The 115343-nt window shown below is 41.1% G+C and carries 116 protein-coding genes and 1 tRNA gene (2 of these 117 cut by a window edge); 30 read left to right on the plus strand and 87 right to left on the minus strand.

Annotation, left to right across the window (positions count from 1 at the left end):
- From H5079_RS09740 to H5079_RS09765, 6 genes are all read right to left on the minus strand, one after another.
- A protein-coding gene (locus tag H5079_RS09740) for a VOC family protein (RefSeq protein WP_011327592.1) crosses the window boundary here: on the minus strand, nt 1–353 show its beginning. 538 nt of this gene lie to the left of the window's left edge; 353 of the gene's 891 nt are visible here — the first part of the coding sequence; the start codon lies at nt 351–353; the stop codon falls past the left edge of the window.
- Nucleotides 354–545: 192 nt separating this feature from the next.
- Nucleotides 546–1481 carry an OB-fold domain-containing protein gene (locus H5079_RS09745; protein WP_011327591.1) on the minus strand — a complete coding sequence of 312 codons (936 nt, stop codon included), beginning with the start codon at nt 1479–1481 and terminating at the stop codon, nt 546–548.
- Between the two features lies 1 nt (nt 1482).
- Nucleotides 1483–2694: a thiolase family protein gene (locus tag H5079_RS09750; RefSeq protein ID WP_011327590.1), complete on the minus strand. Its 1212-nt coding sequence runs from the start codon at nt 2692–2694 to the stop codon at nt 1483–1485.
- Nucleotides 2694–4562: a long-chain-acyl-CoA synthetase gene (locus tag H5079_RS09755; RefSeq protein ID WP_182683971.1), complete on the minus strand. Its 1869-nt coding sequence runs from the start codon at nt 4560–4562 to the stop codon at nt 2694–2696. The genes H5079_RS09750 and H5079_RS09755 overlap by 1 nt, the downstream gene beginning before the upstream one ends.
- A 20-nt stretch (nt 4563–4582) precedes the next feature.
- Nucleotides 4583–5218 carry a nuclear transport factor 2 family protein gene (locus H5079_RS09760; protein WP_011327588.1) on the minus strand — a complete coding sequence of 212 codons (636 nt, stop codon included), beginning with the start codon at nt 5216–5218 and terminating at the stop codon, nt 4583–4585.
- Nucleotides 5219–5226: 8 nt separating this feature from the next.
- Entirely contained in the window at nt 5227–5970 is a 744-nt protein-coding gene (locus H5079_RS09765) for an SDR family NAD(P)-dependent oxidoreductase (protein ID WP_182683972.1), read from the minus strand.
- Between the two features lie 270 nt (nt 5971–6240).
- On the opposite strand from H5079_RS09765, the gene H5079_RS09770 reads away from it, so the two are divergent.
- The 3 genes from H5079_RS09770 to H5079_RS09780 all read left to right on the plus strand — a co-directional run bounded on the left by H5079_RS09770 (nt 6241) and on the right by H5079_RS09780 (nt 10200).
- Nucleotides 6241–7095, plus strand: coding sequence for an alpha/beta fold hydrolase (locus H5079_RS09770; protein ID WP_041454366.1), 855 nt, complete (start codon nt 6241–6243; stop codon nt 7093–7095).
- A 42-nt stretch (nt 7096–7137) separates the two neighbouring features.
- Nucleotides 7138–9258, plus strand: coding sequence for an FAD-dependent oxidoreductase (locus tag H5079_RS09775; protein ID WP_182683973.1), 2121 nt, complete (start codon nt 7138–7140; stop codon nt 9256–9258).
- A gap of 153 nt (nt 9259–9411) precedes the next feature.
- The gene (locus H5079_RS09780) at nt 9412–10200 is read left to right on the plus strand and encodes an SDR family NAD(P)-dependent oxidoreductase (RefSeq protein WP_011327584.1); all 789 of its coding nucleotides are present in this window, start codon (nt 9412–9414) and stop codon (nt 10198–10200) included.
- Nucleotides 10201–10304: 104 nt separating this feature from the next.
- Here H5079_RS09780 and H5079_RS09785 read toward each other — a convergent pair whose 3' ends face one another.
- The 8 genes from H5079_RS09785 to H5079_RS09820 are packed head-to-tail and all read right to left on the minus strand — an operon-like array spanning nt 10305 to nt 18351.
- Nucleotides 10305–11417, minus strand: coding sequence for an acyl-CoA dehydrogenase family protein (locus tag H5079_RS09785; RefSeq protein ID WP_182683974.1), 1113 nt, complete (start codon nt 11415–11417; stop codon nt 10305–10307).
- Entirely contained in the window at nt 11417–12616 is a 1200-nt protein-coding gene (locus tag H5079_RS09790; protein WP_182683975.1) for an acyl-CoA dehydrogenase family protein, read from the minus strand. Before H5079_RS09790 ends, H5079_RS09785 begins: the two co-directional genes overlap by 1 nt.
- Nucleotides 12617–12630: 14 nt before the next feature.
- Nucleotides 12631–13800 (minus strand): acyl-CoA dehydrogenase family protein, encoded by a 1170-nt coding sequence (locus H5079_RS09795; RefSeq protein ID WP_011327581.1) that lies wholly within the window; start codon nt 13798–13800, stop codon nt 12631–12633.
- A gap of 9 nt (nt 13801–13809) precedes the next feature.
- Nucleotides 13810–14985 (minus strand): lipid-transfer protein, encoded by a 1176-nt coding sequence (locus H5079_RS09800; RefSeq protein ID WP_011327580.1) that lies wholly within the window; start codon nt 14983–14985, stop codon nt 13810–13812.
- 17 nt (nt 14986–15002) lie between these two features.
- Nucleotides 15003–15413, minus strand: coding sequence for a MaoC family dehydratase (locus tag H5079_RS09805; protein ID WP_231617931.1), 411 nt, complete (start codon nt 15411–15413; stop codon nt 15003–15005).
- On the minus strand, nt 15394–16527 hold the full coding sequence (locus H5079_RS09810) for an acyl-CoA dehydrogenase family protein (protein ID WP_182683976.1): 1134 nt from the start codon (nt 16525–16527) through the stop codon (nt 15394–15396). The genes H5079_RS09805 and H5079_RS09810 overlap by 20 nt, the downstream gene beginning before the upstream one ends.
- Nucleotides 16527–17513: an OB-fold domain-containing protein gene (locus tag H5079_RS09815; RefSeq protein ID WP_220488972.1), complete on the minus strand. Its 987-nt coding sequence runs from the start codon at nt 17511–17513 to the stop codon at nt 16527–16529. The genes H5079_RS09810 and H5079_RS09815 overlap by 1 nt, the downstream gene beginning before the upstream one ends.
- A 55-nt stretch (nt 17514–17568) precedes the next feature.
- Entirely contained in the window at nt 17569–18351 is a 783-nt protein-coding gene (locus H5079_RS09820) for an SDR family oxidoreductase (protein WP_011327576.1), read from the minus strand.
- Nucleotides 18352–18512: 161 nt separating this feature from the next.
- On the opposite strand from H5079_RS09820, the gene H5079_RS09825 reads away from it, so the two are divergent.
- Complete coding sequence (locus H5079_RS09825) at nt 18513–19298, plus strand: enoyl-CoA hydratase (protein WP_011327575.1); 786 nt, start codon at nt 18513–18515, stop codon at nt 19296–19298.
- Nucleotides 19299–19424: 126 nt separating this feature from the next.
- Here the strand turns inward: H5079_RS09825 and H5079_RS09830 are convergent, their stop codons facing one another.
- The 5 genes from H5079_RS09830 to H5079_RS09850 form a co-directional block, all read right to left on the minus strand.
- A complete protein-coding gene (locus H5079_RS09830) occupies nt 19425–20585 on the minus strand; it encodes a helix-turn-helix transcriptional regulator (protein ID WP_182683977.1) in 1161 nt (386 codons plus the stop codon).
- Between the two features lie 287 nt (nt 20586–20872).
- Nucleotides 20873–21940, minus strand: a complete 1068-nt coding sequence (locus H5079_RS09835; RefSeq protein ID WP_182683978.1) for an alkene reductase — start codon at nt 21938–21940, stop codon at nt 20873–20875.
- A 9-nt stretch (nt 21941–21949) separates the two neighbouring features.
- Nucleotides 21950–22720: an SDR family NAD(P)-dependent oxidoreductase gene (locus H5079_RS09840; protein WP_182683979.1), complete on the minus strand. Its 771-nt coding sequence runs from the start codon at nt 22718–22720 to the stop codon at nt 21950–21952.
- Nucleotides 22721–22816: 96 nt separating this feature from the next.
- Complete coding sequence (locus tag H5079_RS09845) at nt 22817–23887, minus strand: ferredoxin--NADP reductase (protein ID WP_011327571.1); 1071 nt, start codon at nt 23885–23887, stop codon at nt 22817–22819.
- A 14-nt stretch (nt 23888–23901) separates the two neighbouring features.
- Entirely contained in the window at nt 23902–25122 is a 1221-nt protein-coding gene (locus tag H5079_RS09850) for an acyl-CoA dehydrogenase family protein (RefSeq protein ID WP_011327570.1), read from the minus strand.
- Between the two features lie 529 nt (nt 25123–25651).
- Here H5079_RS09850 and H5079_RS09855 point away from each other — a divergent pair.
- Nucleotides 25652–28009, plus strand: coding sequence for a TonB-dependent receptor (locus H5079_RS09855; RefSeq protein WP_182683980.1), 2358 nt, complete (start codon nt 25652–25654; stop codon nt 28007–28009).
- Nucleotides 28010–28235: 226 nt separating this feature from the next.
- On the opposite strand, the gene H5079_RS09860 is transcribed toward H5079_RS09855, so the two are convergent.
- The 8 genes from H5079_RS09860 to rlmE form a co-directional block, all read right to left on the minus strand.
- A complete protein-coding gene (locus H5079_RS09860) occupies nt 28236–29033 on the minus strand; it encodes an SDR family NAD(P)-dependent oxidoreductase (RefSeq protein WP_182683981.1) in 798 nt (265 codons plus the stop codon).
- Between the two features lie 245 nt (nt 29034–29278).
- A tRNA-Leu gene (locus H5079_RS09865) sits at nt 29279–29363 on the minus strand.
- An 85-nt stretch (nt 29364–29448) separates the two neighbouring features.
- Nucleotides 29449–29802 carry a preprotein translocase subunit SecG gene (gene secG, locus H5079_RS09870; protein WP_011327567.1) on the minus strand — a complete coding sequence of 118 codons (354 nt, stop codon included), beginning with the start codon at nt 29800–29802 and terminating at the stop codon, nt 29449–29451.
- Nucleotides 29803–30552, minus strand: coding sequence for a triose-phosphate isomerase (gene tpiA, locus H5079_RS09875; RefSeq protein WP_011327566.1), 750 nt, complete (start codon nt 30550–30552; stop codon nt 29803–29805). It lies immediately after the preceding gene.
- A 72-nt stretch (nt 30553–30624) separates the two neighbouring features.
- Nucleotides 30625–31974: a phosphoglucosamine mutase gene (glmM, locus tag H5079_RS09880; protein ID WP_011327565.1), complete on the minus strand. Its 1350-nt coding sequence runs from the start codon at nt 31972–31974 to the stop codon at nt 30625–30627.
- Nucleotides 31975–32820: a dihydropteroate synthase gene (gene folP, locus H5079_RS09885; protein ID WP_179808219.1), complete on the minus strand. Its 846-nt coding sequence runs from the start codon at nt 32818–32820 to the stop codon at nt 31975–31977. It lies immediately after the preceding gene.
- A gap of 97 nt (nt 32821–32917) precedes the next feature.
- Nucleotides 32918–34855: an ATP-dependent zinc metalloprotease FtsH gene (gene ftsH, locus H5079_RS09890; protein WP_259398058.1), complete on the minus strand. Its 1938-nt coding sequence runs from the start codon at nt 34853–34855 to the stop codon at nt 32918–32920.
- 66 nt (nt 34856–34921) lie between these two features.
- Nucleotides 34922–35551, minus strand: a complete 630-nt coding sequence (gene rlmE, locus H5079_RS09895) for a 23S rRNA (uridine(2552)-2'-O)-methyltransferase RlmE (RefSeq protein ID WP_011327562.1) — start codon at nt 35549–35551, stop codon at nt 34922–34924.
- An 88-nt stretch (nt 35552–35639) separates the two neighbouring features.
- Here rlmE and yhbY point away from each other — a divergent pair, with 88 nt between their 5' ends.
- Nucleotides 35640–35936 carry a ribosome assembly RNA-binding protein YhbY gene (gene yhbY / locus H5079_RS09900; RefSeq protein WP_011327561.1) on the plus strand — a complete coding sequence of 99 codons (297 nt, stop codon included), beginning with the start codon at nt 35640–35642 and terminating at the stop codon, nt 35934–35936.
- 77 nt (nt 35937–36013) lie between these two features.
- On the opposite strand, the gene H5079_RS09905 is transcribed toward yhbY, so the two are convergent.
- Nucleotides 36014–36535, minus strand: coding sequence for a histidine phosphatase family protein (locus H5079_RS09905; protein WP_182676807.1), 522 nt, complete (start codon nt 36533–36535; stop codon nt 36014–36016).
- Nucleotides 36536–36540: 5 nt separating this feature from the next.
- Entirely contained in the window at nt 36541–37686 is a 1146-nt protein-coding gene (locus H5079_RS09910; protein WP_011327558.1) for a serine hydrolase, read from the minus strand.
- A 114-nt stretch (nt 37687–37800) separates the two neighbouring features.
- Here H5079_RS09910 and H5079_RS09915 point away from each other — a divergent pair, with 114 nt between their 5' ends.
- From H5079_RS09915 to H5079_RS09940, 6 genes are all read left to right on the plus strand, one after another.
- Nucleotides 37801–38619, plus strand: coding sequence for a hypothetical protein (locus H5079_RS09915; protein ID WP_011327557.1), 819 nt, complete (start codon nt 37801–37803; stop codon nt 38617–38619).
- A gap of 92 nt (nt 38620–38711) precedes the next feature.
- On the plus strand, nt 38712–39569 hold the full coding sequence (locus H5079_RS09920) for a MipA/OmpV family protein (protein WP_086993499.1): 858 nt from the start codon (nt 38712–38714) through the stop codon (nt 39567–39569).
- Nucleotides 39559–39945 carry a DUF3019 domain-containing protein gene (locus tag H5079_RS09925; RefSeq protein ID WP_041454364.1) on the plus strand — a complete coding sequence of 129 codons (387 nt, stop codon included), beginning with the start codon at nt 39559–39561 and terminating at the stop codon, nt 39943–39945. Before H5079_RS09920 ends, H5079_RS09925 begins: the two co-directional genes overlap by 11 nt.
- Before the next feature lie 12 nt (nt 39946–39957).
- Nucleotides 39958–40662, plus strand: coding sequence for a response regulator transcription factor (locus H5079_RS09930; protein WP_182683983.1), 705 nt, complete (start codon nt 39958–39960; stop codon nt 40660–40662).
- Between the two features lie 6 nt (nt 40663–40668).
- Nucleotides 40669–41967, plus strand: a complete 1299-nt coding sequence (locus H5079_RS09935) for an ATP-binding protein (RefSeq protein WP_179808223.1) — start codon at nt 40669–40671, stop codon at nt 41965–41967.
- A gap of 199 nt (nt 41968–42166) precedes the next feature.
- Entirely contained in the window at nt 42167–43522 is a 1356-nt protein-coding gene (locus H5079_RS09940; protein WP_086993503.1) for a sodium-dependent transporter, read from the plus strand.
- Between the two features lie 52 nt (nt 43523–43574).
- On the opposite strand, the gene H5079_RS09945 is transcribed toward H5079_RS09940, so the two are convergent.
- Together H5079_RS09945 and H5079_RS09950 are read right to left on the minus strand one after the other, a co-directional pair.
- Nucleotides 43575–44024, minus strand: coding sequence for a GNAT family N-acetyltransferase (locus H5079_RS09945; RefSeq protein ID WP_011327551.1), 450 nt, complete (start codon nt 44022–44024; stop codon nt 43575–43577).
- A 169-nt stretch (nt 44025–44193) separates the two neighbouring features.
- Entirely contained in the window at nt 44194–44937 is a 744-nt protein-coding gene (locus H5079_RS09950; protein ID WP_011327550.1) for a sporulation protein, read from the minus strand.
- A gap of 309 nt (nt 44938–45246) precedes the next feature.
- Between H5079_RS09950 and H5079_RS09955 the strand changes: the two genes are divergently transcribed.
- Nucleotides 45247–46818, plus strand: coding sequence for a cation:proton antiporter family protein (locus H5079_RS09955; RefSeq protein WP_041454668.1), 1572 nt, complete (start codon nt 45247–45249; stop codon nt 46816–46818).
- A gap of 264 nt (nt 46819–47082) precedes the next feature.
- A complete protein-coding gene (locus H5079_RS09960) occupies nt 47083–47304 on the plus strand; it encodes a DUF3820 family protein (protein WP_041454363.1) in 222 nt (73 codons plus the stop codon).
- Between the two features lie 147 nt (nt 47305–47451).
- On the opposite strand, the gene H5079_RS09965 is transcribed toward H5079_RS09960, so the two are convergent.
- From H5079_RS09965 to ilvY, 5 genes are all read right to left on the minus strand, one after another.
- Nucleotides 47452–48693, minus strand: a complete 1242-nt coding sequence (locus H5079_RS09965; protein ID WP_182683984.1) for an ATP-binding protein — start codon at nt 48691–48693, stop codon at nt 47452–47454.
- 26 nt (nt 48694–48719) lie between these two features.
- Nucleotides 48720–49412 (minus strand): response regulator, encoded by a 693-nt coding sequence (locus H5079_RS09970; RefSeq protein WP_011327546.1) that lies wholly within the window; start codon nt 49410–49412, stop codon nt 48720–48722.
- Between the two features lie 14 nt (nt 49413–49426).
- On the minus strand, nt 49427–49801 hold the full coding sequence (locus tag H5079_RS09975) for a DUF3019 domain-containing protein (RefSeq protein WP_011327545.1): 375 nt from the start codon (nt 49799–49801) through the stop codon (nt 49427–49429).
- A gap of 1 nt (nt 49802) precedes the next feature.
- Nucleotides 49803–50654: a MipA/OmpV family protein gene (locus H5079_RS09980; RefSeq protein WP_011327544.1), complete on the minus strand. Its 852-nt coding sequence runs from the start codon at nt 50652–50654 to the stop codon at nt 49803–49805.
- A 228-nt stretch (nt 50655–50882) separates the two neighbouring features.
- Entirely contained in the window at nt 50883–51788 is a 906-nt protein-coding gene (ilvY, locus tag H5079_RS09985) for an HTH-type transcriptional activator IlvY (protein WP_182683985.1), read from the minus strand.
- A 136-nt stretch (nt 51789–51924) separates the two neighbouring features.
- Between ilvY and ilvC the strand changes: the two genes are divergently transcribed.
- The 4 genes from ilvC to H5079_RS10005 all read left to right on the plus strand — a co-directional run bounded on the left by ilvC (nt 51925) and on the right by H5079_RS10005 (nt 57682).
- Nucleotides 51925–53397, plus strand: a complete 1473-nt coding sequence (gene ilvC / locus H5079_RS09990; RefSeq protein WP_011327542.1) for a ketol-acid reductoisomerase — start codon at nt 51925–51927, stop codon at nt 53395–53397.
- Between the two features lie 160 nt (nt 53398–53557).
- Nucleotides 53558–55477, plus strand: coding sequence for a methyl-accepting chemotaxis protein (locus H5079_RS09995; protein WP_182683986.1), 1920 nt, complete (start codon nt 53558–53560; stop codon nt 55475–55477).
- An 86-nt stretch (nt 55478–55563) separates the two neighbouring features.
- A complete protein-coding gene (locus H5079_RS10000; RefSeq protein ID WP_179808128.1) occupies nt 55564–56745 on the plus strand; it encodes a tetratricopeptide repeat protein in 1182 nt (393 codons plus the stop codon).
- The gene (locus tag H5079_RS10005; RefSeq protein WP_179808129.1) at nt 56735–57682 is read left to right on the plus strand and encodes a M20/M25/M40 family metallo-hydrolase; all 948 of its coding nucleotides are present in this window, start codon (nt 56735–56737) and stop codon (nt 57680–57682) included. The genes H5079_RS10000 and H5079_RS10005 overlap by 11 nt, the downstream gene beginning before the upstream one ends.
- On the opposite strand, the gene H5079_RS10010 is transcribed toward H5079_RS10005, so the two are convergent.
- Nucleotides 57669–57983, minus strand: coding sequence for a GIY-YIG nuclease family protein (locus tag H5079_RS10010; protein ID WP_089367892.1), 315 nt, complete (start codon nt 57981–57983; stop codon nt 57669–57671). The two genes, H5079_RS10005 and H5079_RS10010, sit on opposite strands and share 14 nt — an antisense overlap.
- Before the next feature lie 112 nt (nt 57984–58095).
- Between H5079_RS10010 and H5079_RS10015 the strand changes: the two genes are divergently transcribed.
- A complete protein-coding gene (locus H5079_RS10015) occupies nt 58096–58455 on the plus strand; it encodes an outer membrane protein assembly factor BamE (RefSeq protein WP_086993523.1) in 360 nt (119 codons plus the stop codon).
- Nucleotides 58456–58520: 65 nt separating this feature from the next.
- Here H5079_RS10015 and H5079_RS10020 read toward each other — a convergent pair whose 3' ends face one another.
- Together H5079_RS10020 and H5079_RS10025 are read right to left on the minus strand one after the other, a co-directional pair.
- A complete protein-coding gene (locus H5079_RS10020) occupies nt 58521–58844 on the minus strand; it encodes an RnfH family protein (RefSeq protein WP_011327536.1) in 324 nt (107 codons plus the stop codon).
- On the minus strand, nt 58841–59281 hold the full coding sequence (locus H5079_RS10025; protein ID WP_011327535.1) for a type II toxin-antitoxin system RatA family toxin: 441 nt from the start codon (nt 59279–59281) through the stop codon (nt 58841–58843). Before H5079_RS10025 ends, H5079_RS10020 begins: the two co-directional genes overlap by 4 nt.
- A 147-nt stretch (nt 59282–59428) precedes the next feature.
- Between H5079_RS10025 and smpB the strand changes: the two genes are divergently transcribed.
- Both smpB and H5079_RS10035 read left to right on the plus strand, forming a co-directional pair.
- Nucleotides 59429–59908 (plus strand): SsrA-binding protein SmpB, encoded by a 480-nt coding sequence (smpB, locus tag H5079_RS10030; protein ID WP_011327534.1) that lies wholly within the window; start codon nt 59429–59431, stop codon nt 59906–59908.
- A 364-nt stretch (nt 59909–60272) separates the two neighbouring features.
- Entirely contained in the window at nt 60273–62861 is a 2589-nt protein-coding gene (locus H5079_RS10035; RefSeq protein ID WP_182683987.1) for a TonB-dependent receptor, read from the plus strand.
- 59 nt (nt 62862–62920) lie between these two features.
- On the opposite strand, the gene H5079_RS10040 is transcribed toward H5079_RS10035, so the two are convergent.
- Nucleotides 62921–63526: a peroxiredoxin gene (locus H5079_RS10040; protein ID WP_011327532.1), complete on the minus strand. Its 606-nt coding sequence runs from the start codon at nt 63524–63526 to the stop codon at nt 62921–62923.
- A 278-nt stretch (nt 63527–63804) separates the two neighbouring features.
- Complete coding sequence (fadR, locus tag H5079_RS10045; RefSeq protein WP_011327531.1) at nt 63805–64518, minus strand: fatty acid metabolism transcriptional regulator FadR; 714 nt, start codon at nt 64516–64518, stop codon at nt 63805–63807.
- 443 nt (nt 64519–64961) lie between these two features.
- Between fadR and dsbB the strand changes: the two genes are divergently transcribed.
- A complete protein-coding gene (dsbB, locus tag H5079_RS10050) occupies nt 64962–65480 on the plus strand; it encodes a disulfide bond formation protein DsbB (protein WP_011327530.1) in 519 nt (172 codons plus the stop codon).
- Complete coding sequence (locus tag H5079_RS10055) at nt 65480–65782, plus strand: DUF6170 family protein (protein WP_011327529.1); 303 nt, start codon at nt 65480–65482, stop codon at nt 65780–65782. Before dsbB ends, H5079_RS10055 begins: the two co-directional genes overlap by 1 nt.
- A gap of 15 nt (nt 65783–65797) precedes the next feature.
- Here the strand turns inward: H5079_RS10055 and H5079_RS10060 are convergent, their stop codons facing one another.
- A complete protein-coding gene (locus tag H5079_RS10060) occupies nt 65798–66097 on the minus strand; it encodes a helix-hairpin-helix domain-containing protein (protein ID WP_011327528.1) in 300 nt (99 codons plus the stop codon).
- Between the two features lie 314 nt (nt 66098–66411).
- Here H5079_RS10060 and H5079_RS10065 point away from each other — a divergent pair, with 314 nt between their 5' ends.
- Nucleotides 66412–66729, plus strand: coding sequence for a YebG family protein (locus tag H5079_RS10065; RefSeq protein WP_182683988.1), 318 nt, complete (start codon nt 66412–66414; stop codon nt 66727–66729).
- 60 nt (nt 66730–66789) lie between these two features.
- On the opposite strand, the gene putP is transcribed toward H5079_RS10065, so the two are convergent.
- A complete protein-coding gene (gene putP, locus H5079_RS10070) occupies nt 66790–68301 on the minus strand; it encodes a sodium/proline symporter PutP (RefSeq protein ID WP_269435033.1) in 1512 nt (503 codons plus the stop codon).
- A gap of 320 nt (nt 68302–68621) precedes the next feature.
- On the opposite strand from putP, the gene H5079_RS10075 reads away from it, so the two are divergent.
- Nucleotides 68622–69845: an EAL and HDOD domain-containing protein gene (locus tag H5079_RS10075; protein ID WP_011327525.1), complete on the plus strand. Its 1224-nt coding sequence runs from the start codon at nt 68622–68624 to the stop codon at nt 69843–69845.
- Nucleotides 69846–69908: 63 nt separating this feature from the next.
- Here the strand turns inward: H5079_RS10075 and H5079_RS10080 are convergent, their stop codons facing one another.
- Genes H5079_RS10080 through ccmA form a run of 10 tightly spaced genes read right to left on the minus strand, consistent with a single transcriptional unit; the run spans nt 69909 to nt 77619 of the window.
- Nucleotides 69909–70640 (minus strand): VacJ family lipoprotein, encoded by a 732-nt coding sequence (locus H5079_RS10080; protein ID WP_182683990.1) that lies wholly within the window; start codon nt 70638–70640, stop codon nt 69909–69911.
- A gap of 9 nt (nt 70641–70649) precedes the next feature.
- Nucleotides 70650–71891: a c-type cytochrome biogenesis protein CcmI gene (gene ccmI / locus H5079_RS10085; RefSeq protein WP_182683991.1), complete on the minus strand. Its 1242-nt coding sequence runs from the start codon at nt 71889–71891 to the stop codon at nt 70650–70652.
- Nucleotides 71892–72353: a cytochrome c-type biogenesis protein gene (locus H5079_RS10090; RefSeq protein WP_011327522.1), complete on the minus strand. Its 462-nt coding sequence runs from the start codon at nt 72351–72353 to the stop codon at nt 71892–71894. It abuts the gene before it with no gap.
- Nucleotides 72353–72922 carry a redoxin family protein gene (locus H5079_RS10095; RefSeq protein WP_011327521.1) on the minus strand — a complete coding sequence of 190 codons (570 nt, stop codon included), beginning with the start codon at nt 72920–72922 and terminating at the stop codon, nt 72353–72355. The genes H5079_RS10090 and H5079_RS10095 overlap by 1 nt, the downstream gene beginning before the upstream one ends.
- Complete coding sequence (locus tag H5079_RS10100) at nt 72919–74889, minus strand: heme lyase CcmF/NrfE family subunit (RefSeq protein ID WP_011327520.1); 1971 nt, start codon at nt 74887–74889, stop codon at nt 72919–72921. The genes H5079_RS10095 and H5079_RS10100 overlap by 4 nt, the downstream gene beginning before the upstream one ends.
- 2 nt (nt 74890–74891) lie before the next feature.
- Complete coding sequence (gene ccmE, locus H5079_RS10105) at nt 74892–75371, minus strand: cytochrome c maturation protein CcmE (RefSeq protein ID WP_182683992.1); 480 nt, start codon at nt 75369–75371, stop codon at nt 74892–74894.
- Nucleotides 75371–75571: a heme exporter protein CcmD gene (gene ccmD, locus H5079_RS10110; RefSeq protein WP_011327518.1), complete on the minus strand. Its 201-nt coding sequence runs from the start codon at nt 75569–75571 to the stop codon at nt 75371–75373. Before ccmD ends, ccmE begins: the two co-directional genes overlap by 1 nt.
- A 2-nt stretch (nt 75572–75573) precedes the next feature.
- Nucleotides 75574–76311: a heme ABC transporter permease gene (locus H5079_RS10115; protein ID WP_182683993.1), complete on the minus strand. Its 738-nt coding sequence runs from the start codon at nt 76309–76311 to the stop codon at nt 75574–75576.
- Nucleotide 76312: 1 nt separating this feature from the next.
- Nucleotides 76313–76999 (minus strand): heme exporter protein CcmB, encoded by a 687-nt coding sequence (gene ccmB, locus H5079_RS10120; protein ID WP_182683994.1) that lies wholly within the window; start codon nt 76997–76999, stop codon nt 76313–76315.
- Nucleotides 76999–77619 (minus strand): cytochrome c biogenesis heme-transporting ATPase CcmA, encoded by a 621-nt coding sequence (ccmA, locus tag H5079_RS10125; protein WP_157863170.1) that lies wholly within the window; start codon nt 77617–77619, stop codon nt 76999–77001. Before ccmA ends, ccmB begins: the two co-directional genes overlap by 1 nt.
- A gap of 113 nt (nt 77620–77732) precedes the next feature.
- Here ccmA and H5079_RS10130 point away from each other — a divergent pair, with 113 nt between their 5' ends.
- Nucleotides 77733–79835, plus strand: coding sequence for a flagellar hook-length control protein FliK (locus H5079_RS10130; RefSeq protein WP_182683995.1), 2103 nt, complete (start codon nt 77733–77735; stop codon nt 79833–79835).
- 2 nt (nt 79836–79837) lie between these two features.
- A complete protein-coding gene (locus H5079_RS10135) occupies nt 79838–80146 on the plus strand; it encodes an EscU/YscU/HrcU family type III secretion system export apparatus switch protein (protein WP_011327513.1) in 309 nt (102 codons plus the stop codon).
- A 30-nt stretch (nt 80147–80176) separates the two neighbouring features.
- On the opposite strand, the gene H5079_RS10140 is transcribed toward H5079_RS10135, so the two are convergent.
- From H5079_RS10140 to H5079_RS10290, 31 genes are all read right to left on the minus strand, one after another.
- Entirely contained in the window at nt 80177–80578 is a 402-nt protein-coding gene (locus H5079_RS10140; RefSeq protein ID WP_011327512.1) for a DUF2802 domain-containing protein, read from the minus strand.
- A gap of 18 nt (nt 80579–80596) precedes the next feature.
- Nucleotides 80597–81094, minus strand: coding sequence for a chemotaxis protein CheW (locus tag H5079_RS10145; RefSeq protein WP_011327511.1), 498 nt, complete (start codon nt 81092–81094; stop codon nt 80597–80599).
- A 24-nt stretch (nt 81095–81118) separates the two neighbouring features.
- Entirely contained in the window at nt 81119–81868 is a 750-nt protein-coding gene (locus H5079_RS10150; RefSeq protein ID WP_182683996.1) for a chemotaxis protein CheW, read from the minus strand.
- A 3-nt stretch (nt 81869–81871) separates the two neighbouring features.
- Nucleotides 81872–82642, minus strand: coding sequence for a ParA family protein (locus H5079_RS10155; protein WP_011327509.1), 771 nt, complete (start codon nt 82640–82642; stop codon nt 81872–81874).
- 12 nt (nt 82643–82654) lie between these two features.
- Nucleotides 82655–83614: a flagellar motor protein MotB gene (locus tag H5079_RS10160; protein ID WP_182683997.1), complete on the minus strand. Its 960-nt coding sequence runs from the start codon at nt 83612–83614 to the stop codon at nt 82655–82657.
- An 8-nt stretch (nt 83615–83622) separates the two neighbouring features.
- Nucleotides 83623–84387: a flagellar motor protein gene (locus H5079_RS10165; protein WP_058372798.1), complete on the minus strand. Its 765-nt coding sequence runs from the start codon at nt 84385–84387 to the stop codon at nt 83623–83625.
- The gene (locus H5079_RS10170) at nt 84380–85555 is read right to left on the minus strand and encodes a chemotaxis response regulator protein-glutamate methylesterase (RefSeq protein WP_182683998.1); all 1176 of its coding nucleotides are present in this window, start codon (nt 85553–85555) and stop codon (nt 84380–84382) included. Before H5079_RS10170 ends, H5079_RS10165 begins: the two co-directional genes overlap by 8 nt.
- A 51-nt stretch (nt 85556–85606) precedes the next feature.
- A complete protein-coding gene (locus H5079_RS10175) occupies nt 85607–87784 on the minus strand; it encodes a chemotaxis protein CheA (RefSeq protein WP_182683999.1) in 2178 nt (725 codons plus the stop codon).
- A gap of 15 nt (nt 87785–87799) precedes the next feature.
- Nucleotides 87800–88561, minus strand: coding sequence for a protein phosphatase CheZ (locus tag H5079_RS10180; protein ID WP_011327504.1), 762 nt, complete (start codon nt 88559–88561; stop codon nt 87800–87802).
- A gap of 15 nt (nt 88562–88576) precedes the next feature.
- Nucleotides 88577–88960, minus strand: coding sequence for a chemotaxis response regulator CheY (gene cheY / locus H5079_RS10185; protein WP_011327503.1), 384 nt, complete (start codon nt 88958–88960; stop codon nt 88577–88579).
- A 40-nt stretch (nt 88961–89000) separates the two neighbouring features.
- Nucleotides 89001–89711 carry an RNA polymerase sigma factor FliA gene (locus H5079_RS10190; protein ID WP_182684011.1) on the minus strand — a complete coding sequence of 237 codons (711 nt, stop codon included), beginning with the start codon at nt 89709–89711 and terminating at the stop codon, nt 89001–89003.
- Nucleotides 89712–89737: 26 nt separating this feature from the next.
- Entirely contained in the window at nt 89738–90598 is an 861-nt protein-coding gene (locus H5079_RS10195; protein WP_011327501.1) for a MinD/ParA family protein, read from the minus strand.
- Nucleotides 90591–92081 (minus strand): flagellar biosynthesis protein FlhF, encoded by a 1491-nt coding sequence (flhF, locus tag H5079_RS10200; protein WP_011327500.1) that lies wholly within the window; start codon nt 92079–92081, stop codon nt 90591–90593. The genes H5079_RS10195 and flhF overlap by 8 nt, the downstream gene beginning before the upstream one ends.
- Nucleotides 92082–92101: 20 nt before the next feature.
- Nucleotides 92102–94213, minus strand: coding sequence for a flagellar biosynthesis protein FlhA (gene flhA / locus H5079_RS10205; RefSeq protein WP_182684000.1), 2112 nt, complete (start codon nt 94211–94213; stop codon nt 92102–92104).
- 72 nt (nt 94214–94285) lie between these two features.
- Complete coding sequence (gene flhB, locus H5079_RS10210; RefSeq protein ID WP_011327498.1) at nt 94286–95416, minus strand: flagellar biosynthesis protein FlhB; 1131 nt, start codon at nt 95414–95416, stop codon at nt 94286–94288.
- Nucleotides 95417–95425: 9 nt separating this feature from the next.
- Nucleotides 95426–96205 carry a flagellar biosynthetic protein FliR gene (fliR, locus tag H5079_RS10215; RefSeq protein WP_011327497.1) on the minus strand — a complete coding sequence of 260 codons (780 nt, stop codon included), beginning with the start codon at nt 96203–96205 and terminating at the stop codon, nt 95426–95428.
- Between the two features lie 2 nt (nt 96206–96207).
- Nucleotides 96208–96477 carry a flagellar biosynthesis protein FliQ gene (fliQ, locus tag H5079_RS10220; protein WP_011327496.1) on the minus strand — a complete coding sequence of 90 codons (270 nt, stop codon included), beginning with the start codon at nt 96475–96477 and terminating at the stop codon, nt 96208–96210.
- A 41-nt stretch (nt 96478–96518) separates the two neighbouring features.
- Nucleotides 96519–97259: a flagellar type III secretion system pore protein FliP gene (gene fliP / locus H5079_RS10225; protein WP_011327495.1), complete on the minus strand. Its 741-nt coding sequence runs from the start codon at nt 97257–97259 to the stop codon at nt 96519–96521.
- A 4-nt stretch (nt 97260–97263) separates the two neighbouring features.
- Nucleotides 97264–97647 (minus strand): flagellar biosynthetic protein FliO, encoded by a 384-nt coding sequence (fliO, locus tag H5079_RS10230; protein WP_041454360.1) that lies wholly within the window; start codon nt 97645–97647, stop codon nt 97264–97266.
- Nucleotides 97644–98042 carry a flagellar motor switch protein FliN gene (gene fliN, locus H5079_RS10235; RefSeq protein WP_011327493.1) on the minus strand — a complete coding sequence of 133 codons (399 nt, stop codon included), beginning with the start codon at nt 98040–98042 and terminating at the stop codon, nt 97644–97646. Before fliN ends, fliO begins: the two co-directional genes overlap by 4 nt.
- A gap of 20 nt (nt 98043–98062) precedes the next feature.
- Entirely contained in the window at nt 98063–99154 is a 1092-nt protein-coding gene (fliM, locus tag H5079_RS10240) for a flagellar motor switch protein FliM (RefSeq protein WP_011327492.1), read from the minus strand.
- A 9-nt stretch (nt 99155–99163) separates the two neighbouring features.
- Entirely contained in the window at nt 99164–99694 is a 531-nt protein-coding gene (gene fliL, locus H5079_RS10245) for a flagellar basal body-associated protein FliL (RefSeq protein WP_182684001.1), read from the minus strand.
- Between the two features lie 57 nt (nt 99695–99751).
- Nucleotides 99752–101332, minus strand: a complete 1581-nt coding sequence (locus H5079_RS10250) for a flagellar hook-length control protein FliK (RefSeq protein WP_182684002.1) — start codon at nt 101330–101332, stop codon at nt 99752–99754.
- A gap of 137 nt (nt 101333–101469) precedes the next feature.
- Entirely contained in the window at nt 101470–101919 is a 450-nt protein-coding gene (gene fliJ, locus H5079_RS10255) for a flagellar export protein FliJ (RefSeq protein ID WP_041454359.1), read from the minus strand.
- Complete coding sequence (gene fliI, locus H5079_RS10260; RefSeq protein ID WP_011327488.1) at nt 101919–103253, minus strand: flagellar protein export ATPase FliI; 1335 nt, start codon at nt 103251–103253, stop codon at nt 101919–101921. Before fliI ends, fliJ begins: the two co-directional genes overlap by 1 nt.
- A gap of 18 nt (nt 103254–103271) precedes the next feature.
- Nucleotides 103272–104087: a flagellar assembly protein FliH gene (gene fliH / locus H5079_RS10265; protein ID WP_259398059.1), complete on the minus strand. Its 816-nt coding sequence runs from the start codon at nt 104085–104087 to the stop codon at nt 103272–103274.
- 3 nt (nt 104088–104090) lie between these two features.
- The gene (gene fliG, locus H5079_RS10270; protein WP_011327486.1) at nt 104091–105131 is read right to left on the minus strand and encodes a flagellar motor switch protein FliG; all 1041 of its coding nucleotides are present in this window, start codon (nt 105129–105131) and stop codon (nt 104091–104093) included.
- Nucleotides 105124–106839, minus strand: coding sequence for a flagellar basal-body MS-ring/collar protein FliF (fliF, locus tag H5079_RS10275; protein WP_182676773.1), 1716 nt, complete (start codon nt 106837–106839; stop codon nt 105124–105126). Before fliF ends, fliG begins: the two co-directional genes overlap by 8 nt.
- Nucleotides 106840–106859: 20 nt before the next feature.
- The gene (gene fliE / locus H5079_RS10280) at nt 106860–107192 is read right to left on the minus strand and encodes a flagellar hook-basal body complex protein FliE (protein ID WP_041454357.1); all 333 of its coding nucleotides are present in this window, start codon (nt 107190–107192) and stop codon (nt 106860–106862) included.
- A gap of 160 nt (nt 107193–107352) precedes the next feature.
- The gene (locus H5079_RS10285; RefSeq protein WP_182684003.1) at nt 107353–108813 is read right to left on the minus strand and encodes a sigma-54 dependent transcriptional regulator; all 1461 of its coding nucleotides are present in this window, start codon (nt 108811–108813) and stop codon (nt 107353–107355) included.
- Complete coding sequence (locus H5079_RS10290; protein WP_182684004.1) at nt 108810–109922, minus strand: PAS domain-containing sensor histidine kinase; 1113 nt, start codon at nt 109920–109922, stop codon at nt 108810–108812. Before H5079_RS10290 ends, H5079_RS10285 begins: the two co-directional genes overlap by 4 nt.
- A 146-nt stretch (nt 109923–110068) precedes the next feature.
- Between H5079_RS10290 and H5079_RS10295 the strand changes: the two genes are divergently transcribed.
- On the plus strand, nt 110069–110659 hold the full coding sequence (locus H5079_RS10295) for a DNA-3-methyladenine glycosylase I (RefSeq protein WP_182684005.1): 591 nt from the start codon (nt 110069–110071) through the stop codon (nt 110657–110659).
- Between the two features lie 306 nt (nt 110660–110965).
- Here H5079_RS10295 and H5079_RS10300 read toward each other — a convergent pair whose 3' ends face one another.
- Nucleotides 110966–112399, minus strand: coding sequence for a sigma-54 dependent transcriptional regulator (locus tag H5079_RS10300; protein ID WP_182684006.1), 1434 nt, complete (start codon nt 112397–112399; stop codon nt 110966–110968).
- 387 nt (nt 112400–112786) lie between these two features.
- Between H5079_RS10300 and fliS the strand changes: the two genes are divergently transcribed.
- Nucleotides 112787–113188: a flagellar export chaperone FliS gene (gene fliS, locus H5079_RS10305; protein ID WP_011327479.1), complete on the plus strand. Its 402-nt coding sequence runs from the start codon at nt 112787–112789 to the stop codon at nt 113186–113188.
- A gap of 6 nt (nt 113189–113194) precedes the next feature.
- Nucleotides 113195–113494 carry a hypothetical protein gene (locus H5079_RS10310; protein ID WP_036981719.1) on the plus strand — a complete coding sequence of 100 codons (300 nt, stop codon included), beginning with the start codon at nt 113195–113197 and terminating at the stop codon, nt 113492–113494.
- A 260-nt stretch (nt 113495–113754) separates the two neighbouring features.
- On the opposite strand, the gene fliD is transcribed toward H5079_RS10310, so the two are convergent.
- Both fliD and H5079_RS10320 read right to left on the minus strand, forming a co-directional pair.
- Entirely contained in the window at nt 113755–115167 is a 1413-nt protein-coding gene (gene fliD, locus H5079_RS10315; RefSeq protein ID WP_182684007.1) for a flagellar filament capping protein FliD, read from the minus strand.
- Nucleotides 115168–115247: 80 nt separating this feature from the next.
- Nucleotides 115248–115343 carry the 3' end of a flagellar protein FlaG gene (locus tag H5079_RS10320; protein ID WP_182684008.1) on the minus strand. It continues 318 nt past the right edge of the window, so 96 of the gene's 414 nt are visible here — the last part of the coding sequence; its start codon lies beyond the right edge, outside the window; it ends in the stop codon at nt 115248–115250.

The raw sequence follows: 115343 nt of genomic DNA on the forward strand, positions 1-115343 counted from the left end.
CAATACAGTTCGTGACGATTACCAGCTGGGTCATTAACTATGAGTATATTTTGTACGCGGCGCTGCTCACATAAGGCTTTATTAGCCTCTTCAAAAGCAATGCCTTTATCAAGTAATGTTTGTTTAGCGTTATTGTAAGCTTTTGCACCTGTTAGTTCCCAACCAGAAGCAAAATAGCGCTTGTCTGCGCCGGGTATAACCAACATGCGGTATGGGCGCTCATCCATTTTGATGTAGAATCCACCGTCGTCAGTTGGCGCCGTCATCATCCCTAATACTTGCTCTGCGTAGTGTTGCCACTCTTGTGGAGCGTCAGTCTGTGCTACGAAATAACCTAATGCGCGAATATCCATGAACCCTCTCTTACAAAATTGTGATTAGGTTCATTATTAGGGCAAATTACTAATGCTTCATCGTCCATTGAGACTAACCAAAAAAACGAAAAAAAAGCATTAAGAGTCATAAGCTTAAAACTAAAAAAACAAAAAGCCGCTGAGCAATAATGTTGCTCAGCGGCTTTATATTTACCAAATTATTTACAGTGTTTAGCGATACAGGATCACCAAATCGTTGATCACACTTGGTTTATCATTGCCAACCACATGAATGTTCATTTCTAGGGTTAATTGCACCCCTTTGTGCGACACGCTAATGTCTTTTACCTTACTACGGCCATAAATAGTTGCGCCCGCAGGCACTGGCGCAGGAAAACGTAAACGGTTTGAGCCATAGTTAACCATATTATTAAAGCCGATAATTTCAAATGGTAGTGCAATCGTTAAACGCGACTGCAGCACTTGTACTAACGAGCCATGGGCAATGGTGGTTTTAAACGGGCTATCTGTTTTTGCGCGCTCAGGATCGGTATGCAACCAGTAATCATCCCCCGATAAATCGGCAAAAGCGTTAATCAGGTCTTGATCAACAACAACCACATTACTCCAGTCGGTATATTTATTATCGGCCAGTGCATAAAGCGCAGCAAGGTTACTTAGCGGTACTTGTACTTGCCCTTTGTCGTTGCGCTCAAGCCCATTGAGCGGATTAATATATTCACGTACACCACCGGCATTATTAATAGAGGTAAAACGTAGCAAGGTATCGCCATCGCTACTCACTTTATCAAACACCGCTTTAACAGGCATGCCTATTTTAATGTCTTGCTCTGCCACATCTATTAACGTGGTATTAATACGAACGCCTTGAGCTAGTTCGACCACGGCTAATGCTTGCGGCATTTCGTCACTAAATTCTGGCATAGTTGGAATACGTGTAAGGGTGTATGAATATAAGGTGCCCTCACCGCTCACTTGTTGCCACTGCAGCTCGTGCGCTAAACAATGACTACAATGATTACGTGGAAAAAACACCCACCCTTCGCACTGCTTACATTGCTGAATTTTTAACTGATTTTCTTTTAGCGCCTGCCAAAATGGTGCAGAAATTTTTGTTGCGACTGGCATAGGTTTTAACGTTGCCATACTAGCCTCCTTGTAATATCAATGCGCCCTGCTCACTCATCACGCCACCGGTGCCACTAACAAATACATTGTCACACCTTTTTAGCTGTCGTTGATCGGCAGAGTTTGAAATTTGATGGAAAGCCTCAATAACTTGAGAATAACCGCCCGCTGCTGCAGCTTGGCCAAAACTAAGTTGCCCGCCGTGGGTGTTCATCGGAAAGTCGCCTTTAAAGGTAAGGTTATGCTCTTTAATAAAGCGCATGCCTTCCCCTTTAGGACAAAAGCCTGCATCTTCAAGTGATAACAACACAGTAATGGTGTAACAATCATAAATTTGCGCTGCATGTATATCTTTAGGCGACAGCCCGGCCATAGTAAACGCACGCTTTGCGGCTTCGGCAACTGGCGTCACTGTCATATCTTGCGCATACGATGGCGATTTAAATGATAAACGCTCACCAAAACCGGTAATAAATGCAGGGCGTTTTTTCGCTCTTGCAGCCACTTCTTTAGAGGCCACAATAACCGCCGCGCCACCCGATACCGGCATGACTATTTCTAGTACATGCAGTGGGTCGGCTACCATTTTAGAAGCTAATACTTGTGCAATAGTTAGCTCTTTGCCTTTAAAAATAGCGTCTTTGTGGTATTGCGCATTAAAGCGCTGATCGACTGCTATTTTAGCCATAGCCGCTTGATCGTAGCCATATTGCGCTGCGTAACGCTGTGCAATCATTGCATAACCGGTGTTTTGTCCCATGTGACCATAGGGCAAATCAAACTCTGCTTCTGGTGCGCCAAATGCCGTACTGTGGCCGCCATAACGCATAGCTTGCGCCATCCAAGCTGGGTCTTCATTTGGTGCCATTGGTGCCATGCGAGCGGGAATAACACACAGTACCGCTTGGCATAACCCCAGCTCAATCGCTGCCGCTGCACGCCAAATTTGTGCAACTGCGGTACAGCCGCCTAAATCAACTACTTCGGCAAAGTTTACTTCTATTCCTAAATATTCTGCGGCCATTGCCGGCACAAATACTGAGGCCTCGTGAAAATGTGGGCCATTAATAACCAAACCATCTAAATCACTTTTTTGTAGCCCAGCATCTAATAATGCTTGATTGGCTAAGTCGGCCACTTGTTCTAAATGAAACATTTGCGGCGCGGTTTGGTATTTCTCTGGTTTATATTGCGCCGCACCAACAATCGCGGCGTTTCCTGCTAAGCCCATTATTTTTCCTCCTGATTGCTACAGAACGGTAAAAATCCTGCCGCTTGCAACGCACTTTCACAGTATGGCTGGTAGCAGCCTAACTTATCGTTACGTATGTAAATTGGCTCATTACACGCTACTGGGTCATAACCTTGTTTTTGTAAGTCGACTTTACGCAGTTTATAGGTTGATGTCATGTCGGCGGCTTTGCTTACCCTAATAAACTGAGGGGCGGCGTAATTAGGCACTTTTTCTATGGTTAAAGCATAAAACACTTGTGGATCAAACTGCCGCCCTGGTTGCATAACAATGGCCGCCATACCTGCTCGTCCTTCATTTTCAGGAACCTGTACGCCATAAATATTAACCAGCTCGGCGCCATCGTATTCAGCCAAAGCGGTAGCCACTTCTTGCGATGATACATTTTCACTTTTCCAGCGATAGGTATCACCAATGCGATCTACAAAATAAAAGTAACCATTTTCATCGTAGCGCAGTAAATCACCTGAGCGCCAGTAAGCGTCGCCTTGCTGAAACACATTGCGTAAAATTTTCTGCTCTGTACCTTGTTTTGAGGTATAGCCCTCAAAGCGGCCACCACCAAAATCAGGCATGTTAATTATCATTCCCAGCCCTTCCCCTACTTCGCCAGGTTGGCATAAAACATAATGCCCGTTAGCATCTTTAACATGAGTTTCGGTTTCGGTATCAAATTTAACTAATCTAAAATTGGTGCGATCCCAGCGCGGCACGCGACCACACGAACCAATATAGTTATCTAAATTAAGTAAGTTAGTATTCGCTTCGGTAGATCCCCACCCTTCTAGCACGTCCATTTCGCCAAAGTACTCAAGCCAACGATGCCAACTGGTTTCGGTTAAACCGGCGCCTAACATGCAGCGCAGTTGATGATCTTTTGGCTTAATTCCCGTGGCCTCGGCGTAGTTAAGCAGGTAGCGGCAAATCTCACCTATGTATTGGCAAACGGTAATGTTATGCGTTTGAATATCATGCCAAAATTGCCTAACACTAAATTTACGCCTAACCACTATGCTTGACCCCGCCGCTAGCGCAGTTGAAGTCACTGAAGTGGCTGCAGCGCCGTGGTATAAAGGTAAACAACAATAAAATACGTCATTTGGTGTGGCATCAATGGTTTCAACCATCACATCACCCGAGGTTAACCAACGCATATGGCTGTAAATCGCCGCTTTAGGTAACCCGGTAGTGCCTGAGGTAAAAATAAGTAAAGTTGGGGTTTCGCCCACCGTTGAGCCACGTGCCTGCTTACAACTTGTGCCACTGCGCGCAGCCACATCGCTATCAAAGCTGCTATCAATCCACTGAGGAAGTACCGGTTTATCAACTACCTCATCATCGCCTACCAGCCAAATTGACTTATTTGCCAGCTCTGGTGTGTCAATAAAACGCTGTACACATTCTTCACCAACAATAACTACATTGGCATCTGTGGTGTTAATTGCATGTTCAAGCACGCTGCCTTGTACTTGAGTGTTAATAAAAGCGACCACTACGCCCAGCTTGGTTAAGCCAAACCACGCAAAGAAAAACTCAGGGCGATTTTCAATCGCAATAGCACACACATCACCTTCCATTAAACCACGGGCCTGTATCGCTTTAGCAAATTTACTTGCTTGGGCATCTACTTCGCTGTAGCTGTAGCTTTTACCTTGATAAATCAAAAATGGCGCATCGCCATGTGCTACTGCTTGCGCTTCTAGGCGGTCGGCAATGCTGTACTTTTGCGACGGACTAACCGAGCGTACTGCTAGTGCGCGCTTATCCATTTTTTGTTGTGTGGCGGCTCTAGATACTGGCGCGTTGTCGAGACTTCCAGCATAAGGAATTTTATTATTGTCCAACATATTATCTCCTTTGGTGTTAATCAACGAACGCGGATTTTAGGTGCTGGGGTATCACCCCGCATGGTGCGTAAAAACTGTTCAAGTGGCGCAGGAGTTGCCACTTCGGGTAACTCATCTGAATTAGGTCGATGCTGCCAAAACGACTGCCATGATGGGAATAAATCATGAAAGGTGCCGGTGTAAGGTTCGCGACCCGGCCAGCGCATTTTCATATCGCCAATTGGCGCTGAATTTATATCGCTGGCGTACCAATAACATGGCAAACGACGGCGGAAGTACCACACCCCATCAATGCGTTGGTAGTCATCCCAATACAGCATTTGCATCAGTACCCATTCACGCCCGGTTTCATGCTCATTTTTAGAGTACACAACACCAATGGCATTGTTCTCATCAACAAACTCAATAATGTGCTGCCCTAAATGATGCGACGTGCCGGTGAATTGATCGCGCAAGGTTGAGTCAACCCAGGCTTTTAAATGAGCTCGGCCGCTTTTTCCACCCCCGACACGTACATCGGGAGCAAATAAGCCTACATGTGCGTCAATGTCACGCATATCTAATGACAACGAGTATTTACCCGCGAGCTGACGAATTGACTCAATAGACTCTAAGCGGTCAATTCGTTGTTCAAGGCTTGAACTTAAGTCACTCATATTCACTCCTAAATAAAGGCCATGCCGCCATTTACTGCGATATTTTGGCCGGTAATAAAGCCAGAATCATCACACGCTAAAAAGCTCGCTACTTTGGCAATGTCTTCACCTTCGCCCATGCGCGCTAATGGAATAGCCGCGATCATTTGCTGCGTCCACTCCTCTGGAATATCAGCCATCATGGGTGTATTGGTTGGCCCTGGTACTATGGTATTTACCCGAATGCCTACTGGCGCTAGTTCGCGTGCCATACTACGCGTAAGCCCCATAACACCGGCTTTTGATGCACAATAATGACTTGGGCCTTCGCCGGTTAATGCCGCCGTGCTGGAAACATTAATAATGCAACCCGATCCTTGGGCTTGCATAACTTTCGCCGCCTCACGACAACATAAAAAAGTACCGGTTAAGTTAACTGCAATCACTTTGTCCCAGTGCTCATCTGGGGTATCAACAAATGCATCAATAGAGCCCACACCAGCCACATTAATAATGGCATCGAGTCGGCCAAATTTTTCCACTACAGCGGCAATGGCATCACGTACTGAGTCGCTTTTTGCTATGTTGGCAGTAATAGCCACAATATTGCCGTCAACGTTTGCATTTAATTCATTAACGCTGGCATTTAATGTGTCGGCGTTAATATCTACCGCGGCGACATTAGCGCCTGCAGTAGCAAAATAACTTACTATTGATTGGCCTATGCCTTGCCCTGCACCTGTTACTAGCACAACTTGATCCTGATGTTTCATTTTTATCCCCTTGCTTTTCTCAAGCCAATTTGGCGTATATAGAGCAACATTTGCAGTCGCACCAATATTAATTTTCCAATTCATACTGGGATATGTAATAAAAACCAGCATCGTCCAATAAGACTAACCAACACAAACAAAACACTGGTCTAAATGGACGATGTTTTAAGCAAACGAGCAACGCAGTATTGAGTAGGAAAATTATATAAATAAGCAGAGGTGGTGAGCGTTCATTACCTTGTTAGCAAGGCAAAATTAGGAGTAAGAGTTTTGAATCAGCAAACAACTAATCCAGAGAAAGCACAGGATTTACCGTTACCACTGGGACACTTTGTTACCCTAGAAAACGGCCTTAAATTACATTATTTAGAGCAAGGCCAAGGCCCTATTGTTATTTGGCTTCATGGTAGTGGCCCAGGTGCCAGTGGTTTTAGTAACTTTAAAGGCAATTATCCTGAATTTGCTGATGCGGGCTATCGTAATATTGTGCTCGACTTACCTGGTTTTGGTCGCTCAGATAAACCCGATGACGTTAATTACGATTTAGCTTTTTTTGTCACAGCACTTAATGGTTTTATAAACGCCCTTGATTTACCTAAGGTGACTTTATTAGGCAATTCTTTAGGCGGTGCTATTGCGCTGGGGCAAGCTCTCGATTATCCCGATACGGTAGAGCGCCTAATTTTAATGGCTCCGGGTGGTGTTGAAGAGCGCGAAACGTATTTTCAAATGGAAGGTATAGTGCGTATGGTAGAAGTATACAGCCGTGGCCCTATGGGAGTTAACCAAATGCGCGAAGTGATGTCGTTACAACTTTTTGATTCAGCTGTACTTTCTGATGATATATTAGCAGAGCGCGCTGCAGTGGCAGTTACTCAACCGGCTAATTTATTTAGCACTATGATGGTGCCAAACATGACCGAACGCCTTGGCGAGCTTAACTGCCCAGTGCTTGGCTTTTGGGGCACTAACGATAAATTTAATCCACATCAAGGCATGCATAAAATTTTGGATAACGTACCAACAGCGCGCTTTATTATGCTTAATCGTTGTGGTCATTGGGTACAAGTAGAACATCAACGCCTGTTTAACAGCAGCTGTATTGATTTTTTACAACACGGCTAATACAGCACCTCAAAAAACATAAATAATAAGAGGTAATAATCTATGTCACATTATCAGCACTTGCTTAAACCAGGGAAAGTAGGCGGACTAACGCTGCGTAACCGCATTATGATGGCGCCAATGGGCTCTAATTATGCTGACCCTGATGGCCATTGTAGTGAGCGTATTCAAGCTTTTTATGAAGCCAGAGCAAAAGGCGGTGTGGGCCTTATTACTATGGGATCTATTGCTATTGCGTTTCCCGCAGGAACTGCCGAACCTTATCAGGTGGGTATTTCTAAAGATGAGTTTATTCCTGGATTAAAAGCACTTACCGAGCGGGTGCATAAGCATGGTGCAAAAATTGCGGTGCAATTACAGCATGCTGGTAAAACGGCAGTACGCGATTTAGCCGAAGGCCGCGAGCTTTGGGTGCCTTCACTGCCCCCTGCGCCACCACAAAGCGATATTATGCAAGCGGTAACACCAACAGAATTAAGTACCTTTGTTAGACCTCCAGCAGATAAACCCGTTACCATAAAAGTAATGGAAAAAGCCGATATTGTCCAAATGGTCGAATGGTTTGCCGCAGCGGCAAAACGTGCACAGCAAGCGGGTTTTGATGCTATTGAGCTGCACAGCGCGCACTCGTATATTTTGGCTGGCTTTTTATCGAGCTATTATAATAAACGTGATGACGAATATGGCGGCAGTATTGAAAACCGCGCACGTTTACTACTCGAGGTAATAGCGGCAATACGCAAACGCGTAGGCCAAGATTTTCCATTGTGGGTACGCCTAGATGCGCACGAACTCAACACCCCTGGCGGTATTACCCTTGAGGACTGTATTGCAGTGAGCAAAATGGTTGAACAAGCGGGTGTAAATGCCGTTAGTATTTCTGCTTATGCCACCTTAACCACAGGCTCTGCATTTACCGCCGCGCCGCTAGTGCATAAACCAGCAGGCTTTTTAGATTGGGCTGCGGCAGTGAAGAAAGAAGTGTCTATACCGGTAATTGCCGTTGGCCGCTTAGAGCCCGATATTGCCGATGCTGCTATTGCCAGCGGTAAGTGTGATTTTATTGCAATGGGACGTAAATTATTAGCCGATCCCGAACTACCAAATAAACTCACCGCAGATCGTGAAGCCGACATTCGTCCCTGTATTTATTGCTATGTATGCGTAAGCCAAGTATTTATTAATCAGCGCGTTAAATGTGCGGTTAATGCCGCGACTGGTAAAGAATTTGAACTAAAAGTAATAATGACCGATAAGCCCAAACATATTGTGGTAATTGGTGGCGGGCCTGCTGGCATAGAAGCTGCTGTAACCGCCAGTGAACGAGGCCATAAAGTAACCTTGTTAGAGCGCAGTAAACGCTTAGGCGGCACATTATTTTTTGCAGCGCTGGCCTATCCCGAAAATGGCAAGTTACTCGACTACCATTTAAGGCAACTAGCCCAATCTAAGGTTACAGTAAAACTTAATACCACAGCGACTCCGAAATTAATTAGCACACTAAATGCCGATGAAGTGTTTGTAGCAACCGGCGCCAGCCGTGGCATGCCCGACATACAGGGTTGTGAGTTAAGCCACGTTTGGTCTGGCGAACAACTTAGACAGTTACTTACCGGCGAAGTAAGTACTAACACTAGCAATAAGCTAACCGCGCTACAGCGCTTAATGTTAGGAGCGGGCAACACCCTGGGCTTAACAAAACACGTAGATAAATTACAACGCTTATCGCATTTATGGATGCCACTTGGCAAGCGCGTCACTATTGTTGGCGGTGGCTTAGTGGGCTTAGAGCTGGCCGAGTTTTTAGCTGAGCGTGGCCGCGAAGTTACCGTTATAGAAGCCGGACGTAACTTAGGCATCGAGCTGAGTATTGTTAGGCGCTGGCGGGTACTTGATCATGTTAGGCAATTAGGCGTTACTTTAATTACTCAGGCAGACGTTACCGCTATCGATACCCACGCTGTGCACTATAAAGTGGACGAGCAACCCCGCAGCTGCCTTGCCGATACCGTAGTAATGGCAACGGGTATTACCACTGATAATAGCTTAACAAACAGCTTAATTGCAGCTGGCCATACAGTAAAAGACATTGGTGATTGTAATGACGTTGCCTATATAGAGGGTGCAATTAGTGCCGGTTATAAAGCTGGCTTAAGCTGCTAATAGCGACTAACTACTAACTACTAACTACTAACACTTTTAACATAGGGGCACTCGCCCCTATTTTATTACCATAATTAAAGCTGCTGCCTTTTTATGGCTCAGCAAGAACCTCAGCAATAATACTTACAACTATTTTAAAGCGAGAAACTAACAATGAAAAACGCTACACATTTAACCAATAAAGTCGCCTTAGTTACTGGTGCAGCACGGGGTATTGGTAGAGCAATATGCCAAGCACTGGTTGACTCTGGAGCCACTGTTATAGCCACTGATATTTTAACTGAAGAGCTTAACCAAATGGCGCAAGAGCTTGGCGACAAGGTTACGCCAATGACACACGATGTAACCGATGAGCTACAATGGCAGTCGATCGTATCAGCAACTTTAGAAAAGCACCAAAAAATAGATATTTTAGTTAATAATGCGGGGATTTTACTGTTCGCAACGCTCGAAACCACAGAGCCGCAGCAGTTTCGTAAATTAATCGATATTAATATTACCGGCACCTTTTTAGGCTTACATAGCGTGATCCCCTGCATGAAAAAAGCCGGCAGTGGCGCTATTGTTAATATTTCATCAGCCTCGTCTATTTTACCTAACAATGGCACAGGTGCGTATGCTGCAAGTAAATATGCAGTAAGAGGGTTAACTCGCACCGCAGCGCTTGAGCTAGGCCCGTTTGGTATACGTGTAAATAGTGTGCATCCTGGTGCTGTAAATACCCCCATGACTAACCCACAGGGGCTAAGTAGCGAAGAGCTGAACCCACGCTATAAATTTATTCCACAGCAACGTGGTTGTCAGCCTGAAGAAGTAGCCAATATGGTTAACTTTTTAGTCTCGGATCAGGCATCTTACTGTAATGGCACCGAAATGGTGGTAGATGGCGGCCTAACGGCTGGTCAATATTATTATGGTGTACCTGGCGCGCCAGCACAGTAATAGCGACCTTCAACGCGCATTAAGGCTCTCAGTGCATGAACAAAAAAACCAGCCAGCAGTGAATAACTGTTGGCTGGTTTTTTATGTTTAACTCAAGATGAGTTTTAAGGCGCTAAAGCTGCAAACCGCGCTTGATGGTAATCGGCATCACCAAGGCACATTTGTGCTACGCGAATGCGCTTTAGGTAAAGACCAATGTCTAGCTCATCAGTAACCCCAATGCCGCCATGCATTTGCACCGCTTCACCGCTGATTAAATCGGCTACTTTTGATAGTTTCCATTTAGCTAAACTAGCGCTTGAGGCTAAATTTGCGTCAGCCTTATCTGCATCCGAAAGTGCGGCTATAACACAAGATTGAGCTAATTCTAATTCTACATAACAGCGTGCCGCACGATGTTGTAATGCCTGAAAAGTACCAATTTTTACACCAAATTGTTCACGTACCTTTAAGTATTCTATAGTCATATCAAACAGCGCTTTAATAGCACCAAGCATTTCAGCACTTAAACATAAACGACCTAAATCGAGTGCTTGTTGCAGTGCTTTTAAGCTATTGCCAGCATCGCCTAATAAGGCTTCTGCGGGTAGTTTTAAGTCATTAAAAGTAAGCTCGGCGTAATTGCGTGCATCGATAAGGTTAAGGCGCTTAACCTTTACTTGCTCACTAAATGGCACAATAAACACACTACAGCCAGCGTTATGCTGCGCCGCAACTATCCAGCCATCGGGGCTGAAACCATCAATAACCATGGTTTTTTTACCATTTAACACAAATCCATCTACCGCTGTTGTTGCCGTTGTTTGCATGCTGTCGGGATCGTGCCTTGCATGTTCGTCAACCGCTAAGGCTAAGCGTTTTTCACCACTCATTATTGCTGTTAACCAGGTTTGCTGTTCTGCGTTGGCTAGTTGTTGTAATAATGAACCACACAGGGTTACCGACGATAACATTGGCGAAGCACTCAGGTGTTTACCCATAGCTTCAAATATTGCGCCCATTCCTTTATAACCAAAATCTAGGCCACCCAGCTCTTCGGGAAAAGTAATTGCTCCCCAACCTAGTTCCAGCATTTGTTGCCAAATTTTTTCATCAAAATTAACTGCGGTTGGCTTATCGCGTAATGCGCGCTGCGCTGCGACAGGGCTTTGCGCACTTAAAAACTCTTCTGCGGTATCTGCCAACATGCGATCGTCTTCGCTATATACCATACTCATCAGCTTACTCCTTTATTTTCAGGTAATTGCAATACACGCTTTGCTATCACGTTCAGCTGAACTTCTGAGGATCCGCCAGCTATGGTTTGCGAAAAACTATTTAGCCAAGCGCGAGTAATTGCTTGCTCTTGCTCGCTAAAGCTATCATCTTCCCAACCTAAACCTCGGTAACCCATTGCATCGAGTAATAATTCAAATTTAATTTTTTCTTGTTCGGTATGCACTAACTTCATAATCGACATTAAACCAAAACAGCTTTGCCCCGCTTGCATTTCTGCACCTAAGCGTTGCACCGTTAAGTTGTATGCCTGCTCTTCCATATTGGCTGCAACCGCCTTATTTAGAAGCGCGGCTTCACTAGCGCTGTGTGGCGCTGGCATGTAATCACTCATTAGTGACATTAAGTCAAAGTGCGTGGGTAATTGAAACTCACCAAACTTAGACATTGCGCTGCGTTCGTGTTGCAGCAATTCTTTAGCCAATTTCCAGCCGCCATTGAGCTCACCTATAAGATTTTCTTTGGGTACGACTACATTATCGAAAAACACTTCACAAAAAGAAGATTTACCGCTAATTAAATCAATAGGTTTGGCTTGCACACCTTGGCTGTGCATATCGAGGAGTAATAAGCTAATGCCTTGGTGTTTAGGGGCTTTAGCATCAGTGCGTACTAATGCGTACATCCAATCGGATTTGTCACCGTAAGAAGTCCAAATTTTACTACCATTAACTAAGTAATGATCGCCTTGATCAATGGCGCTGGTACGAATACTGGCCAAATCAGAGCCGGCGTTTGGCTCACTAAACCCTTGGCACCAACGTACTTCACCGCGAGTCATTGGTGTTAAAAACTGTTGTTTTTGCAGCTCAGTTCCGTGCTCTAACAGCACAGGACCTAACATCCAAATACCTAAATTAATTTGTGGCGGGCGACACTTTAAACGGCGCATTTCACTTTCTAATACGCTGTTTTGCTGCGCAGTTAAACCACCACCACCGTACTGCGTTGGCCAACTAGGACAAAACCAATGTTTGTCGCGCATGCTATTAAACCACTGGCGTTGATCATCAAAAGTGAAGTTAACCTCACTCCCGCCCCAAATGAGCTCGCCATCAGGCGTTGGGGTGCGCAGCGACATAGGACAATTTGCCTCTAGCCAAGTACGAACCTGCTGGCGAAATTCAGTTAACTCACTCATGCTGTTATCTCCTGTTAGCGCACTGCGCGTGGCATACCAATACCAAATTGGGCTATTAGTTCTCGTTGTAACTCATTAGCACCACCACCAAAGGTTAAGGTAACCGAGGCACGTACTTCGTATTCCAGCTCACCCATTAAAAATGACGCGGCAGAATCATCGCGAACCATGCCATTCATTCCCACAATATCAATCAGCTTACGCAGTATTTCAATTGAGCATTCTGAGCCATATACTTTAGTAATTGACGCCAGAGCAATATCCATATGGCCTTTTTCTAAATCGGCGGCGATGCGAAAGTTAATTAAACGCATGGCTTCTAACTTAGCGTAACACTCAGCTAACGCTGCGCGCACCCAAGGGTTATTAGCAGCAGACTTGCCTTGCTCATCTGCGGTATTAGCCCACAAATATACTCGACGAAATAAGCCAACCACTTTATCAGACCACGAACCTAAACCTAAACGCTCATGGTTAAGTTGCGAAGTAATTAAACGCCAACCGCCATTTAATTCACCCACCAGCATTTCTTGAGGTACTTTTACGTTGTCGTAATAAGTAGCCGCTGTTGGGTTTGAACACGTTGGAATAACTGTGCTGCTAAAGCCTTCACTTTGGGTATCTAAAATCATAATAGAAATCCCTTTGTGACGCGCCAGCTCTTGATCGGTTCGTGCAGCTAACCAAATATAGTCGGCCGACTCAGCGCCTGAGGTCCATAGCTTATTGCCATTAACAATAAAGTTGTCGCCCTCTAGGCTGGCTTTGGTTTTTAAAGTGGCTAGATCAGAGCCCGCATTTGGCTCTGAATAACCAATGGCAAAATGAATTTCACCATTAGCAATACCAGGCAAAAACTTTTCTTTTTGTAACTCAGTACCGTATTCCATTAACGCAGGACCTACTGTGCTAATAGTAACAAATGGTAGGGGCGCGCCTGCAATATTGGCTTCTTCAAAAAATATTAGCTGCTCGGTGGCTTGATAACCTTGGCCGCCGTGCTCTTTTGGCCAACCAACAGCTAACCAGCCGTCTTTACCCATTTGACGTACAACCTTACGGAAGTCTTCGCCGCCTTCACTGCCTCTTAGCTTTTGACGCAGTTCGGGTGTCATTAATTGCGAAAAGTAATCACGTACTTCTAGGCGTAACGCCCGTTGTTCTGGTGTTAAATCAATGAACATTTTGCACTCCTACTCTGCGCCTAAAATTAAGCCGCTGGTGGGTACACCAGTGCCTGCTGTAACGAGTACATTTTCAACATTATCAACTTGGTTTACTGCTGTTCCACGCACTTGTCGTACTGCTTCGGCCACGCCATTCATACCATGGATATAGGCTTCACCTAATTGTCCTCCGTGGGTATTAATAGGTAACTTACCACCACGTTGATGATGACCTGCGCGAATAAACTCTTTTGCTTTACCACGTTCTACAAACCCAAACTCTTCAAGTTGTGGTAATACAAATGGGGTAAAGTGATCGTAAATAATCGCAGTTTGAAAATCATCTGGCCCTAGGCCCGATTGTGCATAAAGCTCTTTTGCTACTATGCCCATTTCGGGTAAACCGGTAATGTCGTCGCGATAATACGAGGTCATACTTTGCTGACCTTCGGCAATACCTTGCGAACCGGCTTTAATTACTACAGGTTTATTTTTTAGCGTTTTTGCACGCTCAACACTGGTAATAATCATTGCCACCGCACCATCAGATTCTTGACAACAATCAAGTAAATGTAGCGGTTCACAAATCCACTTAGACGCTTGGTGATCGGCCAAAGTAATTGGTTTTTCGTAAAAGAATGCCGCAGGGTTAGTTGCTGCGAAGTCACGTGCGGCAACCGCAACAAGACCAAAATCTTCTGATGTAGCGCCATACTCATGCATATAACGCTGTGCAAACATACCCACCCAACTTGCAGGTGTATGAAAACCGTGGGGCATGTAATAACCGTAATTCACATTTTCAAAAATAGGGGTTGATGAAAAGCCATAATCGCCAGTACCAAAACGATACCAAGAACGCTCGTTCATCGCCCGATATACCACTACGGTTTTAGCCACACCACTGGCCACAGCCATTGCCGCATGCACTATAGGTGCACACGCTGCGCCGCCGCCATGAGGTATTTGTGAAAAAAACTTAACTTCTTTACAGCCTAGTAAACGCGCAATTTCGTACTCTGGTACTTTATCAACTGAATAACTACTAAAGCCATCCACTTCACTGGGATCAATTCCCGCATCTTTTAAAGCTGCTAATGTTGCCTCCATGGCTAAACGTAATTCAGTACGCCCTGAATTTTTAGAAAACTCTGTGGCACCCAGACCTACAATGGCAGCTTTACCACTAATTGACTCACTCATCTTGTCTCTCCTAAATTTTATGGCAATACCAATTGCACGGTACCTGTAACATGCATGCCGTATTTATTTTTGCCGGCTAAACCTACATCCACAGTGCGGGTTGTGGCATCGGTTGCGGTTACTTCGCCCATAAAGGTCATAACATCGCCTGGGTAATTAGGCATACCTAATTTAATATCAATATTTTTTAAGCGACTTTGTGGGCCGCTCCAGCCTTCTACATAGCTTTGCACTAAGCCATTAGTGGTTAAAATATTCATAAAAATATGCGGTGAGCCCAGCGCAATAGCGGCATCTTTATCGTGATGGCCTGGAAAAAAATCACGCGTTGCTAAAGCCCCATTAGAGATAAGTGCCACGGTAATTGGAATCGCTTTTTCAGGTAGCTTGTCACCTACGTTTATATCGTTAAATTGCATTGTTTTCATCAAGGTCATATTTCCACCCCAGCTTATTATTTTCGGTTAAGGCATCGCCAAGTTTTGCCAATAATGCGGGACTCCCGCCCAAGTTTAGGCTAATAGCCCGGCTCCAATAGAGGTATCGGTAGATAACGTAACTAACATCTACACCAAAACCGCCATGCACATGTTGCGCTTTGTGACCAATAGAATGACCCGCTTCGCAGGCATGCCACGCTGTTGCTAACGCTTCGTGATCGCAGCCTAAGTTATTATCAAGGCGATAACACAACTGCCATACATTACTGCGTAATGCCTCAAGGGCAATTTGGGTATCGGCCATGGTCATTTGTACTGCTTGAAAGGTGCCTATAGCGCGACCAAACTGTTGGCGTTCACTAATATATTCAACGGTTTTTTTAATTTGCGCTTCACTAACACCTAACTGTAATGATGCCAAAGAGGCGAATATTCTTGGTACTAACCAGTCATTAGCTTTGCTATCGAGTAACGCTGCATTACTTACAAGCAGGTTATTTAGTTGTAAGTCTGCAACTTCTTCGCCTTGGGTCATCTGCCCTTTAACTAGGGTTAAACCTGGCGCTGTTGTTGCCACTAGTGCCCAGCGTGTTTGCTCATCAAGGGTTAGTGGTAGTAAAACAAAGTCAGCGAGTCCTGCAACTGCCACCGACTGCACTAAGCCATTAATACTTAAGCCGTCATTCGTTTTTTCTACGTTGAGCGTCGCTTCGCTGTGGGTATTTACTAAGTTAAATGCCAGCGTTAATAGGTTTGTGCCCTCAGCCGCAGCTTGTGCAACTGTTTGCAGCTGTGCACCCGCAAACTTTGCAATGGCAGTAGCCACCAGCTGATGACGCCACAAAGGAACTTGCCCTAACGCCCCGCCTTGCGCCTGTAATACTAAGCTCAGTTCGGTCATACCTAAATCAATCCCGCCTGTTGCTTCGGGAATAATTACCCCGTGCAGCCCGGTTTCTATACACGAGTTCCATAACTGCGTCATGGTGCCTTGACCTGCTTCGTCATAGTCACGAAGAAAGTCATCGGTACAGGTATCGGTAAATAAGCTATTGGCCATTTCTGCAATGGCTGATTGCTCTTCGCTTAAATTAAAATCCATTACGACTCCTTAGTTGGAACAAGTCTAAATTGTGGCAAGGTCAGCTCACCATCAAATGTGTGATATTCGACTTGCACTTTTTGGCCAATTTTAGGAGCTACACCTTCTTCAACTCCGATTAAGCCAGCTGGAATACGTACGCCTTCTTCAAGCTCAATCAAACCAATAGGATTTGGGCTATCAAATGGGGCTACATGTGGGTAGTGCATTATCACAAATGAATACAGCTCACCCTTACCACTAGCTACTTGGTAATCAAGTTCAAACGAATGGCAATGCATGCACACAGGTGCTGGTGGGTGTTGTAATTTGTCGCAGCTTATACAATGTTGAATACGCAGCTCTTGCTCGCCAAATCCTTCCCAAAAGAAGCGATTATCGTCGCTGATCCCAGGCTTAGGACGCTTTCTAGCTGGTGCTTCTTTAGCGGGCGCTGTTTGCTCAGGCCTTTGCGCTGGTTTAAACTTAATGACTCTAAACATCATGTCGCCTACTTTTTCGTCGGCTTCACCATTGGTTTTTTCTGAGAAATAAGTCATTTTTAACGTAACAAAAAAGCCGGTGCCCAGTGCGGTGGTTTTTTCTTCACTGATGCTATCGAGTACTGTGGTGTAATAAAGCTTTTCACCCATAGTAATGTAGCGATCAAACGTTAGGTTAGAATTAACTGCCACGACCGCTGGGTAGCCATTTTTTTCAAGTATTTCGAGTACGCCATACGGGTTTTCGGTAGTTGAACCTGGTGCTAAAACTTTGTCACCAAAGCCCGCTAAGCACCAACTTTGTAACATTGCTGGTGGTGCTACTAGTTGCCCATACTCGGTTGTTGCCGCGTAGTCTGCATCGGTGTAAAGTGGGTTTTCTACCCCCATAATTTCACACCACTGACGTACCATAGCTTCATTAACCTTGTCCCACGCATAGATACGACCATATTGTCGCCCTATCATCGCTTCTATTTCTGCAAACCATTCATATTTAGCCAATGTTCGTCTCCTGCATTTATCAAGATAAATTCTAAAAATTAAAATTATTAATTATTTAGTTAGTTTCGCTAGCACTAAGAAAAGCGGGCATTTCACCGCCGCCATTTAGCAGTAAATTACAGCCACTTGCATAACTTGCTTCTGCTGAAGCTAAAAACAAACAAGCGTTAGCAATATCATCTGGTTGCGCCATACGCCCTGCTGGAATTGTTGCGCTTACTGCGGCAATTCCGGCCTCGTCACCGTAATGTAGGTGTGAGTTTTCGGTATGTACTAACCCTGGGCTTACCGCCACAACACGCACTTTAGGTGCCCACTCTACTGCAAGTGATTTTACTAAAGATAAAATACCCGCTTTAGCAGCGCCATAAGCCGCCGTACCTGGTGAAGCTCGCATGGCACTAATACTGCCTATAAAAATAATGCAGCCACTGTTATTTGCTTGCATTATTTCGTTTGCTTGCTGTGCTACGTTTAACGGTGCAATTAAATTAAGCTTAAGAATAGCCTCATGAAAACGAGGAGATGCTTTATCGGCCAAAGCAAATGGACTGCCGCCCGCATTATTAATGAGTACATCAAGCGTGCCATATTCTTTTACTATGGTGCTAAACATGGCTGCAGTACTATCAATATCTTTCACATCTGCTTGAATAAAGTGTGCCTGACGAGTTTTTCCATCAAGGATTACCTGTGGTAGCTGCTCTACTTGTTCACGACCACACACTACTACTTTAGCGCCTGCCGACAAGAAACCTTGTGCTATACCAAGGCCAATGCCTTTAGTACCGCCGGTTATGAGTACCACTTTATCTTTATAGTTTTTACTCGCATGCATAATTAAGCCTTGTCATAAAATAATTCCATAAAAACAGTGTACAGGCAGTATTAGATAACCAGCTTCGTCTAAATGGACGATGCTGTGTTTAGCGACAACAAGTGACAATAACAACATAGAAATTTTACTGTGCGTTGCCTAGCAATGTTTTGGAGTAATGAATGACAGATACAAACGAGCCTAGCGTTTTACTAAGTTTCCCTGAGCCTGGCGTGGCCGAGTTAACGTTAAACCGACCCAGTGCCACCAATGCATTAAGCTTAGAGCTGCAAACATTACTATCTAAGTACTTTACTGAGCTGGCAAACAATAAAGACATTCGCTGTATTTTATTAACCGGTGGCGACAAAGTATTTGCTGCAGGCGGCGACATTACTAGCTTAATAGATGCAGACCCAATTGAGATTTACCAGCGCCATACAGAACGCCTATGGGCACCTATTGAGCAATGCCCAATTCCTGTAGTTGCTGCAGTAAATGGCTACGCGTATGGCGGTGGCTGTGAACTGGCCATGTTGGCCGACATTATTATTGCCGGTAAAGGCGCAAGTTTTTGTCAGCCCGAAATAGCCATTGGCATTATGCCAGGTATTGGTGGCACGCAGCGTTTAGTACGTGCAGTAGGTAAAGCTAAAGCAATGCAAATGGCGCTTACAGGCAAGCCTATTAGTGCTTACGATGCTTGGGTAGGCGGACTGGTAAGTGAGCTGTGCGAAGATGACGATGTATATAAACAGGCACTAGCAAATTGTCGTCGCATAGCACGTATGCCTCCGCTAGCGGCAGAGCAAATAAAAGAAGTTATTTTAGCAGGAATGGACGCTCCACTTGCCAGTGCTATGGCGCTGGAGCGCAAAGCAAATGCGTTATTATTTGCATCAAAAGATCAACGTGAAGGTATGGAGGCGTTTTTACAAAAACGCCATCCTGTATTTAGCGGAAAGTAAGGGTAATAGTCATTAATTTAAATTAATTAACACTCCCCTTTGTTAATTTTAGCCAGCATTTAGCTGGCTTTTTTTTGCCGACTCGTTTTTACTTTAAGTTAAGGCAGGAATCGTTTGTAATAAAGTTTACAAGCTATTTCTGTCGTCGTAGCCCAGCGCAGCGACACTATTTAAAAACAATCTAACTAACTCTGTTTGCCTGCGTACACCGGTTTTAGAAAATATAGAACGTAAGTGAGCACGCGCTGTGTTACGGCGAATATTTAGCTCTTCAGCAGCTTCTTCTAACGATAAACCATTAGTTAACTGCAGTGATAGCGCAGTTTCTGCCGGCGTTAAACCAAATAGCTTTTTCGATATTTCAATACTGGTGGTCGATTTACCTACCGCATCGCGAATGTAAATTACGGCCTTGTTTTGCCCTTTACCTTCAGCCCAACCTAATGAGGGAATAACTTCAATTACTACACCAAGAGCTATTTCGCCTGATGGACGAGTAATCGACATTGCCTCTGGCATAGTTTGCTTGCCATCAGCATTAGCAAACGTTGCTTTAATTAAGCGTTTCAACTCGCGATTATCACTGTTATCTTGCGCGGTTAGTTTACCGCCAATTATTTTAAGCCCGTCTTCGGCGTCGAGTATATGGCTAGCAAATACGTTTTTATCGAGTACTTTGCCATGCTCGTCAATAGTAATAGTAGCAATAGACAAACGACCAATAGCACGAGAATATAACGAGCCTAATGACGCACTGCTATAAAGCTGTAAAAAAGTAGAAATTGCGCGTCTAAAATGCGGGATAAGTAACTCTACAAACGCTTTATCAGCTGGAGAAAAATCTTCTTGTGCATCGGTTCGCGTAACCCTAAACCTTAAATGACCAACATTAGGAGTGCTAATATCGGCAGTGAGTACATGGTAAATGTTATTTTTTTCGCACCAGTGTTCCCTATATGATGAATTTTTCCATTCGTTTTCATCCATAAAATCCGCAACAGTTAACACTGTATCAAGTGGTTGATCAGCAAAAGGGGTTAATTTATATTGATAGGGTAAATGCTGAACGGTGTCCCCTTCTTCTAAACCTTCACCTACTGCGATCATTAATCCTAAATCGTCTTCCTCGGGAACTTTTAATATTAAGGTGACATAGTTTGCTTGAAGTATGCTTTGGATTAGCTTAAGAGGGATATTCCAACTTGAAGAACTGGTATCTGCCGACGCTTCGTATAATGCATTTATTAATTCATTATATGCATCGAGACTTATATCTAATTGTGCCATTTTTCAACCTATAGTTATTTTTTTTGATTAAAACTTGAAAATAAAACAAAAAAATAAGCATGCTATATTATTAATTTATACTGCTATTTAATATTTCACTTACTCCACTATCACCGTTATTAGCAAGGTTTGCAAGTGACTCTTTGATTATCATTTAGTCTAATTAAAGTAATATTAATCTATTTTAACGATTAAGTTTATTGTATGAAAACTATGACAAATGATGAAATGAAGCTATTGAGTGTTGCAGCACATATTATGTTGCAACACTCAATAACAGTACTTTATTATGCGTTTGGATAATCGGTGTAGCCTGCCGCACCTGGGGTATAAAGTGTTTCACGTTTAAACTTTGCCAGCGGTAATTGCGCTGCAAAACGAGTTACTAAATCAGGGTTAGCAACATAGTGACGAGCAAATGAAACCGCTTCTGCTTGGTTTGAAGTAACCGCCTCAGCAGCAGACTCGCCATCAAAGCCATCATTAATGATCAGAGCGCCTTTAAATGCTTCTCTGCCCATTTTAAAGGCGTCGATATCGGCTGTCGGCGCACGCATAATATGCAAATAAGCAAGATCTAAATCGGCCACCGCATGCAGCAAGGCCAAATGACTTTCTGCTGGGTTTTCATCTTTGGTATCGTTAAAGCGGTTTCCCGGATTCATCCGCAAACCAACTCGCCCTGCGCCAAATACCGTCGCCATAGCTCGTATACATTCACTAGCAAATTTAGCGCGTGCTTGAGCGCTACCACCAAACTCGTCGTTGCGTTGGTTTGAATCAGAACACAAAAATTGCATAGGTAAGTAGCCACTGGTGCAATGCAGTTCAACACCATCAAAACCAGCTTCCTTTGCATTTTCGGCAGCTTGGCGATGCTCATCTATTACTTGCCACACTTGCTCTGTAGTTAAGGCCTCAGGCATATCAAATGGCTGCATACCCGCACTGTCGGTATACACTTCGCCACGAGCTTTTATCGCTGAAGGAGCAACAGTAGCTACATCACTACCTTTAATATGGTGCGAGCCAATACGCCCTGCATGCATAATTTGCAGCACTATTTTACCGCCCGCCTGATGTACTCCATCGGTTACCTCGCGCCATGCTTGAATTTGCTTTGGCGTTTCTATTCCCGGTTGGCGATTGTACGCTTGCCCTGTAACAACAGGCCACGAGCCTTCAGCTACAATCAGCCCAGCACTTGCTCGCTGTGCATAATAGTCACGCATTATGCTATTAGGTGTACCATCTGCATCAGCGCGATTACGCGTCATTGGCGCCATTATTACTCGGTTTGCTATTTCTATATCACCCAATTTGCATGGGGTTAATAGTGGGTTATTTGTGGTCATACAATGTCCTTAATCTAAAGCGGTTACCAATACTGCTGCGCGGCCACCATCAACAGGTAAAGAAGCCCCTGTTATATAAGATGCGTCATCGCTGGCTAAAAAGGCAATTGCACTGGCTAACTCATCGGCGCGGCCAACACGACCCATAGGAATAAGCCTGTTGGTATTATTTAGCATACCCTCGTCACTTAACATACCTGCCGTAGCCGGGGTTTCTACTACTGCGGGTACTACCACATTAACGCGAATGTTATGCGCTGCACCTTCTGCCGCAGCCGCACGTGAAAAATTAACTACCGCCGCTTTAGAGGCGCTATATCCGGCCATCATCGGCGTACCTAATTCACCACAAATAGATGAAATATTAACAATAGCACCGCCTTTTTCTTTCATTAATTGCATTGCCGTTCGGGTGCCCCAAAATGTACCATCGACCGAGGTTGTAAAGTTGCTATGCCACTGTTCGGTGCTCATATCTTCAATTGCCCCATACGTAAAGGCCATGGCATTATTAACTAAAATATCGAGGCTGCCATATTGCTGCGCCGCTTGCTCAAGTGCTGTAACAAATGCTTGCTCGTTGCTTACATCGGCTTGTACTGCATGAGCGTTACCGCCTTGCTGGCGAATAGTCGCTACTACTTCGTCTAATGGTGCTTTATTGCGACCACAAATAATTACTGTGGCGCCCTCTTGTGCAAGTCGCTGTGCAGTAGCTGCACCAATTCCGCTGCCACCACCTGTTACGAAAGCGACTTTATCTTTAAAACGAGATTGCATGAGAAATTCCTTATATCGGAAACGTGCAAACAATGTTGCACTGAGTGAATGAGTGATAACGCGTTGCGTTACTGATATTAATATTAATATTAAGTGTTAGGTATATTTGAGCTTAAGCTCACTGGTTAAAGGCACTGCTTGGCAACTTAGCGTTAAGTTGTTTGCTAAATCTTTTTCATCGAGCACATCATTATTATTAAGTTTTACTTGCCCTGACACCACTTCACACATACACGAGGCACACATGCCCTCGCGACAAGAGTAGGGTAATTCAATACCTATTTTTTCAGCTGCATCAAGCACGGTTTGTCCGCTCTCACAAGCAATAACATAATGTTCGCCATCAAGTTCAAGCTGTATTGTTGCCGCTGGCATATTTGCTTCATCAACAACAAGTTCTGCGATATTGTCTTGAATCGGTGTTTTTAATGAATTGGCTGGTACCGGTTTTGTTGTGATTTTTGGCGCTGCACTAGAAAAGCGTTCAATATGGATACGACTAGCAGGAAATTTAGCGGCTTTAACGGCCAATTCCATTGCATCCATAAATGGCCCAGGGCCACAAATAAAAGCACGTCCTTGTTGCATACCATCGGCTAACGAAGTTAACAGTGATAATGAAGGAATGCCTTGTAACGAATCTAATAAATGAATCACTTCAAGACGCTCTGGGTACTGCGCCGATAATGCCTTAAATGTTTGCTGAAATATAACCGAGGCTTCATCGCGATTAGCGTATATAACCCGCACCTTTCCGGTGCCATTAATTAACACATGTCGCAAAATAGACAGCACAGGAGTAACACCACTGCCCCCTGCACATAACAAATGATCTTCCGCTAAATCTTTTGGCACAAACAGCCCAGCAGGTTGCATCACTTCTATGTTGCTACCCGCTTTAAGATTATCGCAAATCCAGTTTGAACCTCGCCCGTCTGCTACACGCTTAACCGTGACACGTAATCCTGTATCTTGGCTTGGCGTGCTCGACATAGAGTAACAACGCATCAAAAACGCCCCTTCATAAGGGAGTTTAAGGGTCAAAAATTGACCCGGCTGATAGTCAAATTGCTCGGTTAACGATGCTGGTACGTCAAATACAATAGAGTTCGCATCAGCGGTTTCTTGTATTACTTCAGCAATAGTTAAATTATGATAACGAGACATAGCGACTCCCTAGCTTATACAAAAGGATCTGAGTTAGGTAAACCTAGCATTACAGTGCCATGTGCACGCATGTAAGTATCTGTATTGTTAGCAATATGACCACGAGACTGATTTATATCGCGAAAAATTCGCTCAATCGGATTACCTTTATAAGTTCCCGACGCTGCACAAGCGCGCATAATCTCGTTAATTCTTTCACTACACTGTTTAGGCACAGCTGCTGATTGCGCGCGCTGTAGTAAACGGTCATTAACTGGCATCATTTCGCCATTTTGAGTATGCTTTACCACTTCTGCAAAATTACGAAACAACACCAACTTCAACTGATCGCTGGTCATTATTGCTTCGGTTACTGCCATTTGCGCATTCACGTCTTCTGCAGTTTTACCACCGTGTTTACCCACATGTTCAGCGCAGCGATGACGAAATTCAGTAACAGCACCATCCAGTGCACCAATACACGCGGTAGATACAGCACGCTGAAATATCTGCACAAATGGGATACGGTATAACCAGTTATCATTAATCGCGCGCCCTTTACAAGCTGCGTCGCTGTAGTCATTAGTTTGGTGGGTGCGATACTCAGGAACAAATGCCCCTTCAACCACAATATCGTGACTACCAGAAGCGCGTAGTCCAAGTACATCCCAGTTTTTTACCACTTTAAAATCAGATTTAGGTAATAAGAATGTTCTATGTTCAAGCTCTTTACTGCCTGGTGATTTAGGCACTAAACCACCTAAAAATATCCATTCACAATGCTCTACACCGCTTGAAAAACCCCAACGGCCTGAAAAGTTAAAACCACCTTCCACTTTTTCTACTTTGCCCACTGGCATATAAGTAGAAGCAATCAATATCTCTGGGTTTTCAGCAAGTACTTCTATTTGTGCCCTTTCATCAAACAAGCCAATTTGCCAGTTATGTACGCCAATAACACCATAAATCCAAGCGGTAGACATACAACCTTGCGCTAGCGTCATTTGAATAATATAAAATACTCTAGGGTCAAGCTCATATCCGCCCCAGCGTTTAGGTTGTAAAACACGGAACAAACCTGCTGCAATCATTTCTTTTATTGTTTCATCAGGTACTTTACCAGCAGTTTCTGCAGCTTGGGCGCGCTCAAGTAAGTTAGGAACCAACTTCTCTGCCGCTGCGATGAGACGATTAGCTTCTGGTGTAAGAAAATCATCTGAGATACCTGTAATATCAATTTTATATGGAACACTCATGGTTGTTATCCTTCATAGAATTAGCGCGCAATTGCACTGGTTAAACTCACCAACTTGCTTAACACCAGATTTTCACACTAGCCACTATCTCTCATCGTCAATATGGACTAAGCAAAAAAAACTTCTCATTCCACGCAATAATTAACAGCGCTATTAAGCAACTCACAGAATAAAGAACAACATTTCCCAACTCAGTGATATCACTTTAAATTCAATAACTTAATCAAAGAAAGGGGGTTGAAATATGGGTGTAAAACTCAAGTGAACAAATACGGCAACGGGCACTAACTTATATAACGCTTATAAAACAACACCAAAGCAGCAGTTTGTTTACCTCTTATTTACACATAGTCCAAATGCGTGATGCTCAACAGATCACTTATCGCTACTTTCAAACCGCAGTGTAAAAAAAGTACAACAAAATAGCGGTTAGGCATTTCCTCTTTGATAAGCTTTACTCAATGAGGGTTGCAGTAGTTAGTGAATGCCTATCGCTGAAATAAATATAAAAAATCATCGAGGAAGTGTAATGAATTTAAATGACAATAGGTTTGCATCAAATCTCACTATAAAACCGTTAGCGTTTGCTATTGCATGTGCTGTATCTGGTCAGGCATTTGCAGCGCAAGAACCAGAGCAGGCCGAAGCTAAACAGACCGCAGTTAAAGGCATTGAGCGTGTTTCGGTAACAGCCCAAAAACGTATTAGCACATTACAAGAAACGCCTATCGCCATTACCGCTTTTAACGCTGAAGCAATAGAAAACCTGGGTATTGAAGATATCAGTGATGTTAATGCGCAAGCACCCAACGTCAAAATTTTTCCTCCATATGGTAGTACCTTTAACGTTGGCATGGATATTCGCGGCCTAGGGACATCTGAACCTTCATTAGCGATTGACCCTAAAGTAGGTATTTATTTAGATGGCGTTTATTTAGCACGTAACTCTGGGGCTATTTTTAATATCGTTGATTTAGAGCGTATGGAAATACTACGTGGACCTCAAGGTACACTTTGGGGTAAAAATACAACCGGTGGTGCGCTTAACTTAGTCACTAGAAAACCATCAGATGACTTTCAATTTAAGCAAAAGGTTACTGTAGGCAATAACAGCTTACTTAGCTCAACCACATCAATTGATACCGGCGCAATTGGTAATTTTACCGCCAGACTTACGTATATGACCAGTGAGCATGATGGTTGGGCTACCAATACCTTTGCTGGTGCAAAAGAAAAAAACTTAGGTGCAGAAGATGTTGATGCACTGCGTGTTGCACTGCGTTATACCGGTGATGATTTTACCGTTAACTACAGCTATGACAATACTGATGGCAGTTCAGTCGCTATGCCTGTACAAATTAGCAATGTGCGCCCGCAATATACAGATCCAAATGTACCCACTATGGACCTATCTACGGGTAAGCTCTATGCCGGCAACGTATTTGCAATGATGGCCGCCAATGAGAAAGCGCCTGGCCGTCAAACCGAGTTTGAATTAGATCAACATGGCCGTGAGTATGTTGATATTGAAGGACACAACTTAACGTTTGAATGGGATTTTTCTGACAACCATACCTTTAAATCGATTAGCTCATTTCGCAGCTATGACTCAGATTTAAGCGAAGGTTACGATACCGATGGCGGTGCTTATTTTGCTCCAGCTTTAGATTTCAGTACTTCGCCACCAAGTGTTGACACCAGTGACGTGCTTGCTATTCCGGCGTTTCAATATACTAGCGTGAAATCACAAGAGCAAAAATCACAAGAATTTCAACTACTCGGTCAGTTTTTAGAAGGTGATTTAAAGTACGTAGCTGGGTATTATTACTTCAGTGAAGAAGGTGAAGAAAACAACCCGTGGAATATAGGTATTTTTACAGGCCAAGGCGCTAACGTATTATTCACCGGCTCACTACCATGGGGTAGCTTTTATAAAGTAAACGCTAAATCATCGGCGCTTTTTACCAATGTTGATTATAAATTAACGGACGAGTTAAATGTGGTTGCAGGGATACGCTATACAAAAGATACCAAATCTCTGACTAACGTAGCAAAGCATGATGCAATGTTAAGAAGCGATTTACACTCTGAAACTGACTGGTCAAAAACAGTGGGATCACTGCTATTTAATTATGTAGTAGATCAAGATTTAACTATGTACGCTAGTATCTCACAAGGGTACGCTGCAGGGGTTTACAACCCAGGTTCTATCGACCGATTTGCTTATCTTAATCCAGCAAATATGGGCGAAGCAAACTATGAAGGAACACTAACACCTGCCGATCCTGAAGATACCACAGCGTATGAGGTTGGTGTTAAAGCAATGCTGCTGGATGACCGTTTAATGCTTAATACCGCTGTATTTTTAAATAATAACACTAACCTACAAAAAACCATTTTCGATGGCAGTATTCGTCGTTCACTTAATACTGGTGAGTCGAAAAATAAGGGGATCGAGATTGATGCTAAATTTGCTGCTACCGACAGCCTATTCTTTACCACCAGCCTTGGGTATTTAGATACGAAATACAGTGATATTACATTTACCGACAACACCTCTTATTCGGCATCTGTTGCAATGAATTGGACTATAGCCGAATTAGACTTTGGTAACTTAGCACTCAATACAAACTATGTGATGGTGGATGACTATCAATTTTCTGTATCTGACCCAAGCTTAGTGGGTGATAACTATGCGCTACTCAATGCACGCCTAACATTATCTAATATCAAGATAGGTGAGCGTTCAAACCTTAAAGTATCGCTTTGGGGGAAAAATATTACCGATGAAGAGTACATTGTATTTGGTTCAAACTTTAACTTCTTTGATGCGCAGGCATACGGTACGCCAAGAACCTATGGCATAGATGTTAGTTTTGAGTATTAATTAAATAATTATTATAGTGAAGAAGGGCCTTAATATTTATTAAGGCCTTTTTATTTGTGCTGCTATTGTTGCTACGAATACAGCTGTATTTGCACAGTAATGATCGTTGAGATAGGGTTAATACGCATAATTTGGTAGGTAGGATATAAAGTTATATTAATTATAACCTTGCTGTAATTGCGCTTAATTGACCTAGCACAAAGCAGCAAGATTATATGAGGTTCGATTATTTAGGTAGGTTTAACTCGCGCGCTAACTTTTGTGCGGAGATGGTACTGTACTGCAGCTCATCTGCTGCAGAGTTATCTGCAATCCATAACAATACATTACCTATTTCATCCGGTTCGGCTACAGCCTGCTGCAAGCCTTTAATACCCTGATCGCCAATAGTCGCTCTTAGCGTTTCAGTGTTAACAACTCCCGGGTTTACTGTAAAAGCGCGAATACCTTGATGACCATGTTCACGGCAAATAATACCCGACAGTCGCGACACTGCAGCCTTACCTGCACCGTATGCATAACCCCAGCCCCCTTTAGATGCAGGAATAGGCGGATCTTTTTCACCCGCTCCCGAGGTTATATTTATTATACAACCGCTTTGTTGCACTAACATACTTGGTAAAACAGCTTGTGCTATTTGCACTGGCGCGCCTATGTAACCTCTAGCAACTTTTTCAAGCGTTTGCTGCGTTATATCTAGTAAAGAAGCATTAAGGCCAGCCCCCTGATAAATAGCATTATTGACAACCACGTCAATTTTACCAAAGTGTTCAAACACCTGCTTTAGAGCATTAGCAACGGAGTTAAAATCAAGTAAATCCATTTTTAGCGCAATGACCTCACAACCTAATTGCTCCATCATTTGGGCTGTTTGTTTTAAACTCCCTTGCGTACTTTGCTGTGCTACCTCGCTATCTAATTCACGAGCTGTTATTGCTACTCGATAGCCTGCTTTTGCAAATGCGATGGCTGTTGCACGACCAATACCTCTACTTGCACCTGAAATAAACGCTACTTTTGACACAAATTATCTCCTATTTTTTATTTAACTTAGCATCAATTTAGCATTGCGGCATAGTTTAAATGGACCAAGGATTTTATTGTTATATGAAAATGCTACATAACTGATTACACAAGTAATAATGTGTGTTCTAAAAGCATCTGTTGTTAGATTAAATAAGTGATTTTGTGAGGAGATTTTGTGGTAATAAAGGTTAACGTTAGCTAAAAGCAAAAAACCCAGCAACGTTAGTTACTGGGTTTTAAATTTGGTGCGGATGGGGGGACTTGAACCCCCATGCCCTAAAGCACCACCCCCTCAAGGTGGCGTGTCTACCAATTCCACCACATCCGCATTTTTTAAGCTTGCGCTTAGGTGTTAAACTTTATGATTTATTTGAGGAGTATAAATCGTTTAACGTTTTAGCTTTTACGCTAAATTAATTTGGTACGTCAGAGCGTTGCTCTTTCGAAGATGTAACTGGCACATCTTCTTCAACAGGAATAACTGTTTCTAAAGCTGGTGCTGCTTCAAGGTTTTCCCATTCATCAGTCTTTTTAATATGACTTGCAGTAAGGTTGCCCAGTACTATGCTTAATATAAAAAACACAGAAGCTAAAACTGTCGTTGTTTTAGTCATAAAGTTACCTGCACCTGATGATCCGAAAACAGTTGACGAAGCACCCGCGCCAAATGAAGAACCCATATCGGCACCTTTACCTTGCTGGATTAAAACCATTCCAACAAGCGCTAAAGCTACAACTAAATAAACTACTAGTAAAATTTCGTACATTTATACGGTCCCTTTTGCACTGTTGCAGATAGCAGTAAATGAATCTGCTTTTAAACTTGCGCCACCAATTAGGCCGCCGTCTATATCTGTTTGTGCAAATAATAATTCGCTATTTTTTTCGTTAACGCTACCACCATATAAGATGGTTAGCCCTTGTGCTAAATCGCTGTTTAATGAAGCGATTTTGTCACGGATAAATTTATGAACGCTTTGTGCCTGTTCTGGCGATGCAGTCTTACCTGTGCCTATGGCCCAAACGGGTTCATATGCTATCACAGAATCTTTGAGTGCTGCTACACCTAATTTTTCAATTACTGCATCAATTTGTGCAGCAACTATTTGTTCTGTTTTACCGTTTTCTTGCTCACTTTCGCTCTCTCCAACACATAAAATTGGCGTTAAACCAACTTGTTGTGCGCGAGCAAATTTTGCAGCTACGACATCATTGCTTTCTTTGTATATACTACGACGCTCTGAGTGACCTACTAATACATATTGGGCGCCCAACTCTTTAATAAGTTGTGCATCAACTTCACCGGTAAATGCACCGGGGGTATTTTCTGACACAGTTTGAGTTCCCGTTGAAACACCGCTGGCTATCATTGCTGACACTAACGGAAACGGAGGAAATAAAACAATGTCTATCTCGTTTGATTTAACATTGTTAATAGCATCAGACATTTGTTTAACCAGCTCTAAAGAGCCATTCATTTTCCAATTGCCTGCGACCATCGCCTTGCGTGCTGCCATTTTTCCACTCCACATGAGAAAGCGGTCGAGATATTAACTCGACTCGCCCAAAGTTACAAGAGGTTATTGTTATCAATCAGTTTGTTTGCTCATAGATTCAACAACCGCGGCTATTTTTTCTGCGCTGTCGATTACTAACTTCTCTTGTTCGGCCTCAACCATAACACGTACAACAGGTTCAGTGCCTGATTTACGTAGTAACACACGCCCCTTTTCACCTAAAGTTTGCTCAACCTCTGCTACTGCAGCTAATACTGCAGGCGCTTTTGTCGGATCTGTACCTGGGGTATAACGTACGTTAATCATTTTCATTGGGTACTTAGTAAAACCAGTACCTAAGTCTTGTAATGTTTTATTTTGCGCAACCATAGCAGCTAGTACTTGCAAGCTTGAAATAATGCCATCGCCGGTGCTAATTAAATCAAGGTTTAATACATGGCCCGAGCTTTCGCCGCCAATAGTCCAGCCTTTTTGTTGTAGCAATTCCATTACATAACGGTCGCCTACTTTACTGCGTGCAAATTCAATACCTTTGGCTTTCAATGCATTTTCAAGGCCCATGTTTGACATAACAGTGCCAACAACACCACCACCTAAATTATCATCTTGCGCTGCTTGGCAGGCAATAATATACACTAAGTCATCACCATCAAACACACGACCATTATGATCAACCATCATTACACGGTCGCCATCGCCATCATAGGCAATGCCCACATCTGCATTATGTTCAAGCACTTTACGTTTTAGGGTATCTACGTGAGTAGCGCCGCATTCATGGTTAATATTTACACCATTGGGCTCACACGCATGCGTGATTATATTTGCACCTAGTTCGCGCATAACTGAAGGTGCAATATGGTAAGTTGCGCCATTGGCACAATCGAGTACAATTTTTAATCCTTCAAGCGACAAGCTTTGTGGAAATTGGCTTTTACAAAATTCGATATAACGACCATCAGCGCTAGTTAAGCGACTCGCTTTACCTAATTTATCTGACTCAACACAAGTCATTGGTTCATCAAGCATGGCTTCAATTTCAAGCTCTACTTTGTCATCAAGCTTTAAACCGCGACAGTTAAAAAACTTTATGCCGTTATCGTAATACGGATTGTGCGATGCACTAATTACTATGCCGGCCTCGGCTCTAAATGTTTGTGCTAAATAAGCAATCGCAGGGGTTGGCATAGGGCCCAGTAATACAACATCGATTCCCGCTGCAATTAACCCTGCTTGTAATGCGGTTTCTAACATATAGCCTGAAATGCGGGTATCTTTACCTATCATCACTTTTTTAGTGCCATTTTCTGATAGGACACGGCCCGCAGCCCAACCTAGTTTCATTGCAAACTCAGGATTTATAGGATGCTCACCCACGAGCCCGCGTACACCATCGGTGCCAAAATATTTTCTTTCTTTCATTTAAAGTACTCCTTGTTTGCAGGCTTGTAGTACGTTAAGTACATCTGCGGTTTCTTTTACGTCGTGTACACGAATAATATGCGCACCATTTTGTGCTGCGATTAATGCGCCCGCTAAACTGCCGGCCAATCGCTCATTTGTATTTCTATTTAATAAGTTGCCAATCATCGACTTACGCGATAATCCCGCTAATAACGGTAAACCAAACTGATTAAAGTCATTAAACTGCGCCAGTAGTTGGTAATTGTGGCTGAGTGTTTTACCAAAACCAAAACCAGGATCAAGAATAAGTTGTGTTTGCTTAATCCCCGCTGTTTTACACGCAGCAATACGCTGACTAAAAAACTGTTTTATATCTGTAAATAAATCATCATAGTGCGGCGCTGCCTGCATGCTGCGAGGTTGGCCTTGCATATGCATTAAACACACCGCAACATCAGGAAACTGCGCCACTACGTTCAGTGCGTCGCTTTCTTGTAATGCACGTACGTCATTAACAATATCGGCCCCAGCTAAAATAGCTTGGTGCATTACTTGTGCTTTACTGGTATCAATAGATATAACGCAATCACTGTTTTCACGAATTGCTTTAATCGCTGGTATTACACGTGCTAATTCATCCTCAAGGCTCACATCAGGAGCACCTGGGCGAGTCGACTCTCCGCCAATATCTATAATTTGCGCCCCGTCGTCTAACAATTGCAGCGCACGCTGCAGCGCAATATCAGGGTCTATAAACTTCCCGCCATCTGAAAAAGAATCGGGAGTAACATTAAGTATTCCCATAATTACTGGATTTGCCAAACTTAGTGTACGTTTGCGAGGCAAGTTTAGTAAATTATTCATGATGACCTTTTTTGTTTGAATTAGCTGAAGTTTATTTTATACGTTTGATACAAAAAAGCCCCGAGGTTCGGGGCTTTTAGTTTAGCTATTTTAACGATTATTCAGCTTTGTCATCAAGGTTTGTTTCATCTTTTTTAGCTTCATCAGTTGGTTTTTGATCTTCATCAACTAATTTTTCTGCTGAAACATCTTCTTTAACTGGCTTTTTTTCATGGCGGTCATGCGCATCGCGTGGTTCACGAACTTCTTGGCGCGCCATTAAATCATCAATTTGCTTAGCATCAATCGTTTCGTACTTCATCAGCGCATCTTTCATTGCGTGTAGAATATCGATATTTTCTTTTAATATCGCTTCTGCTCGCTGATAGTTACGATCTGATAATAAGCGTACTTCGCTATCGATAATTTTAGCTGTTTCGTCCGATATACTCATAGAGCGGCCACCGCCCATGTACATATCGTTTTGATCTTCTGCGTAAAGTAGTGGTCCAAGTTTTTCACTTAAACCCCAGTGCGTTACCATTTTACGGGCAATATCACTCGCACGTTCAATATCGTTACTAGCACCTGTGGTTACTTTATCTGCACCATAAATAAGTGCTTCTGCGATACGTCCGCCATACAGGCTTGAGATCATCGACTCTAGCAATTCTTTCGAATGGCTTACACGGTCTTGTTCAGGCAAGTACATAGTTACACCTAGCGCACGGCCACGTGGAATTATAGATACTTTATAAACAGGATCATGCTCTGGCACCATACGACCAACAATAGCATGGCCAGCTTCGTGGTACGCTGTCATGGCTTTTTCTTGCTCGCTCATCACCATGGTTTTGCGCTCAGCGCCCATCATGATTTTATCTTTAGCAGCGTCAAACTCAGCCATACTAACAACACGTTTATTACCGCGTGCCGCATAGAGTGCAGCTTCGTTTACTAGGTTTGCTAAATCAGCACCTGAAAAACCCGGTGTACCGCGTGCAATTAAAGCTGCTTCAACGTCGTCGCCTAATGGCACTTTACGCATATGTACTTTAAGTATTTGCTCACGACCACGAATATCAGGTAAGCCAACTTCAACTTGGCGGTCAAAACGACCCGGACGAAGTAAGGCTGGATCTAATACGTCTGGGCGGTTAGTTGCAGCAATAACGATAATACCTTCGTTACCACCAAAACCATCCATTTCTACTAGCATTTGGTTTAGCGTTTGCTCACGTTCGTCGTTACCGCCGCCCATACCAGCACCACGTTTACGACCTACAGCATCTATTTCATCAATAAAGATAATACAGGGTGATGCTTTTTTAGCTTGCTCGAACATATCTCGTACGCGAGATGCGCCCACACCAACAAACATTTCAACAAAGTCCGAACCAGAAATAGTAAAGAACGGCACTTTTGCTTCACCAGCAACGGCTTTAGCAAGTAACGTTTTACCTGTACCAGGAGGACCAACCATCAACACGCCTTTAGGAATGCTGCCACCTAATTTTTGGAATTTTGATGGGTCGCGTAAAAAATCTACCAATTCTGATACATCTTCTTTTGCTTCATCACAGCCAGCAACATCGGCGAAAGTGGTTTTAATTTGATCTTCGCTCATTAAGCGCGCTTTGCTCTTACCAAACGACATTGCGCCTTTACCGCCACCGCCTTGCATTTGACGCATGAAAAATATCCACACACCAATAAGCAGTATCATTGGGAACCAAGAAATAAATATACTTGCTAAAAATGACTGCTCTTCAGGTTTAACCCCTTTCACATTGACGTTACTTTTTAACAAATCATTTAAAATGTCTTTGTCGTAAATAGGCATAATCGTTTGAAAACGTTCGCCACTGGTTTTAGTACCTGTAATTGTGCCACTGGTACTTTCAATTGCCACTTCTTGTATAGAGCCACTGCGGGCATCTTTAACAAATTGACTATAACTTGTTTGACGATCTACTTGATCGCCGCCATTAAAGCTCTGAAATACTGACATCAGCACAACTGCAATAACCAGCCAGAGTATTAGATTTTTTGCCATATCGCTCAAGGGGTTAACCTCTTGTATCCAATTAATTTAAATTCAACTAAACGCCCAACAACTGTACTACAGTTTATATCCAGTCGCTACTATATATACTTCCCGTGAACGGGCGCGCGAGGCATCTGGTTTACGTATCTTCACTGTTTTAAAACTATTACGTACATCTTGCAAGAACTGATCAAAGCCTTCACCTTGGAATACTTTAACAATAAATGCACCATTTTTCTTTAATACTTGATTACACATATCCAGTGCAAGCTCGACCAAATACATGCTACCAGCTTGATCAACTGAATTGTTACCACTCATATTTGGTGCCATGTCAGAGAGTACCACATCAACATTTTTGCCATCAATACGTTTTAACAATGCACTTAACACTGCTTCTTCACGAAAGTCGCCTTGTAAAAAGTCAACACCCGCTAATGAATCCATAGGGAGGATATCGCACGCTATAACTTGTCCTTTATCTCCTACTTTTTCTGCCAAGTATTGTGACCAACTACCCGGTGCAGCCCCTAAATCAACAACAGTCATTGCTGGGCGGAGTAACTTGTCTCTACTTTGGACCTCATCTAATTTAAAAACAGCTCGAGAACGCCAACCTTTTTTTTGCGCCTCTTGAACATATTTATCATCAAAATGTTCTTTCAGCCATCGCTGTGAACTGGCTGACTGTTTTTTATTTGTCATAAATTAACACGCAACTAATTAGTAATATTCTTTAGATGGCGGTAGAATACCCTTAATTCAAGCCATATTCAGCAAAATTTGTATAAACATGACATTATCAAACAAACAAAAGCAGTTTTTAAAAGGTCAGGCACATAGCCTCAAGCCTGTAGTTTTACTAGGTTCTAACGGTTTAACCGAAGGCGTAGTAGTAGAAATTCAAAGCGCATTAGAAATTCACGAATTAATTAAAGTGAAGGTTCCAACTGATGATCGCGAAACTAAAGCGCTCATTTTTGAAGCAATTGTGCGTGAAACTGGTGCAACTAAATTACAATCAATTGGTCACACTATTGTGCTTTACCGCCAAAGTGAAGAGAAAAAAATTAAATTACCGCGTGGCTAAACACCTACTTGTAGGATTTACCCGGTAATATAAAAAAACCAGCACCCGCTGGTTTTTTATTATCTGTCACTTTTAAATTAATGATTAAAATCCATAGTGAGTTCACTGACCCTATATTGTGGTGCATCTTTTGGGGCTTTATCGCGTATTTTATCTAGTATGTAATAGCGCGAAAACTCATCTTCAGACATAGCACTCACCGTACCTTTTGAAAGCAGTGCCGTAAGTTCAGGCGTGGTATTACTGTGTCCTACAACAATTACAACACCCTGTAATTTTAGTAGTTTACTTTCAAGTGAAGTTAAATCAGCTGCATCATACATTTTTACTGTAGTGCTTAAGTAAGCAGCCATTGGCGCTGCTGTTTGTAATGTACGCTTATAATTGCTGCTAAATAGCTGCACGTTTTTATGTTGTTTTATTAACTGTACCAAATACTGTGCACGTTGTGCGCCAAGCACTGTAAGCGACGGGTTTTTACCGGCTTGTTTTTCACTGTGGCGAAATAAATAAATCTTATCTGGGGCGGCAAATACAAATTGGCTATTAAACACCATAACCAGTAGCGCCAAGATTAAAAGCCTTTTATCTTTAATCATGATTTTTAGCCTCGCTTATATTTAAGCACTCTATTTATAAACTCTGTTGTAAGTTCATTTATCACCCCAGTTTCGGCATTTATTATTAAGCTAAAACCCACATTTAAATGAGGAAAAACCACTAAATCGGTGCGATAGCCTTGCACCCAACCACTATGGTAATAAAGGGTTTCATCATCGTAGTTATATACTCGCCAACCTAGCCCATAAAAAGCCTCACTAAGATGACCTTTCCATACTCGTCGGTATTGCTCTTTTTTGGTATGCGTATAGGGACGTGTTTGTACCGCTAATGCATCGAGCGATAATACATTTGGGTACTGACCTAATTGCGCCTTTAGCCATATTGCCATATCGGCAGCACTGGCATTTATGCCTGCAGCGGGGGCTACTTTATAATAATTTTTTTTCAGCTTAGCGCTATACCAACGTTTTTTCCCTCTTACATGTGGAAATGCGTAGTTTTTATCTTGCACCATAGCGTCGTAGCCTAAACTAGTGTCATGCATTTTTAAGGGCGTAAAAATAGCGTCATTTAGCCACTGAGAGTAACTTTTATGAGTACTCCTTAAAATTACATCGTCAATTAAACTAAACATCACATTTTGATAGCCATAACACTGCCCAGGATCGCATATGGGCGCTACCGTAAGTAGCTTTTCAACAATATCTGGATAACTCATTCGTGATTCAATTAGGTTATCGTAGGCGTTGGGAACTAGGCCACTAGAGTGACTTAAAATATGATAAACCTTTAAATTATCTTTGTAGTCGGTGTTAGCAAATTCAGGAATATAGTCGCTAATAGGCTGGTATAAATCTATTTCCCCTTCACTTGCAAGCTTAGCAGCTAACGATCCTGCAAAGGTTTTAGATACTGATGCTAATCTAAAACGTGTATGTTGATTAACCCTTTGAGAGCTACCCACTTTGGTAAAGCCCATGGTATGAATATAATCACTCGACTGCATATTAACAATCGATAAAGCCGCGCCAGGTATACCTTTTCGTTTAAGCTTTTTTTCTGCGTAACGCCCATATTTTTTTACAAATGCAGGCCAATCTGGATCTACATTTGCAGCAACCTCTGAGTGGGTTATTAAAATACAAAAGGCGAGCAGGTAATAAATCGAGTAATTAAGGTACTTCATCGGTGGCTGTTTTTTCTTTTTTTAATTGCTTCTATGCATATAATATCATGAACTTTTGTCAAGACTAACGTACAATATGTTGATTATTGGCCTTTTACTGAGTGTGAAGTATTTATGCGTTTTTTAGTTGTACCACTTTTTATATTATTTTCATCGGGTTGCGCTATAACCACAACAACAAATCAGCCTGCTGAGCCATTGGCAATGCCCTTAAAGCCAATGTTAAAAAGTCAGACATACCAACTGGAGTATGAGGCACAACACACCTCGCCTAAAGTAAAGTCAGTGCAATTACCAGCTCATAAAGTAATGAAAAACCAAACGGTTAAAATTGTTACCGACAGAGTAAGTGTAACCGACACTTTACTGGCGCAAATAAGCCAAGCGCTCAATGACAAACAACTAAAAGTAACTACTAAAAACGATAGTGATTACACACTTGCTATTCATCAAGTTGATCTGTCGTTTACCGATGATAGTAAATACACGTTAAATCAGCCCAAACAACCTTATGCTCTATACTCTAAAGTTGCACAGCAATTTCCAACCCAGCAGTGTGCAACTATTTTAGCGCAAGTTAGCATGCGCTTAACGCATAAAGCCTCTGGTGATGTTGTTTGGTTTGCAAAATCATCTTTAGATAGCACTAGCTTTCATCGTGAATCACTGATTTATAGTTTTACCGAAGAGCAAAAAATCACTAATGAACTTGAAGTAGTCGCCTTTGTCCACCAGCAAAATACCGAACAAGCACGTTTAGCACGCGCCGAGGCAAATACAAAGGTAACTATTCCTAAATATAATACAATGAGCAAGCTTAGCACACTGACTAAAGTGCAAGGCCCGTGTACTCGCACAGAAATAAGTGCTTTAGCACCAATGATGCAGTTTTATTTAAGCAGTATATTAATCGACAAAATTAAAGTGATATAAGCGTAAGTTAAACACTACATTTTTTTACAGGTTTAAAGGAACGTTTAACAATATACTACGCTTTATAACCATTACTTATTTAGGTTCCAAGGATGAAGCACTCAATACTTAGCTATTTTTTATGTTACACCTGCTTATTATTTGCCTGTGTATTTAGTGCCCATAGTACTGCCAGTAACCGCTATTATGCTGATAATACCTTGGAGCCTATTCAAGGCTTTGCATGGGACTGGAGCGCCGGTACTGGTTATTATATTGAAGACTCTTACCTTATCGGCATGGACTCTTATGACGATGGTATTGAATTAGATCTCAGCCTTGCGGTTTCTTTTGATAACTTTTATCTCGATTATGACCATAACCAACTCAGCGGCGGCCTTGTTATAGGCTACAGTCTAATTAACAAATATAATTGGGAGCTCGATATAATCGGTGCTAACGCCCAAGCTGGGTTTGGTCAAAAAGGCTTGGGGTTTTATAACAATGGTGTGGTTGAGGAATTACGCGGCATTAAAAAGCGTAAGTATGACTTTAATACAGGCCTTAGATTTACCCACAGATTTGATGGCTCACAGGTTTCTATTGAATTTTTGCATGACATTTCAAACGCCCACAATGGCTGGGTATTTAATTCTTTTTTTAGCAAAATACAACCTTGGCGTAACTGGGAGTTTCGCTCAGGCATAGGCTTTAGTGCCTACTCTGCTGACTTTACTAACTATTATTTTGGTATTGAGCAAAGTGAAGTTACCTTGCTGCGTCCTGCCTATAAAACCAATGCCAGCAGCAGCATTATGCTTGAGTTTCATGCTGAGTACCCGCTTAACCAAGACTGGGTGTTTTTAGCCGGCTGGTTAACGACTTTATTTTCTAAAGAAATTGACGACAGCCCTATTATTTCTCAAGGGTACCAACACAAAGCCAAGCTAGGCGTGCGTTATGTATTTTAGACGCTGGTGTTATTTACTATTAGCTTACCCTGGCAGTTTACTCGCCGAGGTGCCCCAAGAGGTAACCGCACTTAGTGCAATACCTAATACCTGCGTGGCACTACGTGAAGGCCGCCACTGTTATACTGAAGTGGTTTTATCATGGCAGCAGCCCACAATAGGTAACTACTGCTTACGAGACGCTACCTCAAAATATATTATGCAATGTTGGCTTAAGCAGCAACACGGCGTTTTTAATTATGCATTTGACTCTGAGCAGAGCTTATCATTTGAATTATTTGATAGTAATACTGCAAAAGTCATAGCCACCACTGAAGTAAAGTTACAGTGGGTTTATCAAAACAGGCAGAAAAAACGCCGTTGGCGATTGTTTTAATAAGGAAGTCTTATGGATAATTACGGTACTATTTTACTCGTTGAAGATGATATTTCTTTGGCACAATGGGTGGCTGAATATTTAACAGAACAAGGCTATTGTGTACATGTTTGTCATCGCGGTGATGAAGTTGTTGGCCAAGTTAAAACCTTGAAACCGCAGTTAATACTACTTGATATTATGCTTCCTGGGTTAGACGGCATAAGCGTTTGTCGCGAGCTACGTAGCTTTTATCAAGCTCCTATTATTATGCTAACAGCTCGTGATGACGAAATGGATGAAGTGATTGGCTTAGAGGTAGGTGCCAGTGACTACATAATGAAACCGGTACGCCCTCGTGCATTACTAGCAAGAATAAAGTCAGCCCTTAGGCTCACCACCCAAAGCAGCCAACCTCATAAACAGCATAGTATTATTAATGTAGGGGCTTTGAGCATTAATAGTGAGTCGCGAAGCGTTAAACTTAACGATATCGATATAAATATATCTAGCGCTGAGTATTTATTGCTGCATTACTTAGCCAGTAACGCAGGGCAAGTTGTATCACGCGATGCGGTGTTTAAAGCAACCAAAGGACGCGAGTACGACGGCCTTGATAGAAGTGTTGATGTGCTTATTTCTGCGCTGCGTAAAAAGTTTAATGACGATCCGCAAAACCCTGAAAAAATTAAAACAATTTGGGGACGAGGTTATTTACTCGTTGCCACTGCTTGGTAGCTACAAATGAAAAAGTTTTATATTGCACTGCTTAGCAGCGCACTGCTTTCGATTATTGTTTTAGGCTGGCTTATTGACGCTTTTAGTCAAAATACACACGCCCCTTTAGACGAATTTAGCATGCAAAGTAAAATGATTGCAGGGTTTAGCAAACAGCTTGCTACTCTCCCCCCTGCACAGCGCAGTAATTATGTTACAAAGTTAGCCAACGACTTTAGCCTGCCGCTTACCTATAAGCTAAACGACACTTTAGCGCTTAGCCCTGCCTTACTTATGCAAATGCAAACCCATGGTGGGTTAATTTTAGAGGGCGAACAGGGTTTTCATATGCTTTATAGCAACCAAGCATTAAGCCCTTATCATTTATCTATGCGCCTCGATAACTCATTTGAAGCAGAGCAACGCGACGATATTATTCTAACCTTATTATTTTACGCTGGGCTGTGTGTATTTATGGGTTTTATTATTTATCCCTTAGCCAAACGCTTGAGCGTGTTAAATGAAGCAGCTAAAAAATTTGCATCGGGTGATGTTAAAACTCGTATCAAAGTCTCTCATTTCACGTATATAAAAGATGTAGAGCTCACCTTTAACCGTATGGCGAGTCAAATAGAAAAGCTGGTTGCTGAAAATAAGCTAATGGCTTCGAGTTTATCCCATGACATTCGCACCCCCATAGCTTGCCTGCGATTTGGTTTAGATGCTGCAATAGATAGCAATGACATGCCAAAAGTGAAGCAATATTTAACCCGCATGGAAAATGACTTAGACCATATGGAGTCTATGCTAAAAAGCTACCTAGCCTTTGCCACGCTAGAACAAAATGCCAACCGCTTAACCTACTCTGCAACCCATATGCGCAGCTACTTTGAAGATATTTTAGCGCAGCTATCGCCTAAATTAGACTCCCACAAACTCAGTGTGCAACTTAATAGTAGTAACGATGTTATTTATGCCGACTTACATTGGCTTGCCAGAGCCGTTACTAACTTAATTAATAATGCCTGCGACTTTGCCCTGCAACATATTTATGTAAGTGCCACTGTCAATGAGCAACATATTATTATTACCGTAGAGGACGATGGTCCAGGCATAGCAGCTGAAAACTTTAGCAAAGTATTTAGCCCTTTTTTTCGCGAAAACAACCACCGTAATCGAGCTGATAAAAGTTATGGCCTCGGATTAGCAATTGTTGAAAAAGTAGCTGACTGGCATCACGGCCGTGTTTATGCAGGCAAAAGTAAGCAGTTAGGTGGAGCTTGTTTTACCCTGAAAATAGCTCAACAACACCCTAGTGTAAAGTAAAGGCTACACACTGTAAATTAACAATTATTAAACAATATCAAGCTGTTAATTTTTAGTTTTAAGTTACTTTATTAAAATCTATGTTCATAACACAGAGTTTAATAAAGTAATTGTGCTAGATCAGCAAATTAGCACTTTTTATTTTTTTACATTTCCAGTAGATTGTCTGCGCCGTCACAAAATAGAGAAGTACAATAATATGAGTGCAGTAAGAGGCGAGTTTAGCTCTCGCTTTGGTTTTATAATGGCCGCCGCAGGATCTGCTGTAGGTTTAGGTAACATTTGGGGTTTCCCTACACAAACCGCAAGTAATGGTGGTGCCGCATTTTTAATTGCGTATTTAGTACTGGCATTCTTTTTGGCTTATCCTGCTTTAATGGCGGAGCTAATGATTGGTCGTCATGGCCAAGCAAATGCGGTTTCTTCACTTAGAAAAATATCTAATAAACCTTGGCAAAAACATTTTTCTTTTGCGGTTGGTTTTGGCGGTATTTTATGTGCTGGCTTTATTTTAAGCTTTTATGCCATTGTTGCTGGTTGGATGCTAAGTGCAACAGCAGAACCTATTACAACGTTAGTGGGCGCAAACTCTGCATCTGCTTGGCTAGGTGAACAGTCACTTAGCAGAAACATCATTTTCACTATGATCTTTATTGTACTAACCGTTGCTATTATTAGTCGTGGCGTTGAAAACGGAATCGAAAAATGGTCAAAACGTTTAATGCCTGCTTTGCTCAGCATTTTATTTGCGTTAATTATTTATGTAATGACCCAAGATGGCGCTATTGAAGGCTTAAAGGCGTATTTAGTACCTGATTTCTCATCTATTTTTGATGCTAACTTGTTAGTTAGTGCACTAGGGCAAGCATTCTTTTCATTATCACTAGGTACCAGTGTGATGATTATTTATGGCTCGTATATTAGTAAAAAAGAGAACTTAGTTTCGTTAGGTGCTTATGTCACGCTTATTGATGTATTTATTGCTTTTGTCGCAGGGTTATTAATCATTCCTGCTATGTATGTAGCACAAGCACAAGGGATTGAGATTTTCTCACCGACTACCGGAAAGCTCCTCTCTGAAGACACATTAGTATTTCAAGTATTACCTGCACTTTTTGATGGTATGGGTGGTATGGGGTTATTTGTTGGCTTTGCGTTTTTTGCGCTAATGAGCATTGCAGCACTCACCTCCTCTATTTCAATGCTCGAAGCGCCGGTATCTTATACGGTAGAACGCTTTGCAATGTCTCGCTTACAGGCCACTTGGGTAATTGGTGCATTAATCACTCTAGTGAGCATCACGATAGTGTGTAACTTAGAGTTACTGTTTGGCTTAGTGATCACCTTAACCACTAAAGTGGCACAGCCATTATTAGGTCTTATGTGTTGTATATACGTAGGCTGGATTTGGTCAAGAGGCTCATTACTAAAGGCCATTCAAGAAGGTAACCCTGAAGTACACAATACCTTATTTTGGAAAGTATGGCCTTGGTACACTAAGTTTGTATGCCCACTGGCGATAGGCCTGGTATTTTTACATTCATTATTAAGCTAAAGTTAGTTTCTGCTCTTAACAACAAAAAAGCCCACATTGTGGGCTTTTGTAATCAAGGTACTAGTTGTAAAACCATATCTTGATGAGCAATGCCATCTTCTAAATATTCAGCATTAATACTTTCAAATCCGAATGAACGATAAAACTCCAGTAAGTACGTTTGCGCACCAATATAAATATCACGTTCTGGCCATTGGCTTTTACAGCAATTAATGGCCTCTGTAACCAATTGCTGAGCCAATCCTCTGCCTCGTTCCTCTTTAGTGACTAACACGCGACCGATCGCACTGTATTTTGCGTTTTTTTCGTAGCATCGAGCATAAGCTTGTAGCGTATTATTTTTCACAGTGTAAATATGCAAGGTACTTGGTGCTACATCATTATCGTCAAGCTCTGGATAAGGGCACATTTGCTCAACTACAAATACCTCTACGCGCCCACGCATTATGGAGAATAAGGTTTGCGTATTGAGCGCAGTAAAAGTTTCACATTTAAACGCCATTGTAACTCCTGTCGTTGGCTCTAATAGACATAAAAGCCTATACGTTATTAGGGCTAGGCATAATAGCAGTAATGCAGCTAGGGGCTTAATTAACCGCTATGCTATATAATAAAATGGCTTAAAACAAAAACCCAGCATAAGCTGGGTTTGTTTTAAGTAATTATCTACCTTAGGTAAATAATCGCTCTAACTGATCGCATAATTGCGAGAGATTTACATGGTCGTGCTCTATGGTTAAATCTACATAACCATCGCCTTTAAATGCTCTATCTAACTCAATTAACACATGGGTTTTATGTGCTTCTGGAATGAATGATAATTCAATTTCTTTCACTCCAAATAAACTGCGGCTATTAGGCTTGTATTCTAGCTCTTGATAACAACCAGACACTGATTGAAACGTTGATGCGCGCAAATGGCCTTTTTCAACATCAGCTTTAGTTAGGCTAAAGCCTAGCTTTTCCATGGCCTGCATACACGTTTTAACAGCTTCATTGGGGTACACATGTAAATGGTCTTTATCACTTGGATCAAGCGCTAAATCAATGTCCAGCCCAGTTTCAAGCCAAACATAAGATTGGTTATACCCTGCATTAATTTCAGTAATAGGTGTTTCTGAATGCAACCGTGCTTGAAAAGGAATCGTTTTAACTTCCCCTGGCTCTACCGTGCCTATATCTGTAATGCGCCACTGCTCTATAACGTGGTTGGTAAAATAGTCACCATCTTCATTTGATGCTTTAACTCGCGTCATTAATAGTAAATCTAACCCTGCAATTTCTTGGCTTACATCACCAGCTGTAATAACGATTTGCGCATTAAATAATTGCCCAGGCTGAAGGTGCTCTGTTTCTAAAATAGTGTCTACTTTGGCGGCACCAATACCAACCGATGCTAAAATCTTTTTAAACATATTTTTCTCCTTAAGCTGAGCGGCTCTATAATGTGCTCTAACTTAAACTTCGTCGTTAGCGCATCTTAACCACATTTAAATGCTCTTGTCAGTGAAAAACTACTATTTACATGCTGTTTACGATTAAATATGTGTTAAATGTCCATTTTTCATACGCAACAGAGCAAGTATTTGATTAAACGGCGCTTAAGCCTAATCTTTTATGAAGGACTTATTGTATGAATAAAATGGTGAGTATTTGTATATTTATTTTCAATGGTATTGATTTTTCGTTACACTAAACCTCCCAATGAAGTGATATTTATAATTATGGAACTAATTTACTTTGCCGCCGCGTTTGTGTTTGGCTTTGCTGTTTATCAGCTAAAGCTCCCTCCTCTTATCGGTTTTTTACTTGCGGGATTCGCGCTTAATTTAGCGGGCTATAAAAGCACCGAATTACTCAACACCATTGCTACCTTAGGCGTTACGCTTTTATTATTTAGTATTGGTTTAAAGCTAAAAGTAAATAGTTTAATGAAACCACAAGTGTGGGCTTCTGCTACTTTACATATTATTTTGAGTAGTGCGTTATTTAGTGGCTTTATGCTATTACTTAGCCTATTTGCACTGCCATTATTTGTTGATTTGAGCTGGCAAAGCGCTTTATTAGTTGGCTTTGCATTGAGTTTTTCTAGTACCGTTTTTGCTGTTAAAGTGTTAGAAGAACGCGGTGAAATGGGCAGCTTACACGGAAAAGTAGCCATTGGTATTTTAGTTATGCAAGATATTTTTGCCGTGGTATTTTTAGCTATTAGCACAGGTAAAATCCCTAATATTTGGGCTTTGGTACTTATTATTTCACTGCCGCTAGTACGCCCAGTTATGGGGTGGATACTAAACCGCTCTAAACACGGCGAACTCCTGCCATTATTTGGGTTTTTCTTTGCACTTGTGGCTGGTTATCATGCATTTGAGCTAGTTGGTTTAAAAGGTGATTTAGGGGCACTAATAATAGGTATGATGATTGCGCCTCATAAAAAGGCCAGTGAACTTTCTAAGTCATTACTTAATTTAAAAGATATTTTATTGGTTGGCTTTTTCTTAACAATAGGTTTAAACGCAGAGCTTACCACCAGCTCATTACTGGCCGCATTATTATTGGTGTTAGTATTACCAATCAAAACGTTTTTATATTATGTGCTAACAAACATGTTTAACTTACGTGCTCGCACCTCATTGCTAACCACTTTTAGTTTAGCTAATTATAGCGAGTTTGGTTTAATTGTTTGCGCTGTAGCCGCCTCTACAGGCATGATCACCTCTGAGTGGTTAGCCGTTATTGCAATTGCCGTATCAATTACTTTTATTATTGCATCCCCTTTAAATAAGCGCTCTAACGAAATTTACGCAAAAATAGAGCCTTGGCTACTAAAGTTTGAAAGTAAAACTCGTTTATCCGAAGAACTGCCTGTTAACCTTAACGACACTAAAATTGTTATATTTGGCATGGGCAGAATTGGCACAGGTGCTTATGAAACAATAAATGCTACGCACCCACAGCTAGTTGCAGGTATAGACATAAAGCCTGAAGTAGTTGATAAGCACATAAAACGCGGAAGAAATGTATTAATAGCAGATGCAACCGACCCTGACTTTTGGCAGCGCGTAAATCACTCTCGTGTTGAAATGGTCATGCTAACAATGCCACAGCATATGCAAAATATTTTTGCGTTAGAGCAATTAAAAGCATCGGGTTATAAAGGGCAAGTTACCGCTATTGCTAACTACCCTGATCAGCAAAAAGAGTTAGAAGAAATGGGTGTAAATTCTACCTATAACTTTTACTTAGAAGCTGGTAGTGGTTTTGCTGAGCACGTTAAACAAAAATTATTTTCGTAAAGCAGCACTAGTTTGAATTTACATTCTTTTACAAGCTAATTCTCTAACATAGAAAAAAGCAGGTAAACTAAAGACTATTGGTAAATATTAGCGCAAGCACCTGCCCCTAATTAGACTCCAGCTAACGAAGGGCTTACTAATAAAATATATTAATCCAGAGGGCCTGCTCCCTCGTTAAATAGGCTGTTACTTGCCCGTCACAGCCTATTTTATCTCTTTAATATACCTTACACTTAGCTATGTTTTATAAAACCTTTAAAGCCAATGGATCCTACACAGCTAAAAATTGCCGTTAATACTATTATGCCCTTTGGAAAGTACGCAGGCCGCCCTTTACTGCTTTTACCCGAGCCCTATTTAGTATGGTTTAAACAACAAGGGTTTCCCGACTCAAAGCTAGGCAGCCAACTAGCCATGATGTATGAGGTAAAGCTCAATGGGCTAGAGCAAATGTTAATGCCATTACTAGAAAAGAAAAATAATTAAATTAAGAACTTTTTTATAAAGGTACTGTCTATTACTTTGCTACTTGTTGATTTTGATTAAAACCCAAAAAAGCGCCCTTGTTAACAAGGGCGCTTTTTTATTGAGTGTTTTTTATCTGCGTACTTTTTATTTATGTATTAAAAGCTGCTATTTATTAATCGGTAAGCTGACAATAAATTTAGCTCCGCCTAAGCTTGAATCTTCAATTGTACACTGACCTTGATGCCAAGAAATAATTTTACTGACAATAGCCAATCCTAAGCCAAACCCACCGGTTTTTTTATCTCTACTTTTATCCAATCGAGTAAATGGCTTAAATACGTTTTCACGCTCAACTTCAGCAATACCACTGCCATCATCTTCAACAATAAAAACTATATTATTAGCTTGCGCTAATAAGGTTATTTGCACACTATTATTGGCATGCTTTAAAGCATTACCTACCAAGTTTTGCATTATTCTCGCCATAAAGTGACTGTCGCAGCGGTAAATCAGTTCATTGGGTAATGTCGTGCTTAACTTTATTCGCGTATCAAAACTGAGTTTTTCAACCACCGTTTTAACCACTGCCACTAAATTACAATTGATCAGCTGTAAACTCGGTTGCTGTGAATCTAAACGTGCATACTCAAGCATTTCAGAAACCAGTGCCTCAAGTTCATTTATATCGACTTGCATATTAGCTAAGTATTTTTCGGCTTTATCATCGAGCATTCGGTCTTGAAGCATTGCAATGGCAAATTTTAACCGCGCCAGTGGCGTTCTAAATTCATGCGATACCGATGAGGTAAGCTCTTGCTGCGCGGTTAATAAAAACTCAATTCGCTGCTGCATCACTTGCAAGGTGCCCGTTATAGGTAAAAAAAATGATTTAGAGCTATCTGTTAATTGAAAGTCCTGTGAGCCACCTACGGCCTCGCATGCATTACGCAGCTTAGCAAAGTCTCGCCACAGTAAAAAACTCCACAAACCAACAGGAATGCCTACAATTAATAACAGCAATATGTAGGGTAAAACAGAGGCAACGGGCTTGGCTGCCCCCCCTATAGGGCCAACCTGTAATAGTTGTGTGGCGTTAAGTTGAACATACCAAACTATGCGCTGTTGTTTATCATATAAATAAAGGTAGTGATTTTTTAATAGCTGAGCTTGTTGCTCGGCGGGTAATATTAAATCGCGCTGAGCAATCACTTGACTAGAAAAATGGTTTTTTAGCTTTGTAAGCCCATTAGGGGTTTGTGATAATAGCCACAAAGACTGGCCAAACTCATCGTCGAGTAGCACCTGCTGCTGCGATTCTTCATATGGCCAAAGCTGTTCAATTACCCCGCTGACAATAAATAACGAGACAATAATATACACATACAGGCTTATAAACAGCTTGCCCATTAACGCAGCTTAACACTAAGCATTAATTACATATCCCACGCGTCAGAAACAAATAAATAGCCTTGTCCCCAAACAGTTTTAATCCGATAAGGTTTGTCGCTGTTATCGCCCAGTTTTTTGCGAATTCTTGAAACGCGTACATCTACGGTGCGATCTAGGCCATCGTATTGTCGCCCTATCATATGTTGGTGCACATGTTCGCGGCTCAATACTTCTCCGGCATTTGATGCTAGTAGCCAAAGTAATTCAAATTCATGTGAGGTTAGGACTATTTCTGCGCCCGATAACTTAACAATACGGCTGGTTTTATCAATAAATAAGTCGCCAAACTGCAGCTCTTCGGTGGCTTTTAAGTTAGGTTGCCCACGGCGTAATAATGCGCTAATTCTTGCTAATAATACACGTGGCTCAGCCGGTTTAATAACATAGTCATCAGCGCCAAGCTCTAGCCCTATTACCTGATCAAAGTCTTCACCTTTGGCCGTTAACATTAAAATAGGAGTGGTGTATTTATCACGTACTTGTCTGCAAACACTAAAGCCATCTTTACCTGGCAGCATTACATCTAAAATAATCAGGTCGACGGGATTACTTTCAAGGTAAGTAAACACTTCATCACCACGATCTAGTACGTCGACTTCTAAGCCATTATGTTCGAGGTAATCTTTGGTTAATTGCTGTAAACCAAGATCATCTTCAACAAGTAATATTTTTGGCATTTACTACTCCTAAATTAAAAAAAGCTCCACGGTGAACGCAGCCGATACTGTTTTTTAGTATGGGCACTTTGTACTTCAACGAGTACGCTCGCAAGTGAGTCACCGGTGTGAGGATTGATCAGGGAGTATATGGTCTCCACCTGAACACGCGCTTTATAGCTAAACTGACCAGAACCTTGCTGTTGCCAGCATCGTATTTGCGTATTTTGTTGATACAAACACACATCTTTAACCGCTAACTGCTGCCATTTAAACTGCAAATTGAGATCGCAAAAATCATGCTGTTCAGAGACAACACAAACTTTGGGAGATACATCAAGAATTGTTTGCGCCACGCTAACGCCACTAAGTAGTGAAGAAATAAACACAAAAAAGATTAAATACTTCATATTAAAAAGTATGTTCAAATCCTATAAAGGCAGTCGTTGAATAATGACGTTCAAACAGCGGGCTACTATCCATAGCCGAATAGTCATAATATGCTAAATGAAAACGAAGAGCGTTGGCCTTGCTAAGGGGCCAGCGGGCATCGATTTTAGCATAAGGTTGCCAACTACTACCAACTACTATTTTACCTAACAGTGTTTCATCACTGTTTAAACCGTAATAATAGTCGTTTAATTGCGCAGACTTATAATTAACTCCCACAGTGGGCTTTAATTGCAAATTACCTACTTGCCCATGATACTGCCATTGTATTGCAGCTCGCCAACCATTATAAGCTGAGTTTACATCGTGCAATGCTTGCACGGATAACATCTGCTGCTCAGCTACAAAGGAGTAACTAATACCTGCATCTAAAACGAGCTTGCGCTTACTAATATTATTAATATTTATTTGTTGAGGCGAGGTATCTGTTTCTAACTGGGTAAATTGATTATTTGAACTAGCACTTTTTAGCGCAAATATATTTTGCGGGTGCCAATCAATAAAAAAACGCGACTCAGGGTTTAATTCTGTTACTAGGCTTAAGTTATGCTGTTGCGTTTGTTTAAACGAGTAGCCAACTCGGCCATTATCAAAAAACCACTGTTGGCCATAAAAGGCTATTTGAGGAATGATCACCAACGGAATATTATCTGCACCATATAATGGATTAGTTATTACTCCCGCCCCTATACTCATACTTAAATGCAGTTGCTCTGTAGATATATGTGCATCTACAGGCTCGTCACTTTGCGCTAATACCTGAGCATTAAACGAAAGAGAGATTAATAATATTATTATAAAATAAAACCGCATTGTGTTCATCGTACATATATAAAAAGGCCATTTATCCATAGTAGCAAGGTCATTGAGAACAAGCTCTAGGCAGTTACAATCATTAACAACTTTTATACAATTATGATTACTTTGCGGCTTATATACTTAGCCTAACAGCTCTATTGATAGGCAATAGAGGAGCGGTAGATTAAAGGCTTACGCTATCTGGGCTTTTATACTAAGAGCAACCTTAGTAAGTGTATTGCATTAAATTATTTTTTCACCCATATTTTGCGCTATATTCCACAAGGCACTTATAGCCGGGTCGTTTAATTCCTTATGTAATACTGCCAAGCCAATATCAATACCTTTAGGTGCATGTGTATTTGTTTGTAAAACGTGTACTTTGTCTTGTAGTGGACTGTTATCTAAAACTATTTTAGGGATCATTGCTATACCAAAGCCAAGGCTCACCATAGATACCATCGCTTCGTGCCCCGCTACTTGTGCATAAATTTTTCCCTGAATATTATTTTTTCGCCACCATTGCTCCAAGCGCTGCCTAGCAAACCCTTGCTCTGGCACAATAAATTCAAGTTCTGACCAATCAATACTACTTGTATTACTAGCAAGCTTTAGCGTAATTGAGCACGCAATTTTAGGCGCAATAAATACCAGCGGCGAATAACCAATATCAACAAAGGCAATTTGTGCAGGTAACTTATTTGGCTTAGCAGCAATAGCCATAGATTCGTGGCCATCTAAAACACGGTTTATTGCCAGCGCAGGATCGCCGGTATTTAGGGTGATTTCTATATGCTGATGTTGAGCGCGTAACTGCTCTAAAATATGATGTAAAAAACTGTACGACGCGGTTACTGAACAATAAATACTCACGTTGCCATAAATATACTGTTGTGGCTCTTTTAGGTTCGCTTTAAAGCGCTGCCAATTAGCCAATGTGGATGTGGCGTAGTCAATAAATGCCAGCCCTTCGCGGGTTAATTTTACACTGCGGTTATCACGTAAAAATAGCATTACCCCCACTTCGCTTTCAAGCTGCTTAATATTACGGCTCAATGTCGGCGCACTTATATGACAAAGTTCACTGGCACGCGAAAAGTGCAATGTTTTTGCCAACGCTAAAAAGTAATTTAAATGCTTGTGATCCATAATCAACCCAGTGTTTCATATTATGAAACACTCTAATGCAAATATATCAGTTTACGCAAGAAAAGATTTTTCATATGGTTGAGTTAAGCAAAGCAACAGCAATGCATCTAACAAACTGAATCAATAGGACACTAACATGGCGAATTATTTTAATACCTTACCTTTACGCGAACAATTGGCGCAATTAGCCCAATGTGAATTTATGAACGCAGACGAGTTTACTGACGGCGTTGATGCTCTTAAAGGTAAAAAACTGGTTATTGTAGGCTGTGGCGCACAAGGCTTAAACCAAGGCTTAAACTTACGTGATTCTGGTTTAGATGTGTCGTATACGCTGCGTGACTCGGCCATTAGTGAACGTCGTCAATCATTTTTAAACGCGTCTGAAAATGGCTTTACTGTAGGCACTTACCAAGAACTAATTCCAACTGCCGACGTAGTATTAAATTTAACGCCTGATAAACAACATACTTCAGTGGTAAACGCAATTATGCCACTAATGAAACAAGGCTCAACCCTTGCCTACTCTCATGGCTTTAATATTGTTGAAGAAGGTATGCAAGTACGCGACGACATTACCGTTATTATGGTAGCACCTAAATGCCCAGGCTCTGAAGTGCGTGAAGAATACAAGCGTGGTTTTGGCGTACCAACTCTAATTGCTGTACACCCTGAAAACGACCCACAAGGCCATGGTTTAGCTCAAGCTAAAGCCTATGCCGCAGGTACTGGCGGCCACAGAGCCGGCGTACTTAAGTCGTCATTTATTGCTGAAGTAAAATCAGATTTAATGGGCGAGCAAACCATTTTATGTGGCATGTTACAAACCGGTTCTATTTTATGTTTTGATAAAATGATTGAAAAAGGCATTGATGCAGGTTACGCCTCAAAACTAATTCAATACGGCTGGGAAGTAATTACCGAAGCGCTTAAATACGGTGGCGTAACCAATATGCTTGACCGTCTTTCAAACCCAGCCAAAGTCAAAGCGTTTGAATTAAGCGAAGAACTAAAACAAATTATGCGCCCACTATATAACAAACATCAAGATGACATCATCGATGGTACTTTTTCACGTACCATGATGGAAGACTGGAATAATGATGATGCAAACTTACTTAAATGGCGCGCAGAAACAGCCGAAACTCACTTTGAAAAAACCCCAGCGGGCAATGTTGAAATTGCTGAGCAAGAATTTTTTGATAACGGTATTTTAATGGTCGCTATGGTTAAAGCAGGCGTAGAGCTTGCATTTGAAACCATGACTGCCGCAGGCATTATTGCAGAGTCGGCTTATTATGAGTCATTACATGAAACGCCACTGATTGCTAATACCATTGCGCGTAAAAAGTTATTTGAAATGAACCGTACAATTTCGGACACGGCTGAATATGGTTGTTATTTATATAACCACGCATGTTTACCTTTACTACAAGACTTTATGCAAAAAATTGACACCGACGTAATTGGTAAAGGCTTAGGTGAGCATAGTAATCAAGTAGACAACCAAACGCTAATTCAAATTAATACAGCATTACGTGAACACCCTGTTGAAAAAGTAGGCGCTACATTACGCGGTTACATGTCAGCAATGAAAAAAATAGTTTAATCCCAAGTTAATCTAAGTTTCACTTGTTAGAAACCAAGCCCACCTGCTTTTGCGGTGGGCTTTTTCGTACCTGTATGGCGCGCTATTCATCACTCGCTCAAAATATATAATGTGTTAAAATAATCACCTACTTGGTTCAGTTGTAAACAAAATTACCCTTATGATGATACAAAACCTTTCTATTACTCAAAAAATCACCGCTTTAGGCAGTGTTATAGCAATCTGTGTTGCCGCGCTCATAGGCTTAACATCGTTACATAACGCAGAGGATATCATCGAAAAGCGCATGATAGAGTCTGAACTTCCAAGCAAGTTACAAACTATTAGTAACCATATTGGTGGCGAAATAAACGAGCTTTTAGGCGCCGCAGAACAACTTTCTTCAAATGTATTTCTGATTGATTGGGCAAATTCAGCCACCGAGGACGACTCTCAACTTCTTAATGAGTTAAATAGATTAGTACAGCAGTACGATCTTGCTACTGCATCATGGGCAAATAGAGACACCGCACAATACTGGAACCAAAATGGCTTTTTACGCGTATTAAAAAACGATGCCGCAGATGGCTGGTTTTTCGCATTTAAACAGTCAAAGCGCCCTTATGACATTAGTATTTATCAAGAATCTGCTAACGATGTAAAAATGTTTATTAACCATCAGCAACCCAATGGTTTAGGTTTGGCAGGGCTTGCTAAAAGCATTACCGATATGCAAAAGCTACTGCAGCAATTTAAGATTGAGCAATCTGGATTTGTTTTTCTTGCCAATAAAAATGGCTTGATCCAGTTACACAAAGACGCCAATAAAGTGGCTAAAGTAAATATAGATGCCCTGTACGGCGAAAATATACATAATAAATTATTAAATAGTAATGGCTTTTCATTGGCAGAAATTAACTTAGCAGGTGAAGACACCCTGGTTGCTGCAACACCAATAAAAAATACTGACCTTTTTGTTGTAGCCCAAGTACCTAAAAGCGAAGTGTTTTCGAGTGTGAGTAAATTAGAATGGCAAATTTTAACCTTCACTATAATTATCGCCCTTATAGCGAGCTGTATTAGTTATTTGCTTGCTCGCTCATTGTCGTCGCCACTGTCGAAAATAGCCGAGCTATTCTCTCGTTTAGGCACAGGCGATGCTAATTTAGCATATAGACTTCCTTACTCTGCGCAACCTGAGCTAAATTATTTAACCGATGGTTTTAATCAATTCATCGAAAAAATAGACACAGCAATTAAACAAGTTGCCCATGAAAGCCATGGGATCCGCCAAAGCTCTGACCACGTGTTTGCGCAAGCAAAACATAACTCACAAGCAATTGATCAGCAAAAAGAGCAAACAATATCAGTTGCTGCCGCCATTAACGAAATGGGCGCAACAGTACAAGAAATAGCACAAAGTGCCGCCAACACGGCGAAGTTAACCAATAGTAGCCGTGAAAATACCAGTAAAAGCCATCAACAGGTACTGCAAAGCCAAACGACTATTGCAGCTCTTGCTAGCGACATAGATGGCATTACAGAGCAAGTAACCTTACTTTCTAAAAAAACGCTTGATATTGCTAGTATTGTTGACTCAATTAGAGGTATTTCTGAGCAAACAAACTTACTTGCGCTTAATGCTGCTATTGAATCTGCGCGTGCGGGCGAGCACGGTCGTGGTTTTGCTGTTGTTGCCGATGAAGTGCGAGCGCTGGCTAATCGTACCTCACAATCAACCACTGAAATTCAGTCGATGATTGAAGAATTAACCCAAATATCGAATGATGTTGTTACCGATATTAGTCAGTCCAAAAGTAAAGCTCAGCAAAGTGTAGGGGCAATGCAAAACTCAGTTGAGCTGCTTGATACAATTACTGAAACAGCAAATCAAATTAATGATATGGCAACCTTAATCGCAACAGCAACAGAGCAGCAAAGTAATGTAGTAGCCGATGTAGGACGTAATATTGAGCAAATTAGTGAAATTAGCGACAAGTCGATGAATGAGCAATTAAATACTGAGCAGGCTATTCGCGATTTAGCAAATAGCGCACAAACGCTTGCGTCACTTGTTGCCACTTTTGAGGCAAATCGCTAACTCATTTTTTGTAACATTTAAATTATACCTCTGAGTAAAATTACAACTACACTTAACTGGTAAGTAGTTTTGCTTAGAGGTGTTATATGAAAGCCACTCAACTTAAATATTATTTATCATTTAGCTTTATACTTTTTTTGTGTGCGTGTAGCTCACCGCCAAAGTTAGCGCTGCCGCAACTCATTGAGCCAGCAAACTTTAAGCTACAACAGATCGAAACTCCAGCAGAAATATTTAAATTAGATACCAGCTTAACGCGGCAATTAGATTCTCATTTAAACAGTCAAAATTCAGCCCAACATATTGCACAAGGCATATTTAGCTTTTTATTAAAAAATGGTGATGACTCACTTGCCTATCGCTCATCTGCCACTTTAACCGCTGCACAAAGCTATCAAAATCTAAACGCTAACTGTTTGTCATTATCTATATTAGCGTATAGCTTAGCGGAGCACTTAGGCTTAAAAGCGCAATTTCAAAAAGTACATATCCCTGAATATTGGGCACTTGATCAAGGCGTTAATTTATTAACCGGACACATAAATTTAAGCCTTAATAGCCAACCTCTAATAAAAGATGCTGGCACTTTATTTTACCAACGAGATCAGCGCTTAATTATCGACTTTGACTCTAACAGCCGACAAGCACGCTTTAAAACAACACGATTATCAAAAAATACTGTTACCGCTATGTTTTATAATAATAAAGGTGCTACTGCGCTAATAAATAAACAATATGAATTAGCCTATAGCTACTTTAATGCAGCAACCAAGGTAGCACCTAATTTTAGCGTTGCATGGGGGAACTTAGGTGTTTTATTTAAGCAATTTAACTATTTAAATGAAGCCGAGCAAGCTTATAATTACGCCCTTCATCTTGATAAAAACAACAACACAGCACAAGGTAATCTTGCTATGTTGTACTTACTTACAGAGCGAGAGATGCAAGGAACTCAAATACTTAATCAGCTTGATAAACAGCGCCAAAGTAATCCTTATTACCATATATCACTTGGTAATACCGAGTACGTACATAAATATTACGCTAAAGCACTCAAACACTTTAAAAAGGCCTATACATTATCCCCCACACTTCACGAAAGTCATTTTGGCTTGGCGCGAGTTTACTTTCAGTGGGGCGATACAAAGCAAGCAAAGTACCATTTGCGTAAAGCCGGAAAAAATGCTGATTTTTTACATGACAAAAAACGTTATGACGCAAAGTTAAAAGCGCTGCAATCATTAACCGCAAAGGTAGGTGCCCATTAAACAATTAACTGTCGTTATTATTTTTCTGCTTTTAAGCCCTTTTGTTAATAGTAAAACGGCGCAGCAGCTACTTATTGATGATTTATATTACTTAGCAGACCAGCAACTTGCAGGTAGAAAAACAGGTTCTCAAAGCGCAGAGCTTACAAGAAGCTATATAAAACACAGATTAAGCCAAGTTAATAATAACGTGGTCGAGCAGCCATTTTGCTATAAATCGGGCCTATTTAGCCAAGCGTGTGGTATTAATATTATTAGTTCCAACATAGGTGCTCTAGAGGCAGTAACACAGGCAAGCGACCCATTACAAAAAGCCACTCGTATTATTATTACCGCACACTATGACCATTTAGGTAAACGTGGCGGAAAACTGCATCCTGGAGCAAATGATAATGCCACCGGTGTTGCTGCTTTAATTTATTTAGCAAGCGTATTTAATGATAAGCCACTGCCTTTTTCTCTTACCTTTGTAGCCACAGATGCAGAGGAAAACGGCTTACATGGCAGTAAATATTTTGCCAAAACACTGCTACCAAATAGCGTTATTATGAACATAAATTTAGACATGCTAGGGGTTAAAAAACGTCGTAGCAACTTATATGTATTAACCTCTAGATCGTTAAAAAATACCTTAAATAGTGTGTTTTTAGCCGTTGAAAATAATAATGTAAATTTAAAACCGGTTTACTCCGCAGCGCAAATGAGCAGATATATAAAATCTAAAAATATAAACTGGCATAAAGCGAGCGATCACTATTCGTTTGCAAGACAAAAAATCCCTTATGTTTACTTTGGCATGGGCTACGACAGTGCCCATCATACAAGTAATGACACCGCTGAGAATATTAACAGCAAACTTTTTACTGATGCAGTGCTATTAATAGAAGCCTTTATTAACCAGCTTGCTAAAACACCACTCCCACTTAGCCCGTCTTAAATGATGCTACATAGGCTTCTTTTTTAGCCCTAGATAATTTTTTCACTTGGTATTCTAATTTACTTGCTGCACTTTTATTGCCAACACTGTGCTGATGAATAAGTAAAAGTGGGCCTTTACCTTTAAGGTTTTTTGCACCATTACCCGCTTGGTGCGTAGCAAGACGTTGCTCAACATTGGTCGTTATACCCGTATACCAATGGCCGTAGCGGGTTTGTACTATATACAAATACCAGATAGATGGCTTTTTTAAGCAGCTCTGATCACTGCATTTTAAACTTTTTTGATTATCAGTGGTCAAATCGCTACCTTAACTTAATGCCCTTAACAAAAAACAATTGCTTAAAAGGGTTTTACCTTCAGTGACTAATCGGTATCATGCAGATTATAAAAAATAAGGATCACAACTAACAATGCAGTCGTTAAAAACTTTTTCTCTTTGGCTTATCGTTGCTTTAACGCTTAGTTCAGCAGCTGGGTGTTCTAGCTGGGTATACAGAATCAACATCCCTCAAGGTAACTTTTTAGAACAATCTGATGTTGATAAACTGCGTGTAAACATGACTCGTGAGCAAGTTGTTTATGTATTAGGCAAGCCTATCGCCGAAAATGCATTTGATAATAACACTTGGCGTTATGTATATAGCTTTAATAAAGGCCGTAGTAACGAGCAGTACAAATCACTGGTTATTAACTTTGAAAATGAAAAGCTTGCTTCTATTTCAGGTGATTACGAACAGCCAGAAAACTTTACTACTCCACTCGAACAATAAGCACCCTCGCTTATAAAATTATAAAGGTGAGTTAAGCTCACCTTTATAATAGCTAAAACCTTATGCTATCGCTCTATAGGACGGCCACCGGTTACTTTATTTGCTCGCCCTTCTTCTTTCGCTTTTTCAGCTCGTTTTCTACGCGCATCTTTAGGATCGGCAATTAAAGGACGATAAATTTCAATTCTATCCCCCTCTTTTAGCTCTTGATTAGGCTTTACAGTTCTATTCCAAACACCGAGTGTTAGTGCTGTAGCATCTATTTCTGGGTGTTTTTCGATAATTCCTGATTGAATAACAGCTTGTTCTACCGTTGTTCCCTTAACAACTTCTATTGTTAAGCTTGTTGCTGTTTCGGGTAGTGCAAATACAACTTCAACATCAATCATACTCTCGCTCCATAAACCTGTTTCGCGCGCTGAGTAAACGCACTCACCATATTTTTTGCAACATCATTAAATATTTTACCAAACGCTAACTCAATCAACTTACTCGAAAACTCAAAGTCTAATTGTAACTCTACTTTGCAAGCATTTGCGTCAAGTTGTTGAAAGTGCCAACGCCCCTGCAACATTTTAAACGGACCATCTACAAGATTTAATACCACGGTTTGCTCATCAACAAAGGTATTTTCTGTGGTAAACCACTTTTTTATACCTGCTTTTGATATTTCTAAACTCGCGGTCATGCTATTATTGTGTTGCTTAATAATTTTTGAGTCTGAGCAATTAGGTAAAAACTGAGGATAGGCTTCTACATCATTAATAAGGTCAAACATCTCTTTAGTGCTGTACATAACCAGCGCACTTTTTTTTATTTGTGGCATACTCACTCCCAACTGTGTGGTGGAATTTTAGCAAGCTTTACGCGTTTCCCCAAACTTTCACGCTGCTTAAATTAATTACTAAGCTTTTAAATGCATTATTAAAAAATCGATGTAAAACATCTCGTATTACGTATAATATAGGGCACTATGGCTAAGAATAAATCATCAAAATCGACAAGCAATACCATCGCGCTTAACAAAAAAGCGCGACATGAGTATTTTTTACACGATAAGTTTGAAGCGGGTGTAGAGCTCCAAGGCTGGGAAGTAAAAAGCATCCGAGCTGGCAAAGTTAACATCACTGAAACTTATATCCATCTTAAAAACGGTGAAGCATTTTTATTAGGCGCCCAAATTCAGCCTCTTAACAGTGCATCTACCCATGTAATTTGTGATCCTTTACGTTATCGTAAGTTACTATTAAGCAGACGCGAGCTAGATCGCTTAGTAGGCGCGACTGAACGCGATGGCTATTCATTAATTGCTACTGCTATGTATTGGAAGAATTGCTGGGTGAAACTTGAGTTTCATTTAGCAAAAGGTAAAAAATTACACGACAAACGCGAAGACGGTAAAGATAAAGACTGGTCGCGTGAAAAAGAACGCTTAATGAAGCATAAAGCATAAATAAAAACGCCTAATTTATTAGGCGTTTTTTTATTTATTTTAAAATAATTTAACGCACAATTTTAAACCAAACTGCATAAATATACTGCAACTTAGTGGCTGTTAATAAAAGAATAAATTATTACAAAATAAGTGCTCACTAAACTATTTAATTCTTACCACTAATTGCAACGCAAGATTTATATTAAAACCCCGCTTTACGTCGAACTTCTATCTCCAAGTAAATAAAACACACTGACTATTTTACCAGCAACACCCAGACTAAAGTCACACCACACCGCAATTGCTAACACCTTTGTTACATGATATTAATATGGAGGCTTTTTTAGCTACCAAATTCAACAAAACTAACAAGGACTTAAGGATGAAGCAATTTGCATTTACCCCTAGCTTAATTGCAGGGGCTACTTTGGCATTAACAGCTGGCTTTACAACAACAACATACGCCGCTGATGAAGTGAAAAAAGTAGAACGCATTGAAGTAACGGGCTCTCGTATTAAACGTTCTGATATGGAAGGCCCTTCTCCGGTTCAATCTATCAGTAGAGCCGATATTGATAACATGGGTTATGACAACCTACAGCAGTTGCTTGAAAGAATGCCTGTTGCAGGTAGCGGTACTTTCTCTACCCGTGGTAATAACCAAGACTCTACTGCAAATGGTTCTGCAGCGGTAAGTTTACGTGGCCTAGGCGCTGACGCAACTTTAGTACTTATTAATGGCCGCCGTGTTGCTATTAGTGCATTCGCTGAAGGTATTACTAACTCATTTGTTGATATTAACAGTATTCCTGTTTCAGCGATTGAACGTATCGACATTTTAAAAGATGGTGCATCGGCTATTTATGGCTCTGATGCTGTTGCGGGTGTAGTTAACGTTATCTTGAAAAAAGATATTGATGGTATTGAAGTAAACTTAGGCTACGGTGGCACTGACGGTCCTAATTACGAAGAAACATCAGCCAGCATCGTTTGGGGTACAAGTAACGAAAAAAGCAGTGCTTCCGTTATTATTGACTACTTTAAAAACACCTCTTTATCGTCAAGTGAAATGGGCAGTTTAGGCACTGCAGATCAAAGAGCTTTAGGTGGTGAGGACTTTCGTTCATCACGTGGCTTCCCTGGTTACTTTTACGTTGATGGTGTAAAAACCATTGACCCTGCTTGTCCAGCCGATAGCGCAACTGCCAGTGGCAGCTGTTTGTTCGATTACGGCCCATACGGCTATATTGCACCAGCATCTGAACGTATTGGGGCTATTTCGCAGTTTGAGTATAATTTTGATAATGGTATTACCGCATTTTTAGAAATGGCAGTACAACACAATAGCTCTGTGGCTATGGGTGCGCCAACCCCGCTAGATGAAGATGCAGGGCTTACTGTGCCAGCAAATCATCCTAATAACCCATTTGGTAAAGATATAGATATTGGCCGTTACAGAACGGTTGATGCCGGTGCTCGCCAATGGGATATTGAATCAGATACGATGCGTTTTGTAGCGGGTTTACGAGGCGAATTTAACGACTGGAGCTGGGAGACAGCGGTACAAAAAGGTCGTAGTAAATCAATGCAAACTGGCGATCGCTCACAAGGCTGGGTGCGTACCGACTTTTTACAACAAGAAATAGATGCCGGTAATTACAACCCATTTGGCGGCACTTATAACGATCCTGCAGTAATCGACAGAATCACTACTAGCTTAGTACGTCAAGGTGAGTCACATATGACCTCATTTGACGCAAACATTAGCGGTGAAGCATTTAGCTTTGGCGACGATGTGGTGATGATGGCAGCCGGTATTGAGTACCGCGAAGAAGACGTTACAGATATCCCTGATGATCAGTTCCGTCGCGGTTTAATTTTTGGTACTGAAGCTGTATCAGCCGCAGCATCGCGCGATCAATATGCTGCTTATGTTGAATTTTCAATTCCACTAGCTGATACATTAGAATTGCAACTTGCTGGACGTCACGATGACTATAGCGATTTTGGCACAACTACCAATCCAAAAGTTGCACTTCGCTGGGCACCTAGTGATGAAATCACGGTTCGTGGCTCATGGGCACAAGGATTTAGAGCCCCCTCTTTAGCACAAGTTGGCCTAGGTCCATCAGAAAAAAGTCAGTTCTTTATTGATACTCAACGCTGTCAACAAACGGGCTTAGACTGTCAGGCACTTGATTACAACATTCAATTCTCTGGTAATGCAGACTTACAACCTGAAGAGTCTGAATCTTGGAACGTCGGCTTCATTTGGGCCCCTAGCGCAGAGTTTGGTTTAAGTGTTGATGTGTGGAGCATTACACAGGATAATAAAATTGACGAACAAGAGTTTGGTCCAATTTATGCTGCCGAGTGTGGTAACCAAAACAGTACTGTATGTGTTCGCTTACCGCCTACTAATGGTGAAAGCTTAGGTTCAATTCAAAAAATCTATAGCACATTTGAAAACGTCTCTTCACAAGAAGTATCTGGCATCGACTTTTCAGCAAATTACAATCATTCATTGGATGATTTAGGTTTATTGAAATTCAATTTAGAGTGGGCTTACCAAAACAAATTTGAAAAAGATGGCCGTGATTACTCTGGTGAATATGGTTACCCTGAGCATCGTTGGATTTTCTCAACTAACTGGGAAGTGGGCGACTTTAATACTAATGTTAACTTAAGTTATGTTGGTGAGTTTGAAGACACACCTGATATCGACTTTGACGGTAACTTAGATTTTGATAGCAATACATCACGTATGATTGATTCACAAGTGTTGGTTGACTTACAAACGTCGTACCGTATCACTGAGTCAGCTAAATTATCACTAGGTATTAATAACTTGTTTGACGAAGAGCCTCCTTTTGCAATTGGTGATGGCGATTCTGACCTTTACGGTTATGCGTCTGGGGTTCATAACCCACGCGGTCGTTATATTTATACTAAAGTAAGCTTCTCGTTCTAAATTAGAAGCAACAAAAAAACCGCCAATTGGCGGTTTTTTTATTTAAAACGAGAGCTAAATTATAGATCGCCTTCGTTTTCAGATAGGAACTTAGCAACGCCTTCAGGGCTTGCATCCATACCTTTTTTACCTTCAGTCCAACCAGCAGGACATACTTCACCGTGCTCAGTGTGGAACGCTAGCGCGTCAACCATACGTAGCATTTCATCAATGTTACGACCTAGTGGTAAGTCGTTCACTACTTGGTGGCGTACATTGCCTTCTTCATCAATTAGGAAAGAACCACGAAACGCAACACCCGCTTCAGGATGCTCAACGTCGTATGCTTTACAAATTTCATGTTTAATATCTGCAACTAGTGCATATTTAACTTTACCGATACCGCCATCTGCAACAGCAGTGTTACGCCATGCGTTGTGTGAGAATTGTGAATCGATAGAAACACCAATTACTTCAACGCCACGTTTTTGGAATTCTTCATAACGCTTATCAAATGCAATAAGTTCAGAAGGACATACAAACGTGAAATCTAGTGGGTAAAAGAAAATAACTGCTTTTTTACCTTTAATTTTTTCATGAAGGTTATAGCTATCTACAATTTCACCGTTACCAAGAACTGCTGCAGCGGTAAAGTCTGGTGCCTGGCGGCCTACTAATACACCCATTTTATTCTCCAAATATTTTGAGTTTGTTGTCAATTGCTTATGCAATGCTGATAGTTATATGGGCTCTAAAACTTAAAAACCAATAGCGCACATATAATTATTATTATTCTAGAGAGAACTGGTGCGAAATGACAATCGTATTTAACGATTCCTCCCATCGATAATACTGAACGCTAAAAAGTGATGGGGTTTATTTTATTAGCTCAGTTTCTTGGTTATAAAGTATTAATAAAATGAAGACACAAAAAAACCTGCAAATGCAGGCTTTTAAAATAGGTTTAATCCATTATGTCGCTGGGCATATCGCCACGAATTTGTTGCCAAATTTCACCGGTTTGATGACCATATTTACGCATCATCATGATCGCACCGTCGTGTTCTCTGTTTTCAGCCAATTTAGTTAAGTCTTTATAAAACTGGCGAGCCAACTCACGCGTCCCCGGATCTGAAAAATAATGACAACCTATTTTTGAATAAAATCCTTTAAAGCCATTGAGTATAAGCACGTAAATACGATTATTACCTGCAACAGCTAACTCGTGATGCACTTTATAATCGTAATCAGCAAATGCTTGCGCACTGTCTTCTAACTCATCGCTTTGTGAGAGAATTTCAATCACACGTTCTGGATTTAACTTTATAGCTGCACGCGTATAAATTGCGCTTATATTAGTGCGTGCAGAGAGTAACTGGTCGGTTAACTCTGGCATTTTATCTTCATCAAGACGTGCTAACGTTTCAAGAATATTTAGTCCTGACGTTTCCCAAAAGTTATTCACTTTTGTTGGCTTACCATGTTTAATAGTTAACCAGCCATCTCGAGCCAATCGCTGTAATACTTCACGTAACGTCGTTCGGGTAACACCTATTAACTCTGAGAGTTCACGCTCAGCAGGTAGAATAGATCCAGGAGGGAAATCGCCATTCCAGATAGACTCTACTATGTATTCTTCAGCAAATCCTGCTGGGCTTTTCGCTTTAAAAATTCTCATCCAATTCCCACTCGAATTAATTCACACTACTACATACGATTAACCGACTGATTGTACCAGACGACGCTCAAGTAACAAGTAAAGTACGCCATATTACTGCCAGTATGCGATTAAAATATTTGTGTCTATAAAATGTTTTATATTTTTTACTAACACTTGTCGCAAGCACTTATATATTCACCCTAGATACATTTTAAGTAGTTATTTACTTTAAGTTCGCGCCTTGCCTTATTAACTTATTACGTAAAGTCACCTCACACACATACTTTACTCGTTTAAAGGGCTACCTCTTTATTCACATTATTGGATTTTTATTGGCTTTTAGAATTATAACCTTAACTTTAATCATCATAAATGCATATGGGTAGGCTTTAAGTCGTTTTGCTTGCCCCTAACTTTATCCTACGTCATAATCTAACGTCTTATTTAAATACGGATTTATTATGAACTGGCTTGCACAATTACCCACCCAACGTACTCCTTGGCTTTTGTTTAGTGGTATTGTTTTTCTGCTTGAAATAACGGCACTGTTTTTTCAATATAAAATGGGATTGGCGCCATGTATCATGTGCATATATCAGCGTACTGCGGTATTAGGTTTACTTATTGCAGGTATTATTGGTACAAGTAATCCAGAGCATAGAGGGGTTCGCTTGCTCGCCTATAGTGTATGGGCTGTTTCTAGTGTTTGGGGATTTATAATTGCCCGCGAGCATATCGAAATGCAAACAACCACTGATCCTTTTGCATTTAGCTGTGAGTTTGAACCTAACTTTCCTGCCTTTATGCCATTACATGAGTGGATCCCAAGCTTTTTTGCAGCCACTGGTGATTGCGGAAACATTGACTGGCAATTTGCGGGGCTAAGTATGCCGGCATGGATGGAAGTAATATTTGCGCTGTTTGCAGCCACTTTATTTTTACTGGTAACGAGTCGCTTAATGACTAAAAGGTCGCTGTAATGCTTGTGTTTTTTTCAAGCCAAATTAATGCTCTAAAACATTTAAAAATACGTGACAGACAAGCTGTTATAGCGATTTCTTTAAGTATGCTTTCACCTGTTAATAAAGTACTACTTCGTATTATAAAATTATTATTACTCAGTCCGCTGTTTTTAATATTTGCCGTATTTGAAGGCTGGTTACTCATCCCTTTTTTACTACTCGGTGGGTTGTGTTACCCACTACTAACGACTCCAATTGAGATTAACTTTGCTAAAAAGCATTTATGTGAAGCATTAACCCAATATACTAAGGGCGCTTAACGCGCCCTTTTTAACTTAAAACGAAACCTTACCTTCAAGCTTTGCAGCTAATTTTTTACCTATACCTTTTACCATTTTCAAATCCTCTAACGATGTAAAGTTACCCTTTGCTTCGCGATAATCTATAATAGCTTGTGCTTTTTTCTTACCAATACCAGGGAGCTTAGATAGCTGGCTAACATCAGCAGTATTAATATTTAAAGCCGCCTGTTTTACTTGCTGAGTTATTGCTGAGGTATCAACATTTGCGTAGGTAAGAGTTACTGGCAACATACAAAAAGCTGCAGCTAAAATACTATATTTTAGTTTTTTCATCTTTCTTCCTTTTTTGTTCATACATGAACATTTACTTTGTTGTTTATATGTTTAAGTCATAACGCAAAAGGCTTTTACACCTGCACTTTATTAAATACTTAAACCTAACATTCACTCCCTGTGAGATCCTTAACTGCAACGGTACACAAAAGTGATTAAGTTAAATAAAGTAAAGTTAATCTTTGTTGTCAACTATTATCACTTAATATTAATTAGGGGACTTGCAAATTTAGGCACAAACTTGTACTGTACATAAAAACAGTAATCTAATGGTTTATATATACTATATGCCACGCAAGTAAGCAGGAGAAATCATGGCTGTTGTTGTTAAATATGTTGTAGAACGAAACGGAGTCGAGCGCATGACGTTTACTACCAAAAAAGAAGCTGATGCCTATGATAAAATGCTCGATATTGCAGAGTCGCTTGAAATTTTGCTAGAAAAAGTTGATGTACCATTAAGTGAGCAACAAGTAGAGTCACTCGCTTTAGAAATGGCAAAAAGTAAAGATGACTTCATGACAATATTAAAAGGTGGTAAAGAGCCTATAGCCCCTAAAGCTGCTGTAAAAGGCAAAAAAGCAGATAATGTTGCACCCATAGAAGAAAATAGCGACAAAAAAGCGAGTTAATAAATTTTGCATAAAAAAAGGGAGTAACCTAAGTTACTCCCTTTTTTTGTTTATAACTTTTTATAGTTCTTGTTCTACTTCATCAAATAAGGTTGTAATTTCTTTAGCTGGCTCATTGGTCATTAAGCTAACTAATACAATCGCAATACTTGATAAAATAAAGCCTGGGACTATTTCATAAATAACGCTACTTAAACTCGCACCATTAATGGTAATTGGTGCGTATATCCATATAAGTACTGTTGAAGCCCCCACTAACATGCCTGCTAAGGCGCCAGCAAAGTTCATTCTTCTCCAGTAAAGGCTAAACAATACGAGTGGTCCAAATGCAGCGCCAAAGCCTGCCCACGCATTACTCACTAAGTCTAAAATAGAACTATCTCTATCGTAAGCTAAGTAAATAGCAAACATAGCAACTAATGCCACACTAATACGCCCAACAAAAACCAGCTCTTTTTGAGAGGCTTCGCGATGCAGGTATATTTTATAAAAGTCTTCAGTTAACGAGCTTGAACACACTAGCAATTGTGAAGAGATAGTACTCATTACAGCCGCTAAAATAGCTGCTAATAAAAAGCCAGCAATCAATGGATGAAAAACCAATTCAGATAGCACTAAAAATATTGTTTCTTTATCATTTATCGGCATTTCATTTTCTAGTATGAAGGCTGCCCCAAATAAACCAGTTAGTACTGCGCCTATTGCAGATAATGTCATCCAAGACATACCAATGCGTCGCATTGCTGGAATATCTTTAACTGAACGTACCGACATAAAGCGTACTATAATATGAGGCTGACCAAAGTAACCAAAGCCCCAAGCTAACGCAGAAATAATTGCGATGGTAGAGCCACCAGCAAACCAATCTAGCATATTTAGAGAATGAACTTCACTGGCCTTTGGCGAGATAAGTAACAGGTCATATCTTGCATTAGCGAGCGTTTCCATTACTGGGTGATCAAGCATAGTAAACGTTACTATTGGTACTACTAATAGCGCAATAAGCATAATGCAACCTTGTACAAAGTCGGTCAAACTTACCGCTAAAAAACCACCAAAAAGCGTATAAAGTACTACAACGCCAGTAGTAACATAAAGGCCAACTTCATAGCTCATTCCAAATGAATTTTCAAATAACTTACCACCAGCGACCACGCCAGATGAGGTATAAAGTGTGAAGAAAACAATAATAACAATAGCTGAAATAACACGTAATATATTCTTATTGTCCGCAAAGCGATTTGCAAAATAATCCGGGATCGTAATTGAATCATTCGCTTTTTCAGTGTAAACACGAAGCCTAGGTGCAACTAAGAAGTAATTTGCCCAAGCACCAAGTACTAAACCAATCGCAATCCAAACCTTACTCAAACCAAAAAGATACATAGCGCCGGGAAGGCCCATAAGTAACCAACCGCTCATATCAGATGCACCTGCAGATAGCGCAGCAACACTTGGTGATAAATTACGGCCCCCTAACATGTAACCTGAAACATCGCTGGTTGATTGCTTAAATGCATACAATCCTATACCTAGCATTACAACAAAGTATAATGCTAGTGAAATAATCATTCCTGTTTCCAAACTCGCCTCCACTAATAAATTGCAACAGGCTTTTGATCCAAATAATGACTCTTAAAATATTATAGTTAAGACAGTATTGGGATAAAAACCATTCTCTGTCACTATAGCATGGGTAATAGTTAAAATTCCAACATGTCAACTTTAGTGAATTAAAAACAAACAAAGCGTATATATTTAAATCAAAACCTCTGTAACTTATTAAAAATATGTTATTAATCTAAGATAAGCTTATTTACATCATGCTATTTTTAATGTTTTGCCATATATTGTTACAATGAATAGTTATTTTTATCTATACGGAATTTTTTATGTATTTTTATGCTGCACGCCAACCTATCTTAGATCGCGATAAAAAGCTTATTGGCTATGAATTACTATTTCGTGATGGTGTAAATAATGTGTTCCCCGATATAGATGGAGATGAGGCAACAACACGCCTAATAGAAGGCAGCCAGTTTAATTTTGGCCTTGAGGATTTAACCGACAATAAACCAGCATATATCAACTTTACCCTAGAAACTTTACTAAAAGGCTACCCTACTTTACTGAGTAAAGACGCTGTGGTGGTAGAAATTCTCGAAACGGTGCAACCTGGTAAGCGTTTACTTGCTATTGTTAAAGACTTAAAAGAAAAAGGTTATACATTAGCCTTAGACGACTACATTCATCAACCTGTGTGGCGTCACTTTTATCCATTTATTGATATTATAAAAATTGACTTTTTAACCTGTAATATAGAAACAATTAAAACAATTATTGATGATTTAAAACCTTATCCACATCTAAAATTACTTGCTGAAAAAGTTGAAACCCATGAGGTGTATAACCAAGCATTGGAACTTGGCTTTGATTATTTTCAAGGGTTTTTCTTTTCAAAACCAGAGATGATCCAAAGTAAAGCGCTTCCCCCCTCTGGTATGACATTAGCCGAACTACTTTATGAGACCTCAACGCTTGATATGGATCTAAAAAAGATCACCGATATATTTGAGCGAGATGTAAATCTATCTTATAAGTTACTGCGTTATTCAAACTCTGCAGCATTTGCTAGACGTGCAAAAATAAGCACAATAAAACAAGCGCTTATCACCCTTGGAGCCAATGAAATTAAAAAGCTTTTATCTTTATTATTTGCAGCGCAAGTTTCAACAGATAAGCCTATGGAGCTAATTAGGTTATCGCTCACTCGGGCGCGTTTTAGTGAGTTACTGGCTATTTCGCATGGTAAGTTTAAAGACACAGGAATGGTTTTTTTAACCGGCATGATGTCGCTTATGGATGCTATATTAGATGAGAGTATGCAAAGTGTGATGCAAAAGCTGCCATTATCTAATGAGATTAAAGCCGCTTTACTTAATGACGAGGGCTTGCTTGCAAGCTACTTAAACTTGGTTAAGTTTTATGAGCAAGGCAACTGGCAGGCAGCTAATCAGATCAGCCAACAACTTGGTTTAGATGATAAAGTACCCGATGCTTACCACGAAGCAATTAGCTGGGTGAACGAGCAAATGCAGTTAATGAGTAATGTTTAATAACAACTTTCTAATCACTAATAAGAAAATAAAACGCCAGCATTGCTGGCGTTTTTAATAGGTTTACAAACTTTCTAAAAAATCTTCATCAAAGTCATCAGGCTCTTCTTTGATTGGCGGGTTACCGTCGTAAAGTTCGTATAATTGGCGTTGAAAATAAATATCTTTAATAAATAAGTAAGGGTCTAGTGAATCGTTCAATAAACCTTCTTGCGCAATTAGTGATGCACGGGCCTCAACAGCTTTTAACGCAAACACTAAAATTGTTTGTGGTGTAGTTAACGCTATTTCAGGTAAAACAAAGTTATCAACTACATCGCCGGTTAAGTTACGCGCTGTAGAAGGCCCCATAGCAGGTAGCATCAAGTAAGCACCATCACCTGCACCCCATACACCTAATGTTTGCCCAAAATCCTCATCTACATGTTCTAGCCCTAATGAGCTGGCCACATCAAATATACCAAAAACACCTACGGTCGAGTTAACTAAAAAACGTGCTAAGCTAACACTGGCATTACCTGGTTTACCCTGTAAGCCTGCGTTGATCATATCTACCGGTGCACTAATATTATTAGTAAAATGCACTAAGCTTTGACGCACTGGTACAGGGGTCACCGTGATATACCCTACGGCGGCCGGTCTTAGTATGTATGTGTCTAAAACATCCATATTAAAGTCGTATATTGGGCGGTTAATATTTTGTAGTGGATCGCGTTCGTCCTTTTGGCTATCAGGTACTTGTGCACACCCGGCCAGCACTAACAAAAATATATAAATTAAACCATGTTTTAACATCGCGTATCCTTAAGGTATTAATGTGTCTATTTGCAGTTGCAACTGACGGGTACTTTCACGTTTTAATGCTGCTGAATGCCCTTCTAACTCACCGCTACTTGGCATTACTGAATCATCATTAGAGATACGTGCAGTAATAACTATATCTTCTGCGCTTGACAAGTTTAATCCTGCAACCATAGAGTTTGCATCACTTAGTTCAACTGTAATAGGAAATTGATACTCGTTAAGCTTAACAACCGCTATTGGCATTGGAGAGCCATTTAACGCTTTTGCAAAAACAAATAAAATTCCGTTTTCAGGTTGTTTATTTTTAAGCTCTGTACTTATATTTACTGTCACTTTAATTGCTGCACTCTTTGTAACGTCAACATTTTGTGCTTGCTGTTGTTCTATCTCACTAATACGCTGCGCAATCATATTATAGCGGGTATCTGCTTTATCCATACTGGCAAGTAATACTTCAAACGCCGCTTTTGCTTGTACCCAATCTTTACGTTCGTAAGCAATGAGTGCCAATAAAGAAATAGCATCTAAATTTTGCGGCTCTTCTTGCAGTACTTTTGAAAGCATACCTGCAGCACGTGTCATGCTTGCTTCACTGCCCTCAAGTAACAGCACTTGGCTGTAACTAATAAGCACCTGCATATTGGCAGGATTCATTTGCAACGCTTTATCAAACGACTGCTGCGCCATATCAAATTCGTTCAATGACATAGCCACACGGCCCAGTAACATCCAAGCAATTTCGTCATCCCCCGTTTGGCTAAGCTTAGTTCGCAGTGCCAATGCAAATGCTTGCAGCTCGTTTTCACTCAGCGGCTCGCCTTTTTGCATAACAGCTCGCTCACCGTACTCTGCCAAGTTATCCATAGCATCGTGCCAAGCCGATATTTGCTGCTGATTACCGGTCATAGAGTAAAAAACACCGGTTAGGGCAATCACAAACGCACCGCCTGTTAAGGCAAAAATACGATTATTACCACGGCTATTAAGTGACTTTTCTGGAGAGAGCTCATTGAGTAAGCGACGTTTGAGCTCGATCACTGACTCACTGTGATTTTGTGCATCAATTCGCTGGTTTTCTAAGTCGTTTTGTAGCTCAACTAAACGCTGTTCATAAATACTAATAAGTTCTGCGTTCGCATTGTGCGTAATGGTTTTAACACGCTCTTTTTTTAAAAAAGGCAACATCACAAACAACAGTGCAATAAGTGTGAGTAAAGCAAAAGACGCCCACATTAAAATCATTTAACTTTGCTCCTGACGTTTATTTTTAGCAATTAATTTAACTAACATTGCTTCGTCGTTGTTGCTCCAGCTTTGTTTTACCGATGCTTTGCGTTGGCGAATAACAATAAAACCAAAACCAAAAATTACAATCAATACCGGTAAAACCCACAGCACTAAAGTTGCAGGGGTTACTGGTGGATCGTAATGTACAAAGTAGCCATAACGATCGATCATATAATCTATTACTTCGTCTTTCGTTTTACCATCTTTTACTAAAGCTAATACTCGCTCGCGTAAATCTTTTGCTACTACCGCATCAGAGTCGGCAATATTTTGATTTTGACACTTAGGGCAACGTAACTCTTTGGTTAGCTCTTCAAAGCGAACCGCTTGCTCGTTACTGTCAAATTGGTAACGGTCTTGCTGAGCAAGCGCCCCCATACTGACAAAAAGGCTAAGGGTTAATAACAACCACTTCATTATTTGAGCTCCTGCATAATTGGTGCAAACTTAGCACGCCACACTCGCGGATTTATATCACCGGTATGGTGCAACAAAATGGTGCCGCTTTTATCAACTAAAAAAGTCTCTGGCGCACCCGACACACCTAAATCTAACGACAGTGTGCGATGTAAATCTAAAATATTAAACTGATATGGGTCGCCAGCACGCGTTAGCATATTGGTTACGTCACTACGCAGTGCTTGCATATCAAATGGCCCGTCAAAATCGGCATCGTAACCTTGCACATAGTACAAGCCTATAATTTTAACGCCTTGCTCGCGCAATTTAGTTAAGTAGCCTAGCTCTGCTAAACATGTAGGGCACCAGGTACCCCATACATTTAATAAATAAACCTCACCTTTTAACTGCTCATTGCTCCACTGCTTATTATCTTGCATTAGATCTGGCAGGCTAAATTCTGGCATAGATTGCCCTAATCGCCCTGTTTGTATTTCCCTTGGGTTAGCAAATAACCCTTGGAATAAAAACACACAAATAAAAGCAAAAACCAGTAACGGTGCTATAGCTAAAAGCTTACGATTCATGCTTCGCTCTCCGCTGTTTCTTTTGTTGATTGAGGCGATGAGGTGCGATAGCGTTTATCAAATAAAATTACAAACCCTGCTAACGAAATTAATATACCGCCAATCCACATCCAACGCACAAATGGCTTATGATAAATTCGTAATGACCACGCGCCTTCGCTTAATTGCTCACCTAACGCTAGGTATAAATCGCGTGTGAAGCCTGCATCAATTGCTGCTTCTGTCATAAACTGCATGCCAATATCGTAACGGCGTTTTTCGGCATGTAACTGAGTGACTAGCTTGTCATTTTTTAATACCGATACAACACCCGCATGGCCACTGTAATTAGCTCCGCGAACATTTTTCACTCCTTCAAAGCGGTATTGATACTGATTAAGCTGCACCGTATCACCTGGTTTCATTGATACGTCGCGCTCAACCGAGTATGCCGAAGTAAGAGTTACGCCAGCAATTACAAAGGCAATACCTATATGGCCAAGTACCATAGCCCAATAACCTAAACCTAAGCGCTTAAAGCCTTCTTTAAAGGTGCTATGTACGGTAACTTTACTATACAAATCAATACCTGTTGTAATTACAATCCATACAGCTAACGTGGTTGCTAATAAGGTAAGCGGTGCAATCACATCATAGCTAGAAAATAACCAAGCAAAGGTAATAATAATACTGACTAATACACCCATTAGTATTTTGTTTTGTAAAAACGCCCATTTATTTTGCTTCCAGCGTAAAAACGGCCCAATACCCATTAAAATAGCAAATGGCACTAACAGTATTGCAAACATCTTATTAAAAAATGGTTCGCCAATTGAAATACTGCCTAAGCCCATTTCTTTGTGTACCATAGGCAATAAAGTACCTAGTAATACAATTAAAGTAGCAACCACTAAGAATATATTATTTAGCCACAGTGCTACTTCGCGCGATACTAACTTGTAACGCCCTTCGCTTCGCACTTGCGATACGCGCATGCCATAAAGTGCTAATGCACCGCCAACAACAATAGCTAAAAAGGCCAGTATAAATAAGCCTCTATCAGGGTCTGTTGCAAAAGCATGCACAGATACAATAATACCTGAGCGCACAATAAAGGTGCCCAGTAAGCTAAGTGAAAATGCTGCAATTGCTAACAGTACTGTCCATGATTTAAATACACCACGTTTTTCTGTCACACTCAATGAATGTAAAAGTGCTGTTGCTACTAACCAAGGCATTAAAGATGCATTTTCTACTGGATCCCAAAACCACCAGCCGCCCCAGCCAAGTTCTGAATACGCCCACCAACTTCCTATGGTAATACCTAAAGTTAAAAAGCCCCACGCGGTCATAGTCCAAGGACGAGACCATTTGGCCCAAGTATTATCTAGCTTGCCAGTTAAAAGTGCCGCAATTGCAAAAGCAAACGCTACAGATAGTCCTACATAACCCATATAAAGTAACGGCGGGTGTATGATCATACCCGGATCTTGTAGCAGCGGATTTAAGTCGCGCCCCTCTACCGGAAAATAAGGTAATAAACGCTCAAATGGGCTTGAAAGCAATAAGGTGTACATCATAAAGCCAACACCTAAAAAGCCAAGCACACCAAGTACACGAGCACGCAATACCCAAGGTAGTGCTTTAGAGCGCAGTGCAACAACAGCTGTCCAACCAGCTTGCATCAATAACCACAATAAAATAGCGCCTTCATGCCCACCCCAGGTCGAGGTTATTTGATAATACCAAGGCAAAGAGCTACTTGAGTGATACGCCACATACGCAACTGTAAAGTCATTTGTAAGGCTGGCATAAATAAGGGCGGCAAACGAAATAAATACAAATACAAATTGCCCTACCGCTAACGAAGGAGCAGCACGCATTAAGCGTAAATTACCGGTATGTGCCCCCCACAGCGGAAAAACACATAATAAAACGCTTAGCACCATGGCAAGCGTTAAAGAAAAATAACCAAGTTCTGGGATCATTATTAATTACCACTATCTAGGTTGTATTTAGGTTTCTCGTGTTTAATTCCTTTTAACGCTTCTGCCACTTCAGCAGGCATGTATTCTTCATCATGCTTAGCAAGTACTTCAAATGCTTCTATTACATTGGGCTCCACAAGTACACCTTGTGCAACTATGCCTTGGCCTTCGCGAAATAGGTCAGGCAAAATCCCCTGATAACGCACTACCACGGTTGGGCCTGTATCAACTAAAGTAAAGCTTACTTTTAAACTTTGCTCATTGCGCTCTACCGAACCTGGTACAACCATGCCACCAATGCGTAGCTTTTGGCCTATTTGTGGTTTTTCTTTATTGGGGCCTTTACCGTCAATAAGCTCACTTGGGGTATAAAATAAATTAATGTTTTCTTGTAATGCATACAGTACCAAGCCTATTGAGGCACCAATGCCAAACAGCACTGCAACAATAACTAAAAGGCGTTTTTTACGTCTTGGGTTCATTATATTTGCTCCTGCTTAGCATTTTTAATACGAACTTCTCGCGCTATTTGTTGCTCTACCGATGCCATAATATGTTTAGTCTCTCTGAGTGAACTAAATAAAATACCTAATAAAATAAGTGCGCATGTACCAAAAGAAAGCCACACATAAAATCCATAGCCTCCCATTGCAATAAAATCAGAAAATGAGTCAAACTGCATAACTACCTCTTAGTTAACAACTGGCGCACCCATGGGCGATGCTTTTCACGTTGTAATATTTCATTTTTAAGACGAATTAAAGTAACAGTGCCAACAAAAGCCGCAAACGCCAAAATGTTTACCATTAATGGCCAAAACATACTGGGATCAATTGCTTTGGTATCTAGCTTAGTTATTGAGGCTCCTTGGTGTAGGGTATTCCACCACTCAACAGAGTAATGAATAATAGGTAAATTAATAACCCCTACAATAGCCAATATAGAAGCGGCACGACCCGCTGCCTTTTTATCTTCAAAGGCATGGTACAAAGACAACACACCCAAATATAAAAATAATAAAATTAGCTCTGAGGTTAAGCGCGCATCCCACACCCACCAAGCGCCCCACATAGGTTTACCCCATGCAGCACCGGTTATAAGTGCAACCGCAGTAATGCACGCCCCTACAGGCGCAATTGCAATAACTGCAAGTTCAGCGTTTCGTAACTGCCAAACCAGTGCAATAATGGCCGCAATTGCCATTGATGAATAAGCACCCATAGATAGAATAGCCGAAGGCACATGAATAAAAATGATACGGTAGCTGTCTTTTTGTTGGTAATCGGCAGGCGCAAAACCAAGCCCCCATACCCAACCAACTAACATACTAATAACCGTAACTACGGTAAAATAAGGCAATAACGTATTGCATAATTTATATGCACGCTCTGCTTTAGCATAGGGATGTAACCACTTCCACATATTAACTTACACTCACTTTTAATGCTGACGATATGGCGATTGGCGCACTAATAATAACAATAACTAACATAGCGCCAAGAATGGCAAGCTGCCCACTATAATCCAGCGACATAGTACTGGTATCGATAGCTGACGTTGCAAAAATTAAAACCGGAATATACAAAGGCAACACCAATAAACTCATTAAAATACCGCCTTTTTGTAATCCTACAGTAAGCCCAGCCCCAATTGCGCCAATAAAGCTCAACAAAGGCGTACCTAATAATAGCGTTAGTAACGTAGCCATTAATGCTGTGTTATCTAAATTCAATAGTAGTGCAAACAGTGGGGTCATTAATACTAAAGGAAGCCCAGTGATCACCCAATGCGCGGCTACTTTAGCCAACACAGTTAACGATAACGGATACGACGATGCAATAAGTTGTTCAAGTGAGCCATCGTTATAATCATCTCTAAACAGCTTATCTAAGCCCAACATAGTTGAGAGTAAAGCAGCCACCCAAATTATACCCGGCGCCATTCTTGCCAGTAGACCGGGCTCTGGCCCAATAGCTAACGGAAATAATGAAATAACAATTAAAAAGAACAAAATAGGATTGATAATTTCAGCGCGCTGACGAAAAGCAAGTTTAACATCTTTACTAAACACGGCTTTAAAAAGTAACCAATAGGAGTGTTGTCGGGTCATTAGTGACGATACTCCAAAGTGAGTGTTTGTAAGTTGCTAAAATGAGCCGTTAAATCTTGATGCGTGGTTAGCAATATAGCTCCGCCAATTTTTAAATGCTCAACAAAACGTTGCTGTAAAAAGGCAACACCACTTTTATCAAGTGCTGTAAATGGCTCATCTAAAATCCATAACTTAGCTTCACTTAACCATAATCGAGCTAACGCGACACGGCGTTGCTGCCCAGCAGAGAGCGTTCTAACCGGTACATCTTCAAGGCCTACTAAGCCAAGCTTACTTAATAAAGGGTATAAATCACCTTCATTAGTGTAGCCATTAATTGCCAGCCAATGCTTAACGTTTTCAAGCGCACTGAGCTGCACATTAACCCCGGTTTTATGGCCTATAAATAATAGATCTCTGGCGTACTCTTCATAGTACTTTTTAATCGACTGATTAAGGTACAAAATATCGCCTTCATCAGGCATAGAAAAGCCCGCTATAATACGTAATAAAGACGTTTTACCAGCACCATTAGCACCTGCTAATTGCATGATTTGGCCGCTATTAAGGCTAAAATTAAGATCCGCAAACAAACAACGTTCTTGCTTGATGCAGGTGACGGACTTAATGTGTAACAAGATGACGATTCTCTCTGCCAAAAATTAGGCGTTAGTCTATCATAATGATAGGGTAATACGAATATTGCTTTAAAATCGATTCACTAAAAATAAAGAAAACTTGATTTAAAATAATGAATACACCTACGCAAATTACATTATCTAATTCATTGGTTAATAACCTAACCTCTAATGCGCCTAAGCATAACTTAACCTCGCTTCCTGGCGAGATGCTTGCGGCAAAAAACATTCAGTTTTCTAAAGAATCGATTACCCTAGATGTATTAATAAATAAGCACTGGCAAACTCTCAGGCTTGGTATTACAACTGCGCCAAAAAACTTAGACAAAATAGCCAGTGCGAGCATACAGCTCAGTAACGAGGGCAAGTCACTTGCAATTACCCCCAACAATACAAGGCTTACACTTAATCAACCGGTGCAATTACAGCAATTTTTAAATTATATAAATACCGGAAGCGAGTTACAAAATAATCCTATGCCGGCGCAGGTCGTATTAACGCCTACACCCAAGCTGGTAATTGAAAAGCTTAATGCCAGCATTGCAATTAATAAAGAGGTAGCGCAACTACTGGCCGCCGAGCAACCATTAAAAATAATAATTAGCACTAATAATAAAGGCGCGCAGCTAGACGTTATCAATCGCTTTGCTGAATCCGTGCATACACAACCCATAACTCAAGCAAAACTAGCAAGTTTACTTGCGCAAAATTTGCCAAATGCACAGCTACAAGCAACCCCTAAATTTGCAATTTTAACGCATGCACAACAAGCAGGTTCATTTAAGCTTAATATAAACAATAATCAACTTAACCAACTTTCGCATACCGTAACAAACGTAAACTTGAGCAGCCAAGCCAACAAACTGTTAATTCAAACTAATATAAACAGTACCACTGTCATACTTAAAAACTCGTTCACAAAACCGTTTAATCAACTAATTTCGGCGCAGCAAAGCAGCGTATCAACAAGCAATTTAAATAACCCTACTAGTCCATTAATAGCGGCTAATAACAGCCCTATTGATTCTTGGTTAAAAAGTAGTTTTGGTGAACTAAAAACGCGTATAAGTGATGCAGTAAAATACTTCGAAAACAAACCTTTTGCCGCTATAAATCAAACGCCAACAGGTATTAATAAACTAAATGTCGCCGAGCAGTTAAACCAGCAACCTAACCAGTTGCCACCTTTAGTGCAGTTAACCCAATTAATTAAATCAAGTGTTAGCCTATGGCAGTTGCCAACAAGCATGCTCTTTGCAACAACGAGCAATGGCAAACTAAGTTCGCAAAATCAATTACACCCTTTAGAAGCTAAATTACTCGCTCCACTGCTAAACCAACTCAGTGCAGCTAGCGCAATAAACACACCCAATAACACGCCGCTTTTAAGCAGCAAAATAGCAGATATTGCACAGCAGTTATCGCAGCAACCAGCCGACTTAACGCGCCTCGTAAATCAGGCATTTAATCGGATGGTTTCTAGTAACAATTTGCACCCAACAGCTATACAGCGCGAAATTCTTGCCACATTACAACCAACGCAACTGACAAACGACATGCTGCAAAGCAGTTTTAGTAAGGGATTAGAGCAACTTGCAGTAAGCATTTTAGCCGCGCCTATTATTAGCCAAACAACTACACCTATTAGCATTAATAATCAAACCGGCTTAGATGCACTACTGCAGGTGTTATTACCCACATTTAAAACCGGCAACTCTGGTGCTAAATTACTTGAGCAACTGCAACAAAGCCAAGTGCAAGCACTTGCGGGGGAGTTAACACAAGTTAAAAATACCCTTGGCCAAGTAAATGTTACCCCTGCTAATCAGCTAGCCGACTCAAACCCCTTGGTAAACTTTTTATTACCAATGAAATTACCGCCAGAAGCGGCGCAAACAGAAATAACATTAGGCCAATATAAAAAGCCCAGTGGCGATAAGCTAGCAGAAAAAAATGTCTGGTTTGTTAGGTTAAACTTTGATTATGCACAGCTTGGTCAGTTACAAATTACTGCCGAATTAATGGATAAAGCACTTGATTGCCAGTTATTTGCATCAAGCCAAGAAGTGACCGCTATGGCTCATCCGCATCTTGATAATTTAAGATCAAAATTAGCCAAGCATGGTTTGCAAGTAGGTGATCTTACTTTAAAGCAAGGCGATGCAAGCCATCAAGCTTTTTATAAATCGCATGCCATTATTAATATTAAGGTATAAAAATGAGTGACTCAGCCAACAACAAATCTGCGATTGGGCTTTTATATGCAGCCGGAAACTCGCCTATGGTAAGTACCAAGGGCTTTGGCAAATTAGCTGATGAAATAATAGCAGCGGCTGAAAAAAAAGGCATTATGATCCATCAAGATGAAGCATTAGCCAAAACGTTATCACACTTAGAGCTTGGGGAAGAAATACCTAAAGAGTTGTATTATGTAATTGCTGAGCTAATTGCATTTTCGTATGTATTAAGAGGGCAATTTCCGCCAGGCTGGCAAGACTTTCAAGGTAAGTTAAATATTAAGGCGTAGCTTTAACAGCATTAAAAAGCAAAAAAGACGCTAAGCGCCTTTTTGTTTATGCAATGAAAACAGCAGTTCTGCTTCTGCTCTAGGTAATTCGCATTCACGAATTACTTCTTCTAAATCAGCTCCAAGTTCAACCATTTTTACAGCACGAGAATAAATTTTTGCATCTGGATCGTCATACTTTTGCGCTGCTTGTTGTTGAGTTAGCTCTTCATTTTGCTGCTCAACTTCAAGTACTCGCTTACCAATACTTAATAACCCAGTGCGCAACTCTTGTACCTCACTGCGTAAAATATTAATTTGCTCAGCCGAGTCTTTAAATTGCTGCAGCTGAGAGGTAAGCTCACTTGCATAGCTGCTTTTAAATAGAATGATCATCGCCAATGCTATAAGGGCAACAGCTAACGCTATAATTGCTAAACTGAGTAATAACATAATTTTTATTGGTAAAGCTTATAAATCGCTCAACTCATCCCATTCGTCGTCACTAAGTAGCTTATTTAAATCAACTAAAATAAGTAACTCGTTTTCGCGATTACACACACCCTGAATAAACTTAGCGCTTTCTTCTGTGCCTACATTCGGCGCACTGTCTATTTCTGAGCTGCGCAAATAAACCACTTCAGATACGCTGTCGGCTAAAATACCAATAACTTGCTCTTCAGCTTCAATAATTAAAATTCGCGAATTATCTGTTGCATCCGTACCGGCTAAACCAAAACGGGCACGAGTATCAATAACCGTAACCACATTGCCACGTAAGTTAATAATACCAATCACGTACGAAGGTGCACCAGGTACAGGGGCTATTTCAGTGTAGCGTAATATTTCTTGCACTTGCATTACGTTAACACCGTAAGTTTCGTCTTCTAACTTAAACGTTACCCACTGTAGTATTTCATCATTATTATCTGCATTTTTATTTGCTGACAGTAACTTATCTTGGTTCATGCTGTTTCCCCGTAATGGTCATTACTACTGACGGCTGTCTAGGCCTTTCTCTAATAATGCATTTAAATTATTTACATCTATTAAAGCGCACATTTTTTCTTTAATAACACCGGCAAGCCATGGGCGCTTACTTTGGTTTGTACGCCATTTTACATCTTCTTTACTCAATGTAATGTTATTTATTAGCTTTTCTGCCAATAATCCCCACTGACTGTCGCCTAGTGTAATTAAATACTTGTAGTTAAGTGACGCCTCTAACTTTTCGTCATACTTTTCTGGCATAACCCAACGTGCGGTATCAACCACATTAAGTTTTTCATCTCTATTGAGCATAACGCCTTTAAACCACTTTGGTTTACCAAATAAATGATTTACTTCACTTAATTCATGTATACCGCCTAACGCTTTAAGCGGCACAGCTAGCGTTAATCCTGCCACTTCAAAAAATAAGGCTTGAAACTGCCCGTCAAAATAATCAGCTTGGCTTTGTGCGGCTAATATTTGCTCGGCCGACAGTGTTTGCTCAGCAGAGGTGACTAGGGCTTTGATTTCTTGCGCTATCGGCTTTTTAATAACTTCTGGCACAGCTTGCTCAAATACTGGCGTACTTTGTGTGCTCTGCGCTTCTAAATCTGGGTGTTCAGTTTTTTTATCCGTTACTTGCTCAAGTAATTTTGCAACGGGTTCAAGATTATCTACAGGCTCGTCTTCGCACAATAACGCGCCTAGATATTGAGTCATTACTTTTTCATTAGCAAATAATTGCTTACTCATTGATTAACCTTGTTCTATTAAATAATCGAGCAATGCCTTGTAGGCATATACCCCGCGAGACCGTGGACAAAATTCACTTGGAACTTGTTGCGCTAAACTGGCGTCTCTAAATTTGGTATCTACCGGAACAACGCCCGGCCACACTTTATCAGTATAAGTATTTTGCAGTGTTTTATATGCCTCTAACGAGGCTTTCGTGCGCTTATCGTACATGGTGGCAATTATAGTATATTCATAGCTTTTAGCTTGAGATGTTTGCATTAACTGCATAGTACGCATCATTCTGTCGAGCCCCTTTAGCGCTAAAAACTCTGTTTGTACCGGCACTAAAATGCGTTCACTCGCAGCTAGCGCATTAACCATTAATACGCCAAGTACTGGGGGGCAATCGAGGATTGCATAGTCGTAATATTCGCTTATTTTTGCAAGCGCTTTTTTTAATATTAATCCCATGCCGGTTTTATTGCCCATACTTCTATCTAGAGTAGCAATAGCCATAGTGGCGGGTAATATATCTAAGTTTTCAATACTAGATGGACATAATGCTTGGAGTATTTCTTCGCTTTGCATGCTAGTTCCGCGTACAAAAATATCGTATACGCTAACCTCTAAATCCTCGGAATCAATGCCAAAGTAATAGGTTAATGAGGCATGAGGATCGGTATCAATCAATAATACGCGCTTACCTTGAGATGCTAAAATACCTGCAAGGCTAACCGCGGTTGTGGTTTTCCCTACTCCACCTTTTTGATTTGCTACAGTCCAAATCTTCACATTGCATCCTAATTACAGTTCATTTCGAGTCGATATACGAATACCGCCATGGGGTAAACGAATTATTTTTATTGTATTATCGTCAGAGGGTAATTCTGCTTCAGGCTCAGGTTTAACGACTACTTGTTGCGGCTCAACGCTTACTACTTCTGCTGTTGGTGGCAACCCATATTTAGATAGGGCAATAACTACTTTGCGATTTTCAGCACGCCCTTGCTTAGTATCGTTAGTGGCAAAAGGAGAATATTGACCATATCCCTCAATCGCCATTCGCGCTGAATTTATACCTAGGCTTTCAAGCTCAACTAAAACGGCTGTTGCACGCGCCACCGACAACTCCCAATTCGAGCGGTACATTTCATTACCTATGCTTTGGTTGTCAGTATAGCCGCGTACTCTAATATAGTTATCTACCGGAGCAATAATATCTTTAATTATTTTAACAACTTGCTTAGCTCGAACTTGCGCTACACTACTACCACTTGAAAATAGCATGCCAGAACTAAGCTCAATGATCAGCCAATCTTGGCTGAGTTCTAAACTTGCTTCACCATCGCGTATTTCATCTATTAATGACGATTGCAGCTTAGCCAACAAACTATCGAGTGGTTTGCCAAGGTGTTTTTGCTCAATATTACTGGTATCGCTTTGTCCGTCCAGCAGCTTTGGCCCGTGTTCTTCTTTTAAAATACTTTCGCCGTAGAGCACCTCTTGCTCTGGGGTTACTCTGTCTGTCAATATTGCGTCGCCATTTACCCCAGTTCCTTGCTGCGAATGTTGACGGGCTGACTTATCAAATACATAACCAATCGAATCGGACAGCACTTGAAATTTCTCTTCTTTGTTAATTGCTATTGCGTACAAAACCACAAAAAAGGCAAACATAATCGTCATATAATCAGCATAAGACACCAGCCAACGTTCTGTGTGTTGACTTTTAGTAGTGGTGTTGCGCAAGCGACGACGTAACATAATAGCTGCTACTCAACCACGACATTTGGGCGGTCAACCCGATAGGCTTCAAGCTTTAATTCAATACTTACTGGGCTTTCGCCTTGGCTTATTGCAATTACGCCCTCGGCAAGCATTTCGTGATAAAGCATTTTTTGCTCAACCCGTTGCTTTAACTTATTAGCCATAGGTAAAAATAATAAATTAGCTAAACCCACGCCATAAATAGTTGCTATAAAGGCAGTGGCAACACCGGCTCCAAGCTTTTGCGGATCTGTAATAAACGACATTGCCTGAATAAGACCAAGCACGGCCCCTAAAATACCTATGGTCGGACTATAACCGCCCATAGCTTCATAAACACGACTTGCCTCTAGCAGACGTTCGCGCTCTAACAGTAAATCTATTTCTAACGTATCGCGCAGTTTTTGATCTGAGCAACCATCAACTAATAATCCAAGCCCTTTTGCAGCATAGGCATCTGGGTGGGTAAGCGCTTCGTTTTCAAGGGCTAAATAACCTTCTTGACGTGCTTTATGTGACCATCCTTTTACTTGCTCTATGGCATCTTCAATATTGTATTTAGGCGATACAAAAACCCAGTGCGTAATTTCTAGCATCTTTTTAAAAGTACTGGCTGATGTTTGTAACATTACAGCACCCAATGTGCCGCCCAGTACAATGATCAACGCAGGTCCGTTAAATAATGCCGATACCACACCGCCCTCTAACGAGTAACCTATTGCAATGGCGCCTAAGCCAATAAGTAAACCTAGTACGGAAAGCTTATCCACAGCCCACCTCTGTCTTTAAACGTATTGCTACTTCATCTAATGGCAAACTTTCGCTAGCTAAACCAGCATTAGCAATTGCTTGTGGCATACCATAAACAACACAACTTTTTTCATCTTGTGCCCAAATGGTTGCCCCTGATTGTTTAAGCATACGAGCGCCTTCACGCCCATCTGCGCCCATACCAGTTAACACTATAGCTAATACATTACCTTGATACGCTTTAGCGGCACTGGCGAAGGTTACATCAACGCTTGGTTTGTAACTAATGCGCTCGCTGTTATCTTCAAAAACTCGTAGTGTTCTACTTGCCCCACGACCATCAATCATCATTTGCTGGCCACCCGGTGCTAAGTAAGCCACACCTGCTTGCAGTCGATCTCCTTGCTGCGCTTCTTTTACCTGAATTTTACACAAACTATTTAAGCGTGCCGCAAAAGCCGGAGTAAACGCAGCGGGCATATGCTGAATTAACAATATAGGGTGCGGAAAGTTAGCAGGAAGCTGAGTTAATATAGTTTGCAACGCAACAGGTCCACCGGTTGATGTACCAATTGCAACTAGTTGATAGTGCTTGCCACTCGCGCGCTTTGTTACTATTGCACTGCGACTAGTTACTGGCGAATTATTAAAGCTTCGCTCTGGTTGTACTACTGTTGTTGCTGTTTTATTTGTTTGTGCAAACCTTGCTGCTAATGCGCTTGGCGCTGAAGTAGGTGTAAATAAAGGTTTGTTTATACTGGAGGGTCTAGGGCTAGCAACACGTCTAATACGTTGGCGGCCAATTTCTTTTACTTTGCTTTGCAGCAGCTTAATGGCATCTTCGTTATTGCGAGCAATGTCTTCAAATTTTTTCGGTAAAAAATCCATAGCACCAGCATCAAGTGCATCTAAAGTTGCAGTTGCACCGGAGCGAGTTAACGAAGAAAACATTAAAATTGGCGTCGGGTTACTGGCCATAATTTCTTTTACAGCACTTATACCATCCAACACCGGCATTTCTACATCCATAGTGATCATATCAGGACGTAAACTAGCTGCTTTTTCTACAGCATCTCGGCCATTTACGGCAAAGCCAATTACTTCAATCTCGCTATCTAATTCAAGAATCTCACTCACTCGACGGCGAAAAAAGCTCGAATCATCAACAACTAAAACTTTAACGGCCATTTTGCTCTCTTATTTTTATTGTGTAGACGTATAAAGTATACGTCTACTTTATTATTTACCTGCGTAGTGTTTTAACATACTCGGTACATCTAATATAAGTGCAATACCACCATCCGAAGTAATAGTGGCACCTGCCATTCCAGGCGTACCTTGTAATAAAGCGTCTAACGGCTTAATAACCACTTCTTCTTGACCAATTAACGAATCAACCACAAAGCCAACTTGTTGTGTACCTATTTGCACAATAACCACATGCCCTTGCGCTTTACGGCTTGTACGATCGGCACCTTTCACTAGCCAATGCTCTAAATAAAATAAAGGCACTGCTTTTTTACGAACAATAATAGTTAACTGACCATCAACCACATTCGTTTTAGTAAGGTCTAAGTTAAATATTTCACTTACCCCTGCTAATGGTAGTGCAAATGTTTGCTCACTCACTACCACCATTAAGGTAGGTAAAATAGCCAAAGTTAGCGGTACTTTAATTTCAAGTATAGTGCCCACACCTAGTTCTGACTCTATGCTAACCGAGCCATTCAACTGGGTGATTTTAGTTTTAACCACATCCATGCCAACACCACGACCAGAAATATCAGATATTGCTTCTTTGGTAGAAAACCCTGGCGCAAATATCAGGTTGTAAGCTTCGGTGTTAGACAAACGGCTTGCTTGCTCTTGATCAAGCACACCTTTTTTAATTGCTATTTGTTTTAGTTTTTCAGCATCCATACCTGCGCCATCATCTTTAATGGTAAGCAAAATATGATCCCCCTGCTGCGAAGCAGAAAGCGTAACGGTACCTGTTCTCGGTTTACCCGCAGCTTCACGATCATCTGGCATTTCTATACCATGATCAACCGAGTTACGTACTAAATGCACTAATGGATCGGCCAGTGCCTCAACTAGGTTTTTATCTAAATCGGTTTCTTCGCCAACCAGCAATAAATTAATATCTTTATTTAAGGTACGTGCTAAGTCGCGAACAACACGCGGAAAACGGCCAAATACTTTTTTGATTGGCTGCATTCGCGTTTTCATTACCGCGCCTTGCAAATCAGCTGTAACAACATCTAAGTTAGATATTGCTTTACTCATAGATTCACTTTCTGAACTGGTGGCTAAACTCACTAAACGATTACGTACTAATACAAGCTCGCCCACCATATTCATAATTTGATCAAGGCGTTTAGTATCAACCCTTACTGTCGTTTCAGCTTGTGCAGGCGGCGCTTTTTTAGCAACTGGCGCAGCGGTATTGGTATTAGCACTTGCTGCTACAACAGCCGCTTGTGGCTGCTTAACTTTATCAACTGCTACTGGTGAGGCTTTAACTACAGCTGCTTTAGGAGCCGTAACTTTATTTACAGGTGCAGGTGTTGCCGCGCTTTCTTTAGATTTTGGCGCCGCTCCCTTGCCATGCAGCTCATCTAGTAAAGCTTCAAACTCATCGTCACTTATTTCATCATCGTTAGTGCTAGCAGCCGGACTTTGAGCTGCTTGAGGTTTTGGGGTTTTATTTACCGCACCAAAACTTCCTACTCCATGAAGCTCATCTAATAAGCTATCAAATTCATCGTCGGTAATATCGCCACTTAAGTCGCTGCTATTACTTAATGACTCTTTTATTGCAGGGCCTTTACCTTTGCCATGAAGTTCATCAAGTAAGTTTTCGAATTCATCTTCGCTAATTTCATCAATATGCGCATCGTTTGCTGTAGCGTTTGTTGCTGCACTGGGTGCATCAAACAACTCATCAAATGCAAAAGGGTCATCATCTAAATTAGCATCTTGCGTTATTACTGGCGCAATAGTGTCACCACCAAGCTCTTCTTCTGTGGGCGGTAAACCTAATTTATGTAATATTTCGAGTAACTGAGGATCGGCAGGCTCTGGTTGCTCACGATTTTTAATCGTAGCAAACATTTCGTTAATAGTATCAAGTGCTTGAAGTATAACATCCATTAACTCAGAGTTAACTGTTCGCACTTTTTGACGCAGTAAGTCAAACACGTTTTCTGCGCCATGACAGGCATCTACCAGCTCTGACATCGCTAAAAAGCCCGCGCCACCTTTAACAGTGTGAAAGCCTCTAAAAATAGCGTTCAATAATTCAGTATCTTCTGGGTTATTTTCCAGTTCAACTAATTGTTCAGATAAAAGCTCAAGGATTTCTCCAGCTTCAACTAAAAAATCTTGTAATATATCTTCATCGACTTCAAAGCTCATGCAGTTACTCTCCTATTAGAAGCCCAAACTTGATAAAAGATCATCAACTTCGTCTTGATCAGATACAACATCATCACGCGATTCTTTATCAATAATAGGGCCTTCTGGGCCTGCTAATGCTTGTGCGGCAATCGAGTTTTCTGTTTTTTGTTGCTCTTGGTTATCGTTTTCATCTTGTGCTGCAAACGCAGTTAACAGATGAATTAAACTTTCTTCAACTTCGCGTACCAGCTCAATAACACGGCGAATTACTTGTCCGGTTAAATCCTGATAATCTTGAGCCATTAACACATTAGTCATTAATACTTGCAACTCATCGGTTTTAAGATGCGAGCTGTTCATAAATTTATCAATGCTATGACACAATGTTTTAAATTCACCAAGTTCAAGATCGCGGCTCATTAACCGATCCCAGGTTGGCTTGATATGCGAAATATCATCAGCTAATTGCTGGGCTAAAGGCAGGCTCGCTTCAACCGCATCCATGGTTTTGTTGGCGGCATTTTCTGTCATTTCTATGACATAGTTAAGTCGCTTTTTAGCATCCGGAATGGCATCAGTGGTTAAATCTGTTATGCGGGTGTCAAGCTCAAAACCCTTTAAAGACTCGTGCAACTGGCGCGTTAATTTACCTACTTCTGCAAACAAATATGATTGTTCTTGAGAAGCAGTTTCTAAAATTAACTGATCAGCTTTATGTTGCTCACCGTTTTCTAAAAAAGTGACCAGCTGACGTGCTTGCTCTAAAGTAATCTGAGGCGCAGCAGGTGCTGACATAAGCCTCTCCCCTTATTAACCTAAGCGTTCGAACACTTTTTCTAATTTAGTTTTTAATGTACCCGCAGTAAATGGCTTAACAATATAACCATTAACACCTGCTTGGGCTGCTGCAATAATTTGCTCTTTTTTAGCTTCTGCAGTAACCATTAAAACCGGAAGATGCTTTAATTTGTCATCTGCGCGTATTGCTCTTAACAAGTCAATACCTTGCATGCCCGGCATATTCCAATCTGTTACTACAAAGTCAAATGATTGATTTTGCAACATAGGTAAAGCAGTTGAGCCATCATCTGCTTCTAAAACATTGGTAAACCCTAAATCACGCAATAGGTTTTTAATAATACGTCTCATCGTTGAAAAGTCATCAACAACAAGAATTTTTATGTTTTTATCCAAAACATCCTCCAGTGAGGCCTAAACCTGTATTTACTTACTTCTAATTTATCCAGTCATTGATTTTTGCTTTTAGCTTAATCATCGCCTGACCATGTATCTGACTTACACGCGACTCACTTACATCGAGTATCTGTCCAATTTCTTTTAAATTCATTTCATCGTTATAGTACAACGAAAGCACCATTGCATCTCGCTCTGGTAGGGATTTAATTGCACTTAATAAAGATTCATTAAACCTTTCATTTTTAACATTATGAAAGGGTTTGTCTAGTGCTAAATCGTGCCCAACAGGTGTTATAACATCCTCATCAATACCTAAATCTTCTATTCCTAAGATTTTACTGGAATTAACATCGGTTAAAATATGATGATATTGCTCTAGTGTAATTTCAAGCTTTTGGGCAACTTCACTGTCTGTAGGTTCACGATTCAGGCTGCTTTCTAATGCTGAAATAGCTTCTATAACCTGGCGGCTTTTACGATGTACTGAGCGAGGAGCCCAGTCTCCACGGCGCATTTCATCAAGCATAGCGCCCCGAATACGAATACCCGCAAAGGTTTCAAAACTAGCGCCTTTAGTGGCATCAAAGTTTTTTGACGCCTCTATTAATCCTATCATTCCTGATTGAATTAAATCATCGAGTTGTACACTAGGGGGTAAACGAGCAATTAAATGACATGCTACTTTTTTTACTAATGAAGCATGCTTTTCAACAATCATATTTAAATTTTGTGTTGATTCATATCCCATAGCTCTATTCACCAATGTAGTCATAGTTAGCCGTTAACGAGTTTCTCAATGAAAAATTCTAAATGACCCGAAGGCTGGTTCGGTATTGGCCACTTTGTTATTCTTGTTGCTAATGTTTTAAAGGCAAGTGCAGCTGGAGAACTAGGAAACAGTTCAACAATTACTTTTTGACGACGTGTTGCTTTGCGCATATTTTCATCATAAGGAACGGTTGCAACCAGCTCCATTGATATATCTAAAAATCGGTCTGTAACCTTTGATAGCTTTGCAAATAACTCTTGCCCTTCGCGTAATGAACGCACCATATTGGCAACAATTTTAAATTTATACACGCCATGTTCGCGGCTTAATACTTTGATCAGTGCATAGGCATCGGTTATTGAAGTAGGCTCGTCACATACCACAACCAAAACATCTTGTGCAGCGCGAGAAAAACTCAGCACCATATCCGATATACCGGCAGCGGTATCAACAACTAATATATCAAAATCAGTATTGAGTTCGCTAAAAGCACGAATAAGCCCAGCATGTTCTGCAGGCGACAACTCAACCATACTTTGTGAACCCGAAGTCGCTGGTACTATTTTTATCCCAGCGGGGCCTTCTACTAGTATTTCATCAAGCTCACATTCGCCAGATAACACATGCGATAAATTACGCTCAACACGTAGTCCAAGCATTACATCACAATTGGCTAAACCCAAATCGGCATCAAGCACTAACACTCTATTGCCTTGCTGACCTAAAGCGATCGCAGTATTTAACGATACATTTGTTTTTCCAACGCCACCTTTACCGCCAGTGACGGCGATAACCTTAACGCCGTTATTATTATTTTTGCTCATTTTACGCAGGCCGCTTGCTTGATCTAATACTGTGTTAATCATACATCTCTACTGTGCTCGACGCCACTGATTGGTGTCGTGAATGTTGTACTTTTGTTCTCTTTAAATATAATTGCTCAGCTTTTTTCACTAGTTTTTCTGCATTTGCAACTCGAATATCTTCAGGTACTCGTTGACCATTAGTAAGATACCCTATTGGCAGGCGATTTTGAATCGCAATACTAATTATCTCGCCTAAACTTAATGATTCGTCGAGTTTAGTGAAAATACAACCGCTTAACTGTACTTTTTTAAAGTGTCTTACGGTTTCTTGTAACACATTTATTTGCGCAGTGGCACTTAATACTAAGTAATTACGAATATCCACACGCTGATTACGCATTAAGGTATTTAACTGCTCAGTTAAACGTAAATCACGTTGGCTCATACCTGCGGTATCTATAAGTACTAAGCGCTTGTTACGTAAATGATATAACACTTCAGCCAGTTCGTTCGCATCTTTAACTTGTTTAACCCCACAGCCAATAATACGGCCATATGTTGCAAGCTGCTCGTAAGCACCAATTCTGTAAGTATCGGTAGTAATTAGCGCTACTTTATCAGCACCATATTTTTGTGCACCTAATGCCGCGAGCTTAGCCACTGTCGTAGTTTTACCCACACCGGTTGGGCCAACTAATGCGTAAACACCACCTTGGCGCAAAATTTCGTTATTCGTGGTTTGCATCTGATCTTCAACCATAGTTAACAGCGCTTTCCAGCCCTGCTGACGCGGAACATCTTCAGGTACAAAACAAGCCATTTGCTCAGCAACTTCTTTATCGATTCCCATGCCTACTAAGCGGTCAATCATGCATGCGCGCGTTGGGTCACGGCGCGCCATATCTTGCTGCATTAAACCCGACACTTGGTGCTCTAATAACTGGCGAATTGCGTTCATTTCTTCACGCATTGTGCTCATTGCTTCACTTTCGGTATTTTTAGTCGTGTGTTTTTGCGCAACTGGCGTGTCTAACTCATCAAAATCACGGTCTAGGTCATCAAAACCTAAGCTGTCAGCTTGCGTTTGTGGGCGTGCTTGCGCAGCTTCTTCACGCGCAAACATATTTGTAGGGCGTTGTTTAGCGACCGGCTCTTGATAATGCTCTGAGGTGTCTATACCTGATTGCGAAAACATTGAAGCCAATTCTGCTGAACGTGGACGCGGCGACTGGCGCTCTAATAATGCTTGTAAGCTGTCGGCTACCTTTGCTTGTGGCTCAGGTCTAGCACGCTGTGGCTCTGGTTTTACAAAGTTATGCATGCTTTGCGAGTGGGCAGAATGTGCCGTACGCTGCTGCAGCGGCGCACTTTGTTGTGGCGCGGCGGCTTTAGGGGCTGCTTTGTCATAATCAACCGCTGCGACAATTTCTACGCCGTTTGCGAGTTTTTTATTAGACATAATAACCGCATCAACACCTAGCTCATCTTTAACTTCTTTAAGTGCTGTGCGCATATCTTTAGCAAAAAAACGTTTAATCTTCATGGTTTAACCCCTTTAAAATCTTATTGTTGGCCTACTGAGCTAACAATCTTGATCTGCCTTTCGTCTGGTATCTCTTGATAAGACATCACTCGCAATCCTGGAATGGTGTACTTAACAAAACGAGATAACACAGTGCGTAACATTCCTGACGTTAACAGTATTGAAGGTTCACCGGCCATTTCTTGATTTTGATGCGCTTCGTTTAATGACACTTGAAGTCGCTCTGCAAGTCCTGGCTCTATTCCGGCACCTTCGTCGCCTGCATTTTGTAATGACTGATGCAACATCTGTTCCAACTCAGGCGCCAAGGTTATGACAGGGATTTCTGAAGACATGCCCACTGCATCTTGAACTATTAATCGACGCAGTGAAATACGTACCGCAGCGGTTAAAACATCTGGGTCTTGGCTACGTGGGCCATACTCTACAAGGGTTTGTACTATTGAGCGCATATCACGAATAGCTACACCTTCGTTTAATAAATTTTGTAAAACTTTAACTATGGTAGTTAATGGCAATACATCAGGCACCAAGCCTTCTACTAACCTTGGGTGACTTTTTGCTAGCATATCTAATAGGTTTTGTACTTCTTCGTGGCCTAATAATAACGCCGCATTATTGGTGAGTAATTGGCTAATATGAGTGGCAACCACAGTCGCCGAATCAACCACGGTATAACCAAGCGATTGCGCTTCATCTTTTTGATCAGGCTTGATCCACACCGCATCTAAACCAAAAGCCGGATCTTTAGTTGCAATCCCTTTTATAGGACCAAATACTTGCCCCGGATTAATTGCCAATTCATCGCCGTGTTTTAGTTCGCCTTCGCCACTTGATACGCCCATTAAGGTAATTCGGTATGCATTTGGGTCTAGTTCTAAGTTATCGCGTATATGTACCGGCGGCACTAAAAAGCCTAATTCTTGAGAGAGCTTTTTACGCACGCCTTTAATACGGTTTAGCAATTCACCACCTTGGGATTGATCAACCAATGGAATAAGTCGGTAACCTACCTCTAAACCAATTACATCAACCTGCTGCACATCGTCCCAGCCTAACTCTTTTTGCTCTTGCTTATTGGCAATGCCTGTACCTACTGCGCTGCCATTAGCGGTTTCCTCAGCAAGTGCTGCTGCCGCTTTTAATTTGTTTTGTTGGGTGTAGTAAGCTAAATAACCTAATAATGCGCCCAAGCTTAAAAACGCTACGTGTGGCATACCAGGTACTAAACCCATAATAATTAAAATGCCTGAAGCAATAAATAACGACTTTTCGTTACCGAGTTGTTTCTTAAATTGATCGCCCATGTTGTGCGACTCATTTTGACGCGTTACAACAATAGCAGTACCAATAGAGAGTAATAATGAGGGAAGTTGTGCAACTAAGCCATCACCTATAGTGAGCAAGGTATAAATTTCCATGGCATTGCCAAAGCTTAAATCGTGTTGGATCATGCCAACAAATAAGCCACCAACAATATTAATAATTAATATAACAATACCGGCAATAGCATCGCCTTTAACAAATTTACTGGCACCATCCATAGAACCATAAAAGTCGGCTTCGCGGGTAACTTCTTCGCGGCGCTCTCGGGCTTGCTCGGCGCTAATAAAGCCCGCATTCATGTCGGCATCAATTGCCATTTGTTTACCCGGCATAGCGTCAAGGGTAAAGCGCGCCGACACTTCAGAAATTCGCCCAGCACCTTTAGTAATTACCACAAAGTTTATGATAATCAAGATTAAAAACACCACTAAACCTACCGCATAGTTACCACCAATAACTACAGAGCCAAAGGCTTCAATTACTTTACCGGCAGAGTCACCACCATTGTGGCCCTCAAGTAATACTACTCGGGTGCTGGCAACGTTAAGTGCCAAACGCATAATAGTGGCGATTAGTAACACAGCCGGAAACATACCAAATTCAAGTGGTTTCATGGTGTATACAGTTACCAGTAACACCACCAAAGCAAGGGCAATATTAAAAGAAAATAATATATCAAGCAGGAACGGAGGAAGAGGTAAAATGACCATACCCAGCGCAGCAAGTACCATTAATGGTGTACCTACGCCTTTGGCATACTCTTTTTTATCTTTGTTAAGTTGTTGTAATACCGCTTTAAATCCCATAACCCTACAATTTCAAAAAATTGACACTACTGTGAAATTGCAATAACTATTCCAAGTTATAGGTTATTTAAATTAATACTGATAATCGTCAGGAATAGGCAGTTTTTTATTAAGTTTGGTGGGGCGTTTTCCGCGCCCTTTATTAAAGCGCTTAAGCTGAAACACATAAGCTAATACTTGCGCAACTGCGGTAAATAATTGATCCGGGATTTGCTCCCCCACTTCTGCAGTATGATAAAGTGCTCGAGTAAGCGACGGCGACTCTAAAATAGGCACTTCATTACCAATCGCTATTTTACGAATTTGCATTGCCATTTCATCAATTCCTTTGGCAACTACTATAGGTGCTCCGGCGCGTTCGGTGTCGTACTTTAAAGCCACTGAGTAATGGGTAGGGTTAGTTACAATAACATCGGCATCGGGCACATCTTGCATCATACGTTTTTGCGACATTTGCCGCTGGGTTTGCCTTATGCGCGCTTTTATTTGTGGGTCACCCTCTGAGTTTTTATACTCGTCTTTTACTTCTTGAAGGGTCATTTTAAGTTGTTTATTGTGGTTATAGCTTTGAAACGGCGCATCAATCGCAGCAATAATAATTAAGGTACAAGACAAGCCTAAAAACATCCAAGCCAATATTTCTAAGGCATGAATAATATTACCTGGGGCGCTTTCTACACTTAAGTGCAGTATCTCATCAAAAAAGGTATTAATTAAAAACACTGCAAAACTGGCAACTAAACCAAACTTTAACAGCGATTTTAACAGCTCCACCCCAGCTTGCGGGCCAAACATACGTTTAAAGCCTTTAGCAGGTGACATTTTACTGGCTTTAGGTGCAGCAGCTTGCCAACTAAAATTAAAGCCACCTAGCATGGTGTTACCAATAAAAGCAGCTAATACAATAATTAATACAAACATTGCCATAGGAAACATCAGCGCATCGGCCACTTCGCCCCATACAGCAAACATTTTGGTGGTGTCGTAGGTTTCGTTACGGTTTAGGCTAAGCATTCTACCCATTACGTTATACAAACCTTTACCAATTTCGGGGCCGTACATGAGCAACGAAATAGCCGAAAAAATAAGCACAAACATAGTACCCAACTCTTTGGATCGCGCTATTTGACCTTTCTTTTTGGCATCCTCTACTTTTTTGGATGTGGGTTCTTCGGTTTTTTCTTGTCCAGAATCTTCAGACACAATAACCTCCTAAGGCGAGCAGCCCACTAATGAGCACATTAACTCGACCATTTTTAGCCACTGAAACTCAAACTGCGATACAAAGTTACCTAAGGTCGCCCAAATAATGATAAGCCCTGCAACTAAAGTAAACGGAAAACCAATAGAAAAAATATTTAGCTGTGGCGCGGCGCGGGTCATAATGCCAAACGACATATTAATTACCAGCATAGCGGTAAGCGGTGCCAGTGATAGTACCAGCGCTGTAGTAAACATCCAGCCGCCCCAAGTTACTATGTCCCAGTAATGATCCACCGACCACCAATTACCATCAATTGGCAGCACTTCAAAGCTGTGTACCACCATTTGAATCATCATTAAGTGACCATTAAATACAAAAAATAATAAGGTCGCTAAAATAAGGTAAAACTGCCCTACTGCAGGCACACTTAAACCATTGGAGGGGTCAACCACAGAGGCAAAACCAAGACCCGTTTGCATAGCCAGTATTTGCCCAGCTAACACAAAGGTATTTAACAATAAGGTAGATGCAAAGCCAATCGCAATGCCTATTAGCATTTGCTGAATAACCACTAAAATCATTTCAAACGAAAACAAATTAGTAAAGGTAGCAGGCGGCAGCATAGGCACAGCAACAAAAGTAACAACAATTGCTAAGCCCATTTTTATACGTGTGGGTACGTTTTTAGCGCCAAGGCCAGCCATTACCATAATCATTGAGCTAATACGCACTAATGGCAGTAAAAAGTCACTCAACCATTGAATAACGACAGCAAACGGTAATTCCATACTTAGCCTGCAATTTCAGGAATAAGTAATACTAGGCGGGTAAAAAAGTCCATTAACTCTTGGGTAAACCAGTGGCCGCCAACAATAAGCGCACTTATAGTAATTAGTAAGCGTGGTAAAAAACTCAAAGTTTGCTCGTTAATTGAAGTTGCAGCCTGAAACACGGCAACCACTAAACCCACAATTAAGCCCGGCACTACAATAGCAGAAACCAATTTAATTACTAAAAACAGCGCGCTACTTAAAATATCAACAAATACTTCTGGTTCCACGGCGTACTCCTAGTGCGTAATTAGCTTAGTGTTAAGTAAGGTCATGTGCCTAAACCAAAGCTTTTTGCCAAGGTTCCCATCACTAAACTCCAGCCATCAACCAACACAAACAGCATTATTTTAAACGGTAAAGACACTATCATTGGCGATAGCATCATCATACCCATGGCCATTAATACCGACGCCACCACTAAATCCACGATTAAAAAAGGAATAAAAAACATAAAACCAATAATAAAAGCAGTTTGCAGCTCACTGGTTACAAACGCCGGAATAAGTACAATTAAAGGAGTGGCTTCTGGCGAGTCTAACTGATCGTATCCCGCTATTTTGGCAAAGGTTTCTAAATCTTTAATACGCACTTGCGACAGCATAAAGGCTTTCATTGGCTCTTTTGCCAGCTCCAATGCTTCCATTGAAGTGACTTGCTCGCTTAGATAGGGCTCTATAGCGCGTTCGTTCACTTGCTGATAAATAGGCGCCATAATAAAAATACTTAAAAATAACGACATGCCTAGCAATACTTGATTTGAGGGGGTTTGTTGTAAACCTATGGCTTGGCGCAAAATAGCCAGCACTACAATTATACGGGTAAACGAGGTCATCATGATTATAGCCGCTGGAATAAAGCTCAGCGCGGTCATAATCGCCAATACTTGCAGCGTTACCGAGTAGTCTTGGGTGCCATCTGCATTTGTGGTAATGGTTAGTGCGTCTATTCCTTCTGCACTTACATTTGGTACAAACAGCATGACAAAAATAAGAAGCAGCCATTTAGTCATAATTTTAATTCTTTTTATTTTGATTTGCTTGTGGGTTTAAAAGCTTACTAAAGCGTTTTGCTAATTCTGGTAGCTCTTTTTCACTCAAAGGTGTATCTAATTTATGTAAATAGTTAATGCTGTGCGGGGTAACCCCTAATAAATGTTGTGCGTTATCTATTTCTACCACCATTAAACGCTCACGCGAGCCCAGTGGTAAACTACGCACTACTTTAAACTCATCACTATTTGCTAAATTTGGATTAAACTTTTTCACAAAAAATGCCAGTACTATAATTAGCACCAGCACCATAACAAGCGATAACACCATAGAGAGAATATCGCCTGTGGGTGTTACCTGCTCTGCTTTTGTAAATACCGAGCTGGTTAAAGCAACAACCATACTCATCGTAATTTTTTGATCCGTTCTACTTGGCTAATTACGTCGGTTAAACGAATACCAAACTTATCGTTTACTACCACCACTTCGCCATGGGCAATTAAAGTACCATTAACCAGTACATCTAACGGCTCACCTGCAACACGGTCAAGCTCTACCACCGAGCCTTGGTTTAATTGTAATAAGTTACGAATATTAATTTTAGAGCGTCCTACTTCCATAGAAATAGTCACAGGTATATCTAAAATTGTATCGAGCTTGCGCTTTTCATCGCCACTGATCTCGTGTTTTGCATCGCTTAATTCATCGAGTTCAGTTACTTTTGCTTGGCCACTGTCATCAGTGCCCTCAGCTTCGGCTAAAGCTGCTGCCCATTCATCCATAGTGTCTTGATCATCGCTCATACGTTTAACCTTTTAATCAATTACCAGTCTAAGTCTACACCGTCAGAGAGGTGTAAATCATCTTCTAGTTCTGCTAATTCTGCATCTGAATCAATTTTCTTGCCGCCTTTGGTAAATACATGCAGCTCAGATTTAACTGAATCAGGTCGTTTAATTTTTTCACTAATTTGCAGCGCAACACTATCGCGTGAGCGGCCCATTTTAGCTCTAAATGTCGGTAATTCTTCAACAAATACAGTTATATGCTCAGGCATTTCTACCGGAATAATATCACCTGCTTTGAGTTCCATTATTTGTTTTAGCGTTAAATCCACTTCCAATAACTGAGTAGATAGCTCAACCTCTACGTCCATTATTTCATCGCGTAGTGCCTTACTCCAACGTAAATCGGTGTCTTCGGTATCCGATTGCACACCCGCGTCAAGCAGCTCTCTAATTGGCTCCAGCATAGAATAAGGCAGAGCAATATGAAAGTCTCCTCCACCGCCATCCAATTCAATATGAAAAGAGCTAATAACCACCACTTCGGTTGGGCTTACAATGTTAGCCATAGCAGGGTTTACTTCAGAATCTAAGTATTCAAACGATACATCCATTACCGGTGCCCATGCTTCTTTATAATCTTCAAAGATTATTTTTAGTAACATTTGCACAATGCGTCGCTCTGTAGGGGTAAATTCACGCCCTTCAATTTTTGCATGGTAGCGGCCATCACCACCAAAAAAGTTATCAACCAAAATAAACACTAAACGTGCTTCCATGGTTATAAGGCCGGTGCCTTTTAAAGGTCTAAAACGCACCATATTTAAACTAGTTGGCACAAACAAAGTATGCACATACTCGCCAAACTTAATCATTTGTACGCCATTTATAGACACCTCAGCGGTGCGGCGCATCATGTTAAATAGGCTAATTCGCATATGACGAGCAAAGCGTTCATTAACAATTTCCAGTGTCGGCATTCGCCCACGTACGATCCGATCTTGCGAAGAAAAGTCATACTGAAGCGTATTGCCTTCACCGTCTTCACCTTCGGGTATATCTTCCTCGTCAACGTCATCAACACCATGCAATAACGCATCAATTTCGTCTTGGGATAATAAATCGCTCACGCTAGCCCCTTATTGCATCACAAAGCCGGTAAATAATACCCGCTCAATTACTTTACTGCCTTCAACGTCCATTAAGCTAGCTTGTACTTTTTCTAGTGCTGCAAAGCGTAAGTTTTCTTTACCTACACTGGTGCTTAGTTCGTCAGCCGTGGTCATAGAAAATATACTTAATAATGTACTTTCTATTAGTGGAATATGCTTTTTAGCGGTTTCTTCGTTTGATTCGCCGCGCACTAATAATTCCACTTTAATTTGCACAATTCTATCGCGACTAGAGCCCGGTATGTTAAATACAAAAGGTCTTGGCATTGCAACATAAAGTGCGCTGCCTATTTTGGCCGATGAACCTGTAGAAGAGCTAGCTTGCTGTGCTGTAGCGGCTTCATCATTTAACGTTTCCGCTGGCGTGTCTGAGCCCGAAAGCAAAAAATAACCAACAACAGCTGCAACAATAACAAGCAATACAGCTGCAATAATTACTATGATTTTCTTTTTGCTGTTACCTGTTTCTTCTATTTCTAAATTAGTCTCTTCAGCCATGATATTTCCTTTATTAGCAAAGGTACTTGCTTGTTTTAGCTATTATAATAGCAGTACTTAGGCATAGTAATCTATTGATGATGACGTTTGTTGTCGAGAACTTGGCATTTGTGTATTAATTTGCTCATCGTTTTCATCAGTAGTCAATTCATTATTAGCTAAACGACGACTATCGTTGTCATCATTTTGCTCTGCTCCTTGCCCTCCAGGCTCACCATAAGAAATAGTACTTTCGCCTAAATCTATGCCTTGTTGGGCAAGCATTTCGCGTAAGCGCGGAAGCGATTGTTCAAGCGCTTCTTTAGCTTGCTGGTTTTGTACTACAAAGTTTATTTGTGCTTGCTCTGCATCGCTTCTGATGCGAATTTGCATACTGCCCATTTCTGGTGGGTCGAGACGAATTTCTGCTACTTTATTATTTATGCTAAGCATAGAGCTCACTCGCTCTTGCAACATTTTTGCCGCGTCACTTTTTATAATATTAAGCGCTTGCATAACACCTGGGTCCAAGCTTGCTTGTTTAACTTGCGCTGTGCTTTGTAATTGCCCAGCCTGCAACGCTTGCATATCAATTATAGTTTGCTCATACCCTACACTATCGTATAGGCCTAAACCATTTACCGTACTGGTAATTTGCGTCAATAATTGTGCTGCTCGGGGTGATAACTGTTCAGTGTTATTTTTTTGCAATGACTCTAACGATTTAGTGAGTTCTTTATCGCTAAGCGCATTTAATGCTGTTTTATCATCTGCAGATATTAATACTTTTTTATCAATCGATGCGCTTAGCTCTGCAATTGTTTGCTTAATACTTGCTAGCTGCTCACCTTGTGGCTGCTCATTTTTAATATAGCTATTTAACTGGCTCAGTAGCGCTTGTTTTTCTGGGGTGGTTAATGCATTTATTTGAGAATTTAAAGCCTGTTTAGCCGTGTCTGCTGCGCTTGCTTTATCACTTTCAACAACATATTGAGTAAGCATTTGCTTTAACGTTGCGAGGTTGTCGTTGCTATTGGGTTTGCTACTTGCCTGCAGCTGAGTAGTTAATTGCTCATGCTGCTCGGGTGTAAGTTTAGCAAGTAACGGATCTGATTTAATTGCTTCGCTATCTTTGCTTAGCAAGTTCATTACTGCGGCATCTACCGATTGTTTTTGCGCTGTTGCATCGCCTTTATTATTTGCCGTAGCCATACTTTGAGATAAGGGCATTAACTTTTCATTTGCCGCTTCAGCGCTTGCTGCAACATCGCTAAACACACCTTTTTGCGGTGCAATTACAATAGGGGCAAGCTGATCATCAGGCTTCCCTTTTAATTGCTTAGCGTCTTCATCTAAAGCCTCGGCTTTAGCATCAGCGTTCTTTTTAACTGAGGTGTCTATAGTGTGCGCAGCGTTTATTTGCGCCAACATACTATCGCCCGAAACAGCATCGTCTTGTGTTTCAGGCTGCTCAGCCTTAGCATTGCTAGCGCCTGCTTTAGCTTTGCTGTTATTATTGTAAGCCGCTTTATTGGCATCTTCTAACTGATAAAAAAAACCAGTATCAGAGTCATCATTACGTCTTGAGTTACTCGTTTGTTTATTAGAGTAAGCGTCTTGCTCAGATACCGCTAACATTGAAATATCATTAATCGTCATAAATCACCTAATATAAAGCGGCAACAAACCACCCAATAATACCTAAAATTATAGTTCACTTAACAACAAAGCAATTAACGTGCCTTTGTTTATAAGGTACAAGCTTTTGTTAAAGCGGTTAAAGTACTCGCTACTTACTAAAGTCGATTGTTGTGTCGTTGAAAAAACTGATTAGCCGAAAATTCATCCAACATTTTTTGCTCATTTTTAGCCACTAGCACATCGGCCTTTAACTGTTGCTTTTCAATTAGTTTAGCGACTGCTTTAGCCTTAATTTGCTGCTTTAACCACAGGGTTTTACGCTGGCTAACCACTTGTTTTGCAGTGTTTACTGTATTGGCTTGCTGGCGAATTGCTTCTTCTATTTTAGCAATAAATGCATGAAACTGACTAAACCCAGCACTTGATAAGCCCGACTGCCCTTTAATGTGTAATTGCTGGGTGTATTCCAATCTAAAGTTATTTAAACCTTGGAGTTTTTGCTGGTTTGCCTGCAAATTTTGATTCGCCTGCAAATAGCTCATCCGCAGCGTTTCTTCTTTATCGTTTTCAATCTTTAGTAATAAATGCAGTTTGTTTTTAGCCATTATGCTTGCCCTAATAACTGCGCTAGCCCTTGCAGGCCGTCGTCGTAACTAATTACATCACGCATGCCTTGCTGTAAAAAGGCATTTACTCTTGGCATCATATTTATGGCTTGATCAAGCATTTGATCTGTCCCTTTTTGATACGCACCTAAGGTGATCATGTCTTTATTTTGCTGGTACATAGAATATACCTGCTTAAGCACTCGCGCTTGTTGCATATGCGTCTCAGATACCACTTGCGGCATTACTCGTGAAATAGATTTTTCTATATCAATTGCCGGATAATGACCGCTGTCGGCCAGTTCCCGCGAAAGTACAATATGGCCGTCGAGTATAGCGCGCGCCGCATCGGCAATGGGGTCTTGCATATCATCGCCTTCACTTAGTACGGTAAAAAAGGCAGTAATAGAGCCTTGCCCTTCTCCGCCGTTACCGGCACGTTCCACCAGCGCTGGCAGTTTTGCAAACACCGAAGGCGGGTAGCCTTTAGTCGCCGGTGGCTCGCCTACTGCAAGTGCTATTTCACGCTGCGCCATGGCATAACGCGTTACCGAATCGAGCAATAACAAAACGTTTAATCCCTGATCGCGAAAGTACTCTGCAATTGTTACCGCACTTTCGCAGCCTTTTAAACGCATTAATGGTGAAGAATCTGCCGGTGCTGCTACAACCACCGAGCGTTTACGCCCCTCAACACCAAGTATTTCTTCAATAAATTCTTTTACTTCGCGGCCACGCTCGCCCACCAGTCCCACCACAATAACATCGGCTTCACTACCACGAGTCATCATACCAAGCAGTACCGACTTACCTACACCCGAGCCTGCAAACAAGCCCATTCGCTGGCCTTGTCCTACTGTTATTACTGAATTTATAGCACGCACGCCTACATCCATAGGCTGGCTTATAGGTCGTCTTGAAAGAGGGTTTATCGGTTTTTGGGCAAACTTAAGATAGTGCTCGGCATTAATTTTACCTAAACCATCAAGAGGACGACCTAAGCCATCAACTACGCGGCCCAGCAAACTCATGCCTACAGGTAAACCTGTGTCGTTAAGTTGGGGGATCACCCGAGCACCAGGGAGCACCCCCGATATATGATCGTTTGGCATTAAATATAAAGTTTGGTCGTTAAAACCAACTATTTCGGCATCAACAAAGCCGTTCATAGTTTCTATTTTACATTGGCTACCTACAGGCGCACGTAAGCCTTTAGCCTCAAGGGTAAGGCCAACTACTCGCGTTAAAATACCCGCTACAGCAAGTGTTGGCGGTTTAATATGCTGTTTGTATTGAGATAAGCGTTCGCTTAATGAAACATCTAAAGCAGACATAACAGACCAATTAAATAGTTAGATACTACTGCTATGCAAAAAACTATCCAATGTTTCTTTGACACGCGTTTTAAGTGTCATATCAAGCGATGATTGCGCCGTTTTAACTTCGCAGCCGCCTCGCTCTAACGTTGGCTCTGCAATCAACTGCCAGTTATTATCTGTCACTGTTTGCTCGCCATAACTTTGCTTTATTAGCTCTAAATCTTCGGGGTGTAAATGAATGCGTACTTTTTCTTGCTCGGTATTAAGCGCATCAATACTGTGTTTAAGGGTGTGTAAAATAACATCAGGAGAGGTTTTTACTTCTTGATAAATAATGGCTTCTGCAAGCATAACGGCTAATTGCACTAATTGCTTTTCAGCTTGCTCATCTACTTTACTTAGCGGCGCGGTTAACCCCTCTAAAATACTACGTAGGCCAGTTAACTGCTCTTCTATTAGTGGTTTTACATCTTCTTGGCCTTGGGTTTTTCCCAGCACTAGGCCCTCTTTGTAGCCAGCTTCTTTACCTTCGGTAACACCTTTATCAAAACCATCTATGTAACCTTGCTCGTGCCCTTGTTTTACACCTTCTTCAAACGCATCTTGTCTAATGCGCTCAAGTTCGGCCATAGTAAGCGCAGGTAACTCAGGTTCTTGCGGCTCTTCAATTAGCGACTCTTCAGCCATTTCTTTTCGATACAACTCAGCAAGCGGTGTACCAAAGGCAGTAGAGCGATTACCAAAGCTTTTTTCATCGGGTGCTACATCAGGAACATCCCAGTGCTTTAATAGTTCATCGGCTTCATCTGCGTGCAGTGGACGCCCTTTGTGCATTGACGATTTAGTCATGGTTTATAAAAACTCCTCGCCGCCGCCGCCGCCAAGCTGTATTTCACCCGAGTCAGACAATCGACGCGCCGTAGAGAGTATTTCTTTTTGCGCTGCTTCTACTTCACTAATACGCACCGGCGCCATTGCCTCTAAGTCATCGGCAAGCATTTCGGCAGCACGTTTAGACATATTACCGAGTATTTTTTCTTTAAGCGCATCGTCTGTGCCTTTAATCGCTTTCATTAGTACGTCTTGTTGTACTTCGCGTAAAATTGCTTGAATACCACGGTCGTCTACGTCCATTAAGTTTTCAAACACAAACATAAGATCTTGAATTTGTTGCGACATTTCTTCGTCATGCTCACGAATAGAGTCCATTAACTGCCCTTCTACGTTGGTATCTAGGTAGTTCATAATATCGGCAGCCGCTTTTAAGCCGCCCATTTTCGCAGCTTGCGCACCCGCTTGGCCAGCAAACTGTTTTTCCATAATTTCGTTAAGCTCTTGCAAGGCAGCTGGCTGCACTTCTTCAAGGTTAGCAATACGCATGGTTAAATCCAGGCGCACTTTATCAGGAAACTGCGCCAGTATTTCGGCAGATTGCTCAGGCTCTAAATAAGATAATACAATGGTTTGAATTTGCGGATGCTCATTACGAATAATGTTAGCTACTTGCTTCGAGTCCATCCACTTTAACGAATCCAGCCCTTTAGCGCCCGATCCCATTACTATTTGGTCAATTAAGCTGGCGGCTTTATCTTCACCTAATGCAGCGGTAAGTGCTTTTTTAATAAAGTCTTCTGATTGAAAACCAATTGTACTAAAGCTTTGAATTTGCTCTATAAATAAATTATGTACTGCGCTTATTTTAGCTTGCGATAGATCCTGCAAACCGGCCATCGCCATACCCACTTTTTGTACCTGTTTGGGCTCTAAGTGTTTGAGTATTTGCGCTGCATCTTCTTCAGATAAACTTAATAGCAGTATGGCCGCTTTATCTACGCCATCTAGCTTATCAACATCGAAAGCTGCTGGGAGTTGTTTTTGGTTTTGATCAGTCATCTTCGGTTAACCACGCTTTCACTACTTGTGATGATAGTTCTGGTTCATTAGCTACAAGGGCACGTACGGCTTTAAGTAAGTCTTCGTCACCATGTAAATCGGGTAGCTGCAGTGTACCATCGCTTGAGAAGCCAACTGAAGCAGAATCAAAGTCTTTATTTAGCATATCTAAGCTATTATCGCCAATATCAACCCCTGAGCTAAGTGCATCTTCATCGTACTCATCAAGCGTGCTGTCTGGGTAAATTAAGCGTTTTAGCATAGGTTTAACTACAGCCATAATCAACACAATAATAACCAATGCAGCCAGTACTAAGCGTACTATTTTCATAAACCAGTCTTGTTCCCATAAAGGTACTTCAAAACTCATATCTACGGCTTCTCGTACAAAGGGAACTGTTACTACTTCTAGGGCATCGCCGCGCTGTATATCAAAGCCAACACCACCTTGTAATAAACGTCGAATATTTGACAGTGCCTCAACCGAGCGCGGGGTCATGGTGGTTTCACCGTTTTCGCCCACTGTTGGCAAATAATCAACCGCCACCGACACGCTAATTCTGCGAATCGTGCCGCTTTGTTGGCGCTTATGCGAAATAGTAGTATCGAGCTCATAGTTACGCGTGGCTTCTTTGTGCGTACGACTCGGTGAAGTAGCACTTCCTGCGCCGCCTTGGCCTGCCACTTCTGGAATATCTGAATTTACCGGAGGCTGATTACTTAACGCGCCAGGAATACCCACAGCTAAGCCGCCTATGTTGTTTTCCTCAAACGTGGTTTCGCTTCTTACCGCTGGTAGGTCTGGGTTATAACGTTTTTGCGTTTCTTCTAATGAGCTAAAGTCCATGCTCAAATCAACTTGCGCAGTGTAATTACTCAAACCAACAATAGGGATTAAAATGCTATCAATTTTTTCTAGGTATTCTTGCTCGCGCTTACGCTCTAGGTCGTACTCTTTACGAGAACGCGCAGAAAGTGAGCTTTGTGAGCCCGAATTTAATAAACGGCCATTTTGATCGGTAACCGTTACGCGTGCAGGCTCAAGCCCTTGCACTGCTGAGGCTATCATATCCACCACAGAGTCTACTTCTTCGCTGTTAAGTGAGCGGCCGCGTTTAAGCGTAAGCACCACAGTTGCTGAAGGCTTTTTCTCTCTGCGGGCAAATACGTTTTCTTTTGGAATAGCTAACAGCACCTTGGCGCGAGTGATGTTATTAAGCTCTTCTATAGTGCGGGCAAGTTGCTGCTCTCGGCCATGCTTTAGGCGCTCGCGCTCTAAGCGTTGGCTTACACCAAAGCCCATGTCTTGCATTATTATGTCTGAGCCAGAAGTAGGTCCTTGATCCAAACCTTCGCGAGTCATTAGTAATTTTATATTTTGGTATTCGCTTTCATCAACCGACACTACATTGCCATCTAGTTGATAATCTATTTTTTGCGCATCTAAAAAATCAAGCGTTTGAATTAGCTCTTCGGTGGGCATTTTACCTAATGGGCGCATATCTGGCTGACGTGCCCAAATAATCACAAAAATGGCAATTGCCAAACAAATCGCCAGTGCAATAATAAGGGTAACTTGACGCAATACATCAACACCGCTTAACGCACTTAAATAGCCCGACTTTTGTTCTTGTTGATCGTCACTATCGCTTTGCTCAATACCGCCACTAGCAAGTGCAAGATCTGTAGATTGATTAGATTGCGCCACAATTATTCTCCACTACCTGATTAAACAGGCATATTCATGATTTCTTTGTAAGCTTCAACAAGTTTATTACGCACTTGTACGGTCGCTTCAAATGCAACAGAAGACTTTTGCGAAGCAATCATTGCCTCAGCAAGCGATACGCTTCTGTCGCCCATTTCAACCGCTTTTACTTTTTGACCTGTGTCTTGCTGTAACTCATGCACAGTATTGAGCGCATTGCTAAGCATATCGCCAAATTGTGCTGATGACGTAGACTGAACTTGCGTAGGCAATTTATTGATTTGATTATTACGGCCCGCTTCTAAGGCCATTGATTGCATTTCTTGAAATACAGCGCTATTTTGAATTTTCATTATTTGTCTCTAACAATGCAGTTAACTCTTAAGGTTAATAAAGCACAAAACGTGCCACATAAATAAAGCTTTAAATACATGGTGTTACAGTTGGTTTTTACTTAGTCAGAGTTTTGACAGCCCTAAATTCAAGGTGTTGAGTTTAGGGCTTTTTTGAAGGTTATGCAGGAAGTGAAATACCTAAGTCGCGCATTTGCGCTAGTTTATAACGTAAAGTTCGCGGGCTAATACCCAAGGTTTCTGCTACGTCTTTACGCTTGCCTTGGCAACGCGCAAGTGTTTCTAAAATAATTCGATGCTCTTTATCTTTAAGCTCATCTTTATAACTGCCTGTATCTTGAGCGAGTAAATCTGATTTTTGCTCATTCGGTGTTTGATCATCAAGCTTTTCATCACCCGACTTTTCGTCATTAATAATGGCTGTTGTTTTACTATCGTAATAGGCGCTAGTTAACGCACTTTCACTAATTGCTGGCTCTACTACAAAGTTGCTTGGTGCTAAGTTTTCAATAAAAATAGCTTGCTCACTTATGCTGTTGCCACTGCGCAGTATAAGCGCACGCTGAATTACGTTATCAAGCTCACGCACATTACCTGGCCATGTATGGCTAAGGAGCTTTTGTTCAGCTTGCTTATCTAAAATAGCCAGCGGCTGCTTAGCTTTAATTAAATGGCGTTCAATTAAGTGCTTCGCCAACACAATTATATCGCCAGGGCGCTCGCACAATGGCCGCCACATTAACGGAAAAACGTTAAGGCGATAATATAAATCTTCCCTAAACTGATTATTCGCTACCGCTTGTTTTAAATCGCGATTACTGGTTGCGAGTATGCGTACATCCAGCGCAATGGTTTTACGACTCCCTAAGCGCTCAACTTCGCGCTCTTGTAATACACGCAGTAGTTTAACTTGTAAGCCCAAATCCATTTCGGTAATTTCATCTAGTAAAATAGTACCGCCCTGTGCTTGCTCAAACTTACCTGGGCATGCCTGAATCGCGCCAGTAAAAGCGCCTTTTTCGTAGCCAAATAACGTGGCTTCGAGCATATTTTCAGGAATCGCCGCACAGTTAATAGCCACAAAGGGCTTTGCAGCACGCGCTGATTTATCATGAATAAACCGCGCTAATACTTCTTTACCCGAGCCACTTGGCCCCAGCACCATAACACTGGCGTCTGATTTAGCTACCCTACTTGCAAGCTCCAGCAATTGAATACTCGTTGGGTCGGCAACAATAGGGCCGTCGGTTTCTTTGGGTTTTTCGGGTAAATAGCGGCTCACCATATTTAATAGCACCTCGGGTGCAAATGGTTTGGCCATATAATCAATCGCGCCTAAGCGCATTGCCTCTACCGCATCGTCAATAGTTGCGTAAGCGGTCATCATTAAGACCGGTAAATCGGGGTAATTTAATTTAATACTGCGCAGCAAATCTAGGCCGCTCATAGCGCCCATTTGCACATCGCTCACCACTAACGAAAAGGATTCTTTTTTTAGTAGTAACATCGCCTGCTCTGCACTATCGGCAGCAACGCATTCAATACCCGACATTTCTAGGGTATCTATTAATGCTTCGCGAAGCCCTGCGTCGTCCTCTACAACTAAAATAGTATTACTCATAACGATTCCTCTAATTTAGATGCTGCGCTAATTGGCAATAGCAAGTTAAAACAAGCGCCGCCATGTACATTATTAGTCACCTCTATACGCCCTTGGTGCGCATTAGCAACAGAGCTAACAACCGCCAACCCTAAGCCTGTGCCTTGGCTGCTAGTGGTAAAAAATGGTTCAAACAGTTTATCTACCTGCTGTAGGTCAACACCTGGGCCATTATCACTCACGCTAATGCGTACAAAATCTGGGGTTTGCAAATCGCGCATTGCACTTACTTGCACTTGTGCCCCAGAGCCTATAATTTGAATACTGTTATGAATCAGGTTTTGAATCGCACTGGCAAGCGCGGTTTTATTCCCTAAAATCGCAATGTCGGGCTCAGGTAAGCTTACATCAAGCTCACTGTTATTAAGCGTTATCATGGCATCTGCACCGGTTTTTACTTCGCTTAATAATTGCTGCATAGACACCTGCTCAACCACATGCTGATCGCCACTTTTGGCAAATAGCAGCATGTCGTTTACTTGGTTTTCTAAATCTTTTAAGCGCGACATTAATTTAGTTTGAAAGTTATCGCGCGACGCTTCGGGTAAGCGTTTTGAACCTAAATTAGCAGCATAAAGCATAGCCGCCGACAGCGGCGTACGTACTTGGTGCGCCAAAGATGCCACCATTTTACCCAGCGCACTTAAACGCTGCATATGTGCAACCCGCTTTTGTAAGCGGCGGGTTTCGCTCAAGTCTGTCATTAAAATAAGTTGCCCAGGCTCTGGGGCAAGTGCGGTAATATCAAGTTTTATTAAGCGCCCGTCTTTTAAAGACACTTCGTGACCATCATCTTGCTGAGGCCGAAAAGAGCGCTGAATAACACTAAACCACTTTTCGCCTTCTAGCGGCTCGCCAAGCATATCAATCGCAATTTGATTCGCTTTCGCTATCATGCCTTTACCATCAAGCACAATTACTCCTGCGGGCATAGTATCTACTAAATGCGAAAGCCAACTAGCCTGTTTACGCAGATCGCTTAACTCCCCTATATACTCCTCTTGAAGTAAACATGGGTTATACTGATTTGCAGAAATAAACTGTGGTTTTAACACACTAGCAAGTGCCATAATCAAATCTCTAATTGATGCAGATATAGCTTTAAATGCACAATTTATACCACCTTTTATTACCATGTATATCATTGAGTTACACAGTAAAAATACGCGACATTAAAATGACGCGCAAATAAAAGCACCGCAACTAAGGAACTATAATGACCAAGCAATCTCGCTGCTCATGGCTCGACACCAGCAAACCCGACTACGTTGCATACCACGATAACGAATGGGGAGTGCCTGTGTATGACGATAAAAAACTGTTTGAATTTTTAACGCTGGAGTCGGCGCAAGCAGGCTTGAGTTGGTACACTATTTTAAAAAAGCGTAATGGTTATAAAAATGCTTTTGCCGATTTTGATGTACGCAAAGTAGCAGCATTTACCGAGCAAGATATTGAGCGACTAATGCTTGATGCGGGTATTGTGCGCAATCGCTTAAAAATTGCTGCTACTGTAAATAACGCCAAATGCTTTATTAAAATTCAGCAAGAGTTTGGCAGTTTCAGTAACTATCAATGGCAGTTTGTTGGCAATAAGCCGCAAGTAAGTAATTTAAATTCTGCTGACAACGCCCCAGCAATTACCCCTACCTCAAGCGCATTTGCTAAAGATTTAAAAAAGCGTGGTTTTAAGTTTTTAGGGCCAACAACCGTATACGCCCATATGCAAGCCTGTGGTATGGTTAACGATCACAGTAATAACTGTTTTAGAAAAGAAGAAGTTATGAGGCTAGGGGCTAGGGGCTAGGGGCTAGGGGCTAAGGGATAGAGGCTAGGCAAACAGTCTGATTTCAGGCTTTTAATCAAGCCTCTGTAATTATTACATTTAGTGAAATTTATTTTCACCAAGAGCTGTGCATAACAACACAAAAAAAGAACAGTACACCTATTTATAAGTCTCTATAGCTCAGCGTCTCTAACCCTCTTAGCGAATATTGTTACTAAGACTAAGTCGCACTACGTACGCGCATCAGCAAGCTAAACGCTGTGCTTGGTTATTTTTTACCTAAAGCCTGACCCCTGACACCTAAAACCTGATAGCTGTCCTTAATTTTTAGTCTCTCGACAAGTTATATTTTTTCATTTTTTCGACCAAAGTAGTGCGGCGTACTCCGAGTATTTCGGCGGCGCGGGCAACTACATAATCAAAGCGCTCTAATGCTTGAGTAATTAAGTTAATTTCCAGCTCGGCTAAGTATTCTTTAAGCTCAATCCCTTCGCTGGGTAACAAGCCTGAATCTGCTGCTGTAGGGTGGTCGGTTTCATCGTCATAATCGCTAAAGTCGGTGCTAAATATGTCGTTAAAAGCATCGCGCTCCATTAACTCTTCTGGGTACTGCGGCTCATAGGCTTCAACTTCAATATAACGATACTTAGCCGGTAAATCGGGAACATCTACCACTTTTTCTGGGAACATTATCACCATTCGCTCAACTAAGTTTGCAAGCTCGCGAATATTACCCGGCCAACTATGCTCTTTTAAACTCTCGACCGCGCGCTCAGTAAACTTAGCGGTTGAGCCACTTTGCTCATTAACGCGGCGCATTAACTCTTTTAATAACAGCGGTATGTCATCGGCGCGCTGAGTAAGCGACGGGCTTTCAATAGGGAATACGTTTAATCGGTAGTATAAATCTTCACGAAACGTGCCTTGCTCTATCATAGTTTCGAGGTTACGGTGGGTTGCAGCAATAATACGTACATCGGCCTGAATCGCTTTAGTGCCGCCTACTCGCTCATAACTGCGCTCTTGCAATACGCGCAGCAACTTAACCTGCATTTGCAGCGGCATATCGCCTATTTCATCTAAAAATAGCGTACCGCCTTGCGCCAGTTCAAAACGCCCTTTACGAGCAGAAATTGCCCCTGTAAATGCGCCTTTTTCATGGCCAAACAATTCACTTTCGAGCAACTCCCCCGGAATCGCACCACAGTTAACTGGTACGAAAGGCCCTTTAAGGCGTTTAGACAATAAATGTACGTTACGCGCAACCACTTCCTTACCTGTGCCCGACTCACCTAAAATAAGCACATTAGCATCGGTTTTGGCTACTTGCTCAATTAAAAAGCGCAGGTCTTTAACCGCTGCTGTTTCGCCCACTAAGCCGTCAAAGGTATTATGTGGCTTACTGTGTTTGTGCTCATTAGGCAGCATACGTTGATATTGTTGGCAATCATGTAATAACTGCGTGGTTACTTCGTGGCTAAATGGCTCACAAATTAGCCCCACTACATTAGCAATACTCAGTAAAGGCTTGAGTGTTTCGCCAATTAGCAAAAAAGGAAACGTAGGGTAGCGCTTAATTAAACTTTCGTGATCAAGTGCCTGCAATGCACCTAAAATTACAATGCATTCTTTACTTTGATACTTACTACACGCTTGCTCAAAGTCGGCTTCCGTTTGTAATTGCACCGCTTCACCTATAAAAGTAAGTGAGGCATATAATCCTATCGAGCGATTGTTATTATTATCTAAAATTAAGATCATATTTAGCGGGCCATTCATTTCACTAATTTATTTTGTTAATCAAATTGTAAGCCAGTTGAAATTGTATGCAAGCACTAGTGGCGACTTTTTGACATTAACGCCAAAAAACAGACACTTTAATTAAAGCAACAATACTTAAGGATTAACCATTAAGTATTAAGTATTAAGTATTAAGGTTGTAAAGGCCCCCTACATTCGCATAATAAGTTAATCGCAAAGCTTAATACTTAAATTAGAGAATAAAGTCACTTTATAATAAAAATATTCACTAATATTTACTTAAGTTGCCGCCTTAAATGCCGATAAGTAAGTATATATAAAATGCTTGGCATTATAATTGCTGGCATTGTATTAATATTTTTAGTTATCAAAATTTAGGATCTTCTCATGGCACATGCATCAATTAAAAAATACGGTCAAGTTCGTGCAAGCAGTATTAGCGAAATGACACCTTACGAACAAATAAACCTAATTTTTAGTAACATTATTGGGCGCTTAGCTGCAACCAAAGGTTTTATTGAACGCAAAGAAATTGAAAAAAAGGGCGAAAACATTTCAGCCTGCATTTTACTTTTTGGCGCATTACAAGACGCACTTAATTTTGACATTGAGCAAGGCTCAGAAATTTCAGACAACTTATTAGCGTTATACGACTATTGCCAACGTACATTAACTAAAGCTAACTTAAATAACGATACAGCAGCAATTATGGAAGTTTCTAGCATAGTAAAAGAAATAAAAGAAGGGTGGGATAATATTCCTGCTAGCGAACGCTCTCCTGCAGTTTAATTTATTATGCCTTTAATAACTGACCAACAGCCAGCAGAGCAAATTAAACAATTGCTCTGCGAGCTTGAAACACTGGTAAATAACAACGATGCTGACGCGGCAGCTTTACAGCTTGAAGCGTTAAATACGTGTTTAAAAAGCTGGTGCGAAAGCAATGAGCAGCCAAGTAGTGACGAACTTATAGCAACACAAGCGCATATCAATGCTATTTTAACTCAAGCTAACATCCATAAAGACGACTCGTTTAAAGCCTTGTTAAAGCATAAAAAGTCAGACAAAGCGATCAGCGCTTACAAAAGCACTTAAAAAGACAGTTAGCATAATAAAAAGTAAATTAAACGATGGTGTTGCCCACTGCTCTTCTCTAAAGCGCAGCGCCCTCTTAACCTCTTTGTGAGTAAATCACTTAAAGCCTTTTGCACTGTTTTAATCTGTTTAACGCAAAAAGTGCGGTATTGTTGTTATTAAATAAAGCCGCACTTATAAAACTAACAGCTACCCTTTGGTAAGCTCAGTGTTTGTATTAGCCTAAAGCCTAGTATATTCCCTAGAGCTTGAGCCCTTAACTACTTAGACTTTCTAACTACGCCTGGCATGTTATCTAACTGAGATTGAAGATAACTACTGGTTGAGTTTAAGCCTGCTACTAATAAATCCATACTGTTGTACTGCGCATAAAGGCGCGACTCTAACGACTCCATTTTACGTGCAAACGATACTCGTTCGTCATCAATCCCGCGAAGCTGGCCTTCTTTACTTTCTATTCTGTTTTGAATTAAGCCATCAGACTTAGTATAAAAGTTCATTAGCTCATCAAACGATTGGGCAAAACCGCCTTCGTCTTTATTTTCGCCAATAAAAAACTGCTGTACTAAATCAACATCATTTTTTACTTGCTCGTCTAAGCGCTCGCTATCTAAGCTTAATTTACCATAGCGGTCGGCTTCAACACCTAACTGCGACAACGACAAAGAGTTACCATCACCTAAGTCAACACTGTTGGTAATTTCTTGCCTTAACTTTGACATAACACCACGTAGCAGAGAATCACCCGCCATTACGCCAGCGCCATCCTCGCCAGATTTACCCAAGTTTTTACTTAGCTCTAACAGCTCGTTATAACTTTCGATAAACCCATTTAAGCCAGCTTTTATATTATTGTTATTTTCTTTAACGGTTAGCTTACTTAGGTCGTCGTCTACACCTTGTGCTTTTTTAGCGGTAATAGTCACGCCATCAATCACGTTTTTAAATTCGTTAGTGCTACTAGTTACTGTTACTGTGCCGTCAATAGTTATTGACGCATCAACAGCGGCAACTACTTCGCTCACATTTTTTATTCCTGCAGGTGCAGGATCAAACGCTAAACGCGAAAGGCCTAAGGTATCGGTGTTATTGGCATCGTCATCGGCCACTGCTATTTTAATTTGGTTTTCTACACCACTAGTTTGAGCCGAAAACACTAAGCGCTGGCCAGTATCATCAGTAATTATGGTGGCGTTAATGCTTTTGTTATCTTTACTGTTGTTTATTGCATCGCGCACTTCGCTTAGCGTTGCGGTGTCTGACACTGCAATATCAAAGCTATTATCGCCCGAGCTTAACGTCATGGTGCCAGCACCAACAGGGTTGGTGGCATCAAATGCACTCGACATTATTTTATGCTCAGTGGCTAAATTATTTACTTTTACTGAGTAGCCACCTGGTTGAGCGTCTTTATCTGAGCTAAGCGATATAAAATCATCATTACCCGATGTCGTACGTTTTTGATAGTTATCAACGTCGCCTAATGTACTCATCGACTCTTGTACTTTTTCAAGTGCAGCTTTAAGCGCACCCACAGCGGAAATGTCGGTAGTTAAGCTACTTTCTTTTCTATTTAAACGTGATTCAAAAGGCGCTTTTTCAGCATTTACTAATGCACCTACAATTTCAGATACTTGTAAGCCTGAACCTAAGCCAGTAAACGAAATAGCCATGTTTATACCCCTTTACACTATTAAATAAAAAACAAAAAACTTAAAAACCGCAGCTACTATTTAGTTATATACTTATATAGCTATACCGTTTGGTCAATTAATAAACCCGCAGTTTCAGACAGCTTAGACACTAAACTTAACACTTCTTCCGAAGGGTATTGTTTAATTACATCGCC

Source organism: Pseudoalteromonas sp. SG44-5, from assembly GCF_014164175.1.
GTDB classification, from domain to species: domain Bacteria; phylum Pseudomonadota; class Gammaproteobacteria; order Enterobacterales; family Alteromonadaceae; genus Pseudoalteromonas; species Pseudoalteromonas nigrifaciens.

Coding starts and splice junctions, on each gene's coding strand:
- H5079_RS09745 (WP_011327591.1), bottom strand. CDS start 1,481: ATGGCAACGTTAAAACCTATGCCAGTCGCAACAAAAATTTCTGCACCA.
- H5079_RS09750 (WP_011327590.1), bottom strand. CDS start 2,694: ATGGGCTTAGCAGGAAACGCCGCGATTGTTGGTGCGGCGCAATATAAA.
- H5079_RS09755 (WP_182683971.1), bottom strand. CDS start 4,562: ATGTTGGACAATAATAAAATTCCTTATGCTGGAAGTCTCGACAACGCG.
- H5079_RS09760 (WP_011327588.1), bottom strand. CDS start 5,218: ATGAGTGACTTAAGTTCAAGCCTTGAACAACGAATTGACCGCTTAGAG.
- H5079_RS09765 (WP_182683972.1), bottom strand. CDS start 5,970: ATGAAACATCAGGATCAAGTTGTGCTAGTAACAGGTGCAGGGCAAGGC.
- H5079_RS09775 (WP_182683973.1), top strand. CDS start 7,138: ATGTCACATTATCAGCACTTGCTTAAACCAGGGAAAGTAGGCGGACTA.
- H5079_RS09780 (WP_011327584.1), top strand. CDS start 9,412: ATGAAAAACGCTACACATTTAACCAATAAAGTCGCCTTAGTTACTGGT.
- H5079_RS09785 (WP_182683974.1), bottom strand. CDS start 11,417: ATGAGTATGGTATATAGCGAAGACGATCGCATGTTGGCAGATACCGCA.
- H5079_RS09790 (WP_182683975.1), bottom strand. CDS start 12,616: ATGAGTGAGTTAACTGAATTTCGCCAGCAGGTTCGTACTTGGCTAGAG.
- H5079_RS09795 (WP_011327581.1), bottom strand. CDS start 13,800: ATGTTCATTGATTTAACACCAGAACAACGGGCGTTACGCCTAGAAGTA.
- H5079_RS09800 (WP_011327580.1), bottom strand. CDS start 14,985: ATGAGTGAGTCAATTAGTGGTAAAGCTGCCATTGTAGGTCTGGGTGCC.
- H5079_RS09805 (WP_231617931.1), bottom strand. CDS start 15,413: ATGAAAACAATGCAATTTAACGATATAAACGTAGGTGACAAGCTACCT.
- H5079_RS09810 (WP_182683976.1), bottom strand. CDS start 16,527: ATGGATTTTAATTTAAGCGAAGAGCAATCAGCCATTGCAGAAATGGCC.
- H5079_RS09820 (WP_011327576.1), bottom strand. CDS start 18,351: ATGCATGCGAGTAAAAACTATAAAGATAAAGTGGTACTCATAACCGGC.
- H5079_RS09825 (WP_011327575.1), top strand. CDS start 18,513: ATGACAGATACAAACGAGCCTAGCGTTTTACTAAGTTTCCCTGAGCCT.
- H5079_RS09830 (WP_182683977.1), bottom strand. CDS start 20,585: ATGGCACAATTAGATATAAGTCTCGATGCATATAATGAATTAATAAAT.
- H5079_RS09835 (WP_182683978.1), bottom strand. CDS start 21,940: ATGACCACAAATAACCCACTATTAACCCCATGCAAATTGGGTGATATA.
- H5079_RS09840 (WP_182683979.1), bottom strand. CDS start 22,720: ATGCAATCTCGTTTTAAAGATAAAGTCGCTTTCGTAACAGGTGGTGGC.
- H5079_RS09845 (WP_011327571.1), bottom strand. CDS start 23,887: ATGTCTCGTTATCATAATTTAACTATTGCTGAAGTAATACAAGAAACC.
- H5079_RS09850 (WP_011327570.1), bottom strand. CDS start 25,122: ATGAGTGTTCCATATAAAATTGATATTACAGGTATCTCAGATGATTTT.
- H5079_RS09855 (WP_182683980.1), top strand. CDS start 25,652: ATGAATTTAAATGACAATAGGTTTGCATCAAATCTCACTATAAAACCG.
- secG (WP_011327567.1), bottom strand. CDS start 29,802: ATGTACGAAATTTTACTAGTAGTTTATTTAGTTGTAGCTTTAGCGCTT.
- tpiA (WP_011327566.1), bottom strand. CDS start 30,552: ATGGCAGCACGCAAGGCGATGGTCGCAGGCAATTGGAAAATGAATGGC.
- glmM (WP_011327565.1), bottom strand. CDS start 31,974: ATGAAAGAAAGAAAATATTTTGGCACCGATGGTGTACGCGGGCTCGTG.
- folP (WP_179808219.1), bottom strand. CDS start 32,820: ATGAATAATTTACTAAACTTGCCTCGCAAACGTACACTAAGTTTGGCA.
- ftsH (WP_259398058.1), bottom strand. CDS start 34,855: ATGGCAAAAAATCTAATACTCTGGCTGGTTATTGCAGTTGTGCTGATG.
- rlmE (WP_011327562.1), bottom strand. CDS start 35,551: ATGACAAATAAAAAACAGTCAGCCAGTTCACAGCGATGGCTGAAAGAA.
- yhbY (WP_011327561.1), top strand. CDS start 35,640: ATGACATTATCAAACAAACAAAAGCAGTTTTTAAAAGGTCAGGCACAT.
- H5079_RS09905 (WP_182676807.1), bottom strand. CDS start 36,535: ATGATTAAAGATAAAAGGCTTTTAATCTTGGCGCTACTGGTTATGGTG.
- H5079_RS09910 (WP_011327558.1), bottom strand. CDS start 37,686: ATGAAGTACCTTAATTACTCGATTTATTACCTGCTCGCCTTTTGTATT.
- H5079_RS09915 (WP_011327557.1), top strand. CDS start 37,801: ATGCGTTTTTTAGTTGTACCACTTTTTATATTATTTTCATCGGGTTGC.
- H5079_RS09920 (WP_086993499.1), top strand. CDS start 38,712: ATGAAGCACTCAATACTTAGCTATTTTTTATGTTACACCTGCTTATTA.
- H5079_RS09925 (WP_041454364.1), top strand. CDS start 39,559: ATGTATTTTAGACGCTGGTGTTATTTACTATTAGCTTACCCTGGCAGT.
- H5079_RS09930 (WP_182683983.1), top strand. CDS start 39,958: ATGGATAATTACGGTACTATTTTACTCGTTGAAGATGATATTTCTTTG.
- H5079_RS09935 (WP_179808223.1), top strand. CDS start 40,669: ATGAAAAAGTTTTATATTGCACTGCTTAGCAGCGCACTGCTTTCGATT.
- H5079_RS09940 (WP_086993503.1), top strand. CDS start 42,167: ATGAGTGCAGTAAGAGGCGAGTTTAGCTCTCGCTTTGGTTTTATAATG.
- H5079_RS09945 (WP_011327551.1), bottom strand. CDS start 44,024: ATGGCGTTTAAATGTGAAACTTTTACTGCGCTCAATACGCAAACCTTA.
- H5079_RS09950 (WP_011327550.1), bottom strand. CDS start 44,937: ATGTTTAAAAAGATTTTAGCATCGGTTGGTATTGGTGCCGCCAAAGTA.
- H5079_RS09955 (WP_041454668.1), top strand. CDS start 45,247: ATGGAACTAATTTACTTTGCCGCCGCGTTTGTGTTTGGCTTTGCTGTT.
- H5079_RS09960 (WP_041454363.1), top strand. CDS start 47,083: ATGGATCCTACACAGCTAAAAATTGCCGTTAATACTATTATGCCCTTT.
- H5079_RS09965 (WP_182683984.1), bottom strand. CDS start 48,693: ATGGGCAAGCTGTTTATAAGCCTGTATGTGTATATTATTGTCTCGTTA.
- H5079_RS09970 (WP_011327546.1), bottom strand. CDS start 49,412: ATGCCAAAAATATTACTTGTTGAAGATGATCTTGGTTTACAGCAATTA.
- H5079_RS09975 (WP_011327545.1), bottom strand. CDS start 49,801: ATGAAGTATTTAATCTTTTTTGTGTTTATTTCTTCACTACTTAGTGGC.
- H5079_RS09980 (WP_011327544.1), bottom strand. CDS start 50,654: ATGCGGTTTTATTTTATAATAATATTATTAATCTCTCTTTCGTTTAAT.
- ilvY (WP_182683985.1), bottom strand. CDS start 51,788: ATGGATCACAAGCATTTAAATTACTTTTTAGCGTTGGCAAAAACATTG.
- ilvC (WP_011327542.1), top strand. CDS start 51,925: ATGGCGAATTATTTTAATACCTTACCTTTACGCGAACAATTGGCGCAA.
- H5079_RS09995 (WP_182683986.1), top strand. CDS start 53,558: ATGATGATACAAAACCTTTCTATTACTCAAAAAATCACCGCTTTAGGC.
- H5079_RS10000 (WP_179808128.1), top strand. CDS start 55,564: ATGAAAGCCACTCAACTTAAATATTATTTATCATTTAGCTTTATACTT.
- H5079_RS10015 (WP_086993523.1), top strand. CDS start 58,096: ATGCAGTCGTTAAAAACTTTTTCTCTTTGGCTTATCGTTGCTTTAACG.
- H5079_RS10020 (WP_011327536.1), bottom strand. CDS start 58,844: ATGATTGATGTTGAAGTTGTATTTGCACTACCCGAAACAGCAACAAGC.
- H5079_RS10025 (WP_011327535.1), bottom strand. CDS start 59,281: ATGCCACAAATAAAAAAAAGTGCGCTGGTTATGTACAGCACTAAAGAG.
- smpB (WP_011327534.1), top strand. CDS start 59,429: ATGGCTAAGAATAAATCATCAAAATCGACAAGCAATACCATCGCGCTT.
- H5079_RS10035 (WP_182683987.1), top strand. CDS start 60,273: ATGAAGCAATTTGCATTTACCCCTAGCTTAATTGCAGGGGCTACTTTG.
- H5079_RS10040 (WP_011327532.1), bottom strand. CDS start 63,526: ATGGGTGTATTAGTAGGCCGCCAGGCACCAGACTTTACCGCTGCAGCA.
- fadR (WP_011327531.1), bottom strand. CDS start 64,518: ATGAGAATTTTTAAAGCGAAAAGCCCAGCAGGATTTGCTGAAGAATAC.
- dsbB (WP_011327530.1), top strand. CDS start 64,962: ATGAACTGGCTTGCACAATTACCCACCCAACGTACTCCTTGGCTTTTG.
- H5079_RS10055 (WP_011327529.1), top strand. CDS start 65,480: ATGCTTGTGTTTTTTTCAAGCCAAATTAATGCTCTAAAACATTTAAAA.
- H5079_RS10060 (WP_011327528.1), bottom strand. CDS start 66,097: ATGAAAAAACTAAAATATAGTATTTTAGCTGCAGCTTTTTGTATGTTG.
- H5079_RS10065 (WP_182683988.1), top strand. CDS start 66,412: ATGGCTGTTGTTGTTAAATATGTTGTAGAACGAAACGGAGTCGAGCGC.
- putP (WP_269435033.1), bottom strand. CDS start 68,301: ATGATTATTTCACTAGCATTATACTTTGTTGTAATGCTAGGTATAGGA.
- H5079_RS10075 (WP_011327525.1), top strand. CDS start 68,622: ATGTATTTTTATGCTGCACGCCAACCTATCTTAGATCGCGATAAAAAG.
- H5079_RS10080 (WP_182683990.1), bottom strand. CDS start 70,640: ATGTTAAAACATGGTTTAATTTATATATTTTTGTTAGTGCTGGCCGGG.
- ccmI (WP_182683991.1), bottom strand. CDS start 71,891: ATGATTTTAATGTGGGCGTCTTTTGCTTTACTCACACTTATTGCACTG.
- H5079_RS10090 (WP_011327522.1), bottom strand. CDS start 72,353: ATGAAGTGGTTGTTATTAACCCTTAGCCTTTTTGTCAGTATGGGGGCG.
- H5079_RS10095 (WP_011327521.1), bottom strand. CDS start 72,922: ATGAATCGTAAGCTTTTAGCTATAGCACCGTTACTGGTTTTTGCTTTT.
- H5079_RS10100 (WP_011327520.1), bottom strand. CDS start 74,889: ATGATCCCAGAACTTGGTTATTTTTCTTTAACGCTTGCCATGGTGCTA.
- ccmE (WP_182683992.1), bottom strand. CDS start 75,371: ATGAACCCAAGACGTAAAAAACGCCTTTTAGTTATTGTTGCAGTGCTG.
- ccmD (WP_011327518.1), bottom strand. CDS start 75,571: ATGCAGTTTGACTCATTTTCTGATTTTATTGCAATGGGAGGCTATGGA.
- H5079_RS10115 (WP_182683993.1), bottom strand. CDS start 76,311: ATGTGGAAGTGGTTACATCCCTATGCTAAAGCAGAGCGTGCATATAAA.
- ccmB (WP_182683994.1), bottom strand. CDS start 76,999: ATGACCCGACAACACTCCTATTGGTTACTTTTTAAAGCCGTGTTTAGT.
- H5079_RS10130 (WP_182683995.1), top strand. CDS start 77,733: ATGAATACACCTACGCAAATTACATTATCTAATTCATTGGTTAATAAC.
- H5079_RS10135 (WP_011327513.1), top strand. CDS start 79,838: ATGAGTGACTCAGCCAACAACAAATCTGCGATTGGGCTTTTATATGCA.
- H5079_RS10140 (WP_011327512.1), bottom strand. CDS start 80,578: ATGTTATTACTCAGTTTAGCAATTATAGCGTTAGCTGTTGCCCTTATA.
- H5079_RS10145 (WP_011327511.1), bottom strand. CDS start 81,094: ATGAACCAAGATAAGTTACTGTCAGCAAATAAAAATGCAGATAATAAT.
- H5079_RS10150 (WP_182683996.1), bottom strand. CDS start 81,868: ATGAGTAAGCAATTATTTGCTAATGAAAAAGTAATGACTCAATATCTA.
- H5079_RS10160 (WP_182683997.1), bottom strand. CDS start 83,614: ATGTTACGTCGTCGCTTGCGCAACACCACTACTAAAAGTCAACACACA.
- H5079_RS10170 (WP_182683998.1), bottom strand. CDS start 85,555: ATGGCCGTTAAAGTTTTAGTTGTTGATGATTCGAGCTTTTTTCGCCGT.
- H5079_RS10175 (WP_182683999.1), bottom strand. CDS start 87,784: ATGAGCTTTGAAGTCGATGAAGATATATTACAAGATTTTTTAGTTGAA.
- H5079_RS10180 (WP_011327504.1), bottom strand. CDS start 88,561: ATGTCAGCACCTGCTGCGCCTCAGATTACTTTAGAGCAAGCACGTCAG.
- H5079_RS10190 (WP_182684011.1), bottom strand. CDS start 89,711: ATGGGATATGAATCAACACAAAATTTAAATATGATTGTTGAAAAGCAT.
- H5079_RS10195 (WP_011327501.1), bottom strand. CDS start 90,598: ATGATTAACACAGTATTAGATCAAGCAAGCGGCCTGCGTAAAATGAGC.
- flhF (WP_011327500.1), bottom strand. CDS start 92,081: ATGAAGATTAAACGTTTTTTTGCTAAAGATATGCGCACAGCACTTAAA.
- flhA (WP_182684000.1), bottom strand. CDS start 94,213: ATGGGATTTAAAGCGGTATTACAACAACTTAACAAAGATAAAAAAGAG.
- fliR (WP_011327497.1), bottom strand. CDS start 96,205: ATGGAATTACCGTTTGCTGTCGTTATTCAATGGTTGAGTGACTTTTTA.
- fliP (WP_011327495.1), bottom strand. CDS start 97,259: ATGACTAAATGGCTGCTTCTTATTTTTGTCATGCTGTTTGTACCAAAT.
- fliO (WP_041454360.1), bottom strand. CDS start 97,647: ATGAGTATGGTTGTTGCTTTAACCAGCTCGGTATTTACAAAAGCAGAG.
- fliN (WP_011327493.1), bottom strand. CDS start 98,042: ATGAGCGATGATCAAGACACTATGGATGAATGGGCAGCAGCTTTAGCC.
- fliL (WP_182684001.1), bottom strand. CDS start 99,694: ATGGCTGAAGAGACTAATTTAGAAATAGAAGAAACAGGTAACAGCAAA.
- H5079_RS10250 (WP_182684002.1), bottom strand. CDS start 101,332: ATGACGATTAATGATATTTCAATGTTAGCGGTATCTGAGCAAGACGCT.
- fliJ (WP_041454359.1), bottom strand. CDS start 101,919: ATGGCTAAAAACAAACTGCATTTATTACTAAAGATTGAAAACGATAAA.
- fliI (WP_011327488.1), bottom strand. CDS start 103,253: ATGTCTGCTTTAGATGTTTCATTAAGCGAACGCTTATCTCAATACAAA.
- fliH (WP_259398059.1), bottom strand. CDS start 104,087: ATGACTAAATCGTCAATGCACAAAGGGCGTCCACTGCACGCAGATGAA.
- fliG (WP_011327486.1), bottom strand. CDS start 105,131: ATGACTGATCAAAACCAAAAACAACTCCCAGCAGCTTTCGATGTTGAT.
- fliE (WP_041454357.1), bottom strand. CDS start 107,192: ATGAAAATTCAAAATAGCGCTGTATTTCAAGAAATGCAATCAATGGCC.
- H5079_RS10285 (WP_182684003.1), bottom strand. CDS start 108,813: ATGAGTAATACTATTTTAGTTGTAGAGGACGACGCAGGGCTTCGCGAA.
- H5079_RS10290 (WP_182684004.1), bottom strand. CDS start 109,922: ATGGCACTTGCTAGTGTGTTAAAACCACAGTTTATTTCTGCAAATCAG.
- H5079_RS10295 (WP_182684005.1), top strand. CDS start 110,069: ATGACCAAGCAATCTCGCTGCTCATGGCTCGACACCAGCAAACCCGAC.
- H5079_RS10300 (WP_182684006.1), bottom strand. CDS start 112,399: ATGATCTTAATTTTAGATAATAATAACAATCGCTCGATAGGATTATAT.
- fliS (WP_011327479.1), top strand. CDS start 112,787: ATGGCACATGCATCAATTAAAAAATACGGTCAAGTTCGTGCAAGCAGT.
- H5079_RS10310 (WP_036981719.1), top strand. CDS start 113,195: ATGCCTTTAATAACTGACCAACAGCCAGCAGAGCAAATTAAACAATTG.
- fliD (WP_182684007.1), bottom strand. CDS start 115,167: ATGGCTATTTCGTTTACTGGCTTAGGTTCAGGCTTACAAGTATCTGAA.